Below are 115,343 nucleotides of genomic sequence, written 5' to 3' on the forward strand. Positions count from 1 at the left end.
ATACCGCATTTCGCTTTACCCATAAACAGATTGAACCCTTTTATCTCCTCTGAATTCATTGCCTCGCTTCGTCCGCGCATATACTGGTCGAATCTTGAATTCAAAGAAGTTTTTGAACGTATATAGGATGCCAGCGCAACCTGCACCTGTCTCTGATTCAAACTATCATTAACCTTGGGGAATGCGTCTTTAAATAACCGGATATAACAAGTGTCTTTTTTCAGCTTAACCACTGCTGTTTCCAGAGAGCCATGAATCTCATCTTTATTGCTGATAACATCTCGTACCTGGTCCTCGAGGTATGTTGACCGCATATCATAAAACTGCCTCTTCTGAAGACCAGCGTTGATAATGGTAGGTGTATTCCTTCGAAGAAATCCCTGGCCACCCAATGCGGCGCTTTTTGGAAGTCCGTCGGTGAACGCGAACTCCGGTTTGTGACAAGAGGCGCAACTGATCTGGTTGTTGTCTGATAACAACGATTCATGAAAAAGCTTCCGGCCAAGTGCAATTTTTTCCCGGCTAAGGTGAGCGTTGGCATCAGGACTGAAGAAATCAGGATTGAAGGCCGACGAATCGAATAATGTTTTCAGATCACCCCTGAGTGCGTAGACATTAGTCAGCACATCTATTTCAAGCGATTTCTGCAACCCGAGTAGAGCGGTAGTAGCCGGGTTAACGTATTGCATGATGAAACTCATCCTGTCAAATGAATTAAAATCAGGGTTAGCCTTTGCATAACTAATAGCACCTGAGAGATCGCTTTGAGTCTTCTCGCGCAGCGGCTGGTCGCCTTTGTAAAAATTTAGTATATCAATGATCGATTGCAGCGACGCGGGAAGCTCATTGATACTATTGAGTGCCAGTGGTGAATCAAAGCCGCTGATCCCAAGCGCAAGGATCCTGAAGCATTCCTGCCTTAATGCATCAAATACCTGGTCGTCCCGGAACTTTGTTTCCGGCCACAATTGCATGAGGCGGGTGAACACGCTTCTTAGTTTGAGCGTCTCACGAATGAGTTCTTTCTGTTGAGAAGTGTCGTAGGTTGGGTATAAAAATTCTTCAATCACCTGGAAGCCGCCCGGCTCAATAACAGTATGTTCCTCCGGTTCTATTTCCGGCAAGGCGGGTCCATTGATGTTCCTGGATGCATTAGGGAAAAAGTATTCAACCGCAAATTCTACATTCTTGTAGATTCTCCGGCCTTCGAGGAAGCCTTGCCGGATGCGGACCGAATCGCCCGTCTCAATAACTGTAATGAAGTCATCGCTTACCCATTGATCGAGGGAGTCAAAGCCTTTTCCGACGAAGTAATGGACCAGGGACACAGCAGGCTTGTTTTCGGGTATACTACACAGTGACAATGTAACTATGATCCCGGAAAGGATCACGAACGCCAGGTATCTTGATTTCATATAGGTGCTGTTAAATATCAATGCAGGCTGAAACGCGATTTCGCGTACAGCCTGCACGATTTGTTATGGTTGTTCCTGCTAAGCGACTGCAATTAATTCGGTACCCCTCTTAAAATTAAAACCTGGCCCCCTTCTTTGTTTGGACTTAATCCGGATCCGTCTACATTTAAGAACTTATCCTCCTGCCATGTATGCGGATGAATATTTAACAGGAATGTGCCTGGCACACCTATGGTCTTTGAAATGTCGTACATGGCACCAAACTCCCACGAGCCGAAATTGTTGACCTTAACCGTGTTGTATTTGGCACTGAACGCAGGATCAGTTCTGCGATGGTCCATTGTCAGGAACGGTTTGTATTTTTTTGTTTTGATATCCATGATCCATACATAAGAATCATGTTTGGAACCCGGATAATAGGAATCACCATCTTCCTGGATATAAACATAATTGTCCGTGACACAGATATTGTCCGGGTTGATAAGATCGTTTCCGGGATTTGTACCGCCATCAGCGACTACTTCAATCTTTCCCTTTAATGGATTGTTTTTATCCAACTGAAGCCTATATACTCTGCCCCACATCGTTTTGCCAATGGTATTAGCTACTCCTGTTGCAGTAAAGTACAATTCGCGGCCATTAGCCCCGCCGCCTTTGCGGTAATCAAGGTCTTCTACCCTTGCGAATTGTATACATTTTTTATCTATAGATTGCTGTGCGATCTCTGCCCCGGTTACTGTGGCAGCATTATCAATCTCTACCAGCTCTACGTCGTAGTTTTTGCCCAGTTCAATATTTGTTTCTACCGGGTCCTGGTTGGTACGTCTGAGAAAGTACAGCTTGCCACCAGTGAGGTCACCTAATCTTTCTGCAACATAAAGAATGAACTGCCCATTTGAATCATCTTCGCCAATCATAATTACCGTTTTTGCGGGATAGGCGTCTTTTGGAAGGGGAACCGCGTTCTCCATACTATGCCTGCCGAGAGCCGGGAGTATCCGGTCTGTGCGCGATCTTTCGCTGGCAGGAGCGAGAGGATTAATGGCGTGAACGCGTGAGTCGGCTCCGGACTCACCCGCTGTAAGAAAGATCGGACCGAAACCGTGTTCTTCAGGAGTTGCCAGCGTAGCGGAACAAAGGCGCCACTGACCACCGGCAAAATCGACGATATACTCACCTTTGGTCGGCTTGAAGTTTTTATCAAGATAAACGCGTGAAACAGATCGGTGGATCTCATGATTATTGATCATGATATATCCTTTACCATTCGGGTTCTTCATGAGAGCCGCACCATCCGGCTGTGCTCCGAACACAAAACCGGGTGACTCGGGAAGAACATCCTCACTGCCTATAAGTGTCAACACATCAACACCTTTGTATTCATCAAACATTTTGATGAGCGAGGGAGTGACAGAATAATTTTTGAGCTTTACCGATGATTCGTCATCACCGCCTCCTTTGTATTGTTCCCAGATTTTCTGACATCCGGTGAACAACATAGCACCAGAGATAAAACATGCACCCAGGGCAACTGATCGTAAAACAGATTTCATGGTTTGTAATTTCGCTCAAGCTATCTGTTTAGTATTACGGGAAGGTTAAGCGAATATTATCATAACTTTTATCTCCATTGAAAAGTATACAGTGTTTGAGCATTGTTAACATTCAGGTCATCTTAGAATATTATATTAGCCGGGCAGAGCAAATTGCATGGCTGCTGTTTAACATCAATCAAGGATCAAACCTGAGTAATAAATGGAAATCTTTTTAAGTGTATTAGCCGGTCTTTGCTTGTTTTTGTTTGCCGTATCCAATTTGTCGGAAACGCTCAAAGATTTGTTAGGTAACCAGGCCCGTCATTGGATTGGCATTTTCACGAAAAACACCTTTACCGGAATCCTCACCGGCACGGTTATTACCATCTTACTGGATTCCTCATCCGCGGTGATCATCCTTACTATTGTACTTGTAAATTCAAAGGTTCTCACATTCCAACAGTCTCTTGGTATTGTTCTTGGAGCGAATATCGGAACAACTTTTTCAAGTCAGCTTATCGCGCTTGATATTGGAAAGTATTCACCGGTACCTATATTCATAGGTCTCGTATTGAGTTTTGTGAGCAAGCGTGAGTCGATCTCAAAATCGGGCAGGTCCCTGTTATATTTTGGAATTATGTTCTTCGGACTTTACACGATGGAACGGGCAGTTGAGCCATTACGTGACGCACCGGGCTTTTTGGAATTGATGACCCGCCTGGAACATCCGCTGAAAGGAGCAGGTGTTGGCGCAGCGGTTACATTAATTCTTCAATCGTCCTCTGCCACAGTGGGAATGGTTATCACCCTGGCTAAAAAGGAGTTGATCTCACTTAGTGCGGGCATTGCAGTGATGCTAGGCGCTGAACTCGGCACCTGTTCAGACACCCTGCTTGCAACATTAAAGTCAAACAGACACGCAGTGAAAACAGGGATATTTCATCTCGTCTTTAATCTTGCATCCATTGTTGTCGGAATCTTACTGTTTCCCTTATTTGTGCAATTTATTGATCGTATCTCTGGCACAGCAGGAATCGAACAACGAATTGCAAATGCACACATGATATTTAATATCAGTGGGGTGCTGATTTTCTACCCCTTCATTCCGCTGTTAACGAAGGTCCTTAATAAAATTATCCCTGAAAAAGCGGGTAAGGTTGACTCGCCGGTGGCATTAAGTTAACGTCAAAAGTATCAACCCAGAAGTTGTTGACGCTGTGCTGCCTTCCGGGTTGATAAAATCTATCCTAGCTTTTGCTCAAAATTTTCTTGCTGCCGGACTTCTTTGTCAACAGCATTATACCACCGGTTATCAGCAGAGCCGTAATGGCTGCCCTGCCTATAAAAGACTTGCGGTTATGCTTCCATTCGGCCCTCCAGCCCCTTTCGATCCAGGGGTTGGGAATAACGCCATGAACCAGGTCATCCAGCTTGCCCTGGATCACGTCGATACGGTCTGCCAATATCAGCGTCATCCAATGTGCAGCGTTGGCTTCGCTATACTTAAATGCAATGCGACGGATCGCGCCGCTCAGGCCTGAAGGAGGTGTGGAAGTTCCAAAGACGCGGGTAATGCCCGGGCGCTCTATGGAATGCAAGACCTCAATGTCGACCTCCTGTTGGGGCGCCCTTTCATAATTAAAACGCTGGTGGTCCGCACCATTGTAGTGTTTCATGGGGTAAGTCGGATCATTTTCGGGATCTGCGTCCATACCCCAACCGGGGATGTTTTTAGTAAGATCAGCCATATTCCGATCGGCAATAACCCTATCCTGAAACTCGTCTATTTTGTTTTCTAATGCATTTTTCATAATAAAGTTTTTAGGCCACGTTAGCTCGTGGAGGTATTAACACTGGTTTAATCATGTTGTCAAGTTTCCTGGAGAACATGCGGTAAGCGTCCGGCACTTCTTCAAGAGGCAGCCTGTGTGTAATGAGTTCCTTAGGATTAATTCTGCCGCTCATTACATGATCGATCAGCTTGGGCAGCAGCCGTTTTACTGATGCCTGATTCGCCCTGATGGTAATGCCTTTGTTCATGATGCTGCCGATAGGTGCGAGGTTCCAGGGTGGTCCATATACACCTATGATCGATACTATGCCTCCTTTCTTTACAGAATTGATGGCCCAGTGCAGGGCGATGGCATTGCCAGCCTGGAGAAGTAATTTTTTGCCTGTTATATTTTGAAGTGTATTGCCACTGGCATCACAGCCCACCGCATCAATACAAACATCAGCTCCAAAGTAGTCGGTGGCCTTTTTTATGAATACAACGGGATCATTCATCTCCTTAAAATTGTAAACCTCGGCAAAGGCAAACTTGCGGGCAAACTCGAGGCGGTAATCCAGGTGGTCAATAACAATGACCCTTGCAGCTCCAAAAAACCAGGCAAACCGGGCCGTCATAAGGCCCACGGGCCCTGCTCCAAACACTACCACGGTATCACCTTTCTGGATTCCGCCCTGCTCCGCAGCCTGGTAGCCGGTGGGTACAACATCAGTAAGCAGCACCGCATTTTCCAGGTCCATGCCTTCGGGAATTTTGGTAGGGCTCACATCAGCATAAGGTACCCGCACATATTCAGCCTGTCCGCCATCATAACCCCCGGCAAGATGGGCATATCCGAAAAATCCACCTGAAGCCGTCGCGGCCGGATTGGATTCATGGCAATTGCCATAGAGTTCCTGTTTGCAAAAAGGACATGCGCCGCAGGCGATGTTGAAAGGGACCAGCACATGATCGCCCACTTTCAACTTCTGCACCCCTGACCCAACAGCTTCCACTACGCCCGTGAATTCATGGCCGAATGTCATACCAACCCGGGTATCGGGCACCATACCATGATACAGGTGCAGGTCCGAACCGCAAACCAGGGATCGTGTAACGCGAACAATGGCATCACCAGGATGTTTAATCTCCGGCTCGGGCCGGTGACGGTCTGCCCTTATTTGATAAGGACCGCGAAAATTCATTGCTAACATAAATGTGTTTTTTAGTGAACAATAAAAAATGGAGCAGGGTTAAAAGGCTGGAAACTAGGGACCAATAATTAAAGAAGTTGCACCAAAAAACAGACCTCACGAGGTTTCCAGACAACAAGGACAATGGCTGGTTAAAATCTGCAATTAGCGATCGAATTATAGTGTACTGGAAAATAATAAGTTGATCATCTTATTTAAGCATATATAAGATTGGCACCGATACATGTAGCGGCATACCATCCAACATTTTGGTGATGTTAAGCATCAACTACGGATCAACATGATGTGGTTGTAGCTAAATTGACACAGCAGATTTTAAATGCCAACACTTTTTACACGAAATAGACTTGGGCAAAAACCAGCAGGAGCAAGGCTTTCAACCATCTCTCGAAAATAAAAAAGAGTCTTAAGAAAAATAATGATTGAGGAGCGAAAATTCAGGAAAGCTGAGGAACACTGATCATACTATGTGGAAACGTTCATGTGTGGCACCACATTTTTAATTTCGGTTTGAAATAATCAAGCGGACTTATCTTGCTTTATCTGACGTCAGTTTTATCTGACGGCAGTGGTACCGGATCCCAACCGCCAAGGACATTGCTTATATTGAATTTCTTTGCTTCTTTGTCCATTAATTGTTTCGACCATCTCACTCTGGCTGCAGGGTTGGCCCCCGCCCCGGAGCTTTTGTACTCTGCATAATAAACTGTTTTTTCATTTTCTGCATTGCCCCAGTTGTTCCAGCCCTCCGGTACTATATGACTGCCCATCTCCGTATTCATAAAAACAACACTTGCATAAGGTCGCCATGGCCTCCCGAGGAAACATTTTGTAGCTGCAGTGTCCGCAATAAGTTTGCAATCATAAAATACATAGCCAAACTTTTGCTTCGGCCCGGTGGCCGCCGCCGTGATATAAGAGTTTACCAGGCTCTTGATGATACAATTCCGGAACACGCATGTCGCTTCACCAAAAATAAAATCTGTTGTACCTTCAATGTAACAATCTTCATAAAACTGCCGGCTACCTTCCGTTGCTGCATATACCGTATCCTGGTTGCCAAGGAGGCGACAGTTCTTTATTACTGCCCTGTCTCCTTCAACATGAAGCGCCACGGCCTGCCCCACTCTCCCCGAACTATTTTCAATCGTTATATTCTCAGCCATAAAATCATCGCCCTGTACCAAAACAGTATAAGAGGTATAGGTGCTGTACTTACTCCTGCCAAACGCATCCTTTCCCCCGGGATAATCTTTCCCTGAATAATCATTATTGGTGATGATGGTATTTGTGTTGCTTTCACCTACCAGGGACACTTTTTTCTTCCATGAAGGGATAACCAGTTTCTCATGATAAATGCCTGGCCTTATTCTGATGGTCACCTGCTCCTGTGATAAATCCCGCACCGCATTGACGGCCTCCTGGATCGTCTTATAGTCGCCACTCTCGTCCTGTGCAACAATTAAGATCTTTGGATATGGTGGAACCGGGACCTGGCCCCTTTGCCGGGCTTTCAATTTCCAGGTGGTATCTGTGCTCGTTTGCTGTGCCTGGGCTATGAGCGATACAGAACAGATAAACAGAACAAGAAGACATCCTGTTTTGACTGTAAGTGTGAAATGCTGTAACGACATTTTGTAATTCATAAAACTTTATTGTTTCATCATTAAAACCGGTAACCCAGGTTGAGATTCGGGCGCACTGTTCCATCCTGGTCGCAGTACATGGCAGAAATTTCAATAGGGCCCAAAGGCGTCATCATGCCCGCTGTTAATGAGTACCCGGACAGAAAGTTTTTGTTAGCCGCAAAGTCATTAAGCTTCATCTTGTAGAAATCATAAACTGCAATGTTCACTCTTCCCGTGAGATAAACGGACCCCAACAGCTTCCACTGCAGTCCCAACTGGCCGGTTATAATGCTGCCGGTTTTTACCTGTGACTCGTTCAGGCCAGCAAACTGCACCTGGTTCAAAGCATTGTCTGCAATCCCCCCTACCTGGAACACATTTGCTTTGTAAGGATCCTTGCTGGACATATATGCTAATTCAGCCTGGCCAAGCAAGACCAGCTTTTTATCAATCGGAACAAACTGTTGAACACGCAAATGTAACCGCACCTGGTTTTTAAATGTGACTCCAAGTGAATCCGCATTACTTACTATGCCGTCCTGTTCCACAGCCACCTCACCGTTCTGATCATAGATATAACCTGCATCCAATTTTACAGTCCGTCCTCTTGTAGGAAAATATTTACTATTGATATTATTAAAGCGATAGCTAAGATAAGTGTGCCAGAACTTATTTTTTCCGTCAAAGATAACTGCGGGTGATCCGGGAGTATTGATCACTGAACGATTGTATTGCTGGTTCAACCCGACATAACTGGATTGATTGATATTGTACTGACCTCTTAAATTGTATAATGAATAATTGCTCCTTAACGTTTCATACAGTTTGAAATCCTGGTAAAGGGGAAAGTCTACCACTTCCTTATACCAGCTGAAGTCAAATGCAAACTTGCGGTTGGGTCTCAGATATTTAAAATATTCCAGGAAAATACGTGGATTCTCACTAAGGCTTAATGTGGCAAGCGCCCGGGATTCCTTCAAAAACAGGTCGCGGGCAGTGATATTGCCAATCAGGCTCAGCTTAGTGTAATTGTTATAATTCAGCGCGAACTTTACTGCAGTCAGGGGATTTTCTTCGACATTAAAACGCATTTCTGTTTTCCCCGAATCAAGTGGGATAAAGTCATACTTTATCGAGCGATAGTAACGTGAACCATAAATACGCCGGATAGATTCCGCTTCCTTTTTGAGCGAATACGGTTTCCCCGGCTTCAGTCCTGATAAGCCAAAAAAGAATCGCTCCGTTGTTTTCTCCAAACCTGTGATACTATATCTTCCGATTGATATGGATTGGGTTTTCGGCAACCGGTCACGGACAAAAGGCTGGTCGGGCGGATACAAGGCGTTGAGTGAATCTGCAAGGTGTTTGAAGATGGGATAATAGAGCAAGCCGTATTTCCGCCCAATCTCAATGATTGAGTCACTGTTGTCAAAGCTTCCGGCAGTGTTGCCTTCCATGTCAGGAGTGATATAGATATCACACAGCGCGCGATTGGTTTCAAATAACGCAGCATCTTTAAAAAACGCCATCTGCATCAATATATCCAAAGATGTTTTCAGGTCCTCAGCTTTATCAAGACCCTTGTTGAGGTTCACACCGATCACAATATCAGCTCCCATTTTCTTCGCTTCCTGCACGGGAAAGTTGTTGGCTATACCACCATCAACCAGGGTTTTATCTTCGTATTGTACAGGTGTGAACACAGCTGGTATAGCCATGCTTGCCCTTATGCTGGCAACGATGTTTCCGCGGTTCATTACAACCGCATTACCCGTTGAGAGATCAGTGCCGATACAGGCAAATGGGATCGACAGGTTGTTGAAATCGGTGATGTTGTAGACAGGTTGAAACAGCTCAGCAAGCTTTAACCAAAGCTCCTGTCCTTCTATAAAACCTTTGCCCAAGCGGAACCTTCCTTTATGAAAGGGAATTTCAAAGGCATATTTATTGAACTCATCTTTCTCTTCTATACTGATGGAAATGATCTGGGGAGCCTTTGAAAAGATCAGGTCCCAATCGAGGGTGCGGGCTATTGCCTCAATGGTATCCGCGAAATACCCGGCTGCATACAGACCACCAACTACACTGCCCATGCTTGTGCCTGTAATATAGTCTACTTTTAGTCCCGCACTATCCATGGCGGCGAGTATGCCAATATGAGCAAGTCCTTTGGCCCCGCCCCCGCTGAGTGTCACGCCAATTTTAGGCCGGGTGATTTTCGATTGTGCATCGACATTCTGAAATAATAAAATGCACAAAGCAGTTATTGCTGATTTCCAAAAAGTAATTTTCATAAAATCAATTCGGTTGCCATTGTAGGTTGCCGTATATAACTACTTAATCTGCCTTTCGATACTTAATTTGCTTTTGGGTACTTAACCTGCTTTTGAATGCTTAATCTGCGTTTGAATGCTTAATCTTCCTTGGAATGCTTAATCTGCATCATAAATACTCACCTTCTTTACACGCTCAATTGCATGTTAAGCGAGAGCCCGTCACAGATGTTAAAGAAATGACTAACATCATGGCGGGCTCCTGAATTTATATATGTTTAAGTTTCTCCCGGATCAATAACCGGGGTTTTGCATTGCCTGTTTTTCTGCTCCTGTGAGTGCTGATCCATTTGCCTGAATACCGTCAAGAAAAGTTTGAGGTAACGGCCGTAAGTTATGGAAGGTTTTTATGTTTGGTCCACCTTCCAGGTTAAACACCTGCACTCTCTTCACAAGGGTCTGGGTCCTTGCAAGGTCCTCCCAGCGTTTAAACTCACCACATAATTCACGGGACCGCTCATTCAGAACCAGGCACAACATCCGGTCGTAAACACTTGACAACCCAAGGGCAGAAATGATGTATTCGTCCTGCGGAGGAAGTGTAGCGGTATTGGTAATAGCCAGGCTTGCAGAAGCGGCTGTAGTTACGGGGATATTGTTTGATTCATAATAAGAATTGCCCGGATAGAAGGAATTGGTAACACCCGGTGTTTGCAAGGTAGCAGATACCAGCGAGTTACCGCCGTCAGTATATGCCGACCTGTTTTCTCCGTTATTGTATTGTGCCCTGGTCCTTACTGCATTGATATATGGCAGCGCATCATTGTAGCTTCCCTGCCCGGCCTGTGCCAGCCTGATCTTCGCCTCAGCGGCGATCAGGTAAGTTTCGGCGGACCTCGCCAGGTTAAAATCCCTGTGCCCGACAACATCATTGAGTGATTTCCTGGAACCATCAATATGTTTACTCAGGGGTGGAAAACCCTGTCCCGCAGTTGTTAAGTCGGTATAGATTGCACCATCTGTTGTTCTTCCGTTGGGATAGGCAACATATGTTGTAGGTACAGGTCTTCCTGTACCATAAACGTCCGGTACCAGGTTAGTTCCGGATGTGGTCCTGGATATTTTTGATAACGGATAACGGGTATCACCTGGTCTGTTTATAACAAACATCAGTCCGAGATCGCCCTTAATATTGGGCGCAACGGGCGATGCTCCATTGATCGCACTTTTAGTGCGGAACGATTTCCAGAATCTTGAATCATTAACGAGATCATAGATCCGGTATATGTAATAGGTGGTTGCCAATCTGCTGAAAGGTCTGTCACCAGTTAAATCACGTGCCAGCTGATCCTGGACATCATATCTTGAAACAAAATACAGGTGCTGGGTATTTCCATTACCTAGATTACTGTTTACATCACTGGTAAACTGGGCAGAAAGAATCAGTTCAGGTAAAGATTCATTAGCGGCATTGGGCCCGGTAAAGTTCCAGAGATTGGCAAAATTGACAGCCAGCGGATGCCGGGCTATAACCTGGTCGCAAAGCGGTACGATCGCGGCAAGGTCAGCGAGTTTGGTATCGCTGTTCCATGAACTGTTTATTTCGCTTGCCCGGAACAGGTAAGCTTTTGCCAGGTAATGTGCAGCAGCATCCTGCGTAATACGGGAAGGACTACCTCCAACCGGCAACAATTTTAAAGCATTGGTAAGGTCAGCAATGATCTGTGCACATACTTCTTTTGGGGTTGCGCGCGTAAATTCAAGTTCTACTTCGGTAATGGGCTCCAGCTGCAATGGTACTGCTCCATACTGGCTGACCAATCTCAGGTAATTATATGCCCGCATAAAATATCCTTCGCCAAGGGCCGTGTTTTTGATGGCAGTGGAAGAAGAAGTGCTTTCCGTACAATTCTGTATCAGCAGATTTGCATCACCTATCCCTGTATATAATGCGTCCCACTGCAAATTGGCTGCAGCAGTATTAGCGTTGATATTGGCAACTGTTGGATTGAATGTCGCATCATAATTATTCCAGGGTGAGTTAGAAGGGTCCCCACCAATGTGAAACTCATCGGTGCCATAGTTGGTAGCCGCATAATTCCATTCCCCATTGAACGGAACATTAAGCACCTGGTAATAAGTACCCACTGCCAACTGTTGTATGCCGGCATCAGTTTTGAAAAATTCTGTAGTTCTTGCAGTAGTAAGTTCTTCATCCAGGAAATCCTTTTTGCAGGACTGGAATAAAAACAAAGCCGCAATGATCATTATTTTATAATAGAAGTTATTCTGTTTCATATTATGCAAATTGACTGTTATTAAAATGTGGCGTTAACTCCGAAGATGAAACCACGGTTCCAGGTAGGACCACCCACATCCATATTCAGATGTTTTATGTTAGAATATAACATTCCCGGATTGGCCACCTGTGCATACAATTTCAGATTTGAAACTCCTGATTTGCCTAAAGTTTTACTAGTCAATGTATAGCCAAGCGAAATATTTCTGATCATTAAAAAAGAAGCATCCTTATATCCCAGTGCCGTGAAATAAGGATCCACTGGTGCATTACCTGCATTATAAATTGGTTTCTGATATTCTGCGTTCGGATTATTGATAGTGTAGTAATCCACTTCTCTTTGAGTACCGCGTGCAGCGAGTCCCTCACCCCCTGTATTGAAGAGGTAATTGAGTCGTCCATAAATAAAAATGGAAAAATCAAAACCTTTATAGGTAACAGTATTTGTCATACCAACTACCCAACCTGGTCTTGTACGGCCGATGATCCTGCGGTCGTTATTCGGGTCGATCTTTTTATCGCCATTCAGGTCCGCAACGCGTACATTACCCGGGGTAAATGCATTTGATGTGTATCCTTTCATAGCTGCTGAATCACTCACCTGCCATAATCCCTGTTCTACATAACCATAAATCACACCAACAGGCTGCCCGATAAACCAGTTGTTGTTAATATCATCCTGGTTGCCGTTTGCCAATGTCACAATCCGTTCCTTCTGCCAGGCCGCGTTTGTAGTAGTGGTCCACACCAGGTCAGGTTTGTTTATATTAACAGTGGTGAGATTGAAATCTACCCCCTGGTTGGCTGTTTTTCCCACGTTGGCAAAGGTGGTTATGTACCCGGTTACGGTTGGAATGGATCTTCGCATCAATAAATCATCAGTATTAGATGTATAATAGTCCAGGCTACCGGACACCCTCCTGTTGAATAATGAGAAGTCGAGACCAAAATTATATTGTGTTGTCTTTTCCCACCCGATATCCTGGTTTGCAAAAATTGAATTGGGAATCGAGCCTGCTGCATTGGCAGCTACAAAAGGATAAAAAAGTGATATCACGGCGCCCTGTGTGGAATAAGGTGCAATGGCCGAGTTTCCGGTAACACCGGCTCCAACCCGCAACTTCAGATCGTTCACCCAACCCGCATTCATGAAATTTTCTTTGCTGATCCTCCAGGCTAATGCTGCAGAGGGAAACAAAGAAAATTTCTCATCTTCTGCAAGTACCGAAGATCCGTCCTGGCGGGCAGATACGGTCAACAAATACCTGTCCTTATAGCCGTAGTTAAGTCTTGCCATATAAGACAGCAATTGCTGTTTAATGGTATTGGAGCTCGTAGTGAGCTGACCCGTAACCGTTCCCGTTGTCAGTGCATTCCACAGTTGAGAAGGTAAAGGGACACCGTTCCCGATGATCGTACTTGTGTCTCTTGTATAAACGGTCTGGCTCTGTAATAATGTTAAACCAAAAGTATGATCACCTACAGTTTTATCATAAAAAAGGAGGTTATCGAGGGTATATGAAAATGTCTTGTAATCGAGCAGGGCGGCGTAGTTTGTGCTTCCTCCATTTGCCACTGAATTTGCATCGATGTAAACGCCGTCACGGTAATAAGAAATATCCGGTCCAAAGTTCATCCGGTATTTCAGTCCGTTTAAAACAGGGAAGATGTTACCCAGGTTCACCTGGCCATAGAAGCTACCGAATATCCTCGTGGTTATTCTCTGATCACGATTGTAGTTCCACTCATCAACAATGCTCTTGAATGCATTATCGCCACCCGGGAACAAGATCCTTGCCCCGGTGGAGTCATATGGAACAGCATAGGGAAACAATGACCTGGCAGATTCATACAGACCACCCTGTGGTGTACCAATGGTGGAAATGTTAACCTGCGATTGGCCATATTCCTGCTTACTGTATGTACCACTTAAATTTGCTCCGAAAGAAAGCCACTTGGTTGCATTGATATCAACATTCGCTTTAGCAGAAAATCTTTCATATGACTGTCCTTTGATCGTTCCTTTATTATTAAGGTAACCAAACGAACCATAAGCTTTGATCTTGTCAGTTCCACCGCTCACACTGAAAAGATTGTCAGAGGTTACCCCTTGCTGGGTAACCATACCGCGCCAGTCAGTAGTTGCAACCTTTGAGCCGTCCCAGGTACCTGTGGCCCACCCCTTCGCAATATTTGCCCAGGCAGAAGGGTCGCCAGTTGCATTAAAAAAGGTACGGTCGGAAGCAATGGATGGCTGGTCCCCACGGGGATTTGAGCTAATCCCCGTTGTATTGTTCAGGCCAGCATAATAATAAGCCCATCTCTTATAGGTAATGTAATCGCTCGCGTTAAACTGCTCCTGGTCATCTACAAGGTTGTCAAACCTGATTGAACTGTTCAGGTTTACAGATATCTTACCGCTCTTACCTGTTTTGGTAGTCACGATAACAACACCATTTGCACCCCTTGAGCCAAAGATCGCAGTGGCAGAAGCATCCTTCAGTACATCAACGGTTTCAATATCATATGGATTGATATATTCAATACCACCGGTTGTTAATGGAATACCATCTACAACAAATAATGGTGAATTGGAAGCGGTTAATGAACGAACGCCCCGGATATTGATACTACCAAGCGTACCGGGCCTGTCGCTGGATGTTATATCTACACCGGCCACTTTACCCTGCATGGCCTGTAAAGCATCCGCTACCGGTCGTGATTTTATATCATTTTGATCAATACCTGCAACGGCACCCGTCACGTCTTTTCGCTTAACGGTTCCATATCCAATTACCACAATGTCTTCAAGTGATTTTGAAGTTGGTACCATGGTGACGGTAAGGGTGGTCTGGTTCTGCAGAGCGATCTCCTGCTCGGCAAAACCTACATAAGTAAATACCAGTGTTTCTTTACCCGTTGGCACTGAAATGGAAAACGAACCGGAAGTGTCAGTCGCAGTTCCACCGGACTTGTCACCCTTTATGGTGACGGTAACACCTGCCAGTGGTTTGCCATCGTCACCGTTTACAATACCGGAGACCCTGGTTTGTGCTTTCACCGTAAATGAAGAGATCAGGAAGAGAAAAATAATGCAACCCGGAAGAATCGATTGCAGGGAAAGTTTTAGTCGGCGTTTTGGATCGGCAGGACTGTCCGGCTGGGAGTCCCATGACCTGCAGTTGTTCATTTTCATAATTAAGCAATTGTTTAGTATATGTAAGTTCAGACAATTTGAATCTGCCAACTTCTTCGGGGCTGGACATGGTAGCCTTGCGGGAGGGTCAAAAAGTTTGTAGGCAAGGACATCGATGGGTATCAAACCATGAGCGTTCAATTGTGTCCGACCAACGACCTTACAGTGAATATACAAATAAAAAAACAAGACTTGCTGCAGGAGATATAGATATTATACCAGGAATATTTTGCCCGGCCTCGCAGGCTATTCTCCCATGGCGGCAGTGTATTTATGCCGCTATTCTTCTCCTGTTAAAATCAATGAATCCAAGTACCAGGAAGGTTATACTGTATCCCAAAGATGTCCATTCAACCTGGTTGATCTGCGGCCTTAACTTTGGCATCATACTATAGATTTGGAAACTGTAGGGGAAATATTTGCTATAAACCGACTGTAATTCAAACACCATGAAGGTCCCGGCAAACCACAGCGCAAGGCCTATGCCTATTGGGACAATGAAGTTTTTGAATCTTAGCCCCAGCCAGAATTGTATGGCCGCGATGGCCAGCACAGTGATATAGATGTTAGCATTGTTCACGACAATTTTGTGAACGTCTAATGGTTGATTCAGTATGTCTAGTTCCGGCATAATGAAATGTGTGGCAACAACTGCGATAAACATCAACAGGTGATGGACCAACAGGAAAACAATAAACAGTACATGTATCCCAAGAAACTTTGACAGGAACACTGTAGCCTTTGCCTGAGGCGAAGCAAATACCTGTTTCCAGGTATTGTTCTTATACTCAATCTGCGGCATCAATGTACAGATCAATATAACAAACCACGGGAAAAATACAAGTGCGTTCATTTCCCCAGCCAGTTTAAATACGGCATTGAACGGATCGTTTTTAGTTTCAGAGATCCCATCGATAGCAACGTTGAAAAGATAGGTAACGGGAACAATCGCTGCACCTGCAAGGGTGAAATAAAAAGCAGCGGTGCGCTTTGTTTTTAATAGTTCAGATCGGAGTGAAATTAATAAGCTCATAGTTCGTTTGGTTATTGATAAATGATGTATTGGCGTGTACCTGTTCGCTGTATTAAGCATCCATGTGATGAGACCGGCCGGAAAATAGCAGCCTCACTATTGGCTCGAAGTCATGTCGATAAATAATCGTTCGAGATCATTTTCCTTTGGGTGCAGAAGATATACATCCAGGTTATTTTGCGTGAGCTTTCTGTTTATTAAGGCAACCTGGTCCAGGTCCTCGAAAGTAATAGACAGGGTTTCTCCCATCCGCTCAGGTTTGTGATCGCGTAAAATGTGAAGGGCTATATCATTATCAGATGTATTGACCAGCACCTTTGATCCTTTTCGCTGGAACCTGTGCAATTCAGGCAACGAGCCCTGGAAAAGCATTTTTCCTTTGAAAATAATACCGACATGGGTCACCATTTTTTCTACTTCACCAAGAAGATGGCTTGAAATAATAATGGTCATTCCATGATCTTTGTTCAACTTTTTTATCAGTTGGCGGAGCTCGATGATACCGCCCGGATCCAGTCCGTTTGACGGTTCATCAAGTATCAGCAATTCAGGATTTGGGAGCAAAGCCAGGGCAATCGCCAGTCTTTGCTTCATACCCAGTGAAAACCTTTTGGCCGTCTTGTTATTTGTGTCCCCTAAACCAACAATCTTCAGGACCTCCTTTACTCTCGCTTTTGAGGCACCATAAATGGGCCGGTAAATTTCCAGGTTTTCTTTCGCAGTCAGATGCGCATATAATGAGGGAACCTCTATTAATGAGCCGACCTTCTTCAGGATATTGATCCTGTTTGAATGAAGATGCTGACCAAAAATTTCTATACTTCCCTGTTGGTTGTTCAATAAGCCCAGCAACAAACTCAGGGTCGTCGTTTTTCCTGAACCGTTCGGCCCGAGGAATCCATAGACTGTCCCTTGCTGCACATTCAAGTCGATATCAAACAGTGTTTGCACGCCTTTTGAATAATGATAGGAAAGCCCGGCAGTTTTGATTATGGAAGAATTACTCATGTCAGTTGATTTATGGCATTGTGATTTTAGTGTTTCTTACTGTCCTATACGTCCCTGCTCTTCGTTGGAGCTACCTGCTGTCCTTTTGACGGGTGCAATCTTTTTTCCTTTGCTGAAGTTGTATGAAAAGCCGAGGGATACAACCTGTGTTTCCGCAACCTGTCTCAACTCAACATCTACATTGCCATACCGGGTTACACCTTTAAGTTTTTGTGTGTAGAAAATGTCACGCGCTGTAAGGCGGATCGTGCCTTTGTTTTTCAGGATCTGCTGGCTGATGCCGGCACCTATAAAACCTATAGCCTTAACTTTCATGATCCCTTCGAGCCAACCGTTTCTAAACCTTCCATTGAGTTCAGCTGTAAGCGTTTTTGTCAATTTGAATTGCTGGGTACCATTGATCACAAAACTTGTTGCTGCCAGGTCGATAGGCGTATTACTGATAACACCTTTGTAACGGTCGTTATACACGTTGATGTTGATGTTACTGGTCCACCATTTGTTGATCGGCGTGTTTGCGGTTACCGCTATGCCAAACTGGTTAAGCGAAGAAACATTCGAAGGCATATTGTAGGCCTCTTCTCCTTTCTGCTGAATGATCTCCTGGATGATGCCCTGAACGTTGGTATAGTTCAGCGTAGTAGTGATCTGGTTCTTCCATGTATGAGACAATTCAATATTATTACTTATTGAAGGTTTAAGGTTTGGATTACCCTGGCTAAAAGTATACCTGTCAATAAACCGGATAAAAGGGTTCAGGCTTTGATAGCTCGGGCGACTCACTCTTCTTCCGAAATTTGCCCCGAAATTATTTTTTTCATTAGCCTTATACTGAAAAAAGGCTGTGGGAAAAAGTTGGGTATAGTGCCTCTCAAAATTTTCCCCGGTTGTTACCTGGGTACCCTTTGCATTTGTATTCTCGAGCCGAAGTCCGAATTGTGCGCTTATCTTTTTTGATAAAGGGGTGCTGAGATTAACATAGGCAGCATTGATGTTCTCTTCATAAATAAAATGATTGCTGCGGGTAACATCATGAACCACGTTGCCATATTGAATACTGTCGTAGCTGGCGTTATTATCAGTCCTGACTACACTGCTTTTGATACCGGCTTCAAACCTTGCGCCCTTTTTGATCGGATGCAGATAATCTACCCGGGCGCTGTAAACATCAATATCCTGCGGCAGCAGGCCGGTAAGCGTATCTGATTTTGTATAAGGATTACCTGCAGCGTCTGTATATGAGTTTACCATGTAAAGATCATTGTCCGTTCCATATTTAAAGTAATCGACATCGGCCGTTATCTCTTTTCCCTTTTTGTCAAGGATGGTACGGAAATTAAAATTTGTATTCAGGCTTTGCCAGTCACTCTGATTTTCAACAGCGGCATTGGTAATGCTTTGAAAAACTTTTGAGCCCGTAGAAATCCTTGTGATATTTGGATTGACTGATGCCATATCCCTGGTATTGAGATTAACTACCGCTCCAAAAGTTGTTTTTTTCGTTGCAAAGAAATCTACACCGACCTTAGCACTATAGGAGTTGCCTGTTGACACCCTGTCAGAACGCTGATTAAAAATTTTGTCAACAGAAGTTCCGTTTGCGCTCCAGATGTTTCTGTCAATCATTATTGTTGAGAACCGTTTCTGGTAATTGTGACTGAGATTGGTAAACAGGTTTACCTTTCCTTCCCGGTAGTTGAAATTGAAGGCCTCGTTTGTTTTGGGATATTTCCCCTGGGAATAGGTAATGCTTGCTGAGCCATTGAGCCCCGCTTTGACTGCTTTTTTTGTTTTGATATTTATTATACCTGCGCTTCCCGCAGCCTCATAACGCGCTGGTGGGTTTGTCATGATCTCAATCTGATCGAGTTGATTGGAACTCATGCTGCGCAGCAGGTTTACAAGATCTGCTCCACCGAGCTGAGTTGGCCGGCCATCGACCATGATCAACACGCCTTCTTTTCCTTTCAGGCTGATATTACCGTCACGGTCAACCGAAATACCGGGTGATTTTTCCAGGACTTCGAGTGCAGTGGTGCCAACATTTGTTATTGAAGCATCTACATTAACAATGGTCCGGTCTATACGCTGTTCGATCAGCGGTCTTTTTGCACTGACCGTTACACTGGCGAGATCACCGCTGAGAGGAATCATCCTGAAATCAGGCACCTTCGCAGATGGTTGTTGAGAACTTATTGCGATGACGGGAGAAATGGCTTTTTTATGGCCGACAACTGTTACCGCCACGAGGTAGCTTCCTTCAGCAAGGTTATCGAATGAGTAGGTTCCGGCCTTGTCTGAGGCGGATAATTTTATGGTAGCGGAGTCTTTGGCCCTTAGCAAACTAACTGTTGCTCCCTCTACTGGTTTTTCAATTTTGGTAACTACCCCGGATAATTTTCCGGCATGTTGAGCCACCACTCCGGGTAGAATGAACCCGATTAACAACGTCATCAAAAAGCAGATCTTCATAAATTAAGTTTTAGTTGTTGAATTATCGCGCTAAATCATTTTTTGGCCAGCCTTTTAGAGGGAACTTATCTTGCTCATTTTCTACTTGCACACCTCCGTAAACTTGTTATTATTTATTTTAAGATATTCTATCCGTTGATGTTCAGGTATGTAAACATCAGATGGGCGCCGGTATGATTGTGATTTAGTGCACTACTTCATTAGTACACTACGAAGATAGTGCTAAAATTCATTTAACAAAATCTTTTCAGGGATTTATGATGGACGGAGCAAAATGACTATGAGTGTTTGGAGAATAATTAGACGGTTATCACACCAAAAGACTGATCTATTTCTCTTAACCGATGCGGGGGACATCGCCATATAGAAGTAATCGAAGGACATCAGAATCCCTGAGGTGCCAGCTGCCCCAGGAGATGGGGGAATCGCCGTTTGAATCTTTTACAGAAGGATCGGCACCAGCATCGAGTAATAGCCGGATGATGTCAGTGTTAGCATAAGCAGCCGCACGATGAAGCGGTGTCTCACCTTTGAGGAAGGCGTCTCTCATAAAGCAAAGCGTAGTGGCGCGAGGGATTGTCCTTTGATGTACATCAGTACCTGCTTCCAGAAGTAGTTTGACAATCTCCGTTCTTTCTTCCATTTCACTGCTCTTGCTGATCGTATAATGTAGTGCGTTCTCACCGGTGTCAGGGAAACTAAAGTTGGCACTCGCTCCTTTTTGAAGGAGCCATCGTACCGATGCGGACTTTCCGTTGAAGGCGGCATTACACAGCGGGTTGTTACTTCCCAGGAGGTCAACGAGCGCACCCAGGCGGAAATAAAGGTCAAGCGCTTCTGTATCCCCTTCCCACGCAGCTGTGAATACGGCACAGTTTCCCCAGGGATCAATGTAATTGATGTTCGCTCCCTGCGAAACCAGTAGCTCAACCTTTGCCAGATCACGATCTACAACGGCATCTATTAATTGCGGGTCTGAATTTGCCATAGCTGCCAATAAAGGTCCGAAAATTATGATGATTTTCGATGAGGCTGTATGGGTATACTGGTTTGCGTTCAGAGCATGTTGAATGAATCCATTCACGGGTTTTGATGGCAAACGATTGGGTTGTAGTTTTACAACCTATGCTGCTTCACCCTGGCAACTTCCCAAACTGGCTTAGCATTTTTATTCCGGTCATTCAAAAGATTGTAAGATTCACTATTAATTCCAGTAATGAAAAAAACATTATTGTTTTGCGTAGTGCTGCTGATCACACATGTCAGCGCATATGCTCAACACAGATTATCCGTCGCCATCAGTAATGCAGAGACAAAAGAACCGTTGCCGGGTGCTACCATATCGATAAGTACGCTGAAAAGATCCGCTGCAGGAGACAGCACCGGTGCGGCAGTGATCAATGATTTACCCGCCGGCAAATTTGAACTACAGGTATCTTTTGTCGGCTTCAACGAACAGATGGTATCTATCGAACTGCCACAGCAAACAGCGGGGCCTCTGGCGATTTTTCTTATCGAAGCCACCGAAGAGGAAGAAGAGGAAGTGATTGTGGAGGCAACGCGTACCAGCCGGACGATAACAAATACACCTACCAGGATTGAAGTAATTTCGGGCGAAGAGCTTGCTGAAAAAGCCAACATGAAACCCGGTGATATCCGGATGATGCTCAGCGAAAGCACAGGCATTCAGACCCAACAAACTTCCGCCACTTCTTATAATTCAAGCATTCGTATACAGGGCCTTGATGGCCGGTATACGCAGGTGCTGAAAGATGGATACCCGATTTATGGTGGCTTTTCAGGGGGCTTAAGCATCATGCAGATCTCGCCGCTGGATCTGCGCCAGGTAGAAGTTATCAAAGGATCCAGCAGCACCCTTTATGGTGGTGGGGCGATTGCCGGGCTCGTTAACCTTGTTTCAAAAACACCAACTGATGAGCGGGAACTATCGTTCCTTGCGAATGCCACGTCTGCAAAAGGATTGGACCTGAGCACCTTTTATAGTCAGCGTTTCGGCACACTGGGAGTAACGTTTTATGGCTCACGGAATTCGGCCAGTGCATATGATCCGGCGGAAATTGGCCTGACCGCTATTCCGAAGTTTGAACGCTACACAATCAATCCAAGACTTTTTGTGTATGGAAAAAATACGACTGCTAACCTCGGCTTAAGTTATATAACCGAGGAACGCACCGGTGGAAGTATGGACTATATCGAAAAAGGTATACCCGGGTATTTCGAAGAAAATAACACGGACCGGTTGACGGCCCAGGGAGGTGTTACACATAGATTCGCTGAGCACTCCACCTTAACTTTCAAGAGCAGTTATACAAGGTTTAACCGTGGTCTTTCGATACCATCTTACCTGTTTGAGGGTATGCAACAATCGACATTTTCTGAACTGTCCTATAACAAAAAAAACGCAAAGGCAGACTGGATCATCGGCGCCAATATTCTCACCGATAATTTTAAGGAAGAACCCCATAGCACCAACCCGCTACGTGATTATCAATTCACAACTTTTGGTGCCTTTGTACAAAATGCATGGACGACCGGAGATCTTCTGACCATTGAATCCGGACTGCGTGCAGATTATGTGAGTGAGTACGGAATAGAATTTCTTCCAAGGTTATCTGCCATGGTTCGTTTTTCTCCAAAAATAACGGTCCGCATCGGCGGTGGCATGGGTTATAAAACGCCAACGGTATTCACCGAAGAATCTGAACGTTACCAGATGCAGGGTATTCTGCCGATTGATATCGACAAGACGGAAAACGAACGATCTGTCGGTGGCAACCTGGACTTCAACTACCGCACAAATTTTGGGGATCTTGGATTCAGCGTTAACCAGTTGTTCTTTTATACCAACCTCCGGCAACCACTATTGTTAAGTGCTACTGGTAATGGAGATTTTGAATTTCTCAATGCTAACGGTCATATAGATACGAAGGGATTTGAAACGAATGTCAAACTAACCTATGGAGACTTTAAACTGTTTGTCGGATATACCTATGCGGATGTAAATAATAACTTCGATGGTGTGAAGACACGCTATCCACTCACGGCCCGGCACCGCCTCAACAATGTGTTAATGTATGAAGTGGAAGATAAGTGGAAGCTTGGACTCGAGGGATACTATGTTTCCAAACAATTATTGAATGATGGTGAAACGGGTAAATCATACTGGATGACAGGTTTCATGGCAGAAAAGCTATGGGAGAATTTTTCCATATTTATCAATTTTGAAAACTTCACAGACACACGCCAGACCCGTTTTGATACAATCTACACAGGTTCAGTTTTGGATCCCACTTTCAGAGACATTTACGCCCCGGTGGACGGCTTTGTAATAAATGGGGGAATCAAGGTGAGGCTGTAGTAAATGTATGGAAGATTCCGACTTCATGGATCATTTCAATACCCGCAGATATTCGATCCAGGGACCGACTTCTTCTTTGTACTGTTTGGCCATAACCCGTGATACCTGTGCAAGATGGTTGAGGTCATGTACGACCCAACAAGACAGCAATTGGGATAAGGTTACTTCCCCAAACGCAGGATGAATGCCCGTTTTTGACAAATCGTTTTCTGAGATATTCAGCTGAATGAGTTTTTGTATGTTGACATATCTCAGTTCTTTAAACTCAGCAAGTAGTTGCGGCAGGGATTTCCCTTTACTCTCTTCAAATTGTGCGAACCGGTCAAAGGGGGCAAATTTCCTCTCTGGACTACCGGACAAAATTAATTCGGCCCTCGGCAACCAATCAGTACGATCGCCATGAATGAGATGTCCAACGATATCAAAGGCACTCCAGGTATCAGCGCCTTCATTGCATTGTGTCCAGTTGTCGGAAAGACCACTGAGCTGTGTCATCAACACTGCAGGCGTCCTTTCAAGAATTTCGATTGACTTGTCAATGGAATATTGCATCTGTGTTCCTGAGTTTGTTTATTAAAATCAAATGTAGCCGTTAATGCTAACGATGCAAATTGCTTTTTTCACAGCACTTCGCATGTAATTTCGGGTGATGAACCATTGAACCAGGTTGCATGAGCGATTCTCCTAATTATAGGCTTCCTGCAGGCGTTTTACATAAGTGGGGTAATCCCTTAGCATAAGTGCTTCGTCCGAAGTGCGCCTGGACAGGATCATTTGCCGCATTTTCCCGTTCCAGGTTGTGCCCATTTGGTCCAGGCGTTTTCTTAGTTCTTCAAGGTTCATGTCCCTGCAATAGACCGACGAACCAGGTTGTTGTTTCCAGGATTGATCAAGGCGTCCAACGTCACAGGGATCAAAACCTAATGCATCAACCAGGTCAAAAATTACATCTTTGGCTTTTTTATCATCACCGGATACCGCCATTGCGATGCGGTCAGCTGATCCCGGCAATTTGCCAGGATCGTTTATACTGGTTGCGAGAATTGAATTGAACACTTTTACAACCGGCCTGCGTAGTTGTTGCTTAACCCATAGGCTATCAATGCCGGTTTGTTCAATGGCTTCTATCTTCCCATCACGCAGGGTTGGATAATAGTTGCCGGTATCCGCAACAACCACATCTGCCGGCAGGTTTGCAAAAAGATCTGCGTCCAGGTCCGGGATATTTTTTTGTGGGATGGAAACAATGATTACATGCTGGTCCTTTATTGCCGCTTCCACCGTAGCAGCGACAGCCCCGATCTTCCCGGCGATCGCTTGCAGTGAAGCCGGACCACGTGAATTGGCTATGGACACTGTATGTCCGAGTTTGGCTAACCTGGTAGCCAGGCAGCCACCCATTTCACCTGATCCGATAATTCCTATTTTCATATACTCTTTTTAGGTTTTCGAATATCCTTCCCATCAAAAGGTGTTTCAGCCCGGTGCCATGCTGACTATTTCAATTTTGTAGTTTCTTGTTCAATAACGTTTCCAGCTTCTTAAGTTTAGACGTCCAGAATTTGTCAAAATGTGAAATCCATTCCTGCAATTCTTCGAAGCCTTCTTTTTTCAGGGTGCAATATCTTTCCCTGCCGATGTCCGTGATCGTAATGAATCCTGCTTCATGCAGGATCTTTACATGTTTGGAAACAGCGGGCCGGCTCATGTTGAAGTTTTCAGCAAGACTATTGATGGTCAGACTATCCTCTGAAAGCAACATCAGCATTTTTCTCCGGCCCGCATCACCGATCACCTGGAACGCATCAAGCGTTGACTTTGACATGTGCATCCACTTTTAACAGGCCAGCAATGTTGTCGAACTTTTCCAGCCAGCCGTGAAGCAGACGATTGTAGAACTCCAGGTTTTCCTTCCTGTTGAAACCACTATGTTCAAGGTGAAGACTGGTGCCCTTCTCTTTTCGTTCCAGGCTCCAGGTTACAACAGATTCCATCGTGATGTCCCCACCCCCGGGCCCGGCATTCCATGAATAAGACAGTTTCTTATTCGGTACAATTTCCAGTACCCTGCAATGAAAGATGCCGTCGAAATCAAGCGTCGGGACAGGGCCGGTCCTGAATGTAAATTCGAGTCCGATCACAGGCTGAAAATCATTTTTCATCAGCCATTGCTCCATCAGGTCCGACCTGGTGAGATATTCCCAAACCACCTCTGGTGGATGAGGATAGAAAAATTCGTGTTTGATGTTCCGTGTCATAATAGGTAACTTTTAGGTTACCCAAATATATGAGTAACTTTTGAGTTACCTAATTTTTTTTTTAATCATCCCCGGAATTGCCATCACCGATCACTATGCGGACGATGCTTCCAGACCTTCACGACCATCTCTTAACGGTTTAAATAAGGGCACAAGTCAGCTCTCCCCATTTTCGGTCATGAGCTCAAATGAGCAACCCGCATCATTTTTGAGTAGCGCGTAAAATTTGCTGTGGCCAGGTACAGCGTCTATGTTTTGTGGAACAGGGATCAGAAATTAATGTCCCGTAATCGCAGGGTAAATGAAGTCAGTCAATAATTCATACGACGCTTTTTTGACATCCCATTTATTGTAATTGCCTGAGGTGACAACAACAACCAGTTTATTTTTACGATCGATAAATATCCTTTGATCACCATTGCCAACTGCTGCAGGAAGCGGATTTTGTGCACCATCACCCGGCGTTTTGAATATCCAGAACTGGTATCCATAACCCCCATCGTTGTCTCTTTTAATATGACTGCTGAGTGACTTTTGTACCCAGTCTTTGTTCAGCAATTGTTTCCCGTTTAACATCCCGTTATTTAGTAACAATGTGCCGATCTTCAGAATATCCGGGGAACGCAATCGTAGTCCTGATGCTGCCGCGGGCACCTTACTATCATCGGCAATAGTGTACCAGTAATAATGTTTTATGCGGAGTGGGTCAAAGAGATATTTTTTAATAAACTGATCCAGCGGCATCGCACAAGCGGACTCGACGATAGCCCCCAGCAACTGGGTGTTGCCTCCATTATAACTAAAAGTATTGCCAGGCTGCTCCACAATTGACCGGCTAAGGATAAACCTGATCGGGTCTTTACTGGCTGACATAGCGAGTTCCGAATTCAGTGTATCCGTATAAGGTAAGTTTTCGTTCCATTCCATCCCCGACGACATGGTAAGCAGGTGTTTGATCGTCAGCTCAGACCGCACCCCGGTATCGAGGTCCTTACAGGCAGGAAAAAACTTCATTACCTTCTCGTCTTCGCTTTTGATCTTACCCTGTTGAATGGCCAGGCCAACCGCGATGGATACAATACTCTTTGTAACGCTGCGCAGGTCGTGGAGGGTTTCAGCTGAATGCTTCACCGGGCCGAGATCTTTTCCCAGGGCCTCGTCGTTTGCGGTATAATACTTTTCATAGATAAGCTTGTCGCTATGCATCACTAATACACTGTGAATATTGGGATATTCGCCACTTCTGATAGCCTTATCCATTTGTTCAAATGATGGCCTGGCTGAAGCTTCACTCTGAACATTCTTATTGGACTGGGCAAGCAGTTGTTCAGCACTTAATACCGTAAACAAAAGCAGTAAAATCTTTGACAACGTAGACATAGATGATGTATTGATAACTGGTTTTAATGACCGTGGCCTAATGTACATCATCAAATCTATGGCTGTTGACGTTTAACAAAGGGGTGTGAAACTGCCTTAAGCAGGGGGGCAATGCGACTTTGGCATAGGATCAGCCGTTATTCAGCTGCACCTTTATTCCTTTACCCGCGCTTTCATAGATTGCAAGCACTATAGCGACTGACTTTCGTCCTTCAATTGCATCTATCATTGGCTTCTTGTCGAGCAGGATGGAACTTATCATATCCTCCAATTGTTTCTGATGCCCATAGAAACTAATATCTGCGGGGTTGGACACACCACCGTGTGAGACATTACCAACTGATTTACTCCGGATAATATCATCATCCGGAGATTCATTTTCAAATTGCCATTTGATAATATTGCTCTCTTCCAAAATAGCGGTACCGGTGGTGCCCATTATTTCAATGCGTTTCAAAGACCCGGGAAAAACAGCCGTTGAACATTGGATCACACCAAGTGCCCCGTTTACAAATTCCAGCGTAGATACAACGGTATCTTCGACCTCAATTGTTTTGTGTTTGATATTCCCTGCGACGGACTGCACCGATGCAACATCACCCATATACCATTGTAACAGGTCAACAGAATGTATGCCCTGGTTCATTAAAGCGCCGCCTCCGTCAAGCTTCCATGTACCACGCCAGGCGGCTGACTGATAGTAAGCTTCACTCCTGCTCCATTTCACATAGGCATCACCAAATACCAGGTTTCCAAATCTTTTTTCATCAATAGCATTTTTTATCTTGAGGCTACCTTCATAAAATCTTGACGGAAAGATAACCGCTGTTTTCACCCCCGCTTTTTCAGCGGCTTCTATGATAGCGTCGCATCTTTTCAGCGTAACCTCCAGCGGCTTTTCTATCACTACATGTTTGCCGGCTTCAATGCATGTTATCGCGGGGTCAAGATGAACTCCCGAAGGCGTGCAGATACACACAATGTCAATTGCGGGGTCAGACGCGAGTGCCTCCAGCGAATCGTATGATTTGCAACCATGTTTATCAGCGAATACCTTTGACTTTTCTTTATTCGGGGTAAACAATCCCTGCAAACTTGCATTGGGGATCGCCTTGATAGCCTGTGCATGAATATCCGAAATGGTTCCACCCCCGACAATTCCAAATCCAAAGTTTTTTTCAGCCATTATTGTGCATTTTTGATTGATTAAAAGCTGATTTATCAGCCAGGCATCCCTTTAAATATTCATTTACATTAGATTTTCCGCTCTCACTATTTGGCCCATTTCCGGGAGGAACACAGGCGCAATTTAGTTGTGCGCATTGGTTTTCTAAGAAAAAAATCAAAGAACCTGACCCGGGAACCAAATGTGCAGTTATTGTGGGCTGTGCAGCTACCTGGGCAGACTTGCTGTTGACTAAGTTTTTACAGACAGGCGGCTGAAACTCTGAAACAAACCTGTAAGTTTTGTTTACCTCATTTACTATACAAATAGTACCTTTGGGTCGCTAACAACACGCTCTTTTTTCATGTCTAATATCCTGGTTATGGCAAACGTAATCTTAGACAACCGCGTCATCAGCCAACCCAATTTTTATACCATTTTGCGGATCGCAGGTGGTATAGTATTGCTCTACAAATCATATATCTTTATTCGCAATTCGGTCACTGCTTCAAGTCAGATAGAAGAAACGGGGATCACCATGTTCAGTGAGAATGCTGAGGTGCTTGCACTGGTAATAACCTGCCTCAGTTTATTATGCGGCTTCTTTATATTAGTCGGGCTTTTTACAAGATTGGCTGCAATCATTCAGATCCCGATACTTGCCGTCGCTGTGTTTGTGATCAACATCAAACAACTTGGGAATAACAGCTTTGAATTCGCCCTCTCGATGGTCATGCTCGTATTATTGATCCTGTTTGCAATAAAAGGCAGCGGACCTTTTTCTGCTGAAGAGTATTTCCGCAGAGGTGCAGAGATAGACCGGAATCCCAACCGTTACTGACGATATTCAATTCTCCCCCCTGTTTTCCATCTCCGGTTACCAGGGAATCCATAGATTTTGTCTTAACACTGCTGTCCATCAGATTAGCGCAAGAATCGGGTTTTCGAAGAGGCATGAATACAACAATTTTGTATCAATGTATTCTTCAAAATCCCAGACAGATCATGCACAAAGTAAGTCACACACCTATCCTGTATTTTGGAACGCCGGTTTTGCTGATAAGCACGTTAAATGAGAATGGAAGCTTTAACCTGGCCCCGATGTCCTCAGCATTCTGGCTGGGATGGAGATGTATTATCGGGTTGTCAGCTTTTTCGAAAACAACCGAGAACCTGTTGCGCGCGCAGGAATGTGTTTTAAACCTTCCGTCTGTGAACCAGGTCGATGCCGTAAACCGACTGGCGCTAACAACAGGTTCAAACCCCGTACCGGAAGGGAAGGTCATCAAAGGATATCGGTATGAACCTTCCAAATTCGAAATCTCTGGTTTGACTCCCGTGGCCGCAGATCTTGTAGAAGCGCCGAAAGTGGATGAATGCCCCGTACAAATGGAAGCAAAGTTGATACAGGTTCACCGTGTTGGTGATGATGAACCGCTGCAGCGGGGCAGGATTCTTACTTTCGAATTAAAGATCATCAGGGTTCATCTTGAAGAGAGCATACTTAGCCACGGATCTCCACAACGTATAGATCCTGATGCATGGCGACCACTGATCACGAGTTTTCAGCAATTTTATGGATTAAGTGAACGTCTTCATTACTCGAAGCTTTCCTGTATTCCGGAAGAACTTTATAAAACAAAGGATGTAGAATCAGCTAAAATGTAAAGATTCGGAGAATTCAGGGTGGTGGCCCCGTTTAACTAAAAAAAAAAGGGTCCTCTGTAGAAACAGACGACCTCTAACGATTGCTTGCCATATGAAAAAATTCTAAAAATTGTTGTTGTAGAAAGCCGCCCTTTTCACTCTACCTGTCCCCTGGTCTGCACAAAATCTGATCACTTTCTTATCCGGGGGGCTCCCTGCTTACTTTCTTATTCAAAGATACGCCGGTTATTTACCCGGCGTCTTACAAGTTATTCAGGGTTTCATGATCACTGACGCAACTTTCGATTTGCCGAACCCTTTCTGGTGCCGGGTTCCGGCGATTTTTTGCCATGATGCCCAAAACTTTTCGGGTCACATTCTTTGTTTAAAACAATTGGCGTTAATCCAGGAAATTGGCCAATTTCCAGCTTTAAATTTTGATGAGTTCATTGATCATATATCCTTATATTAACACTTCGTTAAATTTTTACCGGTAACAGCTGACAACCTCCCTGTCTGAACCAGCCATCTAAAAATTAATCTGAGCATCCATACCAAGTCATTTAATTCATTAATTTGATCATCCAAAACAAAATTGCACCATATGTCAAAAGAAAGCCGGTCATCCCGCAGAAGATTTTTACAGCAAATAGGCGCCACGGGTATGTTGGCCGCAGTTTCACCGTTGAGTACACTGGCGGGGCAGGAAAAAGCAGAGCAGAGAACCCTGTTTTATGAAAGGAAGATTGCCAACGCAGATAAGATAAGGCTTGGCGTAATCGGGTACGGGGTCCAGGGCCATTTCGATCTTACTACTGCGTTGAAAGTTCCGGGCGTTGAACTTGCAGGTATTTGTGATCTCTATCCCGGTAGATTGGTTAATGCCAAAGAGCAATACGGCAATGAACTCTATACTACGAGGAACTACAAAGAACTCCTGGACAGATCGGACATTGATGCTGTGATCGTTGCTACTACAGATGTCTGGCACTCACGCATCACAAAGGATGCATTGGCCAAAGGCAAAGCTGTGTACATCGAGAAGCCAATGATCTATAAGATAAGTGAAGGCCCCGGCATTATTGAAGCCCAGAAAAAGACCGGTAAGGTTTTACAGGTAGGCAGTCAACGTGTAAGCAGTATTGCCCTTGCAAAAGCAAAGGAACTTTTGGCTGCGGGTGAGATTGGCAAATTGAATATGGTAAACGCTGCTTACGATCGTCAAAGTTCGATCGGGGCATGGCAGTATACGATTCCAAAAGACGCCAATGCCGAAACTACAGACTGGGATAAGTTTATCGAGGTAACTGAAAAGATGGCCTACGATTCCAAGAAATTTTTCTGGTGGCGCGCATTTAAAGAAGTAGGTACCGGCGTAGCTGGTGATCTGTTTATCCACCTGTTAAGCGGCACACATTTTATCACCAATTCAATGGGTCCAAAAACAATCTATAGTACCGGCCAGTTCAGTTATTGGAAGGATGGTCGCAACCTCCCTGATGTTATGGCCGGTGTAATGCAATATGGTGATACGCCGGAACATCCGGCCTTCCAGTTGACGCTCCAGGTTAATTTTATCAGTGGCACAGGCGGACAGGAATTAATAAGGTTCACCGGGTCAGAAGGTGTGATGGAAGTGCGTGGTAATAACCTGAATATCAAACATAGCCTTATGCCGGAAGCGCCCGGCTTTGGCGGATATGATTCCGTGTTCACTTTTTCTAAAAGTATGCAGGAAGAAATGACTAAGGAATACAATGCCAAGTGGACCGAGGCACAAAGAAAAAAACCTACAAAGCCAGATGTGGAATTTAAAGCACCGCAAGGCTACAGCGATCACCTGGATCATTTTACCAACTTCTTTGATGCAGTGAGAACAGGGAAAACCGTGGTTGAAGATGCGACATTTGGTTTCAGGGCGGCGGCCCCGGCATTATCCTGTAACGATAGTTACTTTAAAAAGAAAGTGATAAACTGGGATCCCGTTAAGATGAAGCTGGTTTAAGCTTATCATCATTGTTAATTCCGGCATGGATCAGATCGTGATTTCTGCCGGAATTATTTTTTTGTGGCTGGGATCATTCTTGAAGATAAAAAAGTCAGCAAAGAAGAAACAGATGAAATTTTTGCCAATTTAAAGGGCTTAAAACACTTGAAGATCTATCAAACGGCCGGTCATGAAAATTATCTGAACAAGTACCGGGATGAATGGATAAATGATATCAGGATGTTTGTCACCGCGCACGATACAATGGGGCTTAATTGTCTGTAACTTCGGGTTAGGAAAACATCGTATCCAGCCGATCCACAAAACTTTAAAGCAGCTGACTGCAATGGCTGACCAGACTGATCATTTTTTTTCTAACCTCCCTGTCAACGATCTCCCGATCGCTGAGCTGCTGCTTGCAGAAGATCTGTTTTATGACATTCCATCGGATTGGTCCATCATCATCACAGACATAAAAAGCTCTACTGCCGCAGTTCAGAAAGGTTTACATGAAAATGTCAACCTTATTGCAACCGGGAGTATTGTTTCCTTACTGAATCTCGCTTTCAAACTCGATATCACCGTCCCGTTCTTTTTCGGTGGCGACGGGGCCACATTTATTGTTCCACCGTTACTGGTAAACAAAGCTATCCCTGCTTTGATTTTACATAAAGAAAACACACAAAGAATTTTTGATCTTGAACTGCGGATCGGGACGATGCCTGTTCGAACTATTTATGAGATGGGACATCGTCTCAGAATCTGCAAAGTAAGCCTGTCAAAGTTTTTTCCGATACCGGTATTGATCGGTGACGGCCTAAGTCATGCCGAGAAAATAATTAAGGGAAAAGATTATCTGCTGGCAGAGCGGCCCGGTGAAGATGATGAACTTGACCTTTCCGGCATGCAGTGTCGCTGGGACCGGATACCACCACCGGAAAACAAAGATGAAGTTGTAACACTCCTTGTAATATCAAGGGATGGTTTCAATCAACAAAAGATCTTCAGCGAAGTAATCAGGAAAATAGACGAGATCTATGGTAATCCAAACACAAGGCAGCCGATCTCCGTATCAAAACTGAAGTTGAATGCTACGATGACCAGGCTAAAAAATGAAATGCAGGCGAGCCTGGGAAAAGTTAAATCGCTCAAGCTCTTCCAGGAATGGTTTCTTACCCAGTTGGGCACTTTATACTTCCGCACGAATATAGGCAAGGGTTACCTGCGCCGGCTGGTAGAGATGTCTGATACATTGGTTATAGATGGCAGGATAAATACGGTGATGTCCGGCACCCTGGGCCAGAGAACTGCCCTGGAAGCTGAGCTAAATGGAATGGAATCGAATGGTAAAATTCTTTATGGTTTACATGTTAGTAATTCGTCCATCATGTCCTGTTATGTCAGGGATCGTGAAGACGGTCATATTCATTTCGTAGATGGATCAGAAGGCGGCTATACCCGCGCAGCCATGGAACTGAAACGAAAATTGTCAAATTCGCAATCCACCATCCAGGCATCCTGATCTCACCGGCCTGGTAAAACGCGTGATGCAAATGGCTATCTCTTTTCGTTTGTGATATAAAATCAAAATAAAGGCAACCCCATCAGTGCCTGGATCAGTATTGCAAATACAATGACCACATAAACTGAGGCAAATACGATAACAGATTTATTTGTTGAAGCAACAAAATAGCCGAACAAAGGCAGCGCCTGCAAGGCATGCATGCCGAAGAAATGCGCAATCCGCAGATCACCATGTTTACGGTTCCAGTTGACCACGGGTAGTCCGTTGCCTGCATCATCGCCACCAATCGTGTGTCTGAACATCGCCCCCATTATACCTCCTTCCAGCGCGAACAATACAAATAAGGCAATCCCCAACCGGATGCCCCAAACATATTTCATGGGGATACTCCAGTCTTTTTTGCGGAAGAACAGAATACCGATGTACCCGGTCCACAGCGTAAGCACTACAATAGCTACTCCCATCAGCTGGTATAATGCGAGATAAACAAAACTGGTGCTGTTGAAATGAGATAGCCTTCCATTTGCAGCCTGCCAGGTAATCACAAAGCTTTCATAAGCAAAAACAATAACGGCCATGATATTATAAGCTCTCACTTTGGAGGGCCGATCCAGGTAAAACATGAGCCAGCCCATGGTCATACAAAAAATACCGATAGACAGAAAGAATTTAAAGGGCTTGATAAACGCATTTATCCCGTTAACATAAACATCGGTTGTCACACATAACACAACACAAACCAATGCGCCGGCAAAATTGAGCATGCTGTACCAGAAGAGAACGGCGTTCCTCCTTTTCAATTCATTAATAAAATACATATGATAAGATTGAATCGTTAAAAATCAGAAAAGTATTTTCGGGTCATCGCCCATCTCAACAGAAAATATAGAAGCAATCCGAATGGACCGAATAAAAAAGTAAGCAGCAACGTTGGTACGGTGAGCCAGTGATTGATGTTATTTTTTTCAGCATTCCTGATAATATAGATGCCTGCTAAAAGATCAAAGGCCAGGTAATGAATCCAGCCCGCAAGCAAGGCTTGCTTATTTTGGAAAAGAATACTGACCCCTGACAGTGTGCCGAAATTTTCAAAGACATCTTTATCTATCGAGGAAAGAATCAGCCAGGAGTAAATTACGGCAAGGAGTATGATGATAATGCCAAAAACGTACTGATCACGCTTTTTCCAGAACCTGAGAAAAATAAGAATGATCCAGCCTGATAATGCCAGGGTATTACAGATCGAAAAGATTTGATCGGGGTTCATGTTTGCTGTTTGACAACAAATCTCAGCAATCCTGACCCGGTTTCAATTGATAAATGTTAAGAAGATGATTTTTCTAACAAAGAAATATTTCAAACGCGGCTTATCTTTTTACGGATGCGGCTCAAATGTTCCGGGGTAACCCCTATAAATGAAGCAAGCATATATTGAGGAACCTGCTGCAACAAGGCTGGCTGGTCCGCGATCATATGACGATAGCGTTCTTCAGGACTCATGGCGAGGAGGGCAGTGGTGCGCTGGTTCAGATAGATAAAAAGCATTTCGGCTATCTTCCTGCCAAACTCCTGGTAGGCAGGGAAGTCTTTATACAAACGCTGCATGTCATTATAACCAAGATCAATCACTTCGAGATCGGTTAAGGCATCGATACTCTGACCAGCGGGTTTTTGAGTCAGGAAACTTTCATATTCTGAGGTATACTGTCCAGGTAAAACAAATCCGATAGAGATATCTTTCCCTTCAAGGTTGTAATACAGCCTTGCCAGTCCGCTGTTCAGGAAAGAAACAAACCGGCAGACCTGGCCGGCTTTAACCAGGAAATCACCCTTTTGGATGCGACGTACAACCAGGCATTTATCAAGCGCTTCGAGGTCGGCTTTGCTGAGCCGGGGCACGAGGTTAAGATAATAGGCATGAATCGCTTCAAACATTTCTTTTGTTGTTTTACAGTCAGTCACACTAAGCCCTAATTCCGAAAAACGGACCTAAACTGTACTTAATCCGGGCTTACCGGACATCAACATGAAGGCAAAAAACCGGGTTCGAAATTTCAGTTTTTAATACTTTTACAGAAACCTAAAAATATGGAAAACATTGTTATAAAGGCTTACAGCGAAGAGCTTAAAGCCGAATCGACTTCCACAAGAAAGTGTCTTGAAAGAATTCCTGACAACCTTTACAAATATAAACCACATGAAAAGTCGATGGAGCTGGGGTACCTTGCTTTACTGGTCGCTGAAATCCCTAAATGGATCGCGTTGATGATAACAGACTCGGTCATCGATTTTGCTACCTACAAGAACTTCGCATTGAGCGACACCAAAGCCCTGCTGGAACATTATGAGAGAAACTTGCAGAGTGCTCAGGATGCCCTTGCCAACTTTACTGACGAGCAATTGAAGACTGATTTCGAGCTTAAGAACCACGGACAATTGTTATACGCTTCTCCTAAGCTGAAAGCAATCAGCGAAACGCTGAACCATTGGGTACATCATCGCGGACAGTTAACGGTTTATATGCGTATGAACGACATTGCGGTCCCATCAATCTATGGCCCCTCTGCAGACGAGAAAACATTTTGACCGGTCACCCAATAAAAGTAATTTAGGCTAAACAATTACATGCCTCCAATTACTCCACTACCCTTCTACGCAAAACTCAGCTTCAACCTCATAAGCATAGCTCTCATCAGCCTCCTCATCTACCTGGGGCAGGATATACTGATGCCTATCTGCTTTGCTATCGTATTGGCATTCCTGTTACTGCCCGTATCCGGGTGGCTTACCCGCAAAGGGCTCCCCGAAGTCGTGGCTATGTTACTCGCAATACTGCTGGCATTGCTGGTAATAATAGCGATAGGATATTTTTTATCTTCTCAGATAGCAGGTTTCGTGGATGACATACCAAAAATTAAAAGGAATCTCACCCAGCACCTGGAAACCGTACAGGAATGGATCAGGGATAACTTCAAATTTACAAAGCGGGAGCAGGAGAAAGCGGTTAAGGATGCTACTAAAAATATGCAGGGCAGTGGGCCCGGTGTACTTGGAACCACGGTGCTTAGTGCTGCTTCAGTACTGATATATATTTTCCTTCTTCCTATCTATACTTTCCTCATCATGTATTACAGGAACCTGATCCGTAAGTTCCTGGTAAGTTCGTTCGATGAAACACATAAAGAAAAAGTTGAGGGAGTTTTGCATGAGTCGCGCGGTATCATCCAGAGTTATATGGTGGGGCTATTGATCGAGATGGCCATTGTGACCGGGCTGAATGCTGCAGGCTTCCTGGCCATTGGCATTGAGTATCCCATTTTTCTCGCAGTTATGGCTGCGATCTTAAATATGATACCGTATGTAGGGATGTTGATAGCGACAGTAATTGCCATGGTAATAACGCTTACCACGGCACAAAATCTTAGTGATATCATCTGGGTTGGTGCGGTGCTCCTGGTGGTTCAGTTTATCGACAATAACTTCCTGATGCCTTATGTAGTAAGTTCAAAAGTAAAAATCAATGCGCTGGTAAGTATAGTGGGTGTACTCGTAGGAGGCGCGCTGGCCGGTGTTTCGGGCATGTTTTTATCGATCCCCGGAATAGCCATTATAAAAGCAATATTCGACCGGGTTGATGGTCTTAAACCCTGGGGCATGGTACTTGGCGACGATCGTTATGCGACCCGGACAAGTAAACTCCGGCTAAAGAAAAAATCAAAGGCGTAGTCATCACCAATACGTTACTCAAATAACCTATAGCCGCAACACAGTAAACTTATTCCAGATGCAAACTAAAGTTATGCCGCTAAGAAAGTAAGTTTAATCCATCATTGTATTTGCCTCAATAAGTAAAAAGTACCATAAAACGATTTAATTCCACCACCCTGGAAGGCCGTAGTTAGGTAATTTCGTAATCAATGGCAAAGTCAATAAAGAAGGCGAAAATTCCGGTTTATGACATCCGTTCTATTGAACGTGGCGCACGACACAACCTGATGGTCCAACGGTTTGACAGCTATCTCGAAGAGCATTATGAACATCTTCACCGGCCGCACCGTCATTCTTTTTTTCACCTGGTACTTTTCACCGGAGGAAGTGGCACACACACTATCGATTTCCGTAACTATAAGGTTAAGCCTTTCCAGATGTATTTTATGGCGCCAGGACAAGTGCACAGCTGGCATTTCGATAACAATATCAAAGGTTATGTTGTCCATTTCGAGGAGAATTTATTCACACCCTTCCTGGCGCATCCACGGTACCTGGAAAGATTTGGATTTTTAAGAGGCAATCCGGAATCTGTAGTCTGCAACCTGCCCGAAGCGGCACACAAGCTAATGATTGGATTGTTCGAATCGCTTTTGCAGGAAACTACCGGTGAGACAGAACATCACCTTGACATGGTACGCATTCGCCTGCTGGAGATTTTCATAATGGCGGAACGATACTGCGGACACAAGCCAGTTAAACCAGGCGCTGAACACAAGATGACGCTTTTGAGAAGTTACCAGGAGCTGATCGAACAACACTACCGTGATTTGAAGCTTCCAAAACAGTATGCAGATCTGTTGTATATAACCCCCAATCACCTGAATGCGCTTTGCCAGGATCTGTTGGGAAAAACAGCCGGTGATCTTATCAGGGACAGGGTATTGTTAGAATCGAAAAGACTGCTCACGAATGCCGATATGACTATAACAGAAATTGCGTACGATCTCAATTTCAAAGACAATTCTTATTTCAACAGGTTTTTTAAAAAAGAAACAGGAATCACGCCAGATGAGTTCAGAAAATCTTTCCTGGATTCGTGATCACTCTACTCAACTATCAATACTCACAAATTTACTTAAAGACTTCAATGAATCATGAACACTAAGGCAGTTATAGAAGCAAAAAAAAACCAGGTAAGCGATAGTCCGGAAAACGGGATAGTCAGCCTGTTTTCCTGCAAATGCCCCAGATGCCGCCAGGGAAAGATGTTTATTTCAGATAATCCCTGGATGTTAAAAACAACTATGAAAATGAATCAGACCTGCCCGGTGTGTGCCCAACCATTTAACCTTGAGCCAGGATTTTATTACGGATCAAGTTATGTTTCCTATGCATTGTCAATTGCGATTTCCGTAGCTACCTTAGCGGCCTGGTCGCTCACGATAGGTATCTCAACAACAGATAACCGGTTTTTCTATTGGATGATAATAAATATCATCCTGCTTATTTTTATCCAGCCTTACCTGATGCGGGTAGCAAGAACTGGATGGCTCGCTTTCTTTGTCCGTTACGATCGTGACTGGCAAACTAACCCCGTTGAACAACCGGAGCGTGTTAACCGCGAACAGGAAAATAATTGGTAAGAAACTGTGTTTCTACAAAAAATTATGTAGCACAATGTATGCAGCCATGTCATGAAAAAAATCTGTTAAATCATACCCTCAATATTAAATAGGCGCGTGCTGATGTCTTATTATCAGCTTAGTTTATTATCTTAGCCATATGCAGTATAGCATTACACATAAAATGACCTTTGAATCGAACAAGCTCCCGCTTGCGATGAGGTCATTGTATGCCTGCGTTGATTCAGTTTTTGATAAAAGGCTTGACTACTTCCCAACATCCAAGGACTTTCAGTCTTAATTCCCAGCCGCACCTATAACGGAGGCTGGGCCACCGGTCTTAATTCCATATTGGTTTTTAGCGAGATTATGTTTTCCGGATAAACGCTGGTTAACATAACAACTGCAGCCGTGTTTAAGTACCGGTTACCGTTCATTTTCGGCAACATAATATTCAGTTACACACCAGGTGTTGAAACCGGTTGCCGGTTAGATATTACCTGGTCAGGACAAGGCATTGCTGTGTCCATCGGCATCGCTATGCCTACCCAAAATTCAAATCTCAGCTATGATACTTAATAATAAAGAAGTCTCAGCGAAGAGGATTGTGATCCTGTTCCTGGTATTGCTAAGCGCGATCTCGATACGAAATGGTTATACTGATAACACTGATTGGTATTGGGTTTCAGCACTGTCATTCCCCCTACTGGTGCTATTTGCCAGTAAGAAACGGAACGCTAACCAACCTTACAGAAGAACATTTCGCCGTCATAAGTTTCAAAGAACCAGAAGACAAGCTTCAGAAATGAGCATTTAATCATTAAAGAAAAAGTTACCATGCAAAAGAACAAAAATCAACTTATTGTGGCAGAAGATGATTACTATATTATTAACGCTTTGCTGTATGCAGGCTCAGATAAACCTGTATTTGACCGGCGCAATGCGGATTTGCTACAGGCAGAATTAAGAAAAGCAAAATTAGTAAACAAAGAAGACCTGCCGACTGATGTCGTGAGATTAAATTCCAGAGTTAAATTGAAGTCGGATCAAAAGGATGATATAATGGAGATTACTTTGGTGACCCCCGACAGGGCAAATATCAAAGAGAAGAAAATTTCCATTATGGCACCGATAGGCACAGCGCTTATCGGCTTCCGGCAGGGTCAGCAGGTTAAATGGCAGGTACCCGCCGGAAAAAAAACCTTTACCATAGTTGAAGTAATTAACGAACAGAAAAACCACTGATCCTGCCTTAAGGATCACTCATGCTACATCAACACATTATTGACTGACTGTATCGGTTGGGGTAAACTCGATTCCCCCAACTGTTGCAGCAGGTCAATCTCGATGTTCCGGCAAATAGATAACATGGGTACATCATTTTCAAGTCCTTCAAAAGGATTTTCCGAATAGTCACCAACCAGCTCCATCAGTATGTACACCCAGCTGATCACAATTATAAATGGTATGGCAAGCCAGATTCCGTAGTTGCCGATCTTATTAAATTCAGAGAAAAATCCAAACGGAAGTATCACAATAAACAGGCAGATCATAATAAAACCGTAGCTACCAAACTGGCGGGGAAAGGGCGTTTTTTTTATTCGCTCTGCTTTACCCTGGTGATCATAGAAATCATCAAGGACTCCCTGCAGTTTGACGTGTTCAAACTCAGTGATATATCCAAGTCGCCTTACTGTGGCAAGTTCCTGCGACTGTTTATCGATCATTTGCGCTGCGGCATTTTTAAATGAAGATAATGTTGAGTATTCAACGGCGGGCAGGTAATGACGGACCTGTGAGTCGGTGATATCATCGCCGTATAAACCAAGGCCCGACCTTTTCATTTTCTCGCGTCCATCCCTTCCAAACGCCCCACGGAGACTTACATGCTCCCATGATGTTGGTTCCAGCAACTGGCTGCGCAACTTATATAACCATGCGATATGACGATGAAGAAATAACTTTTTTATCTCAGTTAACTCATCCTCAGTCTTACCATTATCATAATTGACTATAAATGCTCTCACATTCGAACCCCAGATCCTGCTGCTGTTTACTATACCACCCCATACGATTCGTGCCTCCCAGATACGATCGTAAGCCTGGTTGTTTTTAAAGCCAACATAAAACGCAACTGCTGTACCGATGAGTGATAGCGGCAACCATGGTATATTAAAATCGCGCAAGGGAGTAAAGCGATACAAAACCGCGATGATAACTACATAGGGTACCAGCCAGGCAAAATGTTTCCCGGTGTGCAGATATATTTCCCTGACGGTATAATTCTTTTTAATGTGCATGCCTGATTAAATTATACTTCCCTGGTCAAATCATATATCTCCTGGATAGAAGCCAGTATTTTATTGAAATTTATGTTCAGGTCAGTAAGTTTACCGGTGGATATATCGAAAACCCAACCGTGTATCTGCGGATACCCTGTCCTTAGATACGCTTTCTGAACAACCGCCATTTTGATGACGTTCACGCACTGTTCCTCGACGTTAATCTCTACCAGCCGGTTATACCTTTCATTTTCGTTTGTGATGTTATTCAGTTCATCCTTGTGGAGCCGATAAACATCACGGATGTTTCTAAGCCAGGGGTTCAACATTCCCAGGTCCTTGTTTTGCATAGCTGCTTTGACACCGCCACAAAAATAATGACCACATACCACTATCTGCTTTACCCTGAGATGAGCCACAGCATATTCGATAACGGCTGTTGAACTGCCATCATTATTTGGAACGAGATTGGCTATATTCCTGTGTACAAACATTTGACCTGGTTGAGTGCCGGTAATTTCTTCGGCAGTAACCCTGCTATCACTGCAACCAATATATAAGATGTCCGGCGACTGGCCATGCGAAAGTTGCTCAAAAAAATCGGGTTGACTTGCTTTTTTTTCAGCAACCCATTTGCTGTTATTTTCGAAAATCTGTTTATATAGGTCCATATCACAACAATTAGAGGGTGTAATTCAAATATAAATAATTATCACGTTGATATCGGGGCTGATATTCATTCAGAAGATCCAGGTATCTGACTTTTCCATTGTGAGTATGTTGTTCCTTCAGTTATTGGTGTCGGACTTTCGAAGCACAAATTGTAACCATCAGGGTCCGTACATTGAACAACCCATAAGTTATTGCCGACAAAAGGTTCGGGCACTTCCAGTCCTTGTGAAGTGAGCCTGCTGTAGATAGTAAGCGCGTCGTCACACATAAAACATATACTGATGCCTTTCCCCCTTGCCTCACCCGGTACTTGCTCACGGTATTCCTGTAACATAATTGCTGCCTCCCCGATCTGAAGCCAGCACCACTCGATCCGGCCATTCGGTTCCCACTTGATTTTGATTTCGAAGCGCAGTTTGTCTATGTAATAACGAAGTGATCTTTCCATGTCCACGACCATGAAAAAAGGGACAGCCTGCTTTACATTCATTGTTTTATTTTCCTGTTCCATAACAAGCGAATTTGGATAAATAAAGAGCGGGACTATTACTCTCAAAGCTAGCAATATTGCATCAACCCTGCTTAGCCGGTTATCAACGGTTACAGGGTGTGCATCACGCTGAGCAAACGCCGATAAATTGATTTGGCTACATACGTTTTTCAAACCAAAATATTACTGTGCGATAAGAGTAAATTCTTAGTTCAGGCTAATTCCGAATACTTATTTTTTTCCTGAGATCTGGAGCTATCTATCAGACTTGTGAATTATCTTTAATAAAAGCCAAATAGCTTAATTTCGTCACTCTTTTTTCCCGGATTTCCGATCGCATTTATCCCGGATAGGTTGTCCATATTCAGAAATTCAGACCTTACCAGATGAAGGTAAAAAATCCATTGATGCCCGCAGGTGATTCCTCCGCTGAGCAACTCCCTATGTTAGATCTTCGCGTTTTTGAAGCAATGCCCTGTAACAGCATTCTGGTTGCCATTGATAAACCAGAATACACCATCCTGGCAGTTACTGATGGTATGTGCAAAAGGGCAGGATTATCACGGGAAGACATGATCAATAAGCCATTCTTCGCGCCCTTTCCTTTGAACCCCTCAAACCCGGATGATCCAAATTCAGCCGGACAGAATCTTGTTGCCGCATCGTTTGAACAGGTGATAAAAACGAGGGCGATACATCAGCTACCGGTTGTCAGGTATGATCTCGAAAACACTCCCGGCACTTTTACCGAGCTATACTGGAAAATATATAATAAGCCTGTATTGGATGCAGGGGGAAACGTGATATATATCCTGCACACGTCAGAAGATGTTTCCGCACAGGTTAAAACGGAACTCCGAAGTAATGAACTAAAAGATATTGAGAAACAGCACCGCCTGTTTATGCAGGCTCCCATAGCCATACAGATACTGAGAGGTCCCGAGCTTAAGATCGAACTGGCGAATGAACCCACCTTCGCGGTCTGGGGAAAGGGCAGGGATGTTGTAGGAAAACCACTCAGTGAAGTAATGCCGGAACTTGTCACTGCCGGCTACATTGAAGTGCTGCATCATGTAAGAGATAGCGGCGATAGTTATGAAGCTTATGAACATCCGGTCAAACTAAATATAGAAGGAAAAGAAGAAATCAAGTATTTCAATCTTTTTTGTCAGCCTTACTACGACTCTGACAAAACGAACGCAGCTGGTGTATTAGCGTTCGCAAATGATGTTACGGATAAAATGAAAGCAAAAAAAGCGCTTCGGGAAAGTAACGAGCGATTTGAAGCAGCCATTGAAGCGATACAAGGCGTGCTATGGACAAACAGTGCAGAAGGAGAAATGGTCGGTGAGCAGAAGGGATGGGCAAAGTTGACCGGGCAGTCATTCGAGGAATACCAGCACTACGGTTGGGCGCAGGCGGTGCATCCGGAAGATGCGGCAGCTTCAATAAATGCGTGGAACGAAGCCGTACGTGAACGAAAAACATTTATCTATGAGCACAGGGTGCGGATGAAAGATGCGTCCTGGGGAACATTTTCTGTAAGGGCGATACCGCTGAAAAATGAGGATGGCTCGATCCGTGAATGGGTTGGCGTTCACACCAACGTTACCGAACAACAAAAAATAGAACAGCAACTAAGGGAAAGCGAGAAAAGGTTTCGTTACCTGGCAGATGATAGTCCCATTTTTGTGTTTATCATTCAGCCCGATTCTTTTGCGAAGGTCAGCTATTGGAACAAAACCTGGCTTAATTATACGGGGCAAACCAACGCAGAAGCCCTTGGCCGTGCCTGGGATGGCATAATCCATCCTGACGATGTATCCGTTGTGATGGAACATTACACCGAAGCATTCAGCAAAGGCCAATCTTATTTTATACCAGCAGTTCGGGTGAGAAGACACGATAATAAATATCGCTGGCATGCATTCAAGGGCAACCCGCGCTATTTACCCAATGGTGAGTTCAACGGATACCTCGGGGTGGGCTTCGATATCCATGAACAAAAGTTAGCGGAAGAAGCCCTAAAGCAAAGTGAAGAACGAACGCGGCTTGCAGTGGAGACTGCGAGGATGGGCACTTTTGAAATAAACATGACGGAACAAACATTGATTTATTCAGCCCGTGCAGCGGAGATATTTCAACTTGATCCAAGTAAAGTCTGGCCGTACAATGTGTTCACTGATGCCATTCATCCGGAGGACCAGCACATCAGGAATAAAGCACATGAGGAAGCTAAAGTGACTGGTGAACTTTTTTACGAAAGCCGGATCGTTCTTCCGGATGGCCCGGTCCGCTTCGTGCGTTTGAATGGTAAATATTATTATCGTGATCTAACACCATTCCTTATTGGCACCGTCATTGACATAACAGATGAAAAGAGAACTGCTGACCTGCTTGAACAGAAAATCAATGAACGCACCCGTGAGTTGAAGCAGGTCAACGACAAACTGAGCCAGTTTGCCTATTCAGCTTCCCATGATCTGCAGGAACCATTAAGAAAGATCCATATCCTCCTGGATCGTTTGCTGATCACGCTTGGCCAGCAGGTGACAGAAGAAAATAAAACGATTGCAAAACGTATACAGCATACCACCGCCAGGATGCGTCACCTGATAGATGATCTTTTGGCATATTCCAATACCACCCTTGGAGCTACCGGGCTTAACGATGTAGACCTTGCGGAAGTAATCAATGAGGTGTTGGAAGATATGGAGATAAGTCTCACGGAAATTAAAGGCAGGGTACATATAAACCGCCTTTCAACAGTAACGGGCGACAAACGTCAATTACGGCAATTGTTCCAGAACTTAATTGACAATGCGCTTAAATATCGTAAGAAGAATGTTCCACCTGAAATTGCTATAGATGCAGATCTTGTTGAAGGCCGGGATATCAGGCAATATATTCCTGATGCATTACCCGGTGAAATCTACCATGAGATAACGGTAAGGGACAACGGAATCGGCTTTGATCCTGAAGATGGAGAAAGAATCTTTAACCTCTTTTACAGGTTGCATGGAAGAGAAGAATACCAGGGCACCGGGGTCGGGCTGGCCATAGTTCAGAAAGTTGTTGAAAATCACAAAGGCTATATCCGTGCCGATGGTGTTACAGGAGTTGGCGCTGTATTTAAAATCTACTTTCCAACAAGGCTTACACATTGAGTGACTTAACACGGGCAGAAACTGTATGGATCTTATCATCACTTTATCAGTGATAAAAGCAAAAGAAAAGCTGCCCAAAAAGATGGACAGCTTTTGATCTGGGTTCCGGTCTTCTTATTTTAAAAGTTCATCAAGTTTTTTTTCGAGCTCTTCTCCGTGTATGTTCCTGGCTACTATTTTACCAGACTTATCTAACAACACGTTGCCAGGTATGCCGCGGATTCCATAAAGCTTCGCCGGTTCACTATCCCAGAACCTGAGATCAGAAACCTGTGTCCAGCGCAGGTTATCTTTTTCAATTGCTTTTACCCAGGCTTCTTTTTTGCTGTCCAGCGAGACACCGAAAACATCAAAGCCTTTTTCCTTATACTTATTATGGATTCGAACAATGTTTGGATTTTCACGCCTGCATGGCCCGCACCAGGCTGCCCAGAAATCGACCAACAGCACTTTTCCAAAATGTTCGGAAAGTTTTACTGTTTTCCCACCAGGATCCGGCAGTTGAAAATCCGGTGCCTGTGATCCAACAGAGACTGATTTCAATGCGACCGGAAGCTCATTCAACAATTTCACATATTGTGTTTGCGATAATGATTTGTCAAGAAGCGCTGTGTATCTTATAAGATCATCTGCAGACAATGAAGGGGAATAATACCTATAAAGAACAAATGCAGACACGATGGAAGACGGATCTTCCCGGATAAACTTTTCGATATCGGTCGCTCGGGCATTTTTCTGATAAATCCTGAAACGGTCAGTAGCGGCCGAGCCACTAATGGAAGTTTTTCTGCCATTAGCGGAGGTGTCCAGTTTAACAGTGATTTCTTTGGTTTCATCGATAAAGAGATAAACCGGGGATATCAGGCTGGTATCAACAGCGAGGCCATAAAGTTCGGGAAGTTCAAGTTTCGTTGAAAAAGAAAAGCGGCCGTTTTTGATGACTGAAGAGTCAATTACGAAGAACATTTTGTTGAAGTAGCGCTGCAGGTAAACCTTTTTCTGATCTGCGATGCCCACCACTTCGCCTCGTATTTGTATATTTTCCTTCACCGGGTTGGCATAGAGACCGGTTGTAAAAATTCCTAAAAAGATGGTAAACAGGATGAGAACAGGATACCTCTTTTTCAAGGTTGTCGATATGATCATTTTCTGTATTTTTTATTTGATGAGATTAGTTAGATTCGAATTCCCAGACGAGGTGTTATTCTGAAGATTTCCAGCCCTCATCGGAGGCTGTGGCCGTTTCTCCATTGCTCCCCTTCTCGCCAAAAAATCCCTTGCCCCCGAATGTGTACACGGTATTCTTGGTCAGTTCCAGTTGTAGTTGCGGAAGCGGATATTCAGTGGGAGTGCCGCCTATAAGAAGATTATTCCTTCTCATAAAGGTGAATGGTACAAAAGCTCCGCCTGCACCATCAATTTCAATGGCATACTCATAATGAAGGGCTTTCTTCACGCCTTCCTCCGTTGCAATAACCGGTGGTAATTTCCCTTTACTAATGCGTGAAGCTGTTGCAGCATTCAGTTCGGCAGCTGCACCCGGAAAATCCTTCAGCCAGAATCTGGATTCCGCTTTCAGAAGCCTTATTTCTTCCAGCAGGAAAAATGGATTTATAGCACCCGGTGTGTTTAATGTATTCCTTGTATTGAACCAGCGAACGCGGAAATAATTTGTAAACAAACCCCTTCCCCTGGATTCCAGCATGATACCAAAACTTGGGGTGTATCCGAAATATTGGTAAAACCTGGCATCATCTGAAATGATTGCCGGTAACACACCAGTCGACGGATAATATGAAGGGGTTTTACCCGTCTTATCTGCCAGGTAAGCAATTTTTATATCCGGTGCCAGCCATCCTGAACCGTCAGTATTTCTTTGAACAAGCAGCGAAACGAGTTGATTGTAATATCCGCCAGTAACCGTAGCAATGGTGAAGTCAGTTGAAAATCCTTTCTGTGCATAGGCTAAGACACTATTCCAATGGCCAGTCCCGAGCGCGGCCGCTTCTGCCCTGTCTCTCGGTAGTGAAGCCAGTATGCGCGCAGCAAGCGAATTCGAGAGTTTGATAAAATCTGATTTTGTAATAGTCGTACCACTTAGGAAATCAAACTTCAACGCGGATGATGCCTCGGCAAGCTCAATCGCCCTATCAATGTGTTTGAGGCCGTTCGTAAGAAGTTCCTTGTATGAATTCGGAAAATCGCGCGTTGTCAGATCAGGGTCATCAACTATAATTCCCTTATCGAATATTACCCCGAGATAACCCTGGGATACGCCTTTGGAAAAGTAAGCGGCAATGCGACAATCGTTTGTGCGGTCATTGCCCTGGTTATCAACAATCGCTTTTTTCTGCACCTCGATGATATCGAGCGCAATAGTAGCATCTAGGTTGGCCTGGTAAAAGTTATTATAGAATGTGTTCCAGGTAACAGCACCGCGATATGAAGCGTTGTTGTTTAACCTGAGCCTGGGCTCATTTGCAAAATCCCACCACGAAGAGTTACCGTTTGTATTGGTGGTTTGATCGGCCAGCAGGCTAAAGTGTACACCCGCAGAACTGGTGGTGGTATTGAATGTTGTTTGCACACTACTGGTTACAAGCTTATATCCCAGGTCCCTGATAAGATCATTTGCTTCCTTGTTCGTGAACGAAGATGGATCATCAAAATCCGTTTTTTTGCAGGAGCTAATAAAGCTTACCGCTATGAGCAGATAAATAATTTGTTTCATGTTGAACGTTTAAAAATTTAAGGTTAGCCTGCCACTGAAAGTCCGGTAGATTGGATAGGCATAAAAATCAATATCAAACCCTTCTGGTGTAACCCCGGTGAAATCTGTCCAGGTATAAAGATTTCGACCAATGAAGGATAGTTTAGCATTCCTGATAACCCGGGACACACCTAAACTCTTAACCGGAAGGCTATAGCTGAGGGAGACTTCTCTCAGTGACACATAGCCGCTGGGTTCCATCCAGTAATCGGTTGTCTGCTGTGCATTAAATACAGCAGTAACAAATGGAAGCGGTAATCCCGCAGCTACTGCCCTGTCAGTAAATTCAGAGCGGTACTGGTAAGTGAGATAGTTCACGGTTTCATTATATTTCTGACCACCCTGTTTCCAGTCGAGCACCGTGTATAGCGAGAATGGTCCCCAGCTGATGGTGTTTGAATAGCCTACCTGGAAGTCAGCCTGTGCGTCACCAATCACCTTCGTATTTCCCGTGGCTGCATTTTCATAAAAAACAGGTGCTTCATTAGCAGTGCCGACCCGGTCCTTACGTACCACAAATCCAATACTATTAACAGTGAAATCTTCCGGCTTTAAGACGCCGCCCGCAGCATTTGATACGAAACCCTTTTCATCAGTTTCTAACTGGTCAAGACTTGTAAGGATACTGTATCCGTAATATGCATAAGGACTGATACCTGCAGCTTTGCGGAAATCCTGTGAAGTAAATTCAGGGACATCACCGAGGGACGTAATCAAACTACGTACACGGCTGAACGTTAGTCCCGCATCCCATTTGAAAGTGCCTTTTGATACGAGGTTTCCGTTGATCTCCAGCTCGATGGAATTTGATTTTACTTCGCCGAGATTATCCCAGATGCCTGCGGTTCCGGTTGTCGGTGGAAAAGCCGGAACGAGTATGAAATCATTTTTGCTGACTGCATTGGCGTAATTAGCCTGGATATTAATCTTATTAAAAAGCACCGCATCAATACCCAGCTCCAGCTCGGAGGTCACTGCTCGTGTTAGTTCAGTATTATCCCTGCGGGTATAACTTACGCCGCCAGAACTGGACAGTGTAACACGGCTATCCTTTGCCCCAAATGGTGGCAGACTTCCTGCCTGTCCGTAAGCAGCCCTGAATTTAAGATCTGTCAGGACTCCAAGGTCCACGTCTTCAGTGAGCCTGTATGCTATAGAAGCTCTCGGGAAGAATGCTGCGTCAACATCTGAACCGAACCTTGAACTGAGATCATAACGACCAAGCAGGTCAACAAAGATTTTATTCCTCCACGCAGTCTTGATGTTCAGAAAATAACCATAGTTTACAAGCTGGTTCCAAAGTGAGGTTGTTGACCTGGTGGATGCCTCAGCTACTTCCAGGCTTTTTACCGGGGCGCTGAGATTATAGCCTGAACCTGAAAGTCCCTTTAGCCTTGATTCTTCGTAAACCGTTTTAAGATTAACTCCAAGGTCAAAGTCACCAAAATGATCATTATAGTTGAATTGTAATTGACCATTTTTTGAAGATACGCGCTCATTCGCCAGGCCGTAATACCCATTGTTCTTTGTGATATCAGGGGTTAAGGTCTGGTAGCCAATGGGATAATAATCTTCGATCTCGCTGTATTCGTTTTGAAATGCACCATTAACCTCTGCTGATAATTTCCTGGAAAATTTATATTTAAGCTTTCCACCTATAAAATAATTATTACTCAGGCTTTCATACTCCCGGTAACTTAACTGGTAGAAGGGATTCCCGACATTGAATTTCTGGATATCAAAGCCATATGGTTTATAGGCATAACGTCCATCCGCCTGCTTTTCGGTAAGATCAATAAATGGCTCGTAGATTAAGGCTGAATATAAGACAGATCCTGCACCACTTGATGAAACCGAAGCTGATGGCGTATTGCGGCTATAATACTGCACGGTTACATCCGCTTCCAGACGTTTATCAGGTTTGAATCCAACGTTAAGCATAGCGGTTCTCCTGGTATCAGGTCCTATTGGTTCAGCGATACCGCCCCTGGACTGATTTTGAAAAGACGCATACAGACTATATTTCTCGCCCGCCGTTGCAACTGAAATAAAGTTTGCAAAATATGGATTGTTACTTAACATGTTGTTTACGTTATCATGATAAGTCGTGTACCTGTGCTGATTCAGCGAAAATCCATTACCCTTAAAATCAAGGGTGCGATTATTACCTGCACCCAGGACGAATGAGCCATCAGGATTCGTTTTATAAAAGTGATGTTGGGAAGTAGGAGGAGTTCTTTGAACATTACTCACTCCATATTCGTTATCCAATGTCACCATGAGTTTGTTAGATGCTCTTCCTTTTTTTGTCAGCACCTGTATTACCCCACCCTCGCCACGGGTTCCATATAAAGCCGAAGCAGCAGCGCCCTTCACAACCTCTATCGATTCGATGTCCTGCGGATTAATATCAGATAATTCAAGGCTGGTCACAAAGCCATCAACAACCAGCAATGGGGCTATATTACCATTGATGGATTTAGCTCCGCGCAGATAAACGGTCGCACCTTCATTACCGGCTGATTGATCAATCTGGATACCGGCAACCTTCCCCCGCAAAGATTGGGAAGCGTCTGAAGCTGGTACAGTGTTTAATTGTTCTGTGGTGACTTTTGTAAGGGCGAATGATAACTTCTTGCGGGTGGTACCCTGCGCAACACCTGTAACAACCACATCCCCAAGCTGGGATGACAGTTCCTCAAGTTTTACAATGATATGATTGGCAGATGCTGTGAGTTCCTGCGATTTATAACCAACATAGCTTACCACAAGCTCATACGGAAGCGTTTGACCTGTCCGGAAATTGAATGTTCCCTTATTGTCTGTCACGATATTGTGAGTAGTTCCTTTGATACTTACACTGGCGCCTTCGAGTGGCGCCCCGGTTTTGATATCGATTACCTGGCCGCTAAGTACGGAATTAATAACGGGCTGAGTGGACTGAGCAAATAGCAGGACCGGCATTATCGCAAGGGCCGATAACCAGGTCCGCAACTTTTGTTTCATCAAACAATAAATTTAATTATGAATAAGATTACGATTCATGTAGGCAAAAGATTTCCCTTATCACTTGGAAACGTGGTGACTAAAATCCAAAACAACGCAGGAAATAGCAATCGATAGTGGGAGGTATCGTTTAACAACGATAGGCGGAACCGTGCTGATTGGGACTTACAAATCCGAAGCAAATTAATGCAGACATTCGATTGTGCATCTTAGTTAGTTTTGGAATGAGATGGTTATTAGTCTACTATTTTGATAGACAAATATAAAAGAATGATTTTGTAACTGCCAAAACTTTTTACAGCAGCATAAAAAAAAAGGACAACTATAGCTGTTACTTTGTTACAAGTAAGTGCTACAGTTGTCCTTCGTGAGATAAATAGAATTTGGAAAAATTGCTGCCTTATCCCACTATGAACACCTCGCCTATCTTCATTTACGCGCTTCCTTGATACGGACGCCTTTTGCTTCAAACATACCCATTGAAACATAGATTAGCCATTAAGCAAAACTTTTCAGAGATTTGATCATCTGAGGATGACGAACATTATACACGCTTAATTCTTAATGATGAAAGATCCCTTAAAATCGATCAGACAACCACTTGTCACAGCAACCGGAATACTATTAGGCTTTCTGTTGAATGTATCCGGTGCCTGGGTGTCCAAAGCATTTGCGAGCGACAGACTGGCGGAGTACTTCGTTGCGGCAAGTGTTACGATTCCAATACCATTGTATGCAATTGTGTTGTTCCGGATATTAAGACTAGATTATCCCGCCGATAAATATGAAGCCTATTATAAGAAAACATTGGTCTTATTCGTCAGTGGGGTAACCATATCCTTCCTGTCACTTGTAGCTATCATGTTGGAAAGCGCCCTGCATGCGTAGCGTTGACCTTTCCAGGTGCAGCGACAAAAATGAGCTAAAACGATACAGAAAGTAAACATCCGGAACACATTCAACAGATAAAAATCAACTCAACGCCAAAATCAAAAGTGCAAAAAAAAACGACGTAATTCCGTCGTTTTTTTTTGCATTAGCTTATAATCAGGGATGTAGATCAAGCTAACAATCAGATATGCGAAGCACTCCACTCCGTTTCCTTTATTTCGTGATGTTCATAAGGCTGTATCATCAGGTCTTCAATTTTTCCTTCCATTTTGCGGCTGAAACGGGCAATCAGCTTATCGAAGATTGCATAGATTACCGGCACAATTATAAGCGTCAGGAAGAGCGATGATAGCAGTCCACCGATGATAACCCAGGCGAGGCCGTTTTTCCATTCCGCACCGGCGCCGCTGGCTAATGCAATCGGTAACATCCCTATCACCATAGCAATTGTCGTCATCAATATTGGCCTTAACCGCGCATGGTTAGCATCTATCAGCGCCTGGTAAGTGCTGGCCCCTTCCGCCTTACGTTGATTGGTAAAGTCAACAAGGATGATCGCATTTTTGGCTACGAGACCGATCAGCATGATCAAACCCAGGATCGTAAATATGTTTAAAGAATTATTGGTAAGTGCCAAAGCCAGGAACGCACCTATGATGGCCATCGGGATAGAAAATAACACCACCAACGGATAAATGAAGCTGTCGTAAAGACCCACCATAATGAGATAGACCAGCACTATCGCTGCCAGCAGGGCGACTCCCATTGATCCAAAACCTTCACTTTGATTTTCCATGTCACCACTCCACACATACCCTACACCGGTTGGCTTAGCCAGGTTATCCAATTGCTTTTGCCATTCTGCCGCCAATGTACCTGATGGTCTGCCCACTACCTGCGACTGCACCGTAACGGATGTACTCTTATCTCTTCTTTCCAGCTGGCTGGGGCCAGAACTTTCGGTTATCGTTGCAAATTGTGACAGCCTTACCTGCTGTCCCTGCTCATTGATGAAAAGCAGGTTGCTGACATCATTGATCTGTTGCCTGTTGAAGGCGTCATACCTCACATTGATATCGTATTCATATTCACCCTGTCTGAACTTGCCATCAGTGTTCCCGCTGAAAGCTGTCTGCATGGTACTCCCAACGGTTGATAAATTGAGACCGAGTGAAGCCATCTTATCCCGGTCAACCTGGACATTAATCTCCGGGTTGCCAGCTTCAACAGATAACTTTACTTCACTCGAACCCTTTATCTTTTTTAGTTCATTCATAGCTGACTTTGCGAAAACCATCACTGAGTCCAGTTGGGGACCAGTCACAACCAATGCAATCGGGGCCTGCTCAGGTGTTCCCAGGATACTCACCGGAACTGTTTTGATTTTTGCACCAACAAGGATCGGGGCCAGCTCCTTTTTTATTTTTGCCGCATAGATATAGGAGTCATCCGTTCTCTCCTTTTTAGGGACGAGCTGCACAGCTATCTCCGCTTTATAGGCAGTGGATTGGGTTGCAGCGTTTCCATCGCTCGACTGGCCAACCGTGGCGATCTGCCTGGTGATTTCTTTTTTATTCCGAAGATATTGCTCGGCCCGCTGTGTCATCTGGTTGGTCTGTTCGATCGAAGCATCTTTGGGCATTTCAATCTGTACCAGGAATTCGCCCCGGTCACTTTTAGCAAAAAATTCAGCACCAATGTATCCCGCACCGACTAGGTAAAAGGAAGCAACTAATAAACTCACAACAAGACCTACGGTAACTTTCTTATGACCAAGACACCATTTCAGCACATTGGTTATCCAAAGGGTAAACGCATGTAAACCCTTTTCGAATCCGAGCAGTATGCGACCAAAAAATGACTTATTGGAAATCTGCTCAAGTTTGCCAAAGCGGGAAGACAACCATGGCACTATGGTAAACGATGAAAGCAATGATAATAACGTAGCCATAGCAACAGTTACACAAAATTCTTTCAGGATATCCGCTGCCAAACCAGAGCTGAGCGCGATAGGAATAAATACAACCACTATAACAAGGGTAATAGCGGTAACAGTGAAGCCGATTTCCTTGGTTGCATCATAAGCAGCCCTCACGCGGTTTTTTCCCATCTCCATGTGACGGTAGATGTTTTCCAACACAACGATAGCATCATCCACAAGGATACCTACCACCAGCGATAGAGCCAGCAGTGACATAAGGTTTAACGAATATCCCAAAAGGCTCATGCCAATAAATGTAGCAATGAGCGAAGCGGGGATGGCAACCATCACAATGGCAGCATTACGCACACTATGTAAAAAGAACAACATCACTATCGCCACCAGTATGATTGCGAGTACAAGATCAAAAATGACGGCGTTGGCAGATGCAAGGGTGTAAGTGGAACTGTCGCTTACAATTTCAAGTGACAAACCGTTGACTGCATAATCTTTTTCTAGTTTTTCGACACTTGCCCGTATACCTTTACTCACAGCCACTGCATTTGCATCAGACTGTTTGGTAACACGCAAGGCTATGGAACTTTGCTGGTTAACCCGGGCGATTTTTTCGACATCTTTTTGAGCATCCTGTACTTCGGCAACGTCTTTGAGACGGATCTCACGACCGGCAGCGGAAACGATAACCAGGTTTCTCAACTCGTCTACTGACTGATATTTTCCCGCGAGTCTTACCAATATATCCTGCTCTCTGGTCTGCACACTACCAGTCGGGAAGTCGAGATTAGAAGCAAGTATCTTGTTCTGAACCTGCGCCAGTGATAAACCAAAGCCCTCGAGTTTTGCTGAATTGATGTTTACCTGGATCTCTCTTTCCTGTCCACCGACGAGGTTAACCTGCGCAACACCCGGCACCCTTGACAACACTGATGAAATCCGCTTGTCCATCAGGTCGAAAAAAGCAGCTTCATCCATTTTTGCAGAGGATGAGATGGTAATGATGGGCAAATCATCAAGGGAAAATTTGTTCAAAGAGGGCGGGTCAACATCTTCCGGAAGATCACCAAGAATGGCATTCACTTTCCTTTGGGCGTCGTTCAATGCAAGATCAACATCGGCCCCACTGTTCAATGTTATCGTGATGGTGGAGAGACTCTCAAAAGATTTTGATTCAAGCTTTTTGATATTCTCCATTGATGATACTGCATCTTCGATTTTCCTTGATACCGTATTCTCAACTTCACCAGGTGATGCACCCGGGTATACGGTCACAACAGAAACCACAGCCGGCGCGAACTTGGGTAACAACTCATAGTTCAAGGAGGTATAACTTAATATGCCACCCAGGGTTAAAATCGTAAACAAGACGATTACGAGGGTGGGCCGTTTTATTGATATTTCAGCGATTTTCATTATTAGTTCTTTTTACTTTTGGGCGACAGTGGTTAATTGATCACGTTAACTTTTGCGCCTTCCGACAGGTTAACCTGGCCGGATACGATTACCATCTCATTTTCCTTCAATCCTTCAAGCACTTCCACCCTGTCTCCGATAACTCGTCCTGCAACCACTGTTCTTAAAGCTGCGGTGCTATCGGGTGTCATTGTATAAACCTGGTTGGAACTTACACTACCTACAAATGCAGTCCTTGGAACCTGGATGACGGGCTTGGCGCCGGTGAAATTAAACACAGCAGTACCGTACATTCCGGCCTTGATCATATTGCCGGGAGTGGACTTAAGTGCAACCTCTATGGGGAAGTTGAGTGCCTCGTCAGCTTTTGCAGCTATGAAGCTCACATGGCCGGTAAATTCCTGGTCCGGGAAGGCACTTGCCCGCACATTGACCCTGTCACCTGTTTTCAGAGCCGCGACCTGGGCTTCGGTTATGCTTACGCGTAATACGATCTCTGATACATCGACCAATTCAAATAGTTTGGTACCTGGCGCCACTATAGCACCCGGCTCGATATACTTCTTATTGACCACGCCACTTATGGACGACCTAATGTTTGCATCGCTGATCCGGATCTTTGAAGTAGACAATCTTGCCTTTGCATTGTTCAACGCAAGAATAGCCTGGTCCAGCTGTTGCCGTGTAACACCGCCGGTAGCGAATGCATTTTCGTAACGCTGCTTATCTTTCAATGCATTCTGGTAATTTACTTCAGCACTGTTTACTTCAACCGACAAATCATCAGCTTCAATGATAGCGATAACTTGTCCCTTTTTAACAATGGATCCTTCATCAACCAGTATACGCGTAATACGACCAGAAGTTTTGGATGATAAATCAATTTGATTTTTCGCCTCGAAGTGACCGTTGGCAGACATACCCGTTGAAAGAGAATCTGCCGCAACTTTGTTCAACCTTACGGCAACACCGTCGTATCCTTGTGCTACTATCGCAGTTTTTGCTTCGTTCTTCTTTTTGTTATTGGTGAGTACGGCGGAAATCAGCATGAAAGTACCTGCGAGTACTACAACTGTTATTATAAGCCTTGTCACTGATCTTTTTGTCATTGTTTTGGGGTTATTAGTTTAATAAAGATTTTAGGTTGCCTTTTGATTTCAGGAGTTGTATCTCTGCTATCTTATAATCAAGCAAAGCGGTTGAATAATTATTCTGAGCCTGCCGGAGCGAAGATTCGGCATCAATCAGGTCGGTAAGCGTTGCGAGACCATTGTTATAGTTATTCTGCGTGTTTGCAAAAACCCCCTGGGCCAGCCTCGCGTTTGCGTCCTGGTTATTAAGAATGATGATGCTGCTGTTCAATTGCGACTTTGCATTTTCAAACTCAAGATCAAGGGACAGGCTTTTATTTGCAATGTCTTCATCCAGTTTCCTGATGCTTACATCCGCCTGCCTGATCCTTGCCTTTGTGGCGCCGCCTTTGAAAATCGGCACGCGCAGGGTAAGACCTATGTTGGCGTAGTCAAACCAGTTAACCCCCTGGCTGGCTCCTTTGCCTACAGGAAAATTATTCCCTAGTCCCTGGTAGGCATAGTTGCTGGTGAGCCCAAGTGTAGGATATCCTTCTGCCTTAGTCGCTTTTTTCTGATAGTTGAGAAGCTGAGACTGTTTTCTCAGCAACTGCATTTCCGTTCTGTCTTCCACCTGGAGAAACTCTGATTGTGAAATAATCTCCGGTTTGATGTTGCTTAGCGTAGCTTCCGGCACTTCGATCTTTGTCCGGATCGGCATACCCATCAGGAATTTAAGTTGGTTCTCGGCCTGCGTTATCCCATTTCTCAATTGTTGCCTTTGAGCTTCGATATTACTGAGGCCGACATCAACCCGGTCCAGGTCTATTTTCTTTGCAAGGCCATTTTCGTACTGGCCGCGCAATACATCCCTCACCCGCGAATTACTTTTATAGTTACTATCCAATACCTGTATTTTTTGCTTTTGAACCTGCAATTGGTAGTAGGTATTAGCGACCATCTCAATAATTTGCTCTTCCGTTAGCTGGGCGTTCAACTGGTAAAACTCTTCCGTCGTTTTTGCAGCTTTAAGACCCGTGAATAATGCCTGGTCAAACAAACTCTGGTTAAGTGACAGACCCGCTGATGAGTTCCATTTCTGTCCGAAAGCTACCAGTAATGGCTGTCCGGGCTGGCCCGCCAGTTCACCCGGCAGCGCTGTTAATTGCAGAATCGGGTTGTAAGTCAGCGAACCGTTGCCGTTTATCTGAGGCAATGCGCTGGCACGTACTTCATCTACCTGGTACTTGCTGTTCTCGACATCTAACTTCGCCTTGCGAACAGTTTGATTTGCTTTCAGGGCATATTGAATCGCGTCTTTCAGCTTCAGTTCGGCTAACTGGGCGTTGCTCCTGATGCTGAGTGCCAGCAAGCAAACCAGGGTAAGAAAGCGTGTGCCCGGGGCCAGGCTATACCGCCTGCTGCCTTTGTTCTTGTTTAAGTGGGAGAAAACCGGAAACCTGTTCATGTTCATGTATTATTTGTAATAGTTTGTAATCGACATTATTATTTAATACTTATGTTTAACATTTATGTCAAATTGATGTCAAAAAAATTGCCGGTGTTTCCGGCCCCTGTTAACAAGTCGATTGTTACTTGCTAAATAGCATCGTTAATATGATCTCCTTCCTGTCTTGTATAAGAAGTTTGTATTGTTTGTCTGAAACATTCAGTATTTTCTTATACATAGTGCTGAAGGTAACCGGGCCAGACATCAGGGCAATAAAATTGATGAAGAACTGTTGCGGTGACATCTGTTTTATATTTCCTTTTTCCATTTCCGATTCTATTTCCAGCATCAACAATTTTATCCGTGCTGCATGATTGCTTTTTGTAAACCCTTCTGCAGCCGCCTCCAGGTTTTCATGCATCCTGGTGATCATATAGGTTTCAATGTAGGGATATTCCAAAGCCTGTTCCATATAAACGTCTATCACATGGGATAACTTCGACCTCAGGTTGGTAGCTTTTGCCAGGAACGTTTCCATTCTTTTGTCCATTGCAGCCCGCGCATCCTTCAGTATCAATGAAAAAAGGATATCCCTTGACCTGAAGTAATAATTCACCAGGGTTCGGTTAACGCCTGCTGCGTCTGCGATTTCCTGTGTAGTAGCATTAAACTTTCCCTCGGCAAAAAACAATCGTTTCGCTGCGTCCTTGATCTGCTGCTCCGTTTTGCTATCCTTAACTGCCATGTTTGACAAAATTGTTAAACAAAGGTATCAAACAATTTGGAATGGCATATTTATTTTAGATTTTTTTATGGGTTTTTAACTAAATAAAAGCCAGGCAACCAGTAGTGTGACCAGGATATTGAATAACTGGGCGGTCAAAAATGCATAAAGTGGCTTCCTGGTTTGGTGTTTGAAAAGGTCCTTTATGTTGGTTTCCAGGCCTATGCTGACAAATGCGAGTACAAACCAGAATCCCTGTATAGCTTTCAGGCTGTCCTTTACGGCTGACACCTTTCCGGCACTCAGTATGAATGAAAATAAAAGCGAAGCCCCAATGAAACCAAGCACAAATTTCGGAAATCGCTCCCATATCACTCTCAATGTCGGCTTTTCCGCAGCCAGCCCGTTTACCGTTTTACGCGTATAGGTCCAGTATAACGAAATTGCGAATGCTGCAAGACCTAATAAAACGTTTTGAGAGAACTTTACGATAGTGCTGATCTTAAGGGCTGTTTCACCTACCAGCGAGCCGGACGCTACCACTGCACCGGTGGTGTCGATGCTGCCACCCAGCCAGGCACCGGTAACCATCTGTGACAGGCCAAGGGCGTTAGCAATCACCGGCATAAAGATCATCATAGGAATTGCGGTGATAAGGACAAGCGATATAACATAAGATAACTTCTTTGAGTCTCCCCGGATTGCTCCGGAAGTAGCGATAGCTGCAGAAACCCCACAGATCGACACGGCACTGGATAACATCATGGACATCTCATCGTCGACCTTTAGCTTTTTACAAACCCAGAACGCAAAATACCATACAGATAATACGACTACCAACGCCTGAACGAGGCCAAGTGAGCCGGCTTTTAAAACGTCAGAAAAGATGACTGACGTTCCCAGCAACACGAGGCCGATTTTCACAAACAATTCACCATTGAGGCTTTCCCTGAACCAGGCCGGTATCCTGACGAGATTTCCAATGACGAGCCCAAATAACAAGCTGAAGATAACAGCCTCGAGGTTAAAAGACTTTATAGATTTATTGCCAGCTACCACAAGTGCGACAATAGCCAGGAGGTATAAGACCGGAAGAATTACCAGGAAAGACCGGACGGGCTTACCCGTCAGAATTACGAGTACCATCGAGATGGATAGAACTAATAAAAACTGCCAGGCGATCAGTTTAATATTGCCCGTACTAAACACTTTTGAAAACAGGTCATCAGGGTTGCTCCAGTTATATTGTGGCACCGGGGCCTGAACTCCTGCCAGCGCGAGGAATATCACCAGGAATCCGGCTATTACAACCGCCCAGTCTTCGTGAATACCAAATCTCTTTTCTAATTGTACCATTATCAGTTTTTATCTTCTAAAATTTATTTCAGCTTTAAATCCTTCAATACTTTATTCGCGGCATGATAACCACACATACCGTGTACCCCGCCACCCGGCGGTGTTGATGCGGAACAAATGTAGATTCCGGCCGCAGATGTTTTATAGGGAGATATTCTTAAAGCGGGCCTGGTAAATAATTGTTTGATATTAAATTCACCGCCATTAATATCTCCACCGATGTAGTTTGGATTGTGTTCCTGCAGTTGAGCCGTATTGTAGGTGTGCCTGCCGAGGATAGTATCCCTGAATCCAGGCGCAAATCTTTCAACCTGCTTCTCAATAATAGTCGTCATGTCTTTGAGCGATCCGTTTGGAACATGGCAATAAGCCCAGGCCGTGTGTTTGCCTGCCGGGGCTCTTGTACTATCAAAAAGACTTTGCTGAGCGAGCAACACAAAAGGATTTTCAGATTCCTTCCCTGACCATGCGGACTGTTCGGAAGCAACTATTTCATTGTATGATCCACCAAGATGTAAGGTGCCTGCATCACGACATGCTGCATTTGTAAATGGTACCGGGGAACTCAATGCCCAATCAATTTTGAAGACGCCCATACCATATTTGTATCGGGACAATTGCCTGGTATATTGTTCGTTGAATTTATGACCCGCAATAGTCAATAGTTGTTTAGGAGAAACATCAAAAAGAATGGCCCTGGAAGAAGGTAATTGCTCCAGTGATTTTACATAGACATTCATTTCAATCTTTCCGCCGAGGCTTAAGAAATGTGCCGCAAGCGCATCAGCAAGAGATTGGGAACCCCCGGCCGGAATCGGCCAACCTTTAATATGAGCAGAGGCCAGCATCACAAGCCCGATGGCAGAGGTAGCAACCTGGTCCAGTGGGAGGATCGAGTGCGCGGCCATGCCGGCAAACAACGACCTGGCCTTTTCCGTCTTAAACCTTTTCGCAAGCAAAGTAGCTGGTTGAATCGCTTTTAATCCAAATGCTGCCATCCTTATAGGATGTCCCGGAAAATGAAAAGGTGCCAAAACATCATCTTCGATCTTTGGCCAGTCATTCACAATAGGTGCTACAAGACTTCTATACGCCGGTTTATCTACATCCAACAAGTCTGATGTTTCCTGCAATGAATGTTTGAGAACAGCAGCAGTTCCGTCATCCAGGGGGTGAGCAGCAGCTATGCCGGGATAGATAAATTTCAAACCAAATTGTTCTAGGGGCAAAGACCTGAAGAAAGGAGAGTTTGCTGCCATGGGATGAATTGCAGAACAAATATCATGTCGGAATCCCGGCAATGTTAACTCGGCTGTACGGAGTCCACCCCCAATAGTGTTCTTTGCCTCCAGTATAAGGACGGACAGTCCAGCCCGCTGTAATACAATTGCTGCAGCAAGACCATTAGGACCAGAGCCAACCACTATCGCATCATAATCGGTCTTTGACATATCGCTTATCTCCAGGTCTCAGGTTTGAATAAAACCGAGCCATCACTTTTTATACGCCATGAAGTAATGGGATTAAGATGATAACCACCCATATCTTTCCCGCGTGCATTTACAAGCTGTGTTAAAGTCGGTTGTACATAACCGGTATCATCGATTGCCCGGCTGGCTATTTCTGTTTCGCCACCGTTCCATTTGAATAAGTGCCTGAAACAGGTATGAGCTTTATCGAGCACGGGATCCTGTAGCCTGGCAGGCATCCAGGTTTTACCTGCATCGGTGGTTACTTCCACTGCATGGACCTTGCCCCGGCCGCTCCAGGCCAGGCCCCTGATCTCGATCCATCCCTTTTCAACATTATTCGGATAAGAGGGAAAGGTAATAATTGATCGTGCATCCATATCAAAACTAAACTGGCGCACTCTATCTCTGACTTGTTCAGTGTATTTAGCAGTTTCTTCCCTGGTCATAAATGGCTGATCAGATAATTCTATACGGCGGATCCATTTGACCTGCGTATTACCCTCCCATCCCGGCAGGAACAATCTTGCCGGGTAACCTTGCTCCGGACGGATTGCTTCACCATTCTGCGCATATGCGATCATAGCGTCATTCCAGCCTTTGCTCACCGGTATGCTGCGGGTCATAACCGCAGCATCAGAGCCTTCTGCAAGGAACCAGGTAGCACCGGATTTCACACCAACCTCCCTGAAAATGGTAGATAACATAACACCCGTCCACTCACTTTGACTGGTTAATCCGCAAATCTCCTGGGCCGTCATCTTTTCTTTGCCGGTACGGAAATTTCCAGAACATTCTATAAACGCGATCCTTGATACAGATGGAAATCTTTTCAACTCTGCCAGGGTAAATTTCAAAGGCTTATTAACCATACCGTGTACAACCAATTCATAACCGGCAGGATCGATGAATGGGACACCTGCATGATGCCTTTCAAAATGCAGATCAGAAGGTGTGATGATCCCATGAAAATCCTGCAACGGGGACCTTGAGGATCCATCCCTTGGTTTTTTTGAAAGTACTTCGAACCGGGATCTTGTGCCTACCAGGGAAGGAGGCTTTCCCGGAATCTTTGTTGGATCATTCTCAACCGGCACCTGGACAGGAACCGATTGCCCGGGGGATACTTTAAATAAAGCGATAGCCGTAGCAGCCGCACCGGCAGCTAAAAAAGCTCTTCGCTTTATTTGCTGACCTGTTTTGTCACCGGCCTGATCAAGACGATTTGTTTGATTCACACTCATGTTTCAATTCCACTTTTGATTTGATTTGCTTTTTTTCAAACCACTTACACCCGTAAGCACTTTATTTAATTTCGTGACCGCCTTTACGGTTATCATTAATAAAAAGTTTATGTGCCGGCATTTTAATTTTTGAAAGATTATCTGCTGTGAGGATTGTTGTTGAATCAATGATCTTGTTTGCAGAAAGAAGGTAAGTCGTAAGATGATACACTTCTGCATCAGTTAGCGAACCTGGCGAGTTTAATGGCATGGCCCTCCGGATATAATCAAACACAGTTGTGGCGTATGGCCAGTAGTTACCAATTGTTTTCTCTTTCGTTGTGTCGTCTTTCAGGCTCACCAGCCTATTGTCGGGGCCTTCCCTTCCACTATTGCCATGGCAGGCCGCACACTTAAGTAAATAAATTTTCCTGCCTTGCGATGCATGGCCTTTGCCAGCGGGTAACCCGCGCCCATCAGGCATTACATCGATGTCAATGCTATCTATGGCTGATTTACTGACAGGTGTGCCTATGCTGAAAGCTGCCGGCCATTTGGACGGATCATTTCCAGCCCATTTGATAACATCATTTTTTGACCATGCCGAAGTATCAATAGCGGGTATCGTAACCTGATCAACAAAGTTTTCGTTATCGGTTCCTGATTGGTGATTGACACAACTTCCAATGAACAGGCAGGTAACAATAATCAAAACAAAAACAGGGTACGGACTAAACTCCGGGAGCCTTGTTAATAATCTTCTCAATATTTTCCGGCTTTAAGACTGCTTTCACTCAGCTTGTAATCACGATGAATCCTGTCAAGTACGACATGTATAGAATCATTATTTTCGTCTATTCCGTCAAGTATGACCCTATTTCCATCAGTCGTCCTATAATTCAGGATCATTTTTTTTCGATGTTCATTTTTTGGTTTTTCCGCAAATTCTCTTTTCCTGCGTGTTGACATTGCACGCTCATCAATCTTATAAACTTCATCCCCTATGTTTTTCAGCGCTTCTTCGGGTATCCAGCTTATAGCTGCCTTGTTCTTTACAGCAGTCTCCGCGTTCTTCGCATGAGTTTCTGCGTTCTTTACAGCAGCCTCTGCGTTCTTTGCAGCAGCTTTTGGGTTCTTTGCATCAGCCTCCGCGTTCTGCGCAATGCCGGCATTCAAACCGGCGAGGTTCTTTTCCGTCCCGCCATCTCCGCCTGCACCAGCCGCCCTGTTGCGAACATCCGGAACGGGTTTAAATTTATCCTGCAGGTATAAGACCTTGTTTTTCTCATCAGCGTAGTAATGAAACACTCTTTGTCCGCCGCCCACACCCGATATTTCAAAAGTCCTGTTGATGTCGCGCTGGGGATCGCCGCCACCATTTGACAGGTCTAGTTGCGTGGGTTTGTTAACCCGGAAGGTTAAACTGGTCCAGTTCTCAAAAGTTGCTTCCTGCCAACGGATGGTATCCAGCGGTGAATATGGTATCAACTGGTTATTCAAACGGAATTCAGTCACGTTATAGTTACCACGCAGATTCCTTACCCCGGCAACGGAGGGTTGTTTGTATGGGTCATACCAGAAATTGATGAGCTGCAGCCAAAAAAACAGCCCAAGAAAAACAACAATGATCAGTGTTTTCAATCCTGCTCTGGTAATTTGTTGCCATCTTTTTTTGAATGAAGGATAGTAATGAACAGGGACAGTATAGCGTTCAAGAATAAACAGGTTATATATTTTCGGAAGGTCATTCACTAATAGAAACGCAGCCAGTAATACAAAATAGCTGCTGTAAACATGCACTCCGCCATCATAGGCGAAATTAACATAGACAATATCACCAAGTGCCCCAAATAACAATATCGCCCCAAGTGTAGTTGTCCGGCGGAATAACAATAAAGTACCTGCAGTAAGTTCCACGATGCCGGCAAATACCTGGTACCACGGTACAATACCTATCGAAAGCCAATAAATTTTTTGTGCTGTAAAATCACCAAAGTCGGTATTTAGTAAGCCCAGTGAGGGATACGGCATCTGCACCGGTAACACTTTTGTAAAGCCGAACCCTATAATTCCTATCCCCGCCCTGTATCTTACAATCACACGGAGCCAGTAATAAAGCTCACGATATTCCTTTCGTTCAGACTTCCGGACCTTCACGACAGCTGTCCACACCAGGCCGCCCAGCACAGCTACTACAAAAGTGATGATCCAGTTGGCGTAGCCCAGCAAAGGATTGCCGAAAATCGTATTGCCAAAAATATTGATCCCGGAACCGAAGCGCGCTATGTCATAGAGATCGCGATAATGCAGACTTGTCCAATCGATATTGGCAACAATCTTATACCACTCTGCACTGTTCGGGATACAAATCGCGACGAAAAAAATAAATGCCATCCGGAACAAAACCCTTTCATAATTTTTCCATTCAGCTCCGTTGATGGTTTCGACCTTAACTGTCTTCCGGAAAGGAGCGGATGCAGCCCTTGGTTGAGTTTGTTGGAGTAATGTTTCAGCTGGGGACATACTATTAAGTTGAGGTTTGAATTAAAGTTTGAAGCTTTTCCTGCGGCCACGGCGTGCGACTTCTTCCAACAGGTATTTCTGATCCTGTTTATGCAGCAAGGCATAAACAGGGATGTTATTCTCGTTTGCACCTGACAGTGAGACGATAGAATCGTTTATCTTTTGGTATGTCAGGATAATCTTCTCATCCCTGTAATGTGAATTACGGTTTTGTAGTGTCAGCGTATTTTTTGTTGAGTCAACAGTATAGCTATAATAATGTCTTCCACCAGTGCCTTGAAACTCGTAAGTACGATCTGCATCGATTCCTGATATTCTATCGACATTACCAGAATCAATGATCACCGGCCTGTTCGATCTTATACTGATCGTATTCCACTTTTCAAACACAAGATCCGACCATCTGACAGGATCTGATTTCGAGTACGGAAGTGTATCATTGTTAATTACGAACTCCTGTACGTTATAAATTCCCGTAAGCCCTGGTATGCCATCCTGGGCGGGATACTGGAATTGGTCGGTTTTATAGCCGGTCCCGGTTTTGAATCCATATAACACAACAAAAACAAGAATAAATAATGTTTTAAGACCGGGTCTTCCATATCGTTTCCAGCCGCTGAAAAATGGCGGATTATACAAATTTGGTGCTGTAGGTTTTTGAAGGATCAACAGGCTGTTTAACCTCTGAAGATCATACACCAGAATTGTTATCGCAAGGCTTACAAGGAAAAGGCTGTACACTGCTTCCCCACCCTCGTAGGCAAGGTTGGACATAAAAACATTGCCGGTAAATACAATGATGATGAAAGCAGATAATGATGCTGTCTTTCTGAAAAGTAAAAGTAATCCCAGAACGATTTCAACACCTCCGAGGAAGGATTGATAGGATGGAACTATACCAAGGCTAAGGCCGAACAATTTCCAGCGGGTAAAGTCTCCATAGTTTGTATTAAGATTGCTGATTGACGGCAACGGCGCCTGTAGTGGGTAAAACTTAATAAAGCCATAAGCTATGATCGCCATCGCCAGCCGGTATCGCAGGATCACGCGGAACCAATAGTATAGGTTGTTGTATTCCTTTGTCCGACCCTTGTCAGCAAAGGTCCAGATGCCTGCGGTTACCAACGCGAATATCAGGTAGTAGATCCAATCGGTGAAGGAAGGTGCATTTGAAAACCAGGCCGGGTAATAATGTGCCAGGTTAAAAATATCCCCGTAGTGCAGACCATCAAATTGTCCATGGTTTAGTTGTCGATAATACCCGGGGTCGATGGGAATAATCTGAATCAGAAAATAAACAAACACAGCACGGAACAAAAACAACAAGGTGCCGGGCCATTGACTCGTATCAGATTTTTGGAACGATAATGACATAAGCTTTCTTATTTAAAAGATTAAATATGGCGGGCGATATTCCATCACTTTTACTGCTAATCCTAGTAACCAGGATTTTGCGCCAGGTTATCATCAAGTATTCGTTGCTGGGCAGGTATCGGCATTAATAGCCTGTTATTGTCTGTGACATTAAGTACCGCGGCGGCACGGCCTGTTCTTACCAGATCAAACCAACGGTGAGGCTCGAAAGCAAATTCGAGACGACGTTCATTTTCTATGTCCAGCAACAAAGCGTCTTTGGTATCGGAGATGCTTGCAGTTAAGCCGGCCCGTTCACGAACAGCATTCAGATCGGCTCTTGCCAATAAAAGTTTATCCTGCCGGGCGCGGGCTTCAGCCCTGATAAGATATAGTTCGGCGGTCCTTATAACATATGAAGGAGCAGCATTTACCGTTCTGTAAAAATTACCGAACCAGCGGTTCTGGTTGTCTTTCGCAACGGTTACATTACGGTTCCCACCTTTCAGGGGATCGTTTATAAGACCAACGAATATGTCGTTCGGTGCCCACTGCCTTGTACCTCCGCTCGTTTGAGCCAGCCACGAGGAACCGTGGCCATTTGTTTCCGTGGTGCCGTTGTAAAAAATCTCAAAAACAGACTCAGCTGTTCCCCTCACAACCTGGTTTGTCTCTGTCGCAAAAAATGCGCGGAATGGTTTAACCAATGAATGGCTGGAAGCGTCCGTAATTAACCTGGTCGCGAATTCTTCAGCCTTTACCGGATCAGAACGATACAGGTAATACCTTGCCTTAAGCGCATACACCGTTTTTTTTGTAACTGTGAAACGACTTGTTCTTGCAGGTAACAAAGCTTCTGCCCGCTCGAGGTCCGATAGCACTTGTGCATATGTCTCATCAAGCGAAGATCTGCCTGTTCCGACATTGTCATTTGGATCCGATGTGGAAGTCAATATCAATGGTACGCCGCCCCATGCCCGTGCAAGATCAAAATATGCCAGGCCCCTTAAAAAGTATGCCTCCCCAAGGATCTTGTTTCTGATTGAATCAGTCAACAGTGCGTCCTCAACTAATGGCACTTTATCTAAAACCTGGTTAACCCTGTTAATCGTCCGGTAAATGGCAACCCAAGCTCCATTGACGGTAGGATTTTCAGACTTTACATTGTGGTTGATAAATTCCTGTATCTGTGATTGTGAACCGGTCCATTGAATGTTGTCTCCGGACAAATAACCAATCATCTGGTAATTGCTCCCATAATATCCCTCGCTGGCTACCGAGCTGTAAACTCCACGCAAGGCGGTTTCCGCTGAGGCCTTATCAAAAATCGTCTGTTGGTCGGAAACAGATTCCTGCGGTGTTACATCCAGGAATTTTTTGCAGGAAAGTGAGCCTGAGACAAGGACAAAGGCTATGATATAGTTAAATAGTTTCATTTTGTTAAGTATTGAAATTGTGTGGTGTTGAATAAAAATTCCGCCCTTATGTTTTAGAATGTGACTGTAAGTCCAACCTGCCCCGCTCTTGGCTGCGGTGGAGTTCCAAGATCTATACCCTGTTGATTGGGATCGCTGCTCGCACTTGATTCCGGATCAAGACCTGTATATTTTGTAAACAGCCAAAGGTTACTACCGGACACATACAACCGAAGAGACTGAATCCGGGCTGCCGCCAATGCTGATCCTGGAAAGGTATAACCGATGGTCAGTGCACGAAGTCTCACGAAGCCCCCGTCTTCCACGAACCTGCCGCTTCCATCCAGGTAATTGTTAACATTAACTCCATCGGTCCTGGGAACATCGGTTATATCACCCGGCTTCTGCCAGCGCGCAAGATTGCTCGCAAATATTACCCGGGCGGCATCCCGTGATCCACCACCTTCCCCAAAGAAGCGGTTATGATTATATGTCTTATTACCGTACTGGAATGAGAAGAAGATATTTGCATCAAAACCTTTATAACTTAAGGTATTTGTAAGTCCTCCAAATAATTTGGGCCAGATACTTCCAATTAGTTGCCTGTCTGCTTCCGTGGTCTTACCGTCTTTGTTTACATCTTCGTAAACCGCATTTCCGGTCTGCGGATCAACATATAACTGGTTGTAAACCCAAAATGAATAAAGAGGTGAGCCCTGTTTTTGTAATATGAGATTTCTGCTTCCATAAGGCAGTGGCGTTTCGAGTTTTTCAATATTATTCACGTTACGACCGAGGTTAAGATTTGTGGTCCAGGTAAAGATTTTATTTTTGATATTAGTGGAGTTGATACCAAGCTCGAAACCTTTGTTACTGATCTCCGCTGCATTACTCCAGTAGTTGCTGAAACCTGATGTACCTGCAAGGGCAAGTTGCAGTAACCCATCGGTAGTATATTTATCGTAATAGTTAGCATCAAAGGTCAACCTTCCCCCAAAAAATGAAAGATCCAGGCCTATGTTAAATTGTTTCGTCTTTTCCCATTTCAGACCAGGATTCGAAAGCTGTTGCGGCGCTGTACCGGGGCTCCCTTCATAAGGCGCATTACCGGTCCATAAGCCCAGCGCAGCAAAGTCACCAATACCGGTCTGATTCCCGGTTATGCCATAGCTCGCGCGAAGCTTAAGGTCATGAATGAATGTTACATCTTCCAGGAAAGATTCTTCCTTAATTCTCCAGGCCGCACCAACAGCAGGAAAATATCCCCATTTGTTGTCGGCTCCGAACCTTGACGATGCGTCCGCTCTTAAACTAAAATCAATAAGATATCTTTCTTTGAAATTGTAGTCAATCCTGCCAAAAAATGAAGCAAGTGTTGCCTTCGTCCAGTTTTCAGATCCGCTAACAGTCGAAGCGGAAATGATTTTCTTAAATGAATTGTTTGCAAAACCACGACCCTCGGCATAGGTCCGGCTAAGGACGTCACTTTGTAAAGTGTTTCCAACCAGCACACCAATTCTGTGCTCACCGAATTTCTTCCGGTATGTTAATGTCTGTTCATTTAGCCAGCTGGTAAACTGTCGGACACTCGAAGTTGCATATCCACCGGCAGCACCCGTTGTTGGCGGTGCACCAAGCAATAGATTAGTGTTCCAATACTCCGATTCATCATAGTTGTTATAATCTACACCAAAGCTTGACCGGAACTTCAGATCCGGAGTTAATGCCGCTTCCAGATAGATATTACCTATATAACGAAGGCTACCTGAGTTAACATCATAGTTATCTATAAGTAAAGTAAGGTTATCAAACCCGGCCCTGCCAACAAGTACTCCCTGGTCATTGTATGGCGAAAGGTTTGTTGGTGTATGCAATGCTGCCTGTAAAAGACCACCCTGCGGACCATCTCCGGCACGGCCCTGGTTCCGGTATGTCCTGGTAATTGTATTACTGGTCCCTATATGTACCCGTTCACTTATTTTCTGATCAAGATTTACTTTAAATCCTGCTCTTTCGAAATAAACAGGCTTGATGATAGCTTCCTGTTTACTGTAATTTCCACTGATATAATATTTGGTTGATTCAGTACCGCCGGAGAGCGAGAGATCATAACTTTGTAATTTGCCTGTTCTGAAAAGTTCATTCAGGCGATCGTATGTTTTTTGTTCCTCCGGCAGCCCACGACCACCCTGGGATACTGGTCTGAAGGGTCTGTTCGCTTCAGTTCTGTTTAATGAAGGGTTATCCTTCCCCGTATTGATCCACCACTCATTTGTCAACTCCGCATGTTGCTGACCGGTAGTAAGCTCCCAGAGCTCAGGAGCTTTTGCCGCACCGAGTAACACATTAAATACAACTTTCGCCCGTTGATTATAGTTACCCCTTTTTGTAGTTACAATAACAACTCCGTTGGCTCCGCGTGAACCGTATAATGCCGTTGCTTCAGCGTCTTTGAGAATTTCAATGCTTTCGATATCTGAAGGATTGATGTCAGCTATCGGAGACGTAGCTTTTCCCCCACTATTAATCGTTTGAAGGCTATTGCTGTTTATGAATACCCCGTCGATAACGTATAAAGGATCATTATCAGCATTTATGGAAGTTGCACCACGAACCCGAACGTTTACGCTTTCGCCAGGTATGCCGGTATTGCTGGAGATTTGCACCCCGGGCACTTTTCCCTGTAGCTGCGCATCAAAACTTCCTGCCACAATGTTCTTTGTTTCAGCAACATTAACTTTAGAGACAGAACCAATCAGGTTTTTACGGCTTTGGGTGCCGTATCCAACAACTACAACATCATTTAGTTGTGAAATGGATTCTTTCAATGTAACAGTAACAGGCCCTGCATCGGTTACAACATATGTCCGGGTCTGATAACCAACAAAGCTAACCTTGATGGTAATGGGAAATCTTTGCCCGGTCAAAAAACTAAAGCCACCTTTTTTGTCGGTTAAAACCTCATGAGTTGTTCCTTCGATATGTACTGTAGCGCCCTGTAAATTAGTCCTGGTCTTTTCTTCTATCACTATACCGGAGAAGCCAATGTTTTGCTGATGACTTTCCTGGTTAAAAGCAGTAAGCCAGGATAACAACATCACTATTCCGGCCGAAAATAATTTTTTCATTAGTTGGTTGGTTGATCTTAAGCAGTCAGTAAACTGCCATCGTTTTTAATAAGAAATGTTTAGGAAATGGCATAGCAGTGCCCGAAGCAGTCTCTGCTTCTGAAATCATCTTAATTTTTTCTTATTGATACCGAACCTGGATTAATGAACTCAACAACAACAACATGGGAGACAGCGGGATCTCCGGAGTGCCACAACCGGATCTGGCTGTGCAGAATAAACTGAATGATTAGCTGAAAGATAAATTGTAGCCATAGTTTGTCTGGTTATTAATGTCCACGGGAGGAGACATTGTTATGCATCTTTTCAAAGGGCGATTGAAAAAAATCGCCTCACTGAATAAATCATACACAAATATATGTGAATAGTCCACAATTCTAGTAGACTTATATAAAATATTTTTTCTTCCTTCGGGATCGTGATTTTTTTGGGATGAAATTGAGAGCCGGCAGGAACTGACTTATTACTTCAGTATTTTTTCTTTTTTTAGTTGTCCGATTAACGTGGAAGTGTAAGACTTACTGAATTTATCAAGAGAGGATGGATTGAAGATGGTTGACTGTACGGTCCACATCAGTTCTTCTGAAGCGGCATCGTAAAAATTAGTCTGCATATAGTAATTTTTCTCCTGGCTGAAATAGCTCGGCGTATGAACACTCGAATAAGTGTTGCTGTAGTAATTGGTGTATGAATAATAGGTGGTTAATGTGCCTTTGGTGGTGGCCGGGTTATAGTTTACTGCTTCTTCCTGCTTTAATAAGGCACTTGCCAAAACAGCATCACATCCGCTATTCTGTAGTGTCTGGAGAATTTCTTCCCTTGTTGGTTTTTTTGGATCACTGAGTGATGGCGGCATGGCCTCTATACTTTTGACCACTTTGTAACCTTTGTTAATGGCCGCGGTGGCAAGATCACTTTCCAGCTTTGCTCTTGCTTCTATGTCGGCAGTCATTACCACTATGAAGATGTTTCCGTATTTTTTGCCCTGCGCCTTCTCCTTGTTCACCCATACACCAGTAGGCTCTTTAGGCGTTGAACAGGCTCCGTAAACAATCAAACATGATAACAGCAGTAAACGGGCAATTCTTTTCATAGCTTGATTTTTAATTAAGCCACGACCAATATTGGGTTTGCCTGGCTTATATATTTATTTAAGACTTCAATGTAATTCACACTGGAATTTTACAGACAGTGTCGCGGAGATGACAGTCCTCTTTTTTAATACTGTATGCTGATGCTGTCCTGGACGAACTTACGAATAATATCTTGCACCGGTCATTGCCAAAATGCTCATGATTATGATTTTGTGCGCAATCAGGCAGTACATTGCCAGCCGGTTTATTAATGGTAAACCGGGAAAACTTCTCCTGATCAATCTTTTCCTTAAAACAACATTTCCTGCGGTGGTTTTGCGCCAGCCATCCTGATATAAACTGTTGCCTGGCCCCTGTGGTGAGTCTGGTGTTCAAATGCTTTCATTATGGCTGCCTCCTTGGTCATCTCAAAACGACCAAACAACTTGACCTGTTCAGATGCCTGTGCGGGTGTCATCTTTTTGATACTGTTGATTACAAAATCGTAACCGGCCATTACGAGCTTTGTTACATTGGCCTTGGACAGGTCGGTGGTCTTTTCTGATTCACCCGGTGCAACTGGCGGCTTCTCGCCACTCGCCGCTGCAGCAAATGCATAATTGGCATCGGTAAGATGGAGCATCTGTGCAGCAAAGCTCCTCATCTCGGGTTTGGGTTTAAGTGCATACCCGCTTTCCGGCATTGAATCCAGGTACTGTTTTGTAAACGTTTTTGCTCTTTCCCAGTCTTTGACAATACTCTCGGTTGAAATTTGTGAAAAGGAAGTTTGAAATACAAATAAGGAAAATAATAAGGCTACCAAACCATTGATCTTTTTCATGTGCTGTAATGTTTCTATTAATATAGGCATTTTTCGCCTCTCTGAGGTGCCCATTCACGAGAGGTAAATTTTTAGAACTGAAGTGATATACAAAAGAGGTGCAAATCGCTCCTGTCATCTTACCATCACCTATCTTTTTACCTGTTTGTCAGCTTCTCCCCCGCTTCGGAATACCTCGCCCCCCGGACTTCTATCCTGGATGCGGCCTCCTCAATCTGACGCAGATCCTCCGTTGTGAGTTTTACTTCAACTGCACCGAGGTTTTCTTCCAGGCGGTGAAGTTTTGTAGTTCCGGGAATGGGCACGATCCATGGCTTTTGGGCAAGTAACCAGGCTAGTGCCACCTGTGCAGCGGTTGCATTTTTATGCACGGCCATACTGTTCAGTAAGTCGACCATCGCGTGGTTGGCTTTCCTGTTTGCTGCCTGGAAACGAGGGACCGTATTACGGAAGTCCGTTTTGTCAAACTCAGTATTCTCATCGATTTTACCGGTTAGAAATCCCTTGCCAAGAGGGCTGAAGGGAACAAAACCAATACCCAGTTCCTCCAGTGTCGGAATGATTTCTTTTTCCGGGATTCTGTGCCATAACGAATATTCGCTTTGAAGCGCCGCCACGGGTTGAACCGCATGGGCCCGGCGGATTGTTTGCGCTCCCGCTTCTGAAAGGCCAAAGTGTTTTACTTTTCCTTCGCTGATCAGCTCCTTCACCGCACCAGCTACCTCTTCGATAGGTACATTGAGATCCACGCGATGCTGGTAAAGCAAGTCAATCCGATCAGTCTTCAATCTTTTCAAAGAAGCCTCCGTTACTTTTTTAATATGCCCGGGCCTGCTGTCCAGTTCACTCCACTTGCCATCTGCAGCGGCTTTCCAGCCGAACTTGGTTGCAATCACAACTTTGTCACGGAAGGGAGCTAGCGCTTCTCCCAATAACTCTTCATTTGTAAATGGCCCATATACTTCAGCGGTGTCGAAAAAAGTCACGCCCTTTTCAACGGCAGCGCGGATCAAGGCAATCATTTCTTTTTTATCATGAGCCGGGCCGTAGCCAAAGCTCATACCCATGCAACCCAGTCCTATTGCGGAAACTTCCAGGTTACCATTCCCGAGAATTCGTGTTTCCATTTGATGTGGTTTTAAGATTAGAAAAAGTTGGTCTGTTAATCATCCGTGCGGAACGGCGAACCAGGCAGGCCTTCCATATTGTATAAATTCGCGCCGTCAGGATTATCTGCCCAGGCATATCGGACATAAAGCGGATCCACAATAGTATCATTCCAGACAATTACTTTGTCACCCTCGATCTTTGCCTTTGCCCAGATAAATCTTTTATCCCGGCCGGCGATTGCAAACTGGCTGAGCTCTTCGCCGTCAATTGATTTTAATCCACTCCCCGTATGTGTAAAGTTAACAATGATCCTGTTTCCCTCAACAACGAAAGATTTATAGAGTGGGCCCGAAGGCACGATGTTTTGATCCTTATACACGAGATGCTGAGCGGCGAGGGCCAGTCTCACCCCAACATCTTTTTTATTACCGGGATGGATGTCGTTCCATTCACCAAGATCAATTGCGACTGCCATTGCAGTATTTGGAACAACCAATGTTTTCAATTGTGCATCGCGTAACACAGCCCAGTCGCTTTCAGATGGATGGTATTTAGCCTCCATGAAGTTTGGCAGTTGCACATAAAGGAATGGCAGATCACCCTGCTTCCATTTTTCCCGCCAGTTTTTTATCAACGCCGGTAATAACTGTTGGTATGCGGAAGCATTCTCAATATTGGTTTCACCCTGGTACCACAGAAATCCCCTGATCGTGTAATTGATCAAAGGTGCAATCATCGCATTATATAAAGCGGTCGGTTGGTTCTGGGCGGAAAGACCTTGCGTGGGCAGATTTCTTCCACGCTCAAATGCTTCTCCAACTTTGTACTGCCAGTCACCTTTCAGATCCAGGCGCTGATCACCGGCTTTCAGCTCATAAGGTTTGCCCGGAATAAAACCTCCTTTGCCGCTATTGTTAATGACCCGGATAACAACTAAGTTTTTACCGGGTTTTAATACACCCGGAGCAAGCGCATATCTTCTCTGGGGATATTGATAAGTAGTATTTGCAACAAGCTGTCCATTGATATATAAAAAATCGGCATCAACAATTCTTCCGAGATACATTTTTGCCGGTATCCCGGTCATGCCGGCTGGTACATCGATTTCCCTGCGATACCAAACCACACCATCCAGATCGCTGATGCCCTGGTCCTCCCAGAAGCCCGGTATGTTGATGGCGTGCCAGCCTTTAGGAATGTAGCTTGTATCAAACCAGCGTTTCGGACCTGCAAGCCCATTGTCGACCGATTTTGGGCGACTCGCATTTCGCTCAGCTGCCATCCTGTTCATTGTGTTAACATAACCTGTGTCTTTGTTTTTTTCAATCGTTGCAAGTATTGACGGGAAGTTTTTCAAACCATCTTCGCTTGTCCAGGCTTCTATGGGAGTACCACCAACGCTTGCGTTTATCAGGCCGATAGGTACCTTGTACTTATCATAAAGTGTCTTTGCAAAAAAATATGCAACGGCAGAAAACCGGAGTACATCGGCAGGGTTCGCAGATTTCCAATTACCGGATGGCAAATCCTCCGCAGGTTGCCTGAGATCCGTTTTTGTCGCGATTGCAAAGTGGCGTATCTGCGGATACCGGGCTTCTGCTATTTCTTTTTCATATCTCTCTTTGTGGAGCTCAAGCTGATGAACCATGTTTGACTGACCTGAACATATGTATACGTCACCAATAAGAATATCGTGCAGTTTAATGTGATTGCTTGCATCGATCTGCATGGTATAGGGACCGCCCGCCTTCATCGGCGGAAATGTTACAAGCCATCTCCCCGAATCGCCGGTTTTGGTGGAAGAAACCTTACCATTGAACTTCACCGTTATTCTCTCCCCGGGAGAAGCCTGGCCCCAGATGTTTATCCTGGCTTCCCGTTGCAACACCATGCTGTCCCGGATCAGCTGTGGCAGTTTTACCTGGGCACGAATCGTTTTGCAAATTGAAAGCGTGAGAAGAAAAAGAAGGAGGTAACCGGTCCTGAATTTGTTCATGGATTGTAAAATGTCTGAAACGGAATTTACAATTAAATTGAACATTCATCATCCTGTATAGTAGATGTGTGGCAAACCCATCAACTGCACTGATACCTTCCGGGTGGAGGATCGGGTACATTTTCATAATTTCGCCTGATGAAACGGTCCGGTGCTGCTGATCTCCCATTACATTATGGTTCTGTGCCCAGGTGGCTGGCTGAAAGAATGGCCAGGCTCGGACTGGCAATAACAGAATCTGTTATCACGGAATACGGTCACCACGAAATATTGCGGCGGTTATCTGACCCGTTTTGGTTCCAGAGTTTTGGGGCCGTGATGGGTATGGACTGGCACTCTTCCGGCATCACTACATCCGTTATGGGTGCATTAAAAAAAGCAATCAATCCGCATTCAAAATCATTGGGCATTTATGTTTGCGGCGGCAAGGGTAAGTTTTCAAAAGAGACGCCTGCAGAACTATTAAGCATTGCAGATAAAACGGGTTTGAATGGAGATGAGCTGGTACGAAGCAGCAAATTGAGTGCGAAGGTTGACAACACGGCCATCCAGGATGGGTTCCAGTTATATACCCATAATTTCATTTTATGTAAAACCGGCCAATGGACAGTCGTGCAACAGGGCATGCACACCGGCGATAAAACGGCCCGACGATATCATTGGCATTCCGATAACCTGGAATCGTTTGTTGAAGAGCCGCATACCGGTATTTGTGGGTTAAACCAGGGCGAGATCCTGAATCTTACTGATGTTCATGCAAAAAATACAAGAAAGGAAATATTAAACATAGCGCATGAGGAACCGCAACGAATCCTTAAAGACTTTACGCGGCTCATTATGCCCTCGCATCATGACGTGCAGGAGCAGGATGTCAATCTGAAAAGACTCGGCTCCGTATTATGGCTGGCACATGATCAACAGCCGGCAGACTTTGAGGAACTGCTGCTGTTAAAAGGTGTAGGGCCGCGTACCCTGCAGTCCCTTGCGCTTGTGAGCGAAGTGATACATGGCACCCCCTCCCGTTTTAAAGACCCGGCGCGCTTTTCGTTTGCGCATGGAGGTAAGGACGGACATCCTTTCCCGGTTCCGGTAAACGTATATGATGAAACAATAAATGTGTTGCAAAACGCCGTGGAAAAAGCCAGGATTGGTGTAACAGAAAAAAACGAAGCGATAAAAAAACTACATGAAATCGCTGTAAGGAACGAAGAAAATTTTACGCCAAATTCAGGCTTCGAAGCACTCATCCAAAAAGAAAGAGATGAATCCTGGAAACATGGAGGCAAAACAGTTTTTGGTGATGCGAAACCACCGAAGCCTCAAAGCAACCAGCTGAAGCTTTTTTGATTCCTTGTAGGTTACCTGCTAACCCTGTTATCGTCACGAAACTTCAGGTCAGAGAAGCTAAATGTGCTTCAGGCTCCTTAATTCCCTGGTAAAAATAATAGATCTTCTTATCCAAAGGAGCAATCGCATCCAATAGCGCCTGCGAAGGATTCCCATAAATCTCCGCATTGAAATCTGCGATCGCCATGAACCTGCCAAGGTAATCACCAATCACGGATATATGACTCAGCAGTGCGTCGGAATCCGCATACTTCTCCAGTACGATGCACTCCCTTAGTTCATCATTGAAGTACCAATCGTAGTGACGACGATTGGGACTCTTCAGCATCACTGTAGCAAGACATTCTTTTGCAATACTCCTGAATTCTTCAAATTTACCTTCGTGAATTTTCCAACGTGCTGAGATCTTTAACTGCTGCATAAATAAATATTTATTGAGTGAATGAAATAAAACGTGTGATCACAAACAGGAGAAAGTCTGCACAGGTAACAGATGAAAGTATTTGCTCAGTGGGGGCATATAGTCCCTTAGAAATTAGCTACAAACGAGGCCTTAATGGCCCAGGAGGATCAGATAGATTCAAAAGAGTTTATCAGAGCATCGCGTTTCAAACGATCAAGTTTTTTCTTGATCTTGCCAGCAATATAAAACAGGATAAAGGAAGGAATCAGGAAAAGGGCGGATCCGATGAAAATTCCAACAGCGTATGCGATGTCCTGTGAGAGTACGTCAGCAAAGTTTCCGACACAGACCATTAAAATAATAGCAATCCACAGCCATGCAACAAAAAGACAAATGATTCTGATCGCCTTCATTGGTTGATATCAGTAAAAATACAATCTTACCATATATCCGTCAAAGAAATATTAATCATCAGGAACTCCAGTCCGCCTTTGTAATTTTATATTCAAAATGAAGTTGCATGATACCGCCCGACTCAAAATCAATTTCGCGGGATTTTTTTGCTCCAAGTTTAAGGATCGCTTTCTGTGAGCGATAGTTGGTTGCACCGATATGAAACAACACGGTGTCAACAAACCGGAATGCATATTCCAGCATCAGCGATTTCAAAGCTTTATTATATTCCCCGCCCCAATAGGTCCTGGCGAGAAAGGTGTAGCCGACGGCTACTGTCGAGTTTTCAGGTTGAAGATCATAATACCGTGAGGTGCCGATCACGTCACCGGAGGCCTGGTCAATTACAAGAAACGCACTGCCTGAGGCAACAGCTCCCTCAAAAAATTCATGAAAAACTTCTTGCTTGTATCTATCCCTGGATGGATGCACTTCCCAGATCAGCGGGTCTGAAGCAACCTGGTAAAGACTTGCAAAATCATGCTTTTCTAATGGTTGTAACCTTATCAGATCGTTGTAGAGAGAAGCAACCCGGAAATCAAAATTTGCAAACATGATCAATGGAATTAAAACATGTAACTGGCTGTTCAGCCAATCGATTCATCTACCAGGTATAAAATAGATATATAGTTTTCCCTCGTTGCTTCGGACAACGCTATCTCACAGGTTTTGGTAGAAGAATAATACCCATCATACCTGGTCTGGGTTACTTCCTTTGCCTCGGCGTTAGTTGCGGAGGCGGTTAACTCGGGGAAAAGAAAACCGCGATCACCCGCCATTCCACAACAGCCCGCATGATCAGGCACAGTTACCTCTTTTGCGAAATACTTTGCCACTTTGATGAACTTATTTTCTGTTTTCATTTTCTTCAGGGAACAGACCGGATGCAATATGATGTTTTTATGTTTTTGTTTCGGCTCTACAAAAGGCATCACCATGTCGTGCAGGAACTCAACACTGTCCATGATAGTCAGTGCATCATATTTTACTCTCCGCTGCTCATCAAGCACCGGTCGGATCTGGTGTAATGTGTAGGCACATGAACTGACGTCAATCACAACAGGAAGTTTACCTTCGCTGCTCGATTGCCATAATTGATCAACAATTTTATTTGCAGTGAAGCGATAGGCATCATTGAATCCCTTAGAGGCAAAGATCTGGCTACAGCAACTACCATCCAGGTTCTTCAAAACCTGAACCTCAATAGATGCTTTATCGCAGATACTCATAAAAGCCTCCATCAGATTTTTTTCCTGCCCCCGGTAACTACCCATAATGCGTGAAATACAGGCGGGGAAATAGACAATGGCGCTGTCTGCCCGGCTTGTCTTAATAACATTTGACCCGGAACGGTAAACAGCCGCTGGTCGCTGCAGGTGATCCGACCAGAGCGGCATTGCGGGAACAAGCCGTTTAATGGCCCCGGTAAGTTTACTCATTGCCCGCGCACCAAAAAGATTGTTGACACTTATGCCAATGTTTAATCCTGCCCTTGTGAACCATTCAACGGTCCTGAAATTTTTTGCTACCCATAAGGCTGTCTTGTTTGCAGAAGCCGAATGAGATTCCCTGCGCAACCGCTTGATCAAATCACCTGTGTTGATATCAACGGGACAAGCCGTGGCACAAAGACCATCCACGGCACACGTGTCTTTACCATCGTATTGGTATTGGTCAAGGAGAAGTTTATGATTGATGCGATCGCCTGCAGTCTCCAGGTTCTTCAACACCCGGCGGATAACAATTCTTCGCCTGGGCGTGGTAGTCAGGTCTCGGCTTGGACAGACATGTTCGCAGAAACCACATTCAATACACCGATCAACTTCTTCTTCAACTGCAGGCAATTGTTTAAGGTTTTTGATGTGCGCATAGCTGTCACTATTGATTATCACACCAGGGTTCAAGAGGTTTTCCGGATCAATGACCTGTTTGAGCCGTTGCATGATATTGTAGGCATCACCACCCCATTCTGTTTCCACAAAGGGTGCCATGTTGCGGCCGGTGCCATGTTCAGCCTTTAGTGTACCACCGTATTTTTCTACCACCAGGTTCACCACCTGTTTCATGAAACGATCGTAACGGCTGATCTCCTCTGTTGAATTGAACGACTGGGTTACCACAAAATGAATGTTACCATCTTTCGCGTGGCCAAAAATGATCGCATTGAAATATTCATAGATGCGGAAAATCTCCTGCAGATCAAGTATAGCATCCCCCAGTTTTTCGACAGGAAATGCAATATCTTCCAGGACCACCGTAGTGCCGCTCGCTCTTACTGCGCCGACAGCAGGGAACAATCCCTTTCTGACTTTCCACAGGAAAGCCTGTTCTTCCGCGTCATTGGTGAAAACGGGTTCATTGATCAGCGAAAAATCTGTAGTGGATGCCAGGAATTGCCTGACCCGGTTTTCGAGCTCGCCCGGCGAGTTCTCCTGGAACTCTATTAATAATGCAGCAGCAGTTTCAGGAAGCGTTTTTATCAGCGCCGGCATCCCTGCGAGATGCTCAACGGCATGTAATGAAGCACGGTCCATCAGTTCGACCATCATGGCACCCGCATTTGTCAGTGGCACAATTGCCTGGCAGGCTGCATAAATATTCGGGAAGTACAGAAGCGCTGTTGACTTATAAGGATAGTCCGGAACAGTTTCTAAGACGGCTTCTGATATAAAGGCAAGTGTACCCTCCGCCCCTACAAGGAGATGTGCTAATATGTCTAATGGATGTTCAAAGTCTATAAATGCATTCATGGAATATCCAACCGTTGTTTTGGTTTGATATTTTGTCCTGATCTTTTGTTTGAGTACCTGGTCGGAAAGGATCTGGTTCCTGATATCTGCCAGTGTGTGAAAAATTTCGTGGCAGTCTTTTTCAAAGCGGAGATAATCGTCCTTTTGTTCCGTGGAAAAAATCTTCCCGTCTGGCAATACAAAGCGGATATACTTTGTGGTATGATATGAATTAAGCTTTACGCCACAACACATACCACTCGCGTTATTGGAGATAATACCACCCATCATCGCAGAATTGATGCTTGCAGGGTCAGGGCCGATTTTACGGTGGTGCTTTTTTAATCGCGCATTTACCATTCCCCCGGTAATGCCAGGCTGCACCCTTACCAGGTTCCCTGATTCCTCTACCCCGAGTTTGGTCCAGAACTGGCTCAGATCAACAAGTATCCCGTCAGTAATTGCCTGCCCGGAAAGACTTGTACCGCCTGTGCGAAAAACAAGGGGAATTTTATATTGGTGTGAAAATCTGAATAAAGCAACTACTTCTGATTCACCTACGGGTTGCACTACAGCTTTTGGAAGTAAATAATAAAACCCTGCGTCTGCGGCAAACGATACTAAATCTATGTAACGGTCCCTGATCCGGTTCGCGGGTATGATCTTTTTTAATTCTTCATTCATATAAATAGCCTTGTAACTTCGGGTTTTTCCCGGTCATCCGGAAGAATCGCCAAAGTAACAAAGTTTAGAATAATTCCGGGCGGATTTTTGTTATCCTATCTACTTATGAATAAGCTGTTTACCATATCCTTCTTTATCTTAAGTTCATGTGGCTCTTCTTCCGGTCCCATCACTGAAGAAGAAAAAATGCTTATTACCCGCGATGTTAAACAAATGCTTCAAAATTATTACGCCGACATCCGGAAGGCCGGTCTTGAAGCAGAATTTGACTACCTGGATAGTTCTTCTGAATTTTTTTGGGTACCCCCGGGTTTCTCCTCGGCAATCTCATACGATTCGGTTGCCGCCATTCTCAGAAAGAATGCTGGTTTGTTCCGCTCGGTCATAAACGAATTCGATACACTTTCCATCATACCGATCAGTAATCACTTAGCCACCTATACTGCCAGGATAAGCTCTACGATTACAGACACGATGGATAACACGAATTCTACTCTACTCATAGAAACCGGGGTGGTGATAAAACGGGCGGGGGGATGGAAGTTGTTGAACGGCCAGACTTCTGTAATTGATAAACGCGGGCACTGATCTCATCACGCAATTTTCTTATTATTCTCGATCCGGTACATCAGCTTTTGGATAAGCAACTTTAGTCGTGACCGGTAATCTGCCTGCAGCCATTCACGGTAATTTTTTGTTACGTTACCAAGGCACTTGGTGTACTGTTTAACGCGCCAGTCAATTTCTTTATCCAGCTCCCCGGCAAGTGCGATCGCTTCTGCCGTCGTGCCGGCATTGTCAATACACATTAATGCATGTTGCCTGATCGAATCGCGGATAACGGTCATGGGCTTGCGGCCATTTTCCACAGCTGTATGATGTGCGCTTTGGATATCGAACGCTATTTCCAGGGTATTAGGAAACTTTGATCGTAACTCCGATGGAATACCGTGCAGATCCTGTTGTGATTCACTGTTGATCTTTTCCAGATATTCCTGCGGATGCTCAAAAATAAAATTCCAGTCAACGAAGCCATTCCAGTCTCCAAACCTGTCAGTATTGTTGCCAAGATCGATGATATTGAATGATTTTTTTTGAGGCAGGCGCCTCGAACCGCGTCCTATCATCTGGTGATACAAGGTGAGCGAGGTGGTGGCGCGGTTCAGTATAACAGTCCTGACCGTTGGCTCATCGAAACCAGTTGTCAGGATCGAAACAGATGTTAAAATAGCATTCCTGGTTTTCTTGAACCATTTAAGGATTTCTTCTCTTTCGGTTGCAGGTGTATTATTGTCAAGATGTTTGATCGCATAACCTGCATCAGTAAACGCCTGGCAAACATTTTTGGAAGTAAAGATCCCATTGTTAAAAATGAGTGTCTTTTTATTTTTTGAATGAGCTTCATAAGCTTTTATCAACAGCGAAAGCATTGCCGGGGATGAGTACAATTCGTCAGAAGTATTGATAGTGAAATCTCCATGTGTTCCTTTTGAGAGTGAATTCAATTCTACATCATATCTCCAGGTAACAGGTTTTGCCAGGAATCCCTGTTCAATCAGGGCATCTATGCTTTCCCCTACAATGAGTTCATCATAGTTTTCATGTAACGGTTGCTCCACATCAGAACTGAGAGGAGTTGCCGTGACACCAATAACTGATGCATTATTGAACTTGTCCAGCAATTTACGAAAGGAGTTGTGGTGTGCCTCATCAATGATTACAAGCCCGATGTCGTCTGTATTGATAAGTCCTTCCTCTATCCTGTTGTTCAGTGTTTCCACCATGGCTACAAAACAGGGGGTCCGGTCTTTCCTTATCTTTTTTTCGCTGCTGACAATCACCTTGTTTCTTATACCGAAGTCTTTCAAAATCGTGGTGGTTTGTCGGCACAGTTCAATACGGTGGGTAAGGATAATTACCTTCATATTGAATTTCTCAATAAAGCGTTTCGTGATTTCCGAGAAAACAATCGTTTTTCCCCCACCTGTCGGCAACTGATATAGAAGGCGGTGATTGATCGCGGCCTGCTGCAGTTTTTCAAAAAGCTTCTGAATATCTCTTTCCTGGTAATGATACAGTTTGGTCGGACCTTTTTCCCCTGCCTTATCCATATAAATTCAATCGTTGTTTACATCAGTGAATACTTCAGCTATCTCCCGCCTCCACGTAAACCCAAACATCAATCCCGGAAACGGTGGGAGCCAATACGCGCTTATAATCTTCCGATTCGTAATCGTCTGCCCGTAGCAATTCTTCATCTGTAATTTCAAATACCATACCGTCGATCAGGTCATCCGGGCGCCCGGGAATCAGGATCAGATGGTGAGAAAGCCCACTTATGGCGACCACCTCCCCGTCACGGATGGCAACCCGGGACATCCGGTACCCTTTAATAGTATCCTTCCGGCCCTTGAGTGTCCTGTTGAAGACATTCATTTGTACGGCCTCATCCTGTAATGTGCCGTATGAAAAAAGAAAATGAGACATACTTTGATTATTGTTTAATTGCATTAATCAAACCAAAAATACTTCCAATGCAAATCAGGAAGTCGCTGAGCTTTTAAATATCCCCTCTGTTGCCTTAGTTCATTTTCGGAAAGCAGTAGCAAATCTGGTCATGACTGGTTATCTCTTGTTGGATAACAAACAGGCAAATAAATAACACAATGCCTGTTATTGCAAACAAATGTTTTGTCATCAGGATGAATTTGTAATCCTGAACTAAATTAGATTATTTGACGGGATACCCGGTTATGAACCATAATAGCTATCACCACCCCATTCAATCGCAACCCTCCCAGATCAATCATTCTGTATGACCGTGCATTTGCTTATAACCTTTGGCAGGCATCGCAAGAGAAATTTGGTTTCGATATTCCGTGAGCCGTAACTTAAGACTGGCTCTTCATACTTACAGTTTAAGGTCATAAGGAAAACAGGGGGTGTTGAATGTTCTCATTCGGCCCCTCTCCTTCCTCTCAGTAAAAGTTTGATATAAATGATAAAAAAGTCAGGGTACCATTTTTTGTTGTCCCACGGCTTAAAAATAGGCAGAGGTTGCACAAACCTTAATACACAATCAGTTGAAAAAATCAGGCAAATCATTATAAAGATTTGCCGATAACACTTCATAATCGATTTCCTCGAGTGTTTTCGACAGTAACTTCAACGAACTATCACGAAGGTTTCAAATACCGGAATTCATTTATTGCTTTAAAACTAAATTTTATGACCATGAAACTAAAGTATTGGTTCCTTTTAATGTTGCCCGCGCTCGCCGGGTGCTATCCGCAGGGGCCGGAATACACTGATGAGCTTGACCTCGTTTACACAAACTACAGCCCTGAATTCGATTTTGTCTCGAAGAAAACCTATGCGATCCCCGACAGCGTAATCAAAATTACAGGAGACGTCTTCAATGATCCTGATGGGAATGGCAAGCCGAGCTTTATGACACCCGCCTACAGCGTTCCATTGCTCGCCCAGGTCAATCAAAACATGACTGCCAGTGGCTGGACACGCGTACCGCTCAGTGCAAATCCTGATGTGGTTATTTTGCCATCTACAATGACGACAACCAATATTTATTATTATTACGACTGGTGGTATTGGGATTGGTGGTATAGTGGCTGGTACCCGTACTGGGGCTGGTATTATCCGTATTATCCTGCATATATTACCGGTTACCGTTCCGGTTCGATTTTCCTTCAGATGATTGATGCTAAAGCAGCTGTTGGAGCAGAAAATGTACCGGTTGTATGGAGTTGTATTATAAACGGACTGGCAGAAGGTTCATCCGCTGATCTTATTGCAAGAGTTCAGGTCTCAGTTGATGCTGCATTTGCCCAATCACCTTATCTAAAGCACTAAATTATTGTTTATGAAATACATGCTACTTTTAGTCGTGTTCAGCGGCTTAATATCGACCTCAAAAGCGCAGGGAGTAAACTTTATCATCTCTTACCCGATAGCCTTCCCGATGGGAAATACGAGCGACTATGTTGGTAAAACAAGTTTCAGGGGCTTTTCGTTTGAAGTCAACGGGGTTCACGAAGAAAAATGGGAGTACGGACTTGAAACAACATGGAATGTATTCTATCAGAAAGAAGAGTCAAAAGTTTATACGCGGGAGACAGCTTCTATAAAAGGAGTCCAGTTCCGTTATGTAAATTCGGTACCTATCCTGGCGCAGGCAAGGATGTCATTTGGCGATGAAAAAGCAATGGGCAACTTTACTCCTTTTGCCGGATTGGGCATCGGTACCATCTATGTTAACCAGTCTACGGATTTTGGAATGTACCGGTTCACAAACGAAGCCTGGCAGTTTTGTCTGAGACCGGAACTTGGCGTAAAGTTTAATAATTCAAAGGGACCCGGTGGTTTCCTGGGAGTCAGATATTATGCCGGATTCAACTCTGATGACATGGATGGTCAATCTTATCTTTCTGTGAACGTAGGTATTATATTTCCTTCAGGCCGATAATTACTAACCACATCTCAGCGGGGGAAACCGCCGGTACGTTGCCGGTGGTTTTCCTTTTTTTTGCGTATTGTAAGGATGACTGATCCCGGTTGCTTGCCGAAATGCAGAGGGTAGCGAATGAGTAAGACAGGGCTGTGGTTTCTAAGACTGGCTGAATTCTCCCAGGACATCCGGATTATTTTTTTAAGTCCTGGTCTCGCTCACGACCAGGTGATCCTGACTCATTGGAAGATTCCAAATGATATAGATTGACATCCGGTGATTAATGAATCACCCTCATGGCAAGTTGCCCGACCGACACTCACCGGGTAACAATTCAACCACTAATGAAACAATGGTTAATTAACCAAAATGCGGAGATTAATTTGCCTGACCTTGTAGAATGATCACTGGAAGTGTAGCGCTTAAACGATTTCCTTTTGCTTAACCATTTTCAAAAACTCAGAAGGATTACATCCCGTAACTTTTTTAAACGCGGTGGTAAAGGTATTTCTGTTGTTGAAGCCGGACTCTTCAGCGATAGCCTCGAGGGTTTTTGCCCGCCACTCTTCGTTCCTTATTTTAGCCTGGCAATAATGAACACGGTATTCGTTGATAAAATCATTATAATGTACCTGGTAGAACTGGTTAATGAAAGCAGAAAGATGATGCAGCGGAATGGCTGTTTCTTCAGAGAGTTGCCTTAGGTTATAACCACGTTGCAGGAACGGTTTGTTTGTTGAAATGAAATTTCTCAGGTCGTGATCGATCTTCGTCAGTTGAGCTGAGTCAAATTGAATGGAGCCAACCTGGACCTCGCTCACCGTAGCAGTTTTTTCCACGGGTGTCGCTGCAGGAGGCAGATCCGCCGTTTGCTGTAGAGGTTTATTTTTTGCCGCGGAACTGAAAATCGGATACTTGTCCAGGAGCACCTGCATAACGAGAAGAAGATAGATTCCAAGAACGGAATACCCAAACAATTTGTAGAAAAGACCTGCGTCGGATGATTCCGAAAATGAATCACTGGGAGTAAACAAGTGAGGCAAGATAAAAAATAAGGAGTAAATGATCGGGGACGCACAATGAATAAGGTCCTTCATGCCAATTTTTTCACCTGAAAGCTGGTTTCTGACATATAAATAACCAGCCGGGATAATCGTGAAAAGGGACAGGTTTACAACGGAATACAGAATCAGGTATGACCAATGAGCGCCATTTCCAGAAGCTAAGTCCCGCAGAAATGTGTATCCAACAATAAACATCACCACCAGGAAACATTGCAAGTTGAAAAAAGGGAAATGTAAATGCTTGCTCAGGTTAAACTGCCGGTGAGGCATAGCCCAGGATAGGCAAATCAAAACGACGATCGCATACTGAAGTATAAATATCTCCATAACAGTTTGGTTTGGTCTTCATAATGTAGATTAATAACAGAGTAGATTATCAACAGAATGAACTTTTAACACTTGCTGAAATTATCCGGGTTTGAAATGGCCAGCAAATATTTGAGGCCTAACTGCGCTTACATTTATAAACAAACGCATGATTTCAAAAAGAGGGATTGCCAATAATTATGAAATAGCTGATTATCAGTGTCATCTTTTTATTTCACCAGCTTTGATATTGTTCAACTTCTATTTCTTAGTGCTCAGAATTTGTATTTTTATGCACATAAGCTTACTTAATCAGCGAACGAAGTAATCAGCTATTCGAAAACTCCAAACGTTATATACTTAATGATAGTGAACGCTGACGCCAGTATACCAATACTTATAAGAAAAGTTGCCACTTTCCCCGCACGTTTTTTTTCTATCTCAGCCTTACGCCAGGAAATATGAAGCCAGACCCAACCGACAACCCAGATAATGATAGTTGCCCGGGTGGCGAGGTTTAGAAATACGGGTTCGTCAGGTCCGATTATAGGGTCGAAGTCATCGACCATTCCATAAATCAACAATACAATGCCGATAAAAAAACCTGCGACACCAGCAGCGACAACGCCAGCGTAAAATTCGCCTGATTTGAAATCTTTGTACTGCATGTGCATCTGTTATGAAAACGTTCAACTTGAATTATTTCTTCTTATTTCCCTTCTTTATAAGTTGTTTGGCTAATATCGCTATAAGCACTACAGCCAGGACAACGGCAACGAACAAAGAGAACAGCTGTTCCTCAGGAATGTAAATTGTCATACGCTTATTTATGGAAAGGCGGATGAGAAAGATCATGGCCCAATCCGAAAAATGTGATTACCTCTCTGAGTACATTGTCGTAATGTATTCGCGTATCGGAAGTTAAAGTGAGAAGGAAGGCAAACAAAGGAATTTGCCACAATCGTTGCAAAAGATTGTAAGTGTTGGAGCTTTCTTTTAATGAATGTTGAACCTTTGAATGAACCCCGGTCCATTGAATAATCCTGCAACCATTTAATGATCCTTAAAATACTCCGACGGAGTATATCCCGTGACTTTTTTAAACGCTGCGGTAAATGAGTTGCGGTTACTAAAACCGCACCGGTCGGCAAGGCCATAAATGTTGAGATGCTGCGATTTTTTTTCGCGAATCATCCTGACTGCATAATTGATCCTGTACTTATTGATGAGTTCATTAAAATTGGAATCATAAACCTGGTTAATAATGGCCGAAACCTGGTATAGGGGGCGCGATAGTGAGTTCGACATTTCCTGCAAAGAGTAACCATGTTTGAGAAATACTTCCTGCTGTTCGAGCAACATATCAATCTCATCCCTTATACTGTTGATCTGTTCAGGTGTCAGGCTTTTTGTGGGCTTTGGTTGCCTGGGCCCATAACTTACGCGACCTGGGCCAATTTCCCTTTCCTGCCCCTGCGACTCAAAAAAAGCTGATTGCGACGGAATCTGTTTAGGTAAAGCGAATGGCTGATCGCCTACACCCGGGGAATTTTCAGGATGAATAAAAAAGGAACAGCTTATAAAAACAGCATTAATTACTGCGAAAACCCCTGCAACTTCTAACAGGTATGCCTGATTCCCGGATAACAAAATGGCTAGTAGTGGTATCATGATCAGGAACTGCATCAGGAGATAGAAAAAAAACCATTTGATCCAGGGGGAGTTATATATCGCGAACAGGTCCCGCTTTTCTCTTCCATATTTTAGCAGCACAATTAATTCTGCCACCCCGTAAATAACATACGTAAATGTGATAAGGAAAAGGTAAAATTCATGGGTAAGTAAAGCTCCCTGCGAAAAATGCGTGATTACATGAAAGGGCTCAGCCCCTTCGAGCATCGATAGCTTCTGAGCGGTAGAACTTGCATAAAAGGGTATATGATCGAGCAGGAAAATGGCGGCTGGCAGTAAATGAAAGAGATCCCTTCGGTTGGGTGTAATGCCCAGGACCGTAGTTCTCAGATAAATATATGCCAGGGGCATATAGATGAGGGAAAAGGCAAAGCTGACCCGGAAAAAATGAGGAGCACTTTGAATTAACCCTGTCTTAAAAAGGAATAATTCAACGAAACCAAACAAAGAGGCAAAATTGGCAATAGCAAGCCAAAACAGTCCCTCTCTTTTGAAGCGGTAATAAACGATCTGGGTGACGCTGATGATCAGGCCAAAAATCAAGCTGAACATATAGGCCATATCTCCACCAGCGATATGTATAATAAAAAGTGACTTCACTATTGGTCGGTTGTGATGAACGAGATTAAACACAGTCTTTGTTCACATCCAATCAAGAGCGTTAACCATATTTTCGACGGTTATGAAGGGTTTAGGTAAACGGGCGATCGCTGAAAATATCTTAAATGTAATAGCGGCGTGTAGAAGGGCCGTACCTCAAGTTTTTGAGAGGATATCAGATGGGCTACATCAGGAAATAAAATTAGGGTTTTTTTACAAGTATCATGATTTTTTTTAAACTATTCAACGTTTAAACGGTAAGGCTGCCTGCCATCTACAATTGTACCGCTGATAGCATAATTGTACCGAAATGTTGTTGACCTTATAATCCATAACAGCATTGATCATGGGGCAATAGCTATGATATCCTCCGATTAATAAATGATCTTCCCAGGTGCCGCCAATTTGCCTGACTGCAATGATGAATGATGTACGTTATTTCACCCCTGTGACCAGTCAAGAGTTTTTGTACTTTTTTGACATCCGTTTTTAAAGGCCGGGAATAGATACCAATACTGAAATAGAAGCCTGCCACATTGAAAAATCCACAATTGACTTTGTTGATGGCGGAATTTTCCGATGACAAGTGTCCTAATAAGTGATTATGCAGCTTATAGTTGTAAATAGATAAATCCACCTGAGATAGATACACTTGCTGGTCATGGGTAAAAAAGAGTACTTCAATCCAGCTGAAAAAAGAAAATTAATTATATGCAAATCCGGTCCCTGATCGTTTTACTGACCTGTTTCTCATCAACAACTTTTGTAAACTTTTTAAGTGGACAGGAAAAGCATGCTGAAAATGCGGAAGAGCTTGCCAAAAAATTAGCCAACCCTGTTGCCAGCCTGATAAGTGTACCATTACAAAATAACCTCGACTACGGAATAGGCACCTATCAAGGTTCGAAAAACACCCTGAACATTCAACCCGTTATTCCCTTCAGGCTTAGCCCGTCGGTTAATCTCATAACCCGATACATAATCCCTTTGGTTGATCAACACGATATAACCGGCGAAGGCAATAAGGAATTTGGATTGAGTGATGCAACTGTCAGTGCATTCTTTTCGCCAATCGCCAAAGCAGGTGGATTGATATGGGGTGCCGGTCCAGCAATACTGATTCCGATTGGTACAAATGATTTTCTCAGCACCCGTCATTGGGCCGCCGGTCCTACACTCCTTATATTAAAACAATTTTCTGGTTTCACGTATGGCTTTTTGGCAAATCAACTCTGGTCGTTTGCCGGAGACAAGGATCGAAATGACGTCAATCAAATGTTTTTTCAGCCATTTTTTGCATACAATTTTAAAAGCGGTGCTGGTCTTAATTTAAATTCCGAGATGACTTTTGATTGGCAGAACAACACCAGCCTGATATTTCTCAATCCGTTAATTTCGGGAATAACGAAGTTGGGATCACAAACGGTTTCCCTGGGTATAGGTCCGCGTATACCTTTATCTGGTCCTTCAGTCAGCAAGCCAGACTTTGGATTGAGGGCGGTGATCACATTTGTATTCCCTCAATGAACAAGATTAAACCGCTACATGAGAAACGATCTGTTTTTTATACATCTGAGTTTTGTAACGGTGCTGGCATTTCTGTCTGCTGGCCTGGTGTTTAAACTAACACATGGAGAAGTTTCAACCGGCATGGAAGAATGGACCGGGCGGAAGGTTGCTGTTGCCTGCGGGAGGTTAATTGGTAATACGAACAAGTCACCGTTCGCAAATTGGTCAGATGACTACATTCCAATCTCCGGTAGAACCGGAGGTGGAACGTGTACACATAAATCCGGCCCCGGTGTGCTATATATTACCGCTTCGAGGAGACGACGGGCTTCACCGAGCAGGTGATCCGGTAGAGCCATGGTACTGAATACCCAGGTCAAACTGAACGACCTTTAGGGTTCCACCTTTCTATAGGCAGTAAGAAAACAGTTTTTTGGACTGATAATACAATGTGAATGGAAGCAGCTAATCAAAGTGAAGACCACAAACTCAGCAATACGGACCTGGCCTTCGAACGAACGGTTTTAGCCGAGAACCGGACCTTGATGGCCTGGATCAGAACTGCCATTTCACTGATATCATTTGGCTTCACCATTTACAAATTTTTTCATGAGGTCAGTGAAAAACATGGTCCCACTCGCCTACTGTTGACCTCGCGGGAGGTGGGTATGCTGATGATCACACTTGGACTATTGACATTGACCTGGGGATTGATGGAGCACCGGAGAGTAATAAAAAAACTAAAAAAAAGTTATCCTGCGATCGAACCGTCAAAATCGACATGGCTCGCACTTTCTATCTTAGTCTTTGGACTCGGATTATTTCTTGCTGCTTTGTTCCGACAATGAAAACGCTAACCATAAAATATTAAAAACATGATCCAACAGTTAATTTCTTGCCTTTAACCTTGTATAACGCTCTCATAAGAAGTTTGAATAACCACCAACAATAGAACGGCAAGAGATGGTGCCAGGGAACAGGTTGGATCAACGAATCAAGATGAATGCATTAATAGAAAATATTAAGATGGGCATCGCCGGCATCGGGGAATTAATGGAAATATTACTCAACGCCCTGTCGATGATAAGTATCATCGCCGGTGTAGTTTTCGGTTGGATCCGTAGCCTGGAATACCGTAAACGTGTCTCGGGACTGCATCCGTTACACACTAATTTCAGGATGTTGTTCGGGGGTTGGCTGGTAGTTGCCCTGGAATTTCAACTGGCAGCAGATATAGTGGGGACCATCATTTCACCAACCACTGCACAGCTGATTGAACTTGGCGTTATAGCCCTAATACGAACTTTTCTTAACTATTTTCTTAACAAAGAGCTACTGGAAGAAAAGGCAATAATGGACTCAAGGGCAGAGAAAAGTGATGCACCGATGAACAGGGAGAAAGTAACAAATGCACTTGATGGATAAAAATCAGGTTTTCATTATTCATAGTCAACACCATTCACATGGAAAGCGAAAAAAATAAAGAAGCGCTCCCTTCGGGAAAACAGCTTGAAAATGATAAAGTCAGTGAGCTGCAGAAAAAACTGGAGGAGAGAGTTGAGGAAGACGAACGTACGCTCCAGGGAGATGAATTGTCGATCGGACTCTCGAAGGACAGAACACATATGTCTGAACACAGGACGAGGATGTCCGAACATCGGACGGACCTCTCTGAACATCGCACGGATCTTTCGGAACACAGAACGGATCTTTCAGATAAAAGAACTCTCCTGTCTTACCAGCGAACAGCCCTATCCTACGAGCGCACGCTTATGTCCTGGATCCGGACAGCGACATCACTGATAACGTTTGGGTTTACGCTCTATAAATTTTTTGAAGAGGTACAGAAAACCGGGCATCCCACAAGATTTTTTACCCCGAGGCTGGTAGGGATGTGTATGATTGCATTTGGCTTCCTCGGATTATTGCTTGCCCAATATCAGCATAACACAGCATACAGGTTGTTAAAAGCAGAGTACCCCGCTGTGCAGAAATCTTTATCATCAATATTAAGTGCGCTGATCCTGGTCTTTGGCCTGCTCTTGTTTTTCGCAGTGTTATTCCGCCAGTGATATTTACCCGACTACACAATCAACCGGGTCATTTAACCCAGTTCGATCCGAATACGATATAATAACTCCATAACCCCGCCCCTTTGGCAACGTCTATGCCTACGCGAAGTTTGAATTTCCTGGCCAGGAGATAGCGAAATCCGCTGCCGTAAGTCAGTATCCAGTCAGAACTTCCAAATTGCTTCCAGCTGTCAAATGCTTTTCCCGCGCCACCAAAAGCAACTGCGCTCCATCGATGTACAAAGTCGTACCGGAATTCGAGTTCGGACAACAAGGTGGCTTCACCCTGGTAACGATAAGCAGGTACCCCACGCATATTAATCGCCGGTAAAAGAAAAAATGGTGCGTCCCCGATATTCTGCTGACCATCGAGTCTGAGGCCGCCGGTGAATTGCCTTCCCAGCGAGTGATAGAAATAGCCATAATAATTTATGCGCCAGAAGTCGAAGTCGCTGCCAAGAATGTTATCTGACCAATTGAATTCAGTTTTGAACCTGATACCCTTGTCGGGTGTAAAAACGTTATCCCTGTCATCAAATTCGATAATTGCTCCCAGCTGACTTACGGTACTGTTGAATTCAAAAGTTTTGGCCAGGTTGGAAAGAATCGTATCGCCGGCATAGGTAATGTCTGTATTGAGAAACATATACTTCGCACCGGCAAACCAACGGGTGACCCCTATTCTCTTCGTAACCTGCAATAATGCCGGGATGGTTTTGATTGACAGCCTGAACTCCTTTTCACCCAGGCCCGCAAGGTCGCGGTAAAAAGACATGTTTACGTTGGCGTATCCGCCCCCTATCGTGTATTTTATCCTGCTTTTAATAAAGTTTCCGGACCTGAAGGCTGCGAACGCCCAGGTATTATTCGCAGTGTAAGCAGCTAACCCACCGGTTATATCAGGTGCAACAGCCGTTCTTATGCGCCGGCCATCTACTGAATCAATGTATCCCGGCCGCTTTTTTATGAAGACGGGGATAATCGCGCCGCCGAATCCTCCAAGTGCCCGATCAGTGATCAGGTAAGGTATAGGTACAAAGCCGTTGGCATCAATAATGAAATCACTCAGGTCAAAACCATGATCAACAGAGTCTCTTAATGAAATCGGTTTTTTAGTCTTCTGGGCATTTGAATGTTGCCAGTTAATCAGCAATATGAAAAGCATGCTTTGACTGGCCCCCCGCAGCGCATGAAAGAAATGTCTGTGCCTGTTAAAAAAAATGTATTGCAAAAGAAGGCTCATTTAATCACTTGCAGTGACTGTTAATCGTTCAATCGGAGGCCGCCCGGAAATTCAGATTCTTACAACACACCTGAAGCCTATATGTGTCATGCCAGTATCGATCATTTGCGGTTGTCGGGCTGCCGGACGGTAACGCAGGCAATAATTGGGTGCACAGAGATGAGAACCACCTTTCACGACTTTCCTCGGAATTTTTATGTCTGGTTGGGCGAGGTCGAAACTTTCATCCGGAGAGGTCACCCGGGGATTTACAGAAGTCGTACAACAGCTTTTCACTTTCTCCGCACTTTCATCAAGGTGTTTAACATACCAATCGCTGGTCCACTCCCAAACATTACCTGCCATATCAAACAGGCCATAACCGTTAGGCTCAAACGAACCCACCGGTGAAGTTCCTTCATATTTATCTACCAATAAATTCTGATAAGGAAACTCGCCCTGCCAGGTATTCGCCATTGGTTGGGTAAGCTGTGTATCTTCATTGCCCCAGGTAAAATTCATTCCTTCCAGGCCTCCACGGGCCGCGAATTCCCATTCCGCCTCGGTAGGTAATTCCTTGCCTGCCCATTTCGCAAAAGACTCAACATCTTCATAAGCAACGTGGACAACGGGATGATCTTCCATGCCGGAAATGTTACTCTCCGGTCCTTTTGGATGTTTCCAATTTGTTCCCGGCATCCACGCCCACCAGTTATAGTAACTTTTCAGGTTAACCGGACCGTTTGCCTTTTTAAAAATTAAAGCGCCGGGAGCAAGAAGTTCGGGCTTTATCCCGGGAAAATCATCCGCGTTAAGCGGCCTTTCGGCTACGGTAATATAACCGGTTTCATCTACAAATTTTTGGTATTGACGATTTGTGACGGTGTATTTATCGATGTAAAATGAGCTGACCGTTACCTTGTGAATCGGTTTTTCTTCGGGATAAAAACTTTCTGAGCCCATGTTAAAGGAACCACCGGTTATCAAAACCATATCCCGGAGGTCTGTGTGTGTCAGTAGATTTGCTGATTTCATAGTTTACGTTTGTGGAATCTACGGCGGTTAAGTTATTACATATTTGTTTCCAGTCCTGTTCATGCTTACCACTACGACTTCATGGTTAAGTACAACTATGAATGGCTGCGTCCTGGCCCGCTCCGGATTTCCACTGACCATTTGTTTCGCGCATAGAAGGCAAAAAGCTCTTGTATATAGGCTTTTCAGCCCATAACTTGCCATCATGATCAAATGTCGCATGCGGTGAACCAGGGGCACGACAGTATCCGACGAACTATCGGTACATTTCCCGACGAACGTTTTAATTGATTGTTTCACCCGGCCATCACTCCATGATGACAGTGGATCACTACTCTCCCTGGTAGCTCCTGCCTGCCGATTACCGGTTGTCTCCTGCTTACAACCGGTACGAACAATAGACAGGTAAAACAGATATTTCATGTATTGATGCTTAGTCTTGCAAATAGAGCCGGATCTGAACTTAGCCTGGGTAAACACCCCGTACACAGGCGCTTTTGATCCCACGGAAAACTATCCCTTTACCTTGACCAGTGTGCCGTCTGCCTGGTAGTATAAGCGTTTAACCGTTTTTCCCTTTTCAGCAACTATTTCATAGTATTCCTTTGTTTTTGCGTAGTTCTGGTTTCTGTAAAAGGTCTGCTTTTTAATGGTATAACCAGGATGATCCTGGGAGACCGTTTTTATAGAAGCCTGGATAGGTTCTGGTAATGTCTTCACAGACTCTTCAACTTTGGATTGCAGTAGTGTACCATCTTTTTTGTACAGGCCGTAATACTTCAGTCCATCTCTCTTGAAGCTTATGGTGTAATAGTCCACTTCGTCTGAAGAGGTGGTGTTATCCTCTTCGGTGATGGTCCATCCATTCTGCACCCCGCTTGCCGGTGCCTGGAAGTATTCCACCGATTTGGCATCGGGAAACTTTTTGTTGAGGGAATCAATAACCTGTTTAGGTGTAAGTTCTTTTGTTATCTTCTTGGAGCCGGTAATTACGATATCGTTCTGTGAGAACAACATCAATGCAGGAAGGAGGGCGACCATGATTAATATGCACTTTTTCATAATAATGACTGTTTGAGGTTACATGTAATAGAATGATTTTATTGTGGGTTGTATCCATGCTGTTTATTACCGTGCCTGTTATTTACCGTGCCTATTTCTTACCGTGAGAATGATTGTTCCGTTTAAGTTCTTCCTCTCTTTTTTCTAACTCGAGAGCCTGATCAGCGATGATTTTTTTTAATCTGAGGTTCTCTGTTTTGTATTGTTTCAACTCTGATCGCGCACGATAATCGTACACAACGTTCTGCTGTATTGAACTCATCGTCCGGAAATGCTCCCGCCATCTAGAAAACGCGCTATAGGACAGCTGATGATTACGGAGCACAACCGTAATACCTGATTCTTCGGCTTCGCGCAAAATCGCCAGTTTTTGCTCGTCCGTGAATTTTCGTCTTAGGATTGCCATAATAACGCTGTTTTAGTTGATCAGAATAAATAATATTCCCTTCACACCCTGATGACACTTTCCAGGAATAAATTCCGCCAATGTTCAGCAGGAAGATATCATGTCTTTTTATGGTTTCATAAGATATCTCAGTTGGCATTTTGCCTTAATCAGTCAGTCTGTATACTGCAAGCTGTTCCTTCAGAATCCCGTGAACTTTCCTGATTTGTTTCTCCACTGTATTAACAGGCCGGTTAAGCGTACTCGCAATTTTTTTGACCGGGTACCGTTCAGTCTGTCTGAGTTCATAAGCCTCCCTGTAGCGTTTTGGCAACCCTGCAAGAATCTTGTTTATTTTGGCCTCCAACTCTTTGTAACTCAGGCGCTGCTCAACATTATTTTGTGAATGTGATATCTTACCTGAGGCAGTCTGTATATGTCTTCTATAAACCGAGTGGTTCCTGATATGATTGTAAGCCCTGTTCCGGACTGCCGAGTATAAATAAGACGAAACTGAAGACTTCAGATTCAACGGCAGTTTATTAATATGCAGCTGTATAAAAAGTTCCTGGACTATTTCCTTACAAGACTCCCTGTCGTTAAGATATCTCGCCGCAAACTCGAGGAGCCTGTCCCAATAGACCTGGTATAAAGCGGGAAAAGCTCCCGTATCATTATTGTTTATCAATTCAACAATCGCTATTTTTTCAGATTCAGTTTGAGACTGAGCTTGGTCCATAAAATATCGGGTTAATGTTAACGCAGGATAAAATATCAGAGCTGTTATGAAAATGCTACTGTTGATTGTTTAAAGTGGAGGCAATTTAGGGTAGTCAATAAAATGAACCGGGAAAGTGTTGCCAAGGATCTTTAGTGAGATAAGATTTTGTGCAAAGGACGTTAACGGTTGCGTGAGTTCTCTGTGGACAGGCGGCGTTATACTCTCTGTTTCATTTGATTAGAAAATTTACAGCCCGGGTAGTAAAGGCGGATTGGTATTGTAATCGCCGGAGAAAAAGTTGCAAAAAAATATAAAATTGAGCGACGGGGAATGATCCGCCTTCATTACATCATTGACTATTGCTTTAATGAATAGAGTGGCGGGTCGACGGATTCATCTTTAGCTATCTCGTTTTTCGCCCGGAGATCCATAGTCACCCATCCCAGGTTCCATTGGATCGACCCCTTGATAGGGTTGTCCGAGTCTTCGAGTTCCTTAGTAACATCGGCAACCAGCTGCTCAAAATTGCTTCCGGGCCTTGTTTTAAGAATATTAACCACTAATCTTTTGAGCAGTTCATACTTCTCTTTCTCCATCTCGAAGGTTCTCTTGCTCGGATCGGTATGTTGCAATTTAATCAGTTGCATATCAAGTTCAAATGGGAAGCGGTTTTGAATCCAACTGTAATCTACAACTATTGAGGATGGAAAAGCAATATCCTGCCGAAGCTATGAGTTCTCCCGGCAGACGGACACGAAAATACCTGAGATACTCTCGAACTGTGAGTAATTGAGTGGTTTGGTCACAAATGCTGCAGCGCCTATCAGCATGCTCCGGTCAATATCACGTTGGGTTGAAGAGGTAGTAAACATCACCACTGGAATAGCATTGAACTTCTCACTGGCCTTCAGAACCTGTAACGTTTCCACTCCGCTCCATACCGGCATATTTATGTCCAGGATTATGCAGCAGGGAAATTCTTCATCCGGACCCAGTTGCTCCAGGAATAGTAACACTTCCCTTCCATTGAAACAGGTCCTTAGTCCGTAACCCGGCAGGTTGTCGTTGATGATATCAAGAAACAGTGCCTGATCGTCCGGGTCGTCGTCGGCATATAAAAAATATCCCCTGGAATCCGTATTCATACATTCTCTTTAACTAAAGAAAAGAGTATTGGTTCAACAATGAACAGCGCAAATGCTACATTGAAAAAACTTAGGTGTTTTCCCTTATCGGTAATCCAGTATTTCATTAGCCCGAAACAGCCATCACAGCAGGTAGAATCCCGATCGACCCGGTGAAATACCCGGAACAAACGAATTATTTAAGACAGGTCCCGATGAGCGCTTTCCAGGGCCTGCAGATATGTATTTGTTTCCTGGGCCCCTGACACTACATACTTTTTATCAAATACAAAAAACGGTATACTGCGCACGCCGAGCTGCTGGGCTTCCCTGATATCTGCACGAACAGCATCACCATATTGCCCTGATTGCAGCACGCCGGTAAGTTCTTCTGCTTCCAGGCCGATCCGGGTTCCCAATTCCACCAGCGTTGGATAGTCGTCAATGTCCCTCCCATCAGTAAAATACGATTGGAACAAAAGTTCTTCGGCTTCACTTTGCCTGCCCTTTGATTTTGCAAAATGGGAAAAGCGATGGGCGTTGAATGAATTTGCGACAACAACCTTATCAAAATTATAAACCAGGCCCACCCGGGCCGCTAACTGAGCCAGCTGGTTGTTCAGGTCAGTAGCCTGTTCGAGGCTCATGTTTTTATAAGCAGCCAGGAATTGGTGAATATTTTTTGAGTGATCAGTTTTTAAGTCAGGTGAAAGTTGAAAACTTTTCCAGATCAGGGCAATCTCATCTTTGGCCGGAAACTGCAGCAATGCCTGTTCAAATTTCCTTTTACCGATATAGCAGAAAGGACACATGACATCACTCCAGATCTCAATTTTCATATCGCAAAGATAAGTAGCCTGTTTATGAATTTTGGGCGATGAGTTATGAGGGTTTCAGTATAAATTACGATGTTGCTTTTCTTCATTTCAAAAATAAATTATCAGACTACATGCACCGTTCCCCTGGCGAACCAAAACACAACATATGCGTTTCGCTTTTTGTTACCCTGCTGATGCTGCATGCGACAACCGTTATTGGACAGTCCGCAACAATACCGGTTAAGGGCCCGGTACCGGACGTTTCGGATTCTGTAAACCTGGAATATGAGAGACTGGTAAAAAAGTTTGGGGAAAACAAGATAATGCCCGCTGGTCTCGAAAAACAAATCATCTATGCCTTGTCATTTTTTCCTGAGCTGGCCGGCACAAAAATCAAATTCAGGCTTAAAAAAAGCAAAGGCGGAATAATTGCAACCCAGCCGACTATAGGAAGCCTGTTCAGAAAAAGCAGTAAACGAACGTACCTGGTCATCATCAATGACTCAATTGCCGGGAGAAGGCTTCCCTTGTTTGGGCGGGGCGATGTGAACGGCCAGGTAGGTATACTCGGCCATGAGTTATGCCATATTGTTTATTTCAATAACCGAACGGGGTCTCAACTGCTGGGACTTGGCATTGCGCATGTTTCAAAAGACTATATGGACAGGTTTGAACACAATACAGATAGCATGACTATAGAACGTGGATTGGGATACCAGTTAATCGCATGGAACTATTACCTGCATACAAGCTTCCGCGCAATGCGCGAAACCAGTCCTGCCAGCGATATGAAATTTGTTCCCGGCAAAAGATATATGAGCATTGAAGAAATTGAAAGACAAATGGCCAGGAACCGAACGGGCAACCTTTGAAAACGTTATGTCCGTAAACCTTATCTTGTTCTTATGAATCCTGAAATTTTAAATTCCTGGCGCAGCCGGTTTATAACATGGCTGGAGATCAACTGGCTACATTCAGACAGTGCGCATGATATATACCATCTTCACAGGGTGTGGCGAAATTGCCAGAAAATAAGTTCCGGAGAACGCCGTCATGTTGATCCATTGATTCTGCTTACCAGTACTTATTTCCACGACCTGGTCACGTTGCCCAAAAATCATCCGGAGAGAGTAAGTGCCTCACTGTTGAGTGCTGAAAAGACAGTTAACGTAATTCATAACTCATTTAAAGATTTTCCACAGGATAAACTGGATGCGATATATCATGCTATCCATGCCCATAGCTTTTCTGCCAATATCGAAACGCGGACCATTGAAGCTGAGATCTTACAGGATGCTGACAGGCTGGAAGCCCTGGGTGCCATCGGTATTGCGAGATTGTTTTATACCGCCGGAAAAATGAACGGCCTGCTTTACGATCCTGTTGATCCTTTGGGAACACATCGCAGCCTCGATGACAAAAACTTTGCGCTCGATCATATAGAAGTTAAGCTCCTGCAGCTGCCGGGAACTATGAAAACGGCAACCGGCAGGTTGATGGCAGCATCAGAGGCTGAATATATCCGCCGCTTCAGATCCAAACTAATCGCTGAGGTTTCCGGTGATAAATAAACAAGTGAATTCTGTATAATCGTCGCCGGATTTATGATTATTTAATGCTAATTTGTTTGAAAGCTGCCATATGGGAGATATTCAGATCAAGAAGTCTTCAAAACAATACGATGCCGTCATTGTAGGGTCAGGCGCCGGGGGCGGTATGGCTGCATACGTGCTCGCAAGCGCAGGGGTAAAAGTGCTGATGCTTGAAGCCGGCCCATACTTCGATCCGGCCATCCATTCTTCCCAACTAAAATTTCCATACGAATCCCCGAGACGCGGTGCATCAACAAAAGAACGCGCCAATGGGGACTATGATGCTGCTTATGGCGGCTGGGATATTGACGGAGAGCCTTATACAAAAAAGGACAATACGGAATTTGACTGGTTCCGGTCACGAATGCTCGGTGGGCGCACAAACCATTGGGGCCGCATCTCGCTAAGATTCGGACCGAAGGATTTTCAGCCTGATGACGGGATCAGTGAAAGATGGCCCATAACTTATGAGGAGGTTAAACCTTATTATGACCAGGTAGATCGTCTGCTCGGCATTTATGGCACCGTCGAAGGCCTCGAAAACGAACCGGATGGCATTTTTATGACTCCACCGAAGCCCAGGCTACCTGAACTTTTTATCATGAAAGGGGCAAAACGCGCGGGTGTTAAAGTGATTCCCGGACGTGGTTCGGTTCTTACCCAACCGCTTGCCGGCAATAAAGACCGGGGCGTATGTTTCAATTGTGGTCAATGCGGACGTGCCTGTAAGGTATATGCAGATTTTTCCGCTTCATCATGCCTGGTGATTCCGGCTTTGAAAACAGGGAACCTCGAACTGATTTCAAACGCCATGGTGCGTGAAGTGATCACTGATAAAAATGGGCTGGCAACCGGGGTGTCTTATGTAGACAGAAATGATCTGCAGGAACACCAGGTTAATGCAAAAGTTGTAATCCTCGGTGCCAGTTCCTGTGAGTCTGCCAGGATCATGCTTAATTCCAGGTCAACCGTCTACCCGAACGGGGTTGGGAACAGCAGCGGTCTTGTCGGCCGTTACCTGCAGGATTCAACAGGCGCATCTCAATCGGGGTTCCTGCCCCAGCTACTGGATCGCAAACGCATTAATGAGGATGCTACCGGTTGTATCAACATCTATGCACCATGGCTGGCGGATAATAAGAAACTGGATTTCCCAAGGGGCTATCATATTGAATTCGGAGGTGGTATGGGAATGCCTGGTTATGGTTTTGGTTCCTTTGTTCCAAGAATCAATGGAAAAATTCCAGGAAAAGATGGCCAGGCAAAAAAAGCCGGTGGTTTCGGTGCCGCACTGAAGGATGATTATCGACGGTTTTACGGAACAACATTTGGCATGTCCGGCCGCGGGGTCGGAATGGCAAGATTTGACAACTACTGCGAGATTGATCCCAACATCGTTGACAAATTTGGCATTCCCGTGTTACGTTTTCATTATAAGTGGAACAACGATGAGATCAACCAGGCAAAACACATGCAACAAACGTTTGACAGCATCATTCATGAGATGGGTGCAATGCCTCTGACCAAACATGGACCGGAAGACATGTGGGGCCTCGCAAAACCAGGAAGAATCATTCATGAGGTTGGCACAACAAGAATGGGCAATGATGCAAAAAAATCTGTGCTGAACAAATGGTGCCAGGCGCACGATTGTAAAAACCTCTTCGTTGTTGATGGCGGTCCTACTGTACAACAATCTGACAAAAATGCAACATGGACGATACTGGCTCTTTCGATGCGAACCTCGGAATATATACTTCAACAACGCAAGATGCAGAACATCTGATCAAACATTAAATTGTTCCTTATGAACAGGCGTGAATCAATAAAAGCGATAGGCATCGGAACCCTGGCAACAGGTGTTCTCCTGGAAGCCTGTAAGCCGGAAGCAAAGGATGAGAAGCCGGTGGTCAAAGCAAGACCAGACAGGTTACCTGCAGAAATTGACAGGGAAAAAATGCTGATGGCTGATAAGTTCTTTAGTCCTCATGAAATGGCCACTGTTACGGTACTGGCCGATATCATCATACCGAAAGATGAACATTCCGGCAGCGCATCCGATGCCGGGGTTCCGGACTTTATAGAATTTATTGTAAAAGATAAGCCTGAAAACCAGGTGCCCCTACGTGGAGGTTTGCGCTGGCTCGATCTCCAATGCTTCAAGCGGTATAACAATGCTTTTGTAGACTGTAACCCAAAGCAACAATTAGAGATCGTGGAAGAGATTGCGTACCCGGGGACTACCGCACCACATATGCAGCCAGGTGAAGCTTTTTTCAGCCGGTTAAGGGACCTGACCGCAACCGGATTTTTTACAAGCAAGACAGGCATAGAGGATCTTGGTTATCTTGGTAACCGGCCCAATAAATGGGAAGGTGTTCCAGCCGATGTGCTCAGGCAATACGGACTTGAAGATGTCACATTCTGACCAGTAAATCTCATGTCGTCTTGTCCGCAACTTTACTCACCTGTTCCCCCAGGATACCAAGTAACCTGCTTTTATCGATCGTTCCGGAATGGCGCCAGAGTACCTTGCCTCCCTTAAAAATCATAAAGGTCGGGACACTGGTGATCTGGTAATCCCTTGCAGTCTGGGTCTGCTTGTCGATATCAACCTTAACCACCCTGAACTGATCGCTGACCAATTTTGCAACGTCCTTGATAATCGGCTCCATGCCTTTGCAGGGACCGCACCAGTCTGCATAGAAATCAACAAGTACCGGCTTTTCGGATTTTACAAGCTCTGCAAATGTTTCCATGATTGTTATTTAAGAATTAAAGTATAGTACACAAATCTTATACCCTTGATACGACCGCTTTTGACACTTCAATCGAAGCATTTTCCCGCTGAAGTGCGTTTCTGGTACCAGGGATTTTTGTTCTGGCACCCCGGCCCTGGGGCATCCGCTCTTTCCAGGATAAAGGGTTAACTTTAGTAACGATATTTTACAACCGACCTGGCCTCTTAGTGAAGAGGAAAGTTCGTCTTTTATGGGCGGTATGCAAAACCTTATCAATAAATATTGTGAGCGTTGATGTTATCAGTGGGCAAAACCTTATCAACAAAAATTGTAAGCGTAGATGTTATCATTGAGAAAATCGTTACTGATAGTGTTTACATTAGCGTCATTCCATGTTTGCGCGCAGGATGTACAACTTGTGAAGCTCGACGATATTGATAGAAGAGTAAGTGCCGGCAAGGACACAGTTTATGTCATTAACTTTTGGGCTACGTGGTGTGTTCCATGCCTTGATGAGCTTCCATATTTTGAAAAGTTATCCAGTCAGTATAAACGGAAGAACCTTAAAGTTCTACTGGTAAGCATGGATTTCCGTTCAAAACTTGAAAGTACCGTTGTGCCCTTTGTCCGCAAAAGAGCCCTGAAAAATGAGGTATTTTTGTTCGACGAAACAAACCAGCAGGATTATATTGAACGTGTGGATGAGGCGTGGTCCGGGGCTCTGCCTGCTACGATAATTATCTATAAAAGTAAGCGCAGGTTTTTTGAAAAAGAATTTACCTATGAGGAATTGGAAGCTGAATATCAAAAAATTCAAGAGTTATGAAATATTTTCTTTTAGCATTACTAACGGTGAGTTGCATGGTTGCAACATCACAGATCAACACAATTACTCCCGGAACACCCGCTCCCGCGATCAGTTTGCCGGACGTTACCGGGAAGACGGTTTCTTTTGCAGATTATCCGGAAGCTAAAGGCTTTATCGTGGCATTCACCTGCAACACCTGCCCAGTGGCACAGGCGTATGAGCAGCGTATAGCAGACCTCAATAAAAAATATGCTCCACTCGGCTACCCGGTGATTGCAATCAATCCTAATGATCCTGAGGTGGCTAAAGGTGATAATTTCGAGGCAATGAAGGAACGGGCAAAAAACAGGAATTATTCTTTCCCTTACCTGTATGATAAGGGCCAGGTAACGACCAATGCTTACGGTGCAAGAGTCACCCCGCATATTTTTCTTGTTGAGAAGAAAAACAATGTACACACGGTAGTATATACCGGTGCCATCGATAACGATCCCGAGCAGACTAACAGCAGCCGGACCAACTACCTGGACCAGGCGATACAGGCCATATCGACAGGTAAGACACCTGCAACAGCTTCTACAAAAGCACTCGGTTGCAGCGTGAAACGGAAAAGAGCTTAGCTAACCCTTCGGGAATTGGGCAAACATTTATCAAAAATTCCGGCAATACCATTCATGATTAAAGGACATAGAAGCTGAACTTTTGTATGCCCTTATGAATTTTTATGTAAGCCTTCGGAGTCTGGCTCTGCGTTTTGGTGAAAGTGATGCCTTTGACAACGAAGGTCTTACTGGTAGTAAGATCTGTAAAACCTACCAGTGATAAATCAAATGATCCGTTGTTGGTTATTGATTTAAATTCAGCTACAAGGTAATAATCGGTGTTTTCGAGCAGTTGGTCGGCGCGAACGGAATAATTAACGTATGGCTGGTTTTCTGCAAACGGCTCAGGGGCTACTTCCAGGTTGTTGCCTTTATAAAGCTTCAGGGCGATCTGTGCGTCCGCCTGCACATAATTCAACGTGAACCTTATACCTTCCTGCTCAATTATTTCATTCGCAAGCAATGGTTTAGTTGTCTCGTTCTGCAGCTGTTCTTCACGGGCATTAAGCTGCGTCTTTTTTTTGCATGAGGTCAATACGATTCCCATCGCCATTACCAGCGTAAGTTTTCCAATCCAGTTCATAAGTTGTGGTTTTTTAACTACCCATTAGAGAGCGTTCACGGCATCAAAGTACAATGCGATTATGTAAAATGCAAGTGGTTGCAGGAAACGAGAATAATTATTTTTGTTAAAAGAGATTTTGCCACAATAAATTCAGCGGTTCACGTTAGCAACATCCTATAACAGTTTTGAATAACCGAAAATAATAATGTATTTCCACGTCTCCCGGCTGGTTTACACTTTCTTTACCGCGGCTTGAAGGCTGTAAGGTGTACAGTTTCCCGAATCGGGAAAAGCGGGTAAATAAGTCAATAGCTGCAAATTAAAACCCGTTATTAATCCCTAACTTAAAACTGAATTATCGACTTCCGGACTATCAATAAACCAACGACCATTATGAGAAGACAGTATATCGCTTGCATTCTTGCGCTATCGTTTATTTGTAGGGGCACTTCAGCGCAGGACATCTATAATAACAAAAGAACCAAATGGCTGGAAATAGCAGCAGCATCACAGCCAACATTGGTTGCGACTGAAAAACGTGCAATCGGAATAGTAACCATTACCAAGGATGACAAGTCGTTCCAGGGGTTCAAAGTAAGCAGCAGGAGTAACGTCGACAGCTTTTATGTAAAGTCAATGAAAAGTCAGTCAGGAATTATCCTTGACTTCGGCGAACACCTGACCGGATTTGTTACATTCAAAATTGAAGATCTCAGAGCTGTTGCGGATGCAGCGCTTCGCTTGAAATTTACCTTCGCCGAAGTTCCGGCGGAAGCCGTGTTACCATTCGATCCGTATAAGGGTGGACTTAGCCGGGCATGGCTGCAGGATGAGATCGTCACAATATCCGAAGTACCTTCAACAATTACGATTCCCCGGCGCGTGGCCTTCCGGTATGTAAAAATAGAAGTGTTGGGAAGCTCAACTTATTCCGATTTTAAAATCGCAGATCTCAGTCTCAGGGCTACAACTTCAGCCCGGCAGCAACCTCCTCCCCTGGCTGCCGGCACTTCAGAATTAATTAAAAAGATTGACCAGGCCGGGCTCAGGACGTTGAAAGAATGCATGCAGACAGTGTATGAAGACGGACCCAAGCGCGACAGGAGACTTTGGATCGGCGACCTTTACCTGGAATCTTTGGCTAACAGGTATTCTTACAAAAACGACAGCCTTACCAAACATTGTCTTTACCTGCTCGCGGGGTTAAGCTATGAGAATGGTGTGGCCCCATCCAATGTGTTTGAACGACCCCTGCCGCATGCGCAAAATAATCCCTTGTTTGATTATGCCCTCATCTATAATACTGTACTAAAAGAATATCTCGTTGAAACCGGCGACAAAGCGACGGCCAATGATCTTTGGGAAGTAGCAAAGGTCCAGATCCAGATTCCAAAAAAATATATCCGTGATGATGGTATGGTTGATTATGAACTTGCGGGAAAAGAATGGTGGGTGTTTTTCGACTGGAAGGATGGATTGGATAAGCAGGCCGCATTACAGGGCTGTGTGATATGGGCATTCAAAAACACATATGAACTGGCGCGCATGCTTGGGAAGGAAAAGGAAGTAGCAGAATTACCCGCCTTAGCTGAGAAACTGACCAAAGCAGCACGTAAAAACTTATATGACACAAAGCAGGGACTCTTTGTGAGTGGTAAGAACAAACAGATTTCATATGCATCACAGGCCTGGATGGTTCTCAGCGGAGTCACTACAAAATCAGAAGGGGCACGCGCGTTCAAAACCCTGCTTCAGAAAACAGATGTCGTGTATCCCGGCGGACCTTATTTATACCACTATGTGGTGGAAGCGATGATAATGTCCGGACTGAACGCTGAAGCGAAAGATATTGTCACTACGTATTGGGGAGGCATGATCGATAAAGGTGCTGATACCTTTTGGGAAGTTTATGATCCAAAAAATGACTTCACTTCCCCTTATAACTCCTTCCTGGTAAACAGTTATTGCCATGCCTGGAGTTGTACACCGGTATATTTCATAAGAAAATATCCGGAGATTTTTCAGACAAGTGCTCAATAATGCTGATGGGGATCAGGCATTGAGTGATCTGTAGTCAGGAGTATTAACAAAAATGAGTGATGAGCAAGTTATCACCGAACCGGTAGGTTTAACACGCGACCGGAACCTATAACTCACTCAGCACTCATGGGCTTAATTCAGCCAGTTTATTGACTTCAACTCATCAACCTTATCTTTTTGTGTTCACTTAATCAGCTTACCTGTTTGATGTGAGGAATTGATGTCACTTTTATCAGGCCGGCACCTTCCTTGGTTTTTCTCTTTCCCAGAAACGATGCTGTTTAATCGCTTCAATAAATTGTTTGCTCAGTTTGGTTGCATCGCTTCCAACGATGATACCTTCCTGCAAGATGGTTTCATCATCATTTCTCTCTGGTAATTTTCTTCCAAAATAAGTAGCCTGTAATACCTGCAATGCATCAGCATCCGCCGCTATAGCTTTGCAATGTTTAAAAGCTTCGTTCAGGAAATGTACGGCATCGGCGTCCGCCTCAAGTGTAGCGACACTATTTGTACCACCTGGAACATACACTGCATCATAGAACACAGAAGCACTTGTTAGCAGGCTCTTGGACACGGGTATCGGTGTATCTGAATTTATACCTGCAATAAAGCCATAACGCGGGGCGATGATATCCACCAATCCTCCTTCAGCCTTGATCGCTTCCTGAACAGTTTTAAGGCTGTTTTCATTTACACCATCGCAGGCAAGGATAGCTACCTTCCGGGTTTTGATAGAATCTTTTACGGTCTCCGCCATACTTAATGCCTTGCTTCTCGCCAGCGAGCCTTCTTTTACCACTGACCGGTATTCTTCCGGATCAGCATCTGCAGGAACGGTTTGATTTAATGGTATTGACAGTGATTTTGGAACATGCATGCCAATATTATAGGCCACTTCAGCAGCCAGGCTCTCATCAATCTGTGACAGCAGGAACAACACGCGCTCACGGATAAACAAAGTCTCTACCTTGCCAAGTTCAAATGATAATGCGTCGATGATATGATTTTTTTCAGGATCACTCTGGCTGTTAAAAAACAACTTTGCCTGGCTGAAATGATCGAAAAAACTTTGGCTCCTGTTGCGGATCTTTCGCGCATCGATACGCTCGGGATAACTCGTAAATCCACCCTCACTTTTCTTCGCCTGCATAGGTGAATTGCCGGCCATGCCGTTTGGACTATGTGCTGTTTTTCCCTTGTTTATCGTTTGCCGCATATATCCATCGCGTTGATTGTTGTTGATGGGAGCTATCGGGCGGTTGATGGGGATTTCGTGAAAGTTAGGACCTCCAAGCCTTATTAACTGGGTATCTGTGTAGGAGAACAACCGGCCTTGCAACAGCGGATCATTGGTGAAGTCAATACCCGGCACTACATGCCCGATATGGAAAGCTACCTGTTCAGTCTCCGCGAAGAAATTATCGGGGTTACGATTGAGAGTCATTGTTCCTACAGGAATAACAGGCACTAATTCTTCAGGGATGATCTTCGTTGGATCAAGGAGATCAAATTCAAACTTATGTTCATCCTCTTCCGGAACTATTTGAAGCCCCAGCTGCCATTGAGGAAAATCACCATTTTCTATCGCTTCCCAAAGATCACGTCGATGAAAATCCGGGTCCTTTCCTGATATGTTCTGGGCTTCATCCCAGGCTACAGCATGAACACCAAGTACCGGCTTCCAATGAAACTTCACAAAAACAGATTTATCTTCTTCATTTATCAAGCGGAAGGTATGCACGCCAAATCCCTCCATCATTCGATAGCTTCTCGGAATAGCACGGTCGCTCATCACCCACATGATCATATGAGCGGACTCGGGAGTCTGCCCGATGAAGTCCCAGAAGGTATCGTGTGCAGAAGCCGCCTGTGGTATCTCGTTATGCGGTTCCGGTTTTACCGCATGAACAAGGTCAGGAAACTTAATAGCGTCCTGGATAAAAAACACCGGCATGTTATTGCCTACGAGATCAAAGTTTCCTTCTTCGGTATAAAATTTAACTGCGAACCCTCTTACGTCACGGGCAAGATCAGTAGAACCCCTCGAGCCTGCTACCGTTGAAAACCTCACGAACACCGGCGTTTCAGCACTGGTATCCGTTAAAAATTTTGCTTTTGTATAACGGCTCAGATCCTCATTTACCTTGAATACGCCGTGAGCAGCTGATCCACGTGCATGCACCACACGCTCAGGGATGCGTTCATGATCGAAGTGAGTGATTTTCTCCCGGAGGATAAAATCTTCCAAAAGGCTTGGGCCACGCTCACCGGCTTTGAGCGAGTTCTGGTCATCGTTTACCCGTACGCCCTGGTTGGTAGTCAGAAACTCGCCAAAGGAATTCGCTGTGTGGGGTTTCAGACTTTCAGTCTTTTTATTTTCAATGTTTTCGTCTCCTTTAAAGTCTTTCATGTCTGAATTTTAATTATAGGCTTGTATTATGGTTAATACGTTACTGACAGATCAAACTCAGGGACCTGGGTAACGCATATTATTAATCCGATGTTGTTAAGCTACTCCTGCAAGATCAGCCTCACTGATCTCCGACAGTTTAGCGTCTGAATTTTCTTCTTCCGCCAGCGTTTCAGACAAGATACCTGCAACGTCAGCAAGACCGAGTTTGTTGGCCAGCTTTATCATGCCGGTATAAGAAGCTATTTCGTAATGTTCTACTTTCTGAGAGGCCATCACAATTCCCAGGTTTCGCGCGGGCGTACCGCTGTCAGTAGTTTCAATGATGCCTTCACCTTCCATTGTTAAACCTTCCATAGCATCGCATTTTTTTGCCTGGGGAGATTTTCCAAGTAATTCGAAAACCTGTTCCAGCCTTTGAACATGGGTTTTTGTTTCATCCAGGTGATTCAGGATGGCATCCTGTAATGCAGCCGAAGAAGCGGCTTTTGCCATCTTTGGAAGCGCCTTGACAAGATGATTTTCTGCCCAGTAAAGATCTTTGATGTTATCAGTGAACAGTTTTCGTAAACCATCTGCGGCATCCAGCGGAAGCTCATCCACATCAGTATTTTCAGAAGGCTGATATTTCGAAGCGTTGTCTCTTGCAGGCTGTAAGGAGTCCTGCTCTGCTGTTGCAAATGATGCATTTACTTTTGTGGGATCGGAAGTAGTCGATTTCGACGTACTTTTTTTTATACTTGACTTTGCCATAATGAGTTGAGAATTTTAGTGAATGTTATATTCTCTTCAAATTCTGTGCTCTATCTGTATAAGGCTCAGGGAGGTGTTTGGGGGACAAAATTTCCCCGTTTTCTGGGGCCAGTCTGATTTAAGATCTATTTTTACGTACGTGCCATTCCGGATGAACCGTGGCTTGCTGAACAATAAATATCTTTGTCTCAACGCTAATCTTTGAAAAGTAATCATGGTTTATGAGCGCAGTAATCAATACCAACGCCGGGCGTTTTGATCACGCCGGGGTTCATTTGCCCGTCAAAAATCTGACTGAAACCCTGAATTATTATACCACCGTTCTCGGATTCTATGACGAATGGAGAGAAGGCGACACTGATGGTGGCTTAAGAAGGGATAGTCTCCGTTTACTGTTTGTGGAAGATCCCGAACATCTGCAAAAGATCAATGATACCGGCCACTCCCTAAATCTTATGTGGTTCGTAGAAAATATCAAAGACATCTATGGGGAATACCAGGCGAAGAATATCCATATTGACAAGGAATTGCAATACTATTCATATGGGTTGATGGAGTTTTCATTCAAAGATATCAATGGTTACCTGGTCAGGATCGCTGAGACGGGTGAACCGGATCAATAAACATTCTCAGGCCACACTGCCATGTATGGGGCCCGGGCAATGTCAAGACTGCCCGTTTACAGCCCTTTTTTGGAGATTGTTTCCTGTTTTGGGAATGGTTTCGCATTTAATGTTTGATTAATATGTTGACGGCCACGTCATTAATTTCCGGTGTCAAAGTTGAAATTATGTTGGTCTGAATCATTATTATGAAAACAAATCTACCCGAAACCCGAAAATTTGTCTTCTCACTTATCGTGATGTTAATTGCCGGCTTCTTTTCAACGGGGCTAAAAGCACAGTGTAGCGCTCCGACCCTCAAGTTTCATAGTCCGGTTCTTATTACAGGTACCAATGGACAGGTTGGTGCCGTCTACCTCTTTGCCGAAGTAATACCAGGAGTGGATGCGCATATTGAAATTGCAGGCATATATGGAGGAGCCACATTATATAATATTGACGATAGCGCAGGTATTGGCTATTATGATGCATTTCAACCTTATGTTGGTGCAGCACCAAATGACACTTCTTACCTGGATTGGAAGATCACGTTCAAGATAGGTGGCACCAACACTGATACAGCGCTCGCATGCCTTGCAGTCACAGGTGTGGATGTAGATGGCGACGGAGCACATCTGCAGGAATTTATAGAAGCTGCAACGCCGGGAAGTATAGCTGTTGACCCGGCAACCATTCTAAATATTTCTTTTGACGGAATAAGAAGCAAGGCGATATCAACGGTGTATAATATACCGCTTATTGATTCCGCACACCATGAGGCGATGTTCCAGATGAACTTCGTTAACATTTCTACATTGCTATACCGCAACGGCGCGGTTTCAACCTGGGGTGCAGAACAGATACGTCAGACCTGCATTTACTTCAAACCATTTTTCGATCAGTCGACGTTCATGGTGCTACCTGCAAAAATCCTTTCATTCACAGCTAATGCGGTAAACGGATACAATGAAGTGCGCTGGAGCGCGACAAACGAAAATCATCTTCAACAATATATCGTTCAGAGAAGTACAGATGGACAGAAATGGGCCGACCTGCAGTCGGTGAAACCTGGTGAATCTGCCAATACGAACCACTATCTGGTGAAGGACAATTCCGGGAACGGGGGTGATGTAGTTTATCGTCTGAAAGAAATTACTATAAAGGGATCCGCTGAATATTCCCGGATAATACACGTAAGCGCAACGCAGACTACAAAGCAACGCTTTATTCACAGCACATTTATCAACAGTGATATGCAACTGCAAATTTATGCCAGCAACAATGAGACTTACCTGGTTCAATACTTCAATGCTATGGGCGCAGGAATTCAACAGGAACGTTTTGCTGTAAATAAGGGCTTCAATAGCCGGTCAATCAAATTCGCCTCTTCATTATTGCCCGGTAATTACATCATGGTTGTAAGCAATCAGAAAGGGGAGAGAATATATTCAACCAAATTAATTAAGTAACTGTATGAAGAAGTTTATCAACGGCTGCATAACCGGTCGGATAACTGATATTCTTCAATGAGGCACCTGCTTTGAGCAGAGCGGCGACTGAGTCAGGAGATCGTCTTTCGGTCCAATATGAATGAGTGCAGGCCCGGATAGCAAGAGCGAGAGGTGTTAAACCATTGTTATCGGGCTGGTCAGTATGAGCCCCATGCTCAATCAATAGCTCTACCATATATGGCCGACCCAGCCAGGCAGCCACATGGATTGCCTGGCTGCTTTTTGGAATGCCGAAATAAGCATCTCCCTGCATGTAAGGTGCATTAATATCAATGCCAATTTGCAGTAATTGTTTGACTCCAGGCGCATTACCATTCAACGTAAATCTTGCCAGTAATTCACCACCAAGACTTTTCAGCTCATCCAGGTATTCAGGGGACTGATTGATAATCGATTTAACTGCATCGGAATTTCCTTCAGCACAAGCACTGATGAGTTTATCTACACCTGTGAGTTCGAAAGAAATTTCATAATCGCGGAACAAAGCCAATACATCGCCTCGTCCTTCTCTTGCTGCATGAATAACGGCATTTTGACCGTCCCTGGTAATTCCCGCATCTGCACCATGTTTTAGCAACAGTTCAATTGCCTCCAGTGAATTACTTCTGGACAAAGCATGATGCAGCGCATATGTGTCTTTACCCCAGGGAACATTTGGATCGGCTCTATGTTGCAGCAGATATTCTATCCCTGCTGTATCGTGCCAGTCATGTTTTCGTATGAGCATCAACGAGAGGCTTTGTGGCTTAAGCTTACCGGTTTCTACAAGCGCCCTGAGAACTTCCGGGTCATTGGTTTCGGGAGCATGATACGTTACTTCACCATCATTTGGATCGGCGCCATATTTCAGGAGCAGCGAGGTAAGCCTGGCATTGTGTGCAATTCCTGCTGCTCCATATAACGCTGTCTGGAACTCTGGAAATTCGCCAATTGTCCAAAAGCCTGCATTAGGGTCCGCACCGGCTTCAAGTAAAACAGATGCTGCCAGGATAAAATCTTCATTGTGTTGCTTCTGAAAACGAAGAAATTTCGACATGCAGAGATAAACCAATGCGGTACCTCCGTACGGTTCACCTGTAATCTTTGCATTACCCGGGTCTTCTTCAATAAATCGCTGAACAGCGGCGACGTTGCCGGTTACTGCCGCGGTAAATATATCAGCAGTAGCTAAGCCAGGCTCAATGGTAAGCAATCTCTCCGCTTCATCGGGATCACCATGCCAGGTAGCAGCTTTTATGAATAGTTGAGTATTGATATCACGTGGTTGAAGGGTGATAATGGAAAGTAAAAGTGATCGATGATAATGGAAATTAAAAGTTTGGCCGGATGCGACTGCGCTGGACACACAAAGTATTGATAAAATAAAAACAGGACAGACTTAATCTCTCCTCATGGAAAGATCAAATCTATCCTTTGGTCCTGAAGGACCGAATAAAATCAGAAGTATGGCAACTTATTCCTGACGAAAATCCATTTTGAAATACAAAGTAAGATGCAAGCCAGGAACCGGTTTTGCCTTTTCTAAAAGTCGGTGCTGATCTTGGCCACCGGTCGGTCAACGTCCCGGTTATAATCATCTGATCCTCCGTAAGAGTCGCCTGACTGCATGCCAGCTGCATTCATTTGATCCTTGGCTTCACCTACCAGGTCGTTCAATGCATCAGTTATTTTTTGTCTTGTTCTCGATCCCTTGTCCGGAGCCATAAGCACACCTATTGCGATTCCGGCGAGTACACCTGTAAGAAACTTTGCCATAAATTTATTTTTAGAGTTAAAGTTGATCTATAACAATAAATATTATGCTCGGGCAAAAGAGTGTTATTTGGCAATGAAGCGGATGCCAAATGTGGAAATTTTAGTTTGCATGGGGAAGGAATGATACACAACGGGACCAATCTGGTTTTTTCGGTTTAGCCGTTATTAACCCGGCTATTTACTTCTTTCGGGTAAGCTTTATCTCCATAGTCTTGTATTCCTTACCCGTTTTTGAATCAGGGCCGTACAATTCCATAAGACCGTTGTTGTCATCGATCATGGTGTACACCTCTCTCATGTCACATTCAAGACCGTTGGCCGGGTTTGTCATCTTGCCGGTATAGGTAATTTTCCTGGTAGCTTCATCCATGTCTCCTTCCAATTTCAGGATACC

Annotated in this window: 100 protein-coding genes (2 of these 100 cut by a window edge); 32 read left to right on the forward strand and 68 right to left on the reverse strand. The window is 44.3% G+C overall.

The annotated features are described in order from the left end of the window. A protein-coding gene (locus tag ACX0G7_RS11845; RefSeq protein WP_458923683.1) for a cytochrome-c peroxidase crosses the window boundary here: on the reverse strand, positions 1–1,415 show its 5' portion. The gene continues 394 nt to the left of window position 1, outside the view; the window shows 1,415 of its 1,809 coding nt (coding positions 1–1,415); it begins with the start codon at positions 1,413–1,415; its stop codon lies off the left edge, out of view. Between the two features lie 92 nt (positions 1,416–1,507). Next, a complete protein-coding gene (locus ACX0G7_RS11850; protein WP_458923684.1) occupies positions 1,508–2,968 on the reverse strand; it encodes a PhoX family protein in 1,461 nt (486 codons plus the stop codon). Between the two features lie 202 nt (positions 2,969–3,170). Here ACX0G7_RS11850 and ACX0G7_RS11855 point away from each other — a divergent pair, with 202 nt between their 5' ends. Then, a complete protein-coding gene (locus ACX0G7_RS11855) occupies positions 3,171–4,133 on the forward strand; it encodes a Na/Pi cotransporter family protein (protein WP_458923685.1) in 963 nt (320 codons plus the stop codon). 64 nt (positions 4,134–4,197) lie between these two features. Here the strand turns inward: ACX0G7_RS11855 and ACX0G7_RS11860 are convergent, their stop codons facing one another. From ACX0G7_RS11860 to ACX0G7_RS11905, 10 genes are all read right to left on the reverse strand, one after another. Beyond that, complete coding sequence (locus ACX0G7_RS11860; RefSeq protein WP_458923686.1) at positions 4,198–4,761, reverse strand: hypothetical protein; 564 nt, start codon at positions 4,759–4,761, stop codon at positions 4,198–4,200. 10 nt (positions 4,762–4,771) lie between these two features. Further along, positions 4,772–5,932, reverse strand: a complete 1,161-nt coding sequence (locus ACX0G7_RS11865; protein WP_458923687.1) for a zinc-dependent alcohol dehydrogenase — start codon at positions 5,930–5,932, stop codon at positions 4,772–4,774. Between the two features lie 539 nt (positions 5,933–6,471). Then, positions 6,472–7,578, reverse strand: coding sequence for a pectinesterase family protein (locus ACX0G7_RS11870; RefSeq protein ID WP_458923688.1), 1,107 nt, complete (start codon positions 7,576–7,578; stop codon positions 6,472–6,474). Positions 7,579–7,598: 20 nt separating this feature from the next. Then, on the reverse strand, positions 7,599–9,854 hold the full coding sequence (locus tag ACX0G7_RS11875) for a patatin-like phospholipase family protein (protein WP_458923689.1): 2,256 nt from the start codon (positions 9,852–9,854) through the stop codon (positions 7,599–7,601). Positions 9,855–10,127: 273 nt separating this feature from the next. Continuing rightward, complete coding sequence (locus ACX0G7_RS11880) at positions 10,128–12,131, reverse strand: RagB/SusD family nutrient uptake outer membrane protein (protein WP_458923690.1); 2,004 nt, start codon at positions 12,129–12,131, stop codon at positions 10,128–10,130. Positions 12,132–12,151: 20 nt separating this feature from the next. Beyond that, a complete protein-coding gene (locus ACX0G7_RS11885) occupies positions 12,152–15,322 on the reverse strand; it encodes a SusC/RagA family TonB-linked outer membrane protein (RefSeq protein ID WP_458923691.1) in 3,171 nt (1,056 codons plus the stop codon). A 277-nt stretch (positions 15,323–15,599) separates the two neighbouring features. Continuing rightward, positions 15,600–16,361, reverse strand: coding sequence for an ABC transporter permease (locus ACX0G7_RS11890; RefSeq protein WP_458923692.1), 762 nt, complete (start codon positions 16,359–16,361; stop codon positions 15,600–15,602). Between the two features lie 96 nt (positions 16,362–16,457). Then, entirely contained in the window at positions 16,458–17,369 is a 912-nt protein-coding gene (locus tag ACX0G7_RS11895; protein ID WP_458923693.1) for an ABC transporter ATP-binding protein, read from the reverse strand. A 36-nt stretch (positions 17,370–17,405) separates the two neighbouring features. Continuing rightward, positions 17,406–19,841: a TonB-dependent receptor domain-containing protein gene (locus ACX0G7_RS11900; RefSeq protein WP_458923694.1), complete on the reverse strand. Its 2,436-nt coding sequence runs from the start codon at positions 19,839–19,841 to the stop codon at positions 17,406–17,408. Positions 19,842–20,178: 337 nt separating this feature from the next. Then, positions 20,179–20,829, reverse strand: a complete 651-nt coding sequence (locus tag ACX0G7_RS11905; protein ID WP_458923695.1) for an ankyrin repeat domain-containing protein — start codon at positions 20,827–20,829, stop codon at positions 20,179–20,181. Positions 20,830–21,057: 228 nt separating this feature from the next. Between ACX0G7_RS11905 and ACX0G7_RS11910 the strand changes: the two genes are divergently transcribed. Continuing rightward, entirely contained in the window at positions 21,058–23,220 is a 2,163-nt protein-coding gene (locus ACX0G7_RS11910) for a TonB-dependent receptor (RefSeq protein WP_458923696.1), read from the forward strand. A gap of 30 nt (positions 23,221–23,250) precedes the next feature. Here the strand turns inward: ACX0G7_RS11910 and ACX0G7_RS11915 are convergent, their stop codons facing one another. The 6 genes from ACX0G7_RS11915 to ACX0G7_RS11940 all read right to left on the reverse strand — a co-directional run bounded on the left by ACX0G7_RS11915 (position 23,251) and on the right by ACX0G7_RS11940 (position 28,044). Beyond that, positions 23,251–23,772: a DinB family protein gene (locus ACX0G7_RS11915; RefSeq protein ID WP_458923697.1), complete on the reverse strand. Its 522-nt coding sequence runs from the start codon at positions 23,770–23,772 to the stop codon at positions 23,251–23,253. A gap of 132 nt (positions 23,773–23,904) precedes the next feature. Then, complete coding sequence (locus ACX0G7_RS11920; RefSeq protein ID WP_458923698.1) at positions 23,905–24,651, reverse strand: NADPH-dependent F420 reductase; 747 nt, start codon at positions 24,649–24,651, stop codon at positions 23,905–23,907. 70 nt (positions 24,652–24,721) lie between these two features. Then, positions 24,722–25,045, reverse strand: a complete 324-nt coding sequence (locus tag ACX0G7_RS11925) for an ArsR/SmtB family transcription factor (protein WP_458923699.1) — start codon at positions 25,043–25,045, stop codon at positions 24,722–24,724. After that, positions 25,026–25,478 (reverse strand): SRPBCC family protein, encoded by a 453-nt coding sequence (locus ACX0G7_RS11930; protein ID WP_458923700.1) that lies wholly within the window; start codon positions 25,476–25,478, stop codon positions 25,026–25,028. The genes ACX0G7_RS11925 and ACX0G7_RS11930 overlap by 20 nt, the downstream gene beginning before the upstream one ends. A gap of 276 nt (positions 25,479–25,754) precedes the next feature. Then, complete coding sequence (locus ACX0G7_RS11935; protein ID WP_458923701.1) at positions 25,755–26,858, reverse strand: serine hydrolase domain-containing protein; 1,104 nt, start codon at positions 26,856–26,858, stop codon at positions 25,755–25,757. Positions 26,859–26,988: 130 nt separating this feature from the next. Next, positions 26,989–28,044, reverse strand: a complete 1,056-nt coding sequence (locus ACX0G7_RS11940) for a Gfo/Idh/MocA family protein (protein ID WP_458923702.1) — start codon at positions 28,042–28,044, stop codon at positions 26,989–26,991. Between the two features lie 361 nt (positions 28,045–28,405). On the opposite strand from ACX0G7_RS11940, the gene ACX0G7_RS11945 reads away from it, so the two are divergent. From ACX0G7_RS11945 to ACX0G7_RS11960, 4 genes are all read left to right on the forward strand, one after another. After that, entirely contained in the window at positions 28,406–28,864 is a 459-nt protein-coding gene (locus ACX0G7_RS11945; RefSeq protein WP_458923703.1) for a DoxX family protein, read from the forward strand. A gap of 164 nt (positions 28,865–29,028) precedes the next feature. Continuing rightward, a complete protein-coding gene (locus ACX0G7_RS11950) occupies positions 29,029–29,691 on the forward strand; it encodes a flavin reductase family protein (protein WP_458923704.1) in 663 nt (220 codons plus the stop codon). Positions 29,692–30,274: 583 nt separating this feature from the next. Next, complete coding sequence (locus tag ACX0G7_RS11955; RefSeq protein WP_458923705.1) at positions 30,275–31,675, forward strand: Gfo/Idh/MocA family protein; 1,401 nt, start codon at positions 30,275–30,277, stop codon at positions 31,673–31,675. Positions 31,676–32,003: 328 nt separating this feature from the next. Further along, positions 32,004–33,179 carry a DUF3095 domain-containing protein gene (locus tag ACX0G7_RS11960; protein WP_458923706.1) on the forward strand — a complete coding sequence of 392 codons (1,176 nt, stop codon included), beginning with the start codon at positions 32,004–32,006 and terminating at the stop codon, positions 33,177–33,179. 62 nt (positions 33,180–33,241) lie between these two features. Here the strand turns inward: ACX0G7_RS11960 and ACX0G7_RS11965 are convergent, their stop codons facing one another. The 3 genes from ACX0G7_RS11965 to ACX0G7_RS11975 form a co-directional block, all read right to left on the reverse strand. Beyond that, positions 33,242–34,000, reverse strand: coding sequence for a hypothetical protein (locus ACX0G7_RS11965; protein ID WP_458923707.1), 759 nt, complete (start codon positions 33,998–34,000; stop codon positions 33,242–33,244). Positions 34,001–34,017: 17 nt separating this feature from the next. Then, positions 34,018–34,449, reverse strand: coding sequence for an ABA4-like family protein (locus ACX0G7_RS11970; RefSeq protein ID WP_458923708.1), 432 nt, complete (start codon positions 34,447–34,449; stop codon positions 34,018–34,020). 89 nt (positions 34,450–34,538) lie between these two features. Next, positions 34,539–35,117, reverse strand: coding sequence for a Crp/Fnr family transcriptional regulator (locus ACX0G7_RS11975; RefSeq protein WP_458923709.1), 579 nt, complete (start codon positions 35,115–35,117; stop codon positions 34,539–34,541). Positions 35,118–35,270: 153 nt separating this feature from the next. Between ACX0G7_RS11975 and ACX0G7_RS11980 the strand changes: the two genes are divergently transcribed. The 6 genes from ACX0G7_RS11980 (at position 35,271) to rnk (ending at position 39,760) form a co-directional block, all read left to right on the forward strand. After that, positions 35,271–35,768 carry a DinB family protein gene (locus tag ACX0G7_RS11980; RefSeq protein ID WP_458923710.1) on the forward strand — a complete coding sequence of 166 codons (498 nt, stop codon included), beginning with the start codon at positions 35,271–35,273 and terminating at the stop codon, positions 35,766–35,768. Between the two features lie 39 nt (positions 35,769–35,807). Further along, positions 35,808–36,908, forward strand: coding sequence for an AI-2E family transporter (locus ACX0G7_RS11985; RefSeq protein ID WP_458923711.1), 1,101 nt, complete (start codon positions 35,808–35,810; stop codon positions 36,906–36,908). Between the two features lie 191 nt (positions 36,909–37,099). Beyond that, a complete protein-coding gene (locus ACX0G7_RS11990) occupies positions 37,100–37,993 on the forward strand; it encodes an AraC family transcriptional regulator (protein WP_458923712.1) in 894 nt (297 codons plus the stop codon). Between the two features lie 54 nt (positions 37,994–38,047). Continuing rightward, positions 38,048–38,536: a DUF983 domain-containing protein gene (locus ACX0G7_RS11995; protein ID WP_458923713.1), complete on the forward strand. Its 489-nt coding sequence runs from the start codon at positions 38,048–38,050 to the stop codon at positions 38,534–38,536. Between the two features lie 547 nt (positions 38,537–39,083). Next, positions 39,084–39,332 carry a hypothetical protein gene (locus tag ACX0G7_RS12000; protein ID WP_458923714.1) on the forward strand — a complete coding sequence of 83 codons (249 nt, stop codon included), beginning with the start codon at positions 39,084–39,086 and terminating at the stop codon, positions 39,330–39,332. 20 nt (positions 39,333–39,352) lie between these two features. Then, positions 39,353–39,760 carry a nucleoside diphosphate kinase regulator gene (rnk, locus tag ACX0G7_RS12005; RefSeq protein ID WP_458923715.1) on the forward strand — a complete coding sequence of 136 codons (408 nt, stop codon included), beginning with the start codon at positions 39,353–39,355 and terminating at the stop codon, positions 39,758–39,760. Positions 39,761–39,783: 23 nt separating this feature from the next. Here the strand turns inward: rnk and ACX0G7_RS12010 are convergent, their stop codons facing one another. The 3 genes from ACX0G7_RS12010 to ACX0G7_RS12020 form a co-directional block, all read right to left on the reverse strand. Then, positions 39,784–40,815, reverse strand: a complete 1,032-nt coding sequence (locus ACX0G7_RS12010; RefSeq protein ID WP_458923716.1) for a bestrophin family protein — start codon at positions 40,813–40,815, stop codon at positions 39,784–39,786. Between the two features lie 11 nt (positions 40,816–40,826). Continuing rightward, complete coding sequence (locus ACX0G7_RS12015; RefSeq protein WP_458923717.1) at positions 40,827–41,468, reverse strand: carbonic anhydrase; 642 nt, start codon at positions 41,466–41,468, stop codon at positions 40,827–40,829. A gap of 65 nt (positions 41,469–41,533) precedes the next feature. Continuing rightward, a complete protein-coding gene (locus ACX0G7_RS12020) occupies positions 41,534–41,980 on the reverse strand; it encodes a VOC family protein (RefSeq protein WP_458923718.1) in 447 nt (148 codons plus the stop codon). 365 nt (positions 41,981–42,345) lie between these two features. Here ACX0G7_RS12020 and ACX0G7_RS12025 point away from each other — a divergent pair, with 365 nt between their 5' ends. Next, positions 42,346–45,126, forward strand: coding sequence for a PAS domain-containing sensor histidine kinase (locus tag ACX0G7_RS12025; protein WP_458923719.1), 2,781 nt, complete (start codon positions 42,346–42,348; stop codon positions 45,124–45,126). Between the two features lie 114 nt (positions 45,127–45,240). Here ACX0G7_RS12025 and ACX0G7_RS12030 read toward each other — a convergent pair whose 3' ends face one another. From ACX0G7_RS12030 to ACX0G7_RS12040, 3 genes are read right to left on the reverse strand one after another with little or no spacing between them, the layout of a single operon-like run. Further along, complete coding sequence (locus ACX0G7_RS12030; protein ID WP_458923720.1) at positions 45,241–46,272, reverse strand: redoxin family protein; 1,032 nt, start codon at positions 46,270–46,272, stop codon at positions 45,241–45,243. A gap of 55 nt (positions 46,273–46,327) precedes the next feature. Next, positions 46,328–47,857, reverse strand: a complete 1,530-nt coding sequence (locus ACX0G7_RS12035) for a RagB/SusD family nutrient uptake outer membrane protein (RefSeq protein ID WP_458923721.1) — start codon at positions 47,855–47,857, stop codon at positions 46,328–46,330. Positions 47,858–47,866: 9 nt separating this feature from the next. Continuing rightward, complete coding sequence (locus tag ACX0G7_RS12040; RefSeq protein ID WP_458923722.1) at positions 47,867–50,902, reverse strand: SusC/RagA family TonB-linked outer membrane protein; 3,036 nt, start codon at positions 50,900–50,902, stop codon at positions 47,867–47,869. Between the two features lie 567 nt (positions 50,903–51,469). Here ACX0G7_RS12040 and ACX0G7_RS12045 point away from each other — a divergent pair. Further along, positions 51,470–51,790 (forward strand): hypothetical protein, encoded by a 321-nt coding sequence (locus ACX0G7_RS12045; RefSeq protein ID WP_458923723.1) that lies wholly within the window; start codon positions 51,470–51,472, stop codon positions 51,788–51,790. 184 nt (positions 51,791–51,974) lie between these two features. Here the strand turns inward: ACX0G7_RS12045 and ACX0G7_RS12050 are convergent, their stop codons facing one another. The 16 genes from ACX0G7_RS12050 to ACX0G7_RS12125 form a co-directional block, all read right to left on the reverse strand. After that, a complete protein-coding gene (locus tag ACX0G7_RS12050; protein ID WP_458923724.1) occupies positions 51,975–55,145 on the reverse strand; it encodes an efflux RND transporter permease subunit in 3,171 nt (1,056 codons plus the stop codon). A gap of 32 nt (positions 55,146–55,177) precedes the next feature. Then, on the reverse strand, positions 55,178–56,254 hold the full coding sequence (locus tag ACX0G7_RS12055) for an efflux RND transporter periplasmic adaptor subunit (RefSeq protein ID WP_458923725.1): 1,077 nt from the start codon (positions 56,252–56,254) through the stop codon (positions 55,178–55,180). Between the two features lie 13 nt (positions 56,255–56,267). Next, entirely contained in the window at positions 56,268–57,683 is a 1,416-nt protein-coding gene (locus ACX0G7_RS12060) for a TolC family protein (RefSeq protein ID WP_458923726.1), read from the reverse strand. A gap of 124 nt (positions 57,684–57,807) precedes the next feature. Beyond that, positions 57,808–58,410 (reverse strand): TetR/AcrR family transcriptional regulator, encoded by a 603-nt coding sequence (locus ACX0G7_RS12065; protein ID WP_458923727.1) that lies wholly within the window; start codon positions 58,408–58,410, stop codon positions 57,808–57,810. Between the two features lie 75 nt (positions 58,411–58,485). Then, on the reverse strand, positions 58,486–59,745 hold the full coding sequence (locus ACX0G7_RS12070) for a YeiH family protein (RefSeq protein WP_458923728.1): 1,260 nt from the start codon (positions 59,743–59,745) through the stop codon (positions 58,486–58,488). A 23-nt stretch (positions 59,746–59,768) separates the two neighbouring features. After that, a complete protein-coding gene (locus tag ACX0G7_RS12075; RefSeq protein ID WP_458923729.1) occupies positions 59,769–61,196 on the reverse strand; it encodes a phytoene desaturase family protein in 1,428 nt (475 codons plus the stop codon). 5 nt (positions 61,197–61,201) lie between these two features. Continuing rightward, positions 61,202–62,458: a sulfite dehydrogenase gene (gene soxC / locus ACX0G7_RS12080; protein WP_458923730.1), complete on the reverse strand. Its 1,257-nt coding sequence runs from the start codon at positions 62,456–62,458 to the stop codon at positions 61,202–61,204. A 61-nt stretch (positions 62,459–62,519) separates the two neighbouring features. Further along, positions 62,520–63,203, reverse strand: coding sequence for a c-type cytochrome (locus ACX0G7_RS12085; RefSeq protein WP_458923731.1), 684 nt, complete (start codon positions 63,201–63,203; stop codon positions 62,520–62,522). Then, the gene (locus ACX0G7_RS12090; protein ID WP_458923732.1) at positions 63,200–64,960 is read right to left on the reverse strand and encodes a hypothetical protein; all 1,761 of its coding nucleotides are present in this window, start codon (positions 64,958–64,960) and stop codon (positions 63,200–63,202) included. Before ACX0G7_RS12090 ends, ACX0G7_RS12085 begins: the two co-directional genes overlap by 4 nt. 21 nt (positions 64,961–64,981) lie before the next feature. Next, positions 64,982–66,334 (reverse strand): DoxX family protein, encoded by a 1,353-nt coding sequence (locus ACX0G7_RS12095; protein ID WP_458923733.1) that lies wholly within the window; start codon positions 66,332–66,334, stop codon positions 64,982–64,984. Between the two features lie 62 nt (positions 66,335–66,396). Further along, positions 66,397–67,749: a RagB/SusD family nutrient uptake outer membrane protein gene (locus ACX0G7_RS12100; RefSeq protein ID WP_458923734.1), complete on the reverse strand. Its 1,353-nt coding sequence runs from the start codon at positions 67,747–67,749 to the stop codon at positions 66,397–66,399. A gap of 53 nt (positions 67,750–67,802) precedes the next feature. Next, positions 67,803–70,856, reverse strand: coding sequence for a SusC/RagA family TonB-linked outer membrane protein (locus ACX0G7_RS12105; protein WP_458923735.1), 3,054 nt, complete (start codon positions 70,854–70,856; stop codon positions 67,803–67,805). Between the two features lie 463 nt (positions 70,857–71,319). Further along, positions 71,320–71,949 carry a hypothetical protein gene (locus tag ACX0G7_RS12110; protein ID WP_458923736.1) on the reverse strand — a complete coding sequence of 210 codons (630 nt, stop codon included), beginning with the start codon at positions 71,947–71,949 and terminating at the stop codon, positions 71,320–71,322. 290 nt (positions 71,950–72,239) lie between these two features. Further along, positions 72,240–72,770, reverse strand: a complete 531-nt coding sequence (locus tag ACX0G7_RS12115; RefSeq protein ID WP_458923737.1) for a DinB family protein — start codon at positions 72,768–72,770, stop codon at positions 72,240–72,242. Positions 72,771–72,907: 137 nt separating this feature from the next. Further along, positions 72,908–73,897, reverse strand: a complete 990-nt coding sequence (locus tag ACX0G7_RS12120) for an aldo/keto reductase (RefSeq protein WP_458923738.1) — start codon at positions 73,895–73,897, stop codon at positions 72,908–72,910. Positions 73,898–73,932: 35 nt separating this feature from the next. After that, positions 73,933–75,876 carry a sialate O-acetylesterase gene (locus tag ACX0G7_RS12125; protein WP_458923739.1) on the reverse strand — a complete coding sequence of 648 codons (1,944 nt, stop codon included), beginning with the start codon at positions 75,874–75,876 and terminating at the stop codon, positions 73,933–73,935. A 138-nt stretch (positions 75,877–76,014) separates the two neighbouring features. Here ACX0G7_RS12125 and ACX0G7_RS12130 point away from each other — a divergent pair, with 138 nt between their 5' ends. Continuing rightward, complete coding sequence (locus ACX0G7_RS12130; RefSeq protein ID WP_458923740.1) at positions 76,015–77,223, forward strand: DUF763 domain-containing protein; 1,209 nt, start codon at positions 76,015–76,017, stop codon at positions 77,221–77,223. A 43-nt stretch (positions 77,224–77,266) separates the two neighbouring features. Here the strand turns inward: ACX0G7_RS12130 and ACX0G7_RS12135 are convergent, their stop codons facing one another. The 4 genes from ACX0G7_RS12135 to ACX0G7_RS12150 all read right to left on the reverse strand — a co-directional run bounded on the left by ACX0G7_RS12135 (position 77,267) and on the right by ACX0G7_RS12150 (position 81,492). Further along, positions 77,267–77,644, reverse strand: a complete 378-nt coding sequence (locus tag ACX0G7_RS12135) for a putative quinol monooxygenase (protein ID WP_458923741.1) — start codon at positions 77,642–77,644, stop codon at positions 77,267–77,269. A gap of 149 nt (positions 77,645–77,793) precedes the next feature. Then, positions 77,794–78,039, reverse strand: coding sequence for a hypothetical protein (locus ACX0G7_RS12140; RefSeq protein ID WP_458923742.1), 246 nt, complete (start codon positions 78,037–78,039; stop codon positions 77,794–77,796). 58 nt (positions 78,040–78,097) lie between these two features. Next, on the reverse strand, positions 78,098–78,634 hold the full coding sequence (locus tag ACX0G7_RS12145; RefSeq protein ID WP_458923743.1) for a GNAT family N-acetyltransferase: 537 nt from the start codon (positions 78,632–78,634) through the stop codon (positions 78,098–78,100). Between the two features lie 32 nt (positions 78,635–78,666). After that, positions 78,667–81,492: an FAD-binding and (Fe-S)-binding domain-containing protein gene (locus tag ACX0G7_RS12150; RefSeq protein ID WP_458923744.1), complete on the reverse strand. Its 2,826-nt coding sequence runs from the start codon at positions 81,490–81,492 to the stop codon at positions 78,667–78,669. 105 nt (positions 81,493–81,597) lie between these two features. Here ACX0G7_RS12150 and ACX0G7_RS12155 point away from each other — a divergent pair, with 105 nt between their 5' ends. After that, on the forward strand, positions 81,598–82,080 hold the full coding sequence (locus ACX0G7_RS12155; protein ID WP_458923745.1) for a nuclear transport factor 2 family protein: 483 nt from the start codon (positions 81,598–81,600) through the stop codon (positions 82,078–82,080). Positions 82,081–82,085: 5 nt separating this feature from the next. Here ACX0G7_RS12155 and ACX0G7_RS12160 read toward each other — a convergent pair whose 3' ends face one another. Continuing rightward, on the reverse strand, positions 82,086–83,603 hold the full coding sequence (locus ACX0G7_RS12160) for a DEAD/DEAH box helicase (protein ID WP_458923746.1): 1,518 nt from the start codon (positions 83,601–83,603) through the stop codon (positions 82,086–82,088). A gap of 34 nt (positions 83,604–83,637) precedes the next feature. Further along, positions 83,638–83,979, reverse strand: coding sequence for a gamma-glutamylcyclotransferase family protein (locus tag ACX0G7_RS12165; protein ID WP_458923747.1), 342 nt, complete (start codon positions 83,977–83,979; stop codon positions 83,638–83,640). A gap of 747 nt (positions 83,980–84,726) precedes the next feature. Between ACX0G7_RS12165 and ACX0G7_RS12170 the strand changes: the two genes are divergently transcribed. Then, positions 84,727–85,362 (forward strand): DUF4136 domain-containing protein, encoded by a 636-nt coding sequence (locus ACX0G7_RS12170; protein ID WP_458923748.1) that lies wholly within the window; start codon positions 84,727–84,729, stop codon positions 85,360–85,362. Positions 85,363–85,372: 10 nt separating this feature from the next. Next, on the forward strand, positions 85,373–85,975 hold the full coding sequence (locus tag ACX0G7_RS12175; RefSeq protein WP_458923749.1) for a hypothetical protein: 603 nt from the start codon (positions 85,373–85,375) through the stop codon (positions 85,973–85,975). A gap of 404 nt (positions 85,976–86,379) precedes the next feature. On the opposite strand, the gene ACX0G7_RS12180 is transcribed toward ACX0G7_RS12175, so the two are convergent. From ACX0G7_RS12180 to ACX0G7_RS12190, 3 genes are all read right to left on the reverse strand, one after another. After that, positions 86,380–87,348 carry a helix-turn-helix domain-containing protein gene (locus ACX0G7_RS12180; RefSeq protein ID WP_458923750.1) on the reverse strand — a complete coding sequence of 323 codons (969 nt, stop codon included), beginning with the start codon at positions 87,346–87,348 and terminating at the stop codon, positions 86,380–86,382. A 311-nt stretch (positions 87,349–87,659) separates the two neighbouring features. Then, on the reverse strand, positions 87,660–87,995 hold the full coding sequence (locus tag ACX0G7_RS12185; protein WP_458923751.1) for a hypothetical protein: 336 nt from the start codon (positions 87,993–87,995) through the stop codon (positions 87,660–87,662). A 385-nt stretch (positions 87,996–88,380) separates the two neighbouring features. Continuing rightward, the gene (locus ACX0G7_RS12190; protein WP_458923752.1) at positions 88,381–89,619 is read right to left on the reverse strand and encodes a helix-turn-helix domain-containing protein; all 1,239 of its coding nucleotides are present in this window, start codon (positions 89,617–89,619) and stop codon (positions 88,381–88,383) included. Positions 89,620–90,330: 711 nt separating this feature from the next. On the opposite strand from ACX0G7_RS12190, the gene ACX0G7_RS12195 reads away from it, so the two are divergent. The 5 genes from ACX0G7_RS12195 (at position 90,331) to ACX0G7_RS12215 (ending at position 93,200) form a co-directional block, all read left to right on the forward strand. Next, positions 90,331–91,146 carry a hypothetical protein gene (locus ACX0G7_RS12195; RefSeq protein ID WP_458923753.1) on the forward strand — a complete coding sequence of 272 codons (816 nt, stop codon included), beginning with the start codon at positions 90,331–90,333 and terminating at the stop codon, positions 91,144–91,146. Between the two features lie 18 nt (positions 91,147–91,164). Then, positions 91,165–91,473, forward strand: coding sequence for a hypothetical protein (locus ACX0G7_RS12200; protein WP_458923754.1), 309 nt, complete (start codon positions 91,165–91,167; stop codon positions 91,471–91,473). Between the two features lie 110 nt (positions 91,474–91,583). After that, positions 91,584–91,976 (forward strand): YidH family protein, encoded by a 393-nt coding sequence (locus ACX0G7_RS12205; protein ID WP_458923755.1) that lies wholly within the window; start codon positions 91,584–91,586, stop codon positions 91,974–91,976. A gap of 151 nt (positions 91,977–92,127) precedes the next feature. Further along, the gene (locus ACX0G7_RS12210; protein ID WP_458923756.1) at positions 92,128–92,553 is read left to right on the forward strand and encodes a DUF1622 domain-containing protein; all 426 of its coding nucleotides are present in this window, start codon (positions 92,128–92,130) and stop codon (positions 92,551–92,553) included. 38 nt (positions 92,554–92,591) lie between these two features. After that, the gene (locus ACX0G7_RS12215) at positions 92,592–93,200 is read left to right on the forward strand and encodes a YidH family protein (RefSeq protein ID WP_458923757.1); all 609 of its coding nucleotides are present in this window, start codon (positions 92,592–92,594) and stop codon (positions 93,198–93,200) included. A 28-nt stretch (positions 93,201–93,228) separates the two neighbouring features. Here ACX0G7_RS12215 and ACX0G7_RS12220 read toward each other — a convergent pair whose 3' ends face one another. From ACX0G7_RS12220 to ACX0G7_RS12260, 9 genes are all read right to left on the reverse strand, one after another. Then, on the reverse strand, positions 93,229–94,365 hold the full coding sequence (locus tag ACX0G7_RS12220) for a BamA/TamA family outer membrane protein (protein ID WP_458923758.1): 1,137 nt from the start codon (positions 94,363–94,365) through the stop codon (positions 93,229–93,231). A 129-nt stretch (positions 94,366–94,494) separates the two neighbouring features. Beyond that, the gene (locus ACX0G7_RS12225) at positions 94,495–95,457 is read right to left on the reverse strand and encodes a formylglycine-generating enzyme family protein (RefSeq protein ID WP_458923759.1); all 963 of its coding nucleotides are present in this window, start codon (positions 95,455–95,457) and stop codon (positions 94,495–94,497) included. Positions 95,458–95,484: 27 nt separating this feature from the next. Then, positions 95,485–95,880, reverse strand: coding sequence for a hypothetical protein (locus ACX0G7_RS12230; RefSeq protein WP_458923760.1), 396 nt, complete (start codon positions 95,878–95,880; stop codon positions 95,485–95,487). A gap of 90 nt (positions 95,881–95,970) precedes the next feature. Beyond that, on the reverse strand, positions 95,971–96,519 hold the full coding sequence (locus ACX0G7_RS12235; RefSeq protein ID WP_458923761.1) for a hypothetical protein: 549 nt from the start codon (positions 96,517–96,519) through the stop codon (positions 95,971–95,973). A 91-nt stretch (positions 96,520–96,610) separates the two neighbouring features. Then, positions 96,611–96,925 carry a transposase gene (locus ACX0G7_RS12240; protein WP_458923762.1) on the reverse strand — a complete coding sequence of 105 codons (315 nt, stop codon included), beginning with the start codon at positions 96,923–96,925 and terminating at the stop codon, positions 96,611–96,613. 145 nt (positions 96,926–97,070) lie between these two features. Then, positions 97,071–97,643 carry an RNA polymerase sigma factor gene (locus tag ACX0G7_RS12245; protein ID WP_458923763.1) on the reverse strand — a complete coding sequence of 191 codons (573 nt, stop codon included), beginning with the start codon at positions 97,641–97,643 and terminating at the stop codon, positions 97,071–97,073. Between the two features lie 338 nt (positions 97,644–97,981). Continuing rightward, on the reverse strand, positions 97,982–98,272 hold the full coding sequence (locus tag ACX0G7_RS12250) for a DUF6958 family protein (RefSeq protein WP_458923764.1): 291 nt from the start codon (positions 98,270–98,272) through the stop codon (positions 97,982–97,984). A gap of 81 nt (positions 98,273–98,353) precedes the next feature. Then, positions 98,354–98,770, reverse strand: a complete 417-nt coding sequence (locus ACX0G7_RS12255; RefSeq protein ID WP_458923765.1) for a response regulator — start codon at positions 98,768–98,770, stop codon at positions 98,354–98,356. 179 nt (positions 98,771–98,949) lie between these two features. Continuing rightward, a complete protein-coding gene (locus ACX0G7_RS12260) occupies positions 98,950–99,588 on the reverse strand; it encodes a DsbA family oxidoreductase (RefSeq protein WP_458923766.1) in 639 nt (212 codons plus the stop codon). A gap of 110 nt (positions 99,589–99,698) precedes the next feature. On the opposite strand from ACX0G7_RS12260, the gene ACX0G7_RS12265 reads away from it, so the two are divergent. The 4 genes from ACX0G7_RS12265 to ACX0G7_RS12280 all read left to right on the forward strand — a co-directional run bounded on the left by ACX0G7_RS12265 (position 99,699) and on the right by ACX0G7_RS12280 (position 103,587). Further along, positions 99,699–100,439 (forward strand): hypothetical protein, encoded by a 741-nt coding sequence (locus ACX0G7_RS12265; protein WP_458923767.1) that lies wholly within the window; start codon positions 99,699–99,701, stop codon positions 100,437–100,439. A gap of 33 nt (positions 100,440–100,472) precedes the next feature. After that, entirely contained in the window at positions 100,473–101,138 is a 666-nt protein-coding gene (locus ACX0G7_RS12270; protein WP_458923768.1) for a phosphohydrolase, read from the forward strand. 70 nt (positions 101,139–101,208) lie between these two features. After that, positions 101,209–102,945 (forward strand): GMC oxidoreductase, encoded by a 1,737-nt coding sequence (locus tag ACX0G7_RS12275; RefSeq protein WP_458923769.1) that lies wholly within the window; start codon positions 101,209–101,211, stop codon positions 102,943–102,945. A 21-nt stretch (positions 102,946–102,966) separates the two neighbouring features. After that, positions 102,967–103,587, forward strand: coding sequence for a gluconate 2-dehydrogenase subunit 3 family protein (locus ACX0G7_RS12280; protein ID WP_458923770.1), 621 nt, complete (start codon positions 102,967–102,969; stop codon positions 103,585–103,587). A 10-nt stretch (positions 103,588–103,597) separates the two neighbouring features. Here the strand turns inward: ACX0G7_RS12280 and trxA are convergent, their stop codons facing one another. Further along, the gene (trxA, locus tag ACX0G7_RS12285) at positions 103,598–103,918 is read right to left on the reverse strand and encodes a thioredoxin (protein ID WP_458923771.1); all 321 of its coding nucleotides are present in this window, start codon (positions 103,916–103,918) and stop codon (positions 103,598–103,600) included. 322 nt (positions 103,919–104,240) lie between these two features. On the opposite strand from trxA, the gene ACX0G7_RS12290 reads away from it, so the two are divergent. After that, complete coding sequence (locus tag ACX0G7_RS12290) at positions 104,241–104,726, forward strand: TlpA disulfide reductase family protein (RefSeq protein ID WP_458923772.1); 486 nt, start codon at positions 104,241–104,243, stop codon at positions 104,724–104,726. After that, positions 104,723–105,328, forward strand: a complete 606-nt coding sequence (locus ACX0G7_RS12295; RefSeq protein WP_458923773.1) for a thioredoxin family protein — start codon at positions 104,723–104,725, stop codon at positions 105,326–105,328. Before ACX0G7_RS12290 ends, ACX0G7_RS12295 begins: the two co-directional genes overlap by 4 nt. 58 nt (positions 105,329–105,386) lie before the next feature. Here the strand turns inward: ACX0G7_RS12295 and ACX0G7_RS12300 are convergent, their stop codons facing one another. Further along, positions 105,387–105,893, reverse strand: a complete 507-nt coding sequence (locus ACX0G7_RS12300) for a hypothetical protein (RefSeq protein ID WP_458923774.1) — start codon at positions 105,891–105,893, stop codon at positions 105,387–105,389. Between the two features lie 375 nt (positions 105,894–106,268). Between ACX0G7_RS12300 and ACX0G7_RS12305 the strand changes: the two genes are divergently transcribed. Beyond that, positions 106,269–107,915 carry an alpha-L-rhamnosidase-related protein gene (locus ACX0G7_RS12305; protein WP_458923775.1) on the forward strand — a complete coding sequence of 549 codons (1,647 nt, stop codon included), beginning with the start codon at positions 106,269–106,271 and terminating at the stop codon, positions 107,913–107,915. A 232-nt stretch (positions 107,916–108,147) separates the two neighbouring features. Here ACX0G7_RS12305 and ACX0G7_RS12310 read toward each other — a convergent pair whose 3' ends face one another. Together ACX0G7_RS12310 and ACX0G7_RS12315 are read right to left on the reverse strand one after the other, a co-directional pair. Beyond that, on the reverse strand, positions 108,148–110,328 hold the full coding sequence (locus tag ACX0G7_RS12310) for a catalase (RefSeq protein WP_458923776.1): 2,181 nt from the start codon (positions 110,326–110,328) through the stop codon (positions 108,148–108,150). A 96-nt stretch (positions 110,329–110,424) separates the two neighbouring features. After that, on the reverse strand, positions 110,425–111,081 hold the full coding sequence (locus ACX0G7_RS12315) for a YciE/YciF ferroxidase family protein (RefSeq protein ID WP_458923777.1): 657 nt from the start codon (positions 111,079–111,081) through the stop codon (positions 110,425–110,427). Positions 111,082–111,302: 221 nt separating this feature from the next. Here ACX0G7_RS12315 and ACX0G7_RS12320 point away from each other — a divergent pair, with 221 nt between their 5' ends. Both ACX0G7_RS12320 and ACX0G7_RS12325 read left to right on the forward strand, forming a co-directional pair. Then, positions 111,303–111,704 carry a VOC family protein gene (locus ACX0G7_RS12320; protein WP_458923778.1) on the forward strand — a complete coding sequence of 134 codons (402 nt, stop codon included), beginning with the start codon at positions 111,303–111,305 and terminating at the stop codon, positions 111,702–111,704. 188 nt (positions 111,705–111,892) lie between these two features. Continuing rightward, entirely contained in the window at positions 111,893–113,152 is a 1,260-nt protein-coding gene (locus tag ACX0G7_RS12325) for a hypothetical protein (RefSeq protein ID WP_458923779.1), read from the forward strand. Here the strand turns inward: ACX0G7_RS12325 and ACX0G7_RS12330 are convergent. The 3 genes from ACX0G7_RS12330 to ACX0G7_RS12340 all read right to left on the reverse strand — a co-directional run. Beyond that, positions 113,145–114,539, reverse strand: a complete 1,395-nt coding sequence (locus tag ACX0G7_RS12330; protein ID WP_458923780.1) for an ankyrin repeat domain-containing protein — start codon at positions 114,537–114,539, stop codon at positions 113,145–113,147. The genes ACX0G7_RS12325 and ACX0G7_RS12330 overlap by 8 nt on opposite strands. Positions 114,540–114,715: 176 nt before the next feature. Further along, the gene (locus ACX0G7_RS12335; RefSeq protein WP_458923781.1) at positions 114,716–114,949 is read right to left on the reverse strand and encodes a YtxH domain-containing protein; all 234 of its coding nucleotides are present in this window, start codon (positions 114,947–114,949) and stop codon (positions 114,716–114,718) included. A gap of 178 nt (positions 114,950–115,127) precedes the next feature. Then, on the reverse strand, positions 115,128–115,343 hold the final stretch of the coding sequence (locus ACX0G7_RS12340) for a DUF1579 domain-containing protein (RefSeq protein WP_458923782.1). The gene runs 444 nt beyond the window's last position; 216 of the gene's 660 nt are visible here — the last part of the coding sequence; its start codon lies off the right edge, out of view — the gene reads right to left on this strand; it ends in the stop codon at positions 115,128–115,130.

Source organism: Flavitalea antarctica (assembly GCF_054461535.1).

Coding starts and splice junctions, on each gene's coding strand:
- ACX0G7_RS11975 (WP_458923709.1), bottom strand. CDS start 35,117: ATGTTTGAAGCGATTCATGCCTATTATCTTAACCTCGTGCCCCGGCTC.
- ACX0G7_RS12060 (WP_458923726.1), bottom strand. CDS start 57,683: ATGAACAGGTTTCCGGTTTTCTCCCACTTAAACAAGAACAAAGGCAGC.
- ACX0G7_RS12300 (WP_458923774.1), bottom strand. CDS start 105,893: ATGAACTGGATTGGAAAACTTACGCTGGTAATGGCGATGGGAATCGTA.
- ACX0G7_RS11905 (WP_458923695.1), bottom strand. CDS start 20,829: ATGGCAAATTCAGACCCGCAATTAATAGATGCCGTTGTAGATCGTGAT.
- ACX0G7_RS12315 (WP_458923777.1), bottom strand. CDS start 111,081: ATGGCAAAGTCAAGTATAAAAAAAAGTACGTCGAAATCGACTACTTCC.
- ACX0G7_RS12325 (WP_458923779.1), top strand. CDS start 111,893: ATGAAAACAAATCTACCCGAAACCCGAAAATTTGTCTTCTCACTTATC.
- ACX0G7_RS12095 (WP_458923733.1), bottom strand. CDS start 66,334: ATGTCATTATCGTTCCAAAAATCTGATACGAGTCAATGGCCCGGCACC.
- ACX0G7_RS12055 (WP_458923725.1), bottom strand. CDS start 56,254: ATGACAAAAAGATCAGTGACAAGGCTTATAATAACAGTTGTAGTACTC.
- ACX0G7_RS11920 (WP_458923698.1), bottom strand. CDS start 24,651: ATGAAAATAGGAATTATCGGATCAGGTGAAATGGGTGGCTGCCTGGCT.
- ACX0G7_RS12165 (WP_458923747.1), bottom strand. CDS start 83,979: ATGTCTCATTTTCTTTTTTCATACGGCACATTACAGGATGAGGCCGTA.
- ACX0G7_RS11965 (WP_458923707.1), bottom strand. CDS start 34,000: ATGTATTTTATTAATGAATTGAAAAGGAGGAACGCCGTTCTCTTCTGG.
- ACX0G7_RS11935 (WP_458923701.1), bottom strand. CDS start 26,858: ATGTCTACGTTGTCAAAGATTTTACTGCTTTTGTTTACGGTATTAAGT.
- ACX0G7_RS11955 (WP_458923705.1), top strand. CDS start 30,275: ATGTCAAAAGAAAGCCGGTCATCCCGCAGAAGATTTTTACAGCAAATA.
- soxC (WP_458923730.1), bottom strand. CDS start 62,458: ATGAGTGTGAATCAAACAAATCGTCTTGATCAGGCCGGTGACAAAACA.
- ACX0G7_RS12045 (WP_458923723.1), top strand. CDS start 51,470: ATGAAAGATCCCTTAAAATCGATCAGACAACCACTTGTCACAGCAACC.
- ACX0G7_RS12115 (WP_458923737.1), bottom strand. CDS start 72,770: ATGAAAAAGATCAATGGTTTGGTAGCCTTATTATTTTCCTTATTTGTA.
- ACX0G7_RS12135 (WP_458923741.1), bottom strand. CDS start 77,644: ATGCAGCAGTTAAAGATCTCAGCACGTTGGAAAATTCACGAAGGTAAA.
- ACX0G7_RS12305 (WP_458923775.1), top strand. CDS start 106,269: ATGAGAAGACAGTATATCGCTTGCATTCTTGCGCTATCGTTTATTTGT.
- ACX0G7_RS12250 (WP_458923764.1), bottom strand. CDS start 98,272: ATGCAACTGATTAAATTGCAACATACCGATCCGAGCAAGAGAACCTTC.
- trxA (WP_458923771.1), bottom strand. CDS start 103,918: ATGGAAACATTTGCAGAGCTTGTAAAATCCGAAAAGCCGGTACTTGTT.
- ACX0G7_RS12175 (WP_458923749.1), top strand. CDS start 85,373: ATGAAATACATGCTACTTTTAGTCGTGTTCAGCGGCTTAATATCGACC.
- ACX0G7_RS12290 (WP_458923772.1), top strand. CDS start 104,241: ATGTTATCATTGAGAAAATCGTTACTGATAGTGTTTACATTAGCGTCA.
- ACX0G7_RS12145 (WP_458923743.1), bottom strand. CDS start 78,634: ATGTTTGCAAATTTTGATTTCCGGGTTGCTTCTCTCTACAACGATCTG.
- ACX0G7_RS11970 (WP_458923708.1), bottom strand. CDS start 34,449: ATGAACCCCGATCAAATCTTTTCGATCTGTAATACCCTGGCATTATCA.
- ACX0G7_RS11890 (WP_458923692.1), bottom strand. CDS start 16,361: ATGAGCTTATTAATTTCACTCCGATCTGAACTATTAAAAACAAAGCGC.
- ACX0G7_RS12335 (WP_458923781.1), bottom strand. CDS start 114,949: ATGGCAAAGTTTCTTACAGGTGTACTCGCCGGAATCGCAATAGGTGTG.
- ACX0G7_RS12050 (WP_458923724.1), bottom strand. CDS start 55,145: ATGAAAATCGCTGAAATATCAATAAAACGGCCCACCCTCGTAATCGTC.
- ACX0G7_RS12255 (WP_458923765.1), bottom strand. CDS start 98,770: ATGAATACGGATTCCAGGGGATATTTTTTATATGCCGACGACGACCCG.
- ACX0G7_RS12200 (WP_458923754.1), top strand. CDS start 91,165: ATGAGAAACGATCTGTTTTTTATACATCTGAGTTTTGTAACGGTGCTG.
- ACX0G7_RS12265 (WP_458923767.1), top strand. CDS start 99,699: ATGCACCGTTCCCCTGGCGAACCAAAACACAACATATGCGTTTCGCTT.
- ACX0G7_RS11945 (WP_458923703.1), top strand. CDS start 28,406: ATGGCAAACGTAATCTTAGACAACCGCGTCATCAGCCAACCCAATTTT.
- ACX0G7_RS11895 (WP_458923693.1), bottom strand. CDS start 17,369: ATGAGTAATTCTTCCATAATCAAAACTGCCGGGCTTTCCTATCATTAT.
- ACX0G7_RS12295 (WP_458923773.1), top strand. CDS start 104,723: ATGAAATATTTTCTTTTAGCATTACTAACGGTGAGTTGCATGGTTGCA.
- ACX0G7_RS12275 (WP_458923769.1), top strand. CDS start 101,209: ATGGGAGATATTCAGATCAAGAAGTCTTCAAAACAATACGATGCCGTC.
- rnk (WP_458923715.1), top strand. CDS start 39,353: ATGCAAAAGAACAAAAATCAACTTATTGTGGCAGAAGATGATTACTAT.
- ACX0G7_RS11915 (WP_458923697.1), bottom strand. CDS start 23,772: ATGCAATATTCCATTGACAAGTCAATCGAAATTCTTGAAAGGACGCCT.
- ACX0G7_RS12070 (WP_458923728.1), bottom strand. CDS start 59,745: ATGGTACAATTAGAAAAGAGATTTGGTATTCACGAAGACTGGGCGGTT.
- ACX0G7_RS12125 (WP_458923739.1), bottom strand. CDS start 75,876: ATGAACAAATTCAGGACCGGTTACCTCCTTCTTTTTCTTCTCACGCTT.
- ACX0G7_RS12110 (WP_458923736.1), bottom strand. CDS start 71,949: ATGAAAAGAATTGCCCGTTTACTGCTGTTATCATGTTTGATTGTTTAC.
- ACX0G7_RS11910 (WP_458923696.1), top strand. CDS start 21,058: ATGAAAAAAACATTATTGTTTTGCGTAGTGCTGCTGATCACACATGTC.
- ACX0G7_RS12155 (WP_458923745.1), top strand. CDS start 81,598: ATGAATAAGCTGTTTACCATATCCTTCTTTATCTTAAGTTCATGTGGC.
- ACX0G7_RS12150 (WP_458923744.1), bottom strand. CDS start 81,492: ATGAATGAAGAATTAAAAAAGATCATACCCGCGAACCGGATCAGGGAC.
- ACX0G7_RS12130 (WP_458923740.1), top strand. CDS start 76,015: ATGAAACGGTCCGGTGCTGCTGATCTCCCATTACATTATGGTTCTGTG.
- ACX0G7_RS12245 (WP_458923763.1), bottom strand. CDS start 97,643: ATGGACCAAGCTCAGTCTCAAACTGAATCTGAAAAAATAGCGATTGTT.
- ACX0G7_RS12105 (WP_458923735.1), bottom strand. CDS start 70,856: ATGAAAAAATTATTTTCGGCCGGAATAGTGATGTTGTTATCCTGGCTT.
- ACX0G7_RS12210 (WP_458923756.1), top strand. CDS start 92,128: ATGAATGCATTAATAGAAAATATTAAGATGGGCATCGCCGGCATCGGG.
- ACX0G7_RS12260 (WP_458923766.1), bottom strand. CDS start 99,588: ATGAAAATTGAGATCTGGAGTGATGTCATGTGTCCTTTCTGCTATATC.
- ACX0G7_RS12075 (WP_458923729.1), bottom strand. CDS start 61,196: ATGTCAAAGACCGATTATGATGCGATAGTGGTTGGCTCTGGTCCTAAT.
- ACX0G7_RS11885 (WP_458923691.1), bottom strand. CDS start 15,322: ATGAACAACTGCAGGTCATGGGACTCCCAGCCGGACAGTCCTGCCGAT.
- ACX0G7_RS11985 (WP_458923711.1), top strand. CDS start 35,808: ATGCCTCCAATTACTCCACTACCCTTCTACGCAAAACTCAGCTTCAAC.
- ACX0G7_RS12310 (WP_458923776.1), bottom strand. CDS start 110,328: ATGAAAGACTTTAAAGGAGACGAAAACATTGAAAATAAAAAGACTGAA.
- ACX0G7_RS11925 (WP_458923699.1), bottom strand. CDS start 25,045: ATGTCAAAGTCAACGCTTGATGCGTTCCAGGTGATCGGTGATGCGGGC.
- ACX0G7_RS12280 (WP_458923770.1), top strand. CDS start 102,967: ATGAACAGGCGTGAATCAATAAAAGCGATAGGCATCGGAACCCTGGCA.
- ACX0G7_RS12205 (WP_458923755.1), top strand. CDS start 91,584: ATGGAAGCAGCTAATCAAAGTGAAGACCACAAACTCAGCAATACGGAC.
- ACX0G7_RS12065 (WP_458923727.1), bottom strand. CDS start 58,410: ATGGCAGTTAAGGATAGCAAAACGGAGCAGCAGATCAAGGACGCAGCG.
- ACX0G7_RS12120 (WP_458923738.1), bottom strand. CDS start 73,897: ATGGAAACACGAATTCTCGGGAATGGTAACCTGGAAGTTTCCGCAATA.
- ACX0G7_RS12035 (WP_458923721.1), bottom strand. CDS start 47,857: ATGAAACAAATTATTTATCTGCTCATAGCGGTAAGCTTTATTAGCTCC.
- ACX0G7_RS12195 (WP_458923753.1), top strand. CDS start 90,331: ATGCAAATCCGGTCCCTGATCGTTTTACTGACCTGTTTCTCATCAACA.
- ACX0G7_RS12185 (WP_458923751.1), bottom strand. CDS start 87,995: ATGCAGTACAAAGATTTCAAATCAGGCGAATTTTACGCTGGCGTTGTC.
- ACX0G7_RS12235 (WP_458923761.1), bottom strand. CDS start 96,519: ATGAAAAAGTGCATATTAATCATGGTCGCCCTCCTTCCTGCATTGATG.
- ACX0G7_RS12240 (WP_458923762.1), bottom strand. CDS start 96,925: ATGGCAATCCTAAGACGAAAATTCACGGACGAGCAAAAACTGGCGATT.
- ACX0G7_RS12140 (WP_458923742.1), bottom strand. CDS start 78,039: ATGAAGGCGATCAGAATCATTTGTCTTTTTGTTGCATGGCTGTGGATT.
- ACX0G7_RS12180 (WP_458923750.1), bottom strand. CDS start 87,348: ATGGAGATATTTATACTTCAGTATGCGATCGTCGTTTTGATTTGCCTA.
- ACX0G7_RS12270 (WP_458923768.1), top strand. CDS start 100,473: ATGAATCCTGAAATTTTAAATTCCTGGCGCAGCCGGTTTATAACATGG.
- ACX0G7_RS12100 (WP_458923734.1), bottom strand. CDS start 67,749: ATGAAACTATTTAACTATATCATAGCCTTTGTCCTTGTCTCAGGCTCA.
- ACX0G7_RS11950 (WP_458923704.1), top strand. CDS start 29,029: ATGCACAAAGTAAGTCACACACCTATCCTGTATTTTGGAACGCCGGTT.
- ACX0G7_RS11990 (WP_458923712.1), top strand. CDS start 37,100: ATGGCAAAGTCAATAAAGAAGGCGAAAATTCCGGTTTATGACATCCGT.
- ACX0G7_RS12025 (WP_458923719.1), top strand. CDS start 42,346: ATGAAGGTAAAAAATCCATTGATGCCCGCAGGTGATTCCTCCGCTGAG.
- ACX0G7_RS11875 (WP_458923689.1), bottom strand. CDS start 9,854: ATGAAAATTACTTTTTGGAAATCAGCAATAACTGCTTTGTGCATTTTA.
- ACX0G7_RS12000 (WP_458923714.1), top strand. CDS start 39,084: ATGATACTTAATAATAAAGAAGTCTCAGCGAAGAGGATTGTGATCCTG.
- ACX0G7_RS12225 (WP_458923759.1), bottom strand. CDS start 95,457: ATGAAATCAGCAAATCTACTGACACACACAGACCTCCGGGATATGGTT.
- ACX0G7_RS11850 (WP_458923684.1), bottom strand. CDS start 2,968: ATGAAATCTGTTTTACGATCAGTTGCCCTGGGTGCATGTTTTATCTCT.
- ACX0G7_RS11865 (WP_458923687.1), bottom strand. CDS start 5,932: ATGTTAGCAATGAATTTTCGCGGTCCTTATCAAATAAGGGCAGACCGT.
- ACX0G7_RS11900 (WP_458923694.1), bottom strand. CDS start 19,841: ATGAAGATCTGCTTTTTGATGACGTTGTTAATCGGGTTCATTCTACCC.
- ACX0G7_RS12040 (WP_458923722.1), bottom strand. CDS start 50,902: ATGAAACAAAAGTTGCGGACCTGGTTATCGGCCCTTGCGATAATGCCG.
- ACX0G7_RS12015 (WP_458923717.1), bottom strand. CDS start 41,468: ATGGACCTATATAAACAGATTTTCGAAAATAACAGCAAATGGGTTGCT.
- ACX0G7_RS12090 (WP_458923732.1), bottom strand. CDS start 64,960: ATGTCCCCAGCTGAAACATTACTCCAACAAACTCAACCAAGGGCTGCA.
- ACX0G7_RS12160 (WP_458923746.1), bottom strand. CDS start 83,603: ATGGATAAGGCAGGGGAAAAAGGTCCGACCAAACTGTATCATTACCAG.
- ACX0G7_RS12010 (WP_458923716.1), bottom strand. CDS start 40,815: ATGCACATTAAAAAGAATTATACCGTCAGGGAAATATATCTGCACACC.
- ACX0G7_RS11860 (WP_458923686.1), bottom strand. CDS start 4,761: ATGAAAAATGCATTAGAAAACAAAATAGACGAGTTTCAGGATAGGGTT.
- ACX0G7_RS11995 (WP_458923713.1), top strand. CDS start 38,048: ATGAACACTAAGGCAGTTATAGAAGCAAAAAAAAACCAGGTAAGCGAT.
- ACX0G7_RS12320 (WP_458923778.1), top strand. CDS start 111,303: ATGAGCGCAGTAATCAATACCAACGCCGGGCGTTTTGATCACGCCGGG.
- ACX0G7_RS11870 (WP_458923688.1), bottom strand. CDS start 7,578: ATGAATTACAAAATGTCGTTACAGCATTTCACACTTACAGTCAAAACA.
- ACX0G7_RS12230 (WP_458923760.1), bottom strand. CDS start 95,880: ATGAAATATCTGTTTTACCTGTCTATTGTTCGTACCGGTTGTAAGCAG.
- ACX0G7_RS12215 (WP_458923757.1), top strand. CDS start 92,592: ATGGAAAGCGAAAAAAATAAAGAAGCGCTCCCTTCGGGAAAACAGCTT.
- ACX0G7_RS12020 (WP_458923718.1), bottom strand. CDS start 41,980: ATGGAACAGGAAAATAAAACAATGAATGTAAAGCAGGCTGTCCCTTTT.
- ACX0G7_RS11960 (WP_458923706.1), top strand. CDS start 32,004: ATGGCTGACCAGACTGATCATTTTTTTTCTAACCTCCCTGTCAACGAT.
- ACX0G7_RS11980 (WP_458923710.1), top strand. CDS start 35,271: ATGGAAAACATTGTTATAAAGGCTTACAGCGAAGAGCTTAAAGCCGAA.
- ACX0G7_RS11880 (WP_458923690.1), bottom strand. CDS start 12,131: ATGAAACAGAATAACTTCTATTATAAAATAATGATCATTGCGGCTTTG.
- ACX0G7_RS12220 (WP_458923758.1), bottom strand. CDS start 94,365: ATGCTTTTCATATTGCTGATTAACTGGCAACATTCAAATGCCCAGAAG.
- ACX0G7_RS11930 (WP_458923700.1), bottom strand. CDS start 25,478: ATGACACGGAACATCAAACACGAATTTTTCTATCCTCATCCACCAGAG.
- ACX0G7_RS11940 (WP_458923702.1), bottom strand. CDS start 28,044: ATGGCTGAAAAAAACTTTGGATTTGGAATTGTCGGGGGTGGAACCATT.
- ACX0G7_RS11855 (WP_458923685.1), top strand. CDS start 3,171: ATGGAAATCTTTTTAAGTGTATTAGCCGGTCTTTGCTTGTTTTTGTTT.
- ACX0G7_RS12030 (WP_458923720.1), bottom strand. CDS start 46,272: ATGATCATATCGACAACCTTGAAAAAGAGGTATCCTGTTCTCATCCTG.
- ACX0G7_RS12170 (WP_458923748.1), top strand. CDS start 84,727: ATGAAACTAAAGTATTGGTTCCTTTTAATGTTGCCCGCGCTCGCCGGG.